The organism is Promicromonospora sp. Marseille-Q5078 (assembly GCF_050315395.1).
Lineage (GTDB): Bacteria > Actinomycetota > Actinomycetes > Actinomycetales > Cellulomonadaceae > Isoptericola.
Genome location: NZ_JBNPQG010000001.1, coordinates 900,463 through 1,015,805, shown reverse-complemented (window position 1 = coordinate 1,015,805; position 115,343 = coordinate 900,463). Strand labels below are relative to the sequence as shown.

Here is a 115,343-nt window from a genome sequence, read left to right as displayed (position 1 = left end):
TCGACCCCGCGGCACCGCGAGGCCGTCGAGCGGCTCACGTCCGTCGCGCGGCGCGGCGCCGGCGAGGACCCCGAGCTGGCCCTCTCCGCCCTGGCCCCCGCCGCCGTCGCCGCCTACAACTCCGGCGACGACGGCCTGATCGACGACGTCGTCCGCGCGCTGGGGGCCCTGCGCCCGCCCGACGACGAGCCCGTCACCGCCTGGGTGCGCGGCACGGCCCAGCCCTTCGCCCCCACCTCGCGCGCCACGCTCGACGCCGCGGTCCGCGCGCACGCGGACCTCGGCATCAGCGAGCTCAACGTGCTCGGCGGCGCCGCCTGGGTGCTCGACGAGACCGCGCTGGCCGCGCGGCTGCTCGGCGAGCTGCTCGACCTGTTCGCCCACGGCCCGACGGCGGGCACGAACGCGCTGGTCTCGAGCACGGTCGCGGCGGCCCTGCAGGAGCTCGGGCGGTGGGACGACGCGCAGGCCCATGCCGAGGACGCGGCGCGGATCGCCGACGCGACGGGGATGCCGGTCGTGCGGGCGGCCGCCACCGCCACGTCGGCGATGCTGGCCGCCTCCCGCGGGCGCGTGGAGGAGGCGCGCGGCCTCGCCCACGAGGCCCTCGCCGCGGTCGACCCGGAGACGACCCGCGCGGTCGGGGTGCGCGCCCGGCAGGCGCTCGGGCTGGCCGCGCTCGCCGCGGGCGACCCGGAGGGTGCCTACGGCGTGCTGCGCCGGACGTTCGACGCCACGGGCCGCCCCGTGCACCGGCACGCCTCCGTGCACTCGCTCGTGCTGCTCGCCTCCGCGGCGGCGCGGGGCGAGCGGCCGGAGCTCCTCGACGGCGCCCGGCGGGTCGTCGAGGCGACGACGGCGCACGTCGGGACGTCGCCCGGCCCCCGCGTGGTCGCGCTGCTGCACCACGCCCGCGCCCTCCTCGCCGCGCCGGAGGACGCGGAGCCCGCCTACCGCGCCGCGCTGGCCGACCCGGCGGCCGCCACCTGGCCGTTCGAGCGGGCGCTCGTCCGGCTCGACCTCGGGGAGCGGCTGCGCCGCCTGCAGCAGGTGAGCGCGGCCCGCACGGAGCTGAGCGCGGCGCGCGAGACGTTCCTGCGGATCGGCGCCGTGCCCTTCGCCGACCGGGCGACGGCGGAGCTGCGGGCCGCCGGCGTCCCCGTGCCGGAGCGCACCCCCGACACCCTCGCGCAGCTCACGCCGCAGCAGCGCCGCATCGTGCGGCTCGCCGCGCAGGGCCGCACCAACCGCGAGATCGCGGAGCGCCTCTTCCTGTCGCCGCGCACCGTCGGCTTCCATCTCTACCGGGTGTTCCCCGTGCTGGGCGTGACGTCGCGGGCACAGCTGCGCGACCTGGTCGACGCCGGCCCGGCCGAACCAGGACCAGTCATCTGACAGAAGCGCGCGCCGCCCCCGCCGGGTGATCGTGGTGCCTCCGATCCCCGCACGGGAGGCATCATGACCGAGTTCAGCACGCCCCGCAGGGCCGTGGTCTTCGTCCACGGCCTGTGGCTCCACGCCGATTCCTGGACGCCGTGGATGGACCGCTTCGCCGAGGCCGGCTACGCGCCGTACAACCCCGGCTGGCCGGGCGACTCGGCCACCGTCGCGGAGGCCAGGCAGGACCCGGACCGGGCCGGCGGCCACGGCATCGACGAGATCGTCGCGCACTACGTCGACGTCATCGACGGCCTGCACGTCGAGGGCCTGGACCCGCGCCCGGTCGTCGTCGGGCACTCGTTCGGCGGGCTCATCACCCAGCGGCTGCTCACCGAGGGCCACGCCGCCGCCGGCATCGCCATCGACCCGGCGCCCATGCGCGGCAACATCCTGCTGCCGCCCAGCTCGCTCAAGGTCGCGTCGGTCGCCCTGAAGAACCCCGCCCACTACCAGGGCGCGGTGTCGCTGACGCCGGAGGAGTTCCGCTACGGCTTCGCGAACGAGCTGTCCGACGAGGAGGCGGCCGCCCTCTACGACCAGTGGACGATCCCCTCGCCGGGCCGCCCGCTGTTCGAGGACGCGACGGCGAACCTGCTGCCCGGCTCTCCCGCCCGGGTCGACACCCACAACGCGGACCGCGGCCCGCTCCTGTTCATCGGTGGCGGCATGGACCACACGGCACCCGCGTCGCTGACGCGGACGTCCGCGAAGATCTACCGCAAGCACTCCGACGCCGTCACCGACCTCGTCGAGTTCCCCGACCGGGGACACTCGCTCACCATCGACCACGGCTGGACCGAGGTCGCGGACGCCGCGCTCGCGTGGCTCAAGGAAAAGGGGCTGTGATGCCTTTCATCACCACCACCGACGGTCTCGAGATCTTCTACAAGGACTGGGGCAGCGGCACGCCCGTCGTGTTCTCCCACGGCTGGCCGCTCAACGCCGACGCCTGGGACCGGCAGATGACGGAGGTCGTCGACGCCGGCTTCCGCGCCGTCGCGCACGACCGCCGCGGCCACGGCCGGTCCACCCAGACCTCCACGGGCAACGACATGGACCACTACGCCGACGACCTCGCGGCCCTGCTGGAGCAGCTCGACCTCACGGACGTCGTGCTCGTCGGGCACTCGACCGGCGGGGGCGAGGTGGCGCACTACCTGGCGCGGCACGGCTCGGCGCGGGTGCGCAAGGCCGTGCTGGTCGGCGCCGTGCCGCCGCTGATGGTGCAGACCCCGGAGAACCCGGACGGCACACCGATCGAGGTCTTCGACGGCATCCGCGAGGGCGTGCTCAAGGACCGCGCGCAGTACTACCACGAGCTCGCGGTGCCGTTCTTCGGCGCGAACCGCGAGGGGTCGACGGTCTCGCAGGGGGCGCTCGACCAGTTCTGGCGCCTGTCGATGCAGGCCGGGCTCAAGCCGGCCTACGACTGCATCGCGCAGTTCTCCGAGGTCGACTACACCGCCGACCTGGAGAAGATCGACGTCCCGGTCTTCGTGGCGCACGGCGACGACGACCAGATCGTGCCGATCAAGGCCGCGGGCCTGCGCTCGGCGGAGATCCTGAGCGACGCGACGCTCAAGGTCTACCCCGGCGCGTCGCACGGGATCGTGGGGGCGTACGAGGACGAGTTCACGAAGGACCTGGTGGCGTTCGTCCAGGCATGACGCCGCAGGGCGGTCCCCCCGGTCGCGAGGCCGGAGGGACCGCCCTCACGTGTGCGCCCCGGCCGGGGGCGTGAGCACGTGCTCCAGGTCGGAGGCGTCCACGAGCGGGTCGTCGAGATCCACGGTGAGCTGCGAGCGCGCCATCATCCGGCCCGCCCCGGTGATGGCGGAGCGCAGCGCGGGGTAGTCGCCCACCTGGGCCCGCTCCAGCACGGTGCCGACGAACCGGCTGCCGCGCGGCGAGATCGTCTCCAGCGACTGCCCCTCCCGGATCTCGCCCCGCCGGGCCATCAGCGCGAGCCGCGCGGACGTGCCGGTGCCGGTGGGGCTGCGGCAGAGCACACCGGGGTGCACGTAGGTCGCCGACGGGGACTCCCACCGCCCGTCGCCGACCTCTCGCAGCGGCCCCATGAAGTGCGCGAACGGCAGCGGCCCGACGTCGCCGAGGTCCGGGTGCTCCTGCCGCAGGCCCGGCCGGGCGGCGCGGACGAAGGCGTCCCCGAACGCGGTCAGCGCGATCTGCTCGGTCTCGCCGAGGCTGAACCCGTACCGGGACGCGTCGATGAGCGCGTAGTACGCGCCGCTCCACACCAGGTCGAACAGCACGTCGCCGTGGTTCGGCACCTCCACGCTCAGCGCCTCGTCGGCCACGTACGCGGGCTCGCCCTGCGTGGTGATCGACACGACCCGGCCGTCGGTGACCCGCGCGCTGATCCGGGCGAGGCCTGCGGGCGACTCCAGCACCACGTCCTGCAGCCCGTCGCCCTCGCGCAGCGGGATGGCGCCGCTCTGCAGCAGCGCCGTGGCGGTGCAGATCGTGTTGGAGCCCGAGTACAGCGGGTACCCCATCGCCTCCATGATGATGTAGCCGGCCTGCGCCTCCGGGTGGCTCGGCTCGACGATCAGGTCCACCGACATCGCCGGGTCGCCGTAGGGCTCCGACAGCAGCAGGCGGCGCAGCCCGTCGCCGGCGTGCTGCAGGTAGCGGGCCTTCTCCAGCACGGTCGCCCCGGGCAGGGGCTCGACGCCGGACATGACGACGCGGCTGACGTCGCCGCCGGACTGCGTGTCGATCAGCTCGAGGGTGCGTTCACGGCTGCGCATACGGTGCCCCCACGGTGTCCCAGTGCCGGTCGGGGACGACGACCAGCTTGCCGACGTACGTCTTGGCCATGAAGGCCCGCTGCGCCTCGTGCAGGTCGGAGAGGCGGTACGTGCGGTCCAGGAGCGGCCGGATCTCGCCGTCGGAGACGTAGCGCACCAGCCGCCGGAACGCGGTGCGCGTCCCCTGGGACGAGCCGTGCAGCTCGAGCTGCTTGAGGTACATCGTGCGCAGGTCGAGCTGCACGACGGGCCCCGCGATGGCGCCTGCCGTCGTGTACCGGCCCTCGGGCCGCAGGATGCGCAGCAGTTCGTTGAACATCGGCCCGGCGACCAGGTCGGCGACGACGTCGACCGGCCCGTCGACGACGCGCTCCACCTCCGCGACCAGGTCGGTGCTGTCGCGCAGGACGACGTCCTGCGCGCCGATCGACCGCAGCGCGTCCTCCTTGCCCGCGCTGGACACCGCGTACGGGACCGCGCCCCGCACCCGTGCCAGCTGAACGATGGCGGAGCCGACGCCGCCGGACGCCCCCGTCACCAGCACCCGCTCGCCCTCGGCAAGCCGCGCCCGGTCGAGCATCTGCTCCGCCGTCAGGTAGGCGCAGCAGAACGTGGCGAGCTCCGCGTCGGCGATCTCCGCGGTGATCTCGTAGGCGTTCTCCGCCGGCACCGCCACGTACTCGGCGTAGCCGCCGTCGCGCCCGTGGCCGATGTAGTCGATGTCGGCCAGGCTGTCGTCGCCCTCGGGCCGGTGGTAGATGGAGAAGTCCACGATCACGCGCTGCCCGACGCGCTCCTGCGGCACGCCCTCGCCGACGGCGGCGATCACCCCGACCGTGTCCGCGCCCTGGATGCGCGGGAACGTGAGGGTGGGGCTGCCGCGTCTCCAGGACGAGACCGACGCCGGGTCGGTCTCCGTGCCGTACGCACCCTCCCGGACCCACACGTCCGTGTTGTTCATGCCGCAGGCGTGCACGTCGATCAGCACCTCGCCGGCCTCCGGCACGGGGGTGGGCACGTCGTCGCGATACACCAGCCGGTCGAGGCCACCGTGGCCGACGAGCTGGAACGCCTTCATCACCGCCGGAATCTCCGCCATCAAGGGAGCCTAGGGGCGACACCCCCGCCCCGTCATGGGGTGCGGCGAGGTGTCACCCGCCCGTCACGCGACCGCAACACGGCCGCCCCGGGAGGGCGCACGGCGTCCGGTGGGAGAATCGGGCCCGTGCCCGACCAGCTCCCGCCCACCGCGCCGGACTCCCCCGAGCCCGTCGAAGGGTCGTCCCCGTTCGCCCACGTCGTCTACTACGAGCCCCGCATCCCCGGGAACACGGGTTCGGCGATCCGCCTCGCGGCGGTGACCGGCGCCCGCCTGCACCTCGTGGAGCCGCTGGGCTTCGACCTGTCGGAGGCGAAGCTCAAGCGGGCCGGCCTGGACTACCACGACCTCGCCGTCGTGGACGTGCACCCGTCGTTCGACGCCGTGCTCGACGCCCTGCCCGGCGCCCGGGTCTTCGCGTTCACCGCGCACGCCACGACCTCGTACACGGACGTCGACTACCGGCCCGGCGACGTGCTGCTGTTCGGGCCCGAGCCCACCGGCCTGCCCGACGAGGCGCTCGGCCACCCGCGCGTCACCGACCGGGTCAAGATCCCCATGCTCCCCGGGCGCCGGTCGCTCAACCTCACCAACGCCGCGTCGATCGTCGTCTACGAGGCGTGGCGGCAGGCGGGCTTCCCGGGAGCCTCCTGAGGCGGTCCGGCAAAGGCCTGTTCCCCCCCGCCGAGACAGGGGTACGGTCCAGCGCCATGAGCACACCGGCGACGGCCCGGCCCCCGAGGATCGAGGACGTGCCGGCCATGGCACGCGTGCACGTCGCGTCCTGGCAGGAGACCTACCGCGGCCTCATGCCGGACGAGGTCCTCGACGACCCCGGCTTCGTCGCCCGACGCGAGCAGCAATGGACCCGGGCCCTGTCCGACGACCGGCACGCGGCCTATCGCTGCGCCGTCGTCGACCACGACGGCGTGGTGGTCGGCGTCGCGATGTCCGGACCGCCCGAGAGTTCCGGTGCGCCGGCGGCCCGCCACGTGTACGCGCTCTACCTGCGCGCGGCGCACCACGGCTCCGGAGCAGGCACGGCCTTGTTGGAGGCCGTGCTCGGCCCCGACGAGGGTGCGACGCTCTGGGTCACCGACCCGAACCCGCGCGCGCAGGCGTTCTACCGCAAGCACGGCTTCCGGCCCGACGGTTCGACCCGGGCGGACGACGGCGTACGCACCGTCCGGATGACGCGCTCCGCCGGGCCTGCTCGCCGACGACTGGAATGAGGGCGTCATCCCTCCGGCTGATGCGCCCGGCGGCGCCCGCCGCGAAGATGGGCTCATGCGCAGCAGCCTCATGACCCACACCGAGCCGCAGGGCGAGCCCGGCAGCTTCCAGCTCGTCAACCCCCGGATGCTGAAGGTCGACCTCGCCGGCTCCGGCGGGTTCTTCTACGCCAAGCAGGGGTCGATGGTCGCGTACCAGGGCGGCGTCGACTTCGCCTACGAGGGCAGCGGCGGCGTCGCCAAGATGTTCAAGAAGGCGTTCACCGGCGAGGGCATGTCGCTGATGAAGGTCTCCGGCAGCGGCGACGTCTTCCTCGCCCAGGACGCCGACGAGGTGTTCGTGCTGTACCTGGAGAACGAGAGCGTCACCGTCTCGGGCAGCAACATCCTCGCGTTCGAGAGCACCCTCACCTGGGACATCAACCGCGTCCAGGGCGCGTCGGTGCTCAGCGGCGGGCTGTTCAACACGACGTTCACCGGCACCGGCGCGCTCGCCGTCACCGCCTACGGCACGCCCGTCGTGCTGCAGGTCGACGAGCCGACGTACGTCGACATGCAGAGCGTCGTGCTCTGGTCCACGACGCTCACCAGCACCGTGCGCAAGACCGCCAAGCTGGGCGCCGCCATCGGCCGTGGCTCCGGCGAGGCGTACCAGCTGGGGCTCACCGGGGACGGGATCGTCGTGGTGCAGGCCTCCGAGGGCCACCCGCTGCCGAACCAGCAGTAGCCCCCCCCGCGCGCGCACGGCGGGGCGGCACCCTTGCGCGCCGCCGTGCGCCTGGGAATGCTCGCCTCATGAGCTCCCATGACTGGCCCCGGCTGGGCGATATCGCCGTCGACCCCGCCGCACTCATCGAACCCGGCCGACCGCTGCGCGACGTGCTCGCCGAGCGGGGCGTGCCCGGGGACGTGGTGACGGGCGACCTGCCGCTGCACGGGTGGCGGGAGCTCGCCAGCGTCCCTCCCGGTGCCGCCCCGCCCACGACGGCGGTGCTCGGGTCGCCCGCGGACGGCGACCCGGCGCGCTGGTGGGTCGGCACGGTGTCGCGCGGGTCCCGCGACGGCTCCCACGCATGGGGTGCGCACCACGAGCCTCTCCCGCTGCGCCCGAGCGTCGCGGAGCGCACCCATGGGCTCGTCCTGCGCTGGGCGGGTCCGACGGCGTCGGCTCCGGACGTCGACCACCTGGCGGTCGACGTCGTCAACGAGGGCTCCGACCGCTGGTCGCCGCAGGAGGGCGAGTCGTTCGTCGCCCTCGGATTCCTGCGACCGATCGACGCCAATCCGACAGGGTTCGCCTTCGGCTACGCCTCCGGGGGGACGACCACCGTCCCGCTCGATCCCGGCGAGTACTCGCGCGTCCCCGTGGCGATCGGCGCGCAAGAATGGCGGGGCATGGCGCCCGGTCGGGTCCATGTCCATGCCCTGGTACCGCGGCTCGCCCTACGCACCGAAGCTCCGCTCGAGGTCGAGCTGAGCGAGGACGTGGTCTTCAGGCACCGTTCGGCGGACGGCTCTCAGCGGGGACGGGGCGACGCAATGTTGCGCCGCCGGCTCACCGGCACCAGCGCCCTCCTTGCCGCGCGGGCCGAGCTGCCGCGACTGGTCGACGAGGTTCTCTCGGCGGCCTCCGACGACGATGCCGTCGCCCGGGTGGCTGCCGTGCTCGGGTGCGACGACGAGTCCGCCCGTATGGTCGCCCACGCCGGCCTGGTGCAGTACCGGTCGGCGGAACGGATCGAGCGCGAGGTCGCGGACCTCAGGAGGCGCCTGGCCGACCCCGCGTGAGTCGGCGCCGCCCTCAGGCGGGGGTCAGCACCTCGACCCGGTTGCCCGCGCCGTCGCGCGTGTGGAACCGGAGGTAGCCCGTGAACGACTCGCGCTCGGAGCGGTCGACGGCGAACCCGGCGGCCTCGAGCCGGTCCGCGGTGCCGTCGAGCGTCGCGACGTCGTCGACCACCAGCGCCGGGTGCGCCTTGCGCGCCGGGGCGAACGGGTCCTCCACGCCGACGTGGACCTCCGCGACGACCGTGCCGGCCGCGTCGTGGCCCCGGAACCAGCAGCCACCGCGCCCCGCCAGCTCCGGCGGCTTGGACACATCGGTCAGCCCGAGGCCCGCGCCGTAGAACGCGCGCGCCGCGTCCTCGCCGCCCGTCGGGCACGCCACCTGCACGTGATGCAGCCGCATCGCTGTCTCCTCATCGTCGAAAGTATCTTGACGTCAAGATACCTCGCGCCGGCGACGATCCCGGCGGCGCCGCTCCGCGGCGGCACGAACGCAGAGGCCCCCGCCGACGTAGATCGGGAGCATCACGGCGAACCGGCCGAGCTGCGAGATCCCCGGGGCGAGCGCCTCGACGACGTAGGTGGCGGCGACCACCGAGGCCACGAAGGCCAGGCCCACCCCCAGCACGCGCACGCCGTCAGCCCTCCAGCAGCCAGACGGCCGCCCGGCGCAGCAGCTCGGCGTGCGACGGGGAGTCGTAGGCGCGCACGTCGTGACCCAGCCCGCTGTACACGGTGCGGCCGCCATGGGCGTCGGCGACCCAGATCGCGGGGTGGCGCTCGCCGTCGTCGTCGGTCACCCAGCCCAGCACCTGCGACGACGACGCCACGCGCAGGCGGCAGTACCGCTCGTCGGCGACGTCGACGGCGCCGAGCCCGTCGGTGATCGGGTGGGCGCCCACGGCGAGGGGCACGACCGTCTGGCCGAACGGCGGGTGCATCGAGGTGCCGGGCACCCAGCGGCCGCCGAGCACCTCCTCCCACGCGGGGTGGTCGCCGAACGCGTTGGCCGACTGGTGCACGGCGAGGATCCGGCCACCGGCGCGCGCCCAGGCGTCGAGGCGCTCGTGGAACGGCGCCCACGCCGCGTCGTCGGGGCCGATGCCGGCCTCGCGGAACCCTGGCCACGGGGTGCCCGCGTTGACCACGAGGAGGTCGACGCCGTCCAGGTCGTCGAGCGCGTCGGGAGTCGTGCTGCGCACCACGACGTCGGGCGCGCCCCCGCCGAGGTCGAGCCCCGAGAGCACGAGCGCGAGGCGGTGCGAGGTGGCGGCGTGGTCGTGCCACGGGTCCTCGTGCCGGCCACGGCCGGCGAGGACGAGGATGCGGGTCGGGCGCGGGGGGTCGGACGGGGTCACGGCGCCCGATCGTGCCGCACCCGGTCGCCCGCCGCCACCCCACGCGCGGGTTCGAACAATTATGTCCATCATATTGAGTAAATGCTCAGAGTGTGGTGTGGTGATCGGCGCAACGACAGCGAAGTCGTCCAGCGGCGGGCACGCCCCGCCCCGAGCCGTGAGGTCATCGATGCCTTCTCGCCTGATCGCCCCACCCCGCACCCTGCCCGAACGCGACCGCGTCCTGAGACGCGTCCTGTCCCCCACCCTCGCCCTCGTGCTCGGCGCCGGCGGTCTCGGCACCGTCGGGGCGGCGTCGGCGGCCGCCGACCCGCCGGCCTCCGGAGGGTCGTTCTGGACGTCCTTCGAGCCCGACGACCCGCAGCCCACCTGGGACAGCGAGGCCGAGCAGGGCCCCGACGGCCCGCGCTCGTCAGGCGTCGTCGGGACCACCGTGCTGGAGCGCAGCCCCAGCACCCCGGTCGGCGACAACGTGCTTCCCGGCGCGACCGACTCCCTCGCCTGGGAGGGCCCGTTCCAGAACGGCGTCGGGAACGTGCCCGGCACGCTCGAGCCGACCGCCGCGCAGGACGACTCCGCGATGCACTGGGCGATGCAGTCCGCCGGCGAGACCTGGGTCCAGGTGCCGATGCCGGACCTCGAGCGCGGCGCCCCGCTGCGCGCGTCGGTGACCCTCAGCGGCAGCGGCACCGTGTTCCTCAACGTGTACGACGGCAACCGCGACGTCGGCGGCGAGGAAGTCACGCTCACGGCCGAGCCGCAGACCGTGACCGTCGACATCGCCCGACCCGCGAGCGGCGGCGGGCGTCCGCAGTTCCAGGTCCGCACGCACCAGAGCGGCGCCCTCGACGTCGTCGTCGCCGACGCGTCGGTCCAGCGGCTGAAGCCCGGCACCATCGACTTCCCGGGCGACGTCACGGACACCGTCGCGACCGTGACCGCCAGCGGTGAGAACGCGCCGAACGAGGTGGCGGCCAACCTGGCCGACGGGGACGTCAGCACCAAGTGGCTGGTCGGCTCCCGGACCCCGTCCGTCACCTACGAGCTCGAGAAGGCCGCCCCCGTCGCGACCTACGCGCTCGCGTCCGCGGGCGACGCCCCCGACCGCGACCCGCGCTCGTGGAAGCTCGAGGGGTCGAACGACGGCGACGCCTGGACCACCCTCGACACCCGGACCAACCAGGGCTTCGCCGAGCGCCTCGAGACCCGCCGGTACACCGTCGCGGAGCCGAAGGCGTTCCGCTACTACCGCCTCAAGGTCACGGAGAACTCCGGCAGCGACGGCACCCAGCTCGCCGAGTGGCTCGTCTCCACGGAGGCCGCCCCGGCCACCCCGATGGCGACGACGCTCGGCACGGGCCCCGCCAGCGCCTACGCCGCGAAGACGCAGGCCGGCTGGACGGGCGCGCACGCCCTGCGCTACGCGGGCAGCCAGACGGCCGAGGGCCGCGGGTACGCGTACAACCGCGTGCTGGACGTCGACGTGCCCGTGGGCACCGGCACGCAGCTGTCGTACAAGCTGTTCCCCGAGGCGTCCGAGAAGGACCAGTCCTACGCGAGCACGCACGTCGCCGTGGACCTCGCCTTCACCGACGGCACGTACCTCAGCGACCTCGCCGCCGCCGACGGCCACGGCTTCGCCCTCGACCCGCAGGGGCAGGGCGACTCGAAGGCGCTGTACGTCAACCAGTGGAACGCCGTGCAGGGCGACCTCGGCGACGTCGCGGCCGGCAAGACGGTCGACCGCGTCCTCGTCGGCTACGACAACGCCGCCGGGCCGGCCGACTTCAGCGGCTGGGTCGACGACATCTCCATCGCCGACGCCCCGGCGCCGAGCACGTCCGACCACCCGTCGGACCACGTCCTGACGACGCGGGGCACCAACTCCACCGGCGACTTCTCGCGCGGGAACAACATCCCCGCCACGGCGGTGCCGCACGGCTTCAACTTCTGGACGCCGTCGACGGACTCCGGGTCCACGAACTGGCTGTACGCCTACCAGAAGGACAACGACGGCCAGAACCGGCCGCAGATCGAGTCGTTCAACCTGAGCCACGAGCCGAGCCCGTGGATCGCCGACCGGCAGATGTTCCAGGTGATGCCGTCCGCCGCGACCGGCACGCCCGACGCGACCCGCTCCGTGCGGGCCAAGACCTTCAGCCACGACAACGAGGCCGCGCGCCCGTACTACTACGGCGTCACGTTCGACGACGGCATGAAGACCGAGATCGCCCCCACCGACCACGCGGCGATGTTCCGGTTCACGTTCACCGGCGACGAGTCGAACGTCCTGTTCGACAACGTGCGCAACGACGGCGGGCTGACCCTCGACCCGGAGACCGGCACCCTGTCCGGCTACACGGACGTCGCGGGCGGCAGCCAGAGCAACGGCTACAAGCGGATGTACGTCTACGCGACGTTCGACCGGCCGGCCACCGCGGGCGACAAGCTCACCGTCGGGGACCGCGACAAGGTGGCGGGCTACCTGACGTTCGACACCTCGACCACCAAGACCGTCGAGATGCGGATCGCGACGTCCCTCATCGGCGTCGAGCAGGCCAAGCACAACCTGGGCCTCGAGATCGCCGGCGACGACACGTTCGAGCAGGTGCGCGACCGCGCACAGGACCTGTGGGACGCCAAGCTCGGCGTGATCGACGTCGAGGGCGCCTCGCAGGACCAGCTCACCACGCTCTACTCGAACCTCTACCGCCTCAACCTCTACCCGAACTCCGGGCACGAGAACGTCGGCACGGCGGCGGCGCCCGAGTGGAAGCACGTCGACCAGTCGGGCACCGGCCTCGACCCCGCACCCGAGGGCACCACGGCGACGAGGACCGGGGCGAGGATCGTCGACGGGAAGGTCTACGTCAACAACGGCTTCTGGGACACCTACCGCACCACCTGGCCCGCGTACTCCCTGCTGTACCCGGGGGACGCCGCCGAGATGGTCGACGGGATGACCCAGCAGTACGACGACGGCGGCTGGGTCTCGCGCTGGTCCGCCCCGGGCTACGCGAACTCCATGACCGGCACGAGCTCCGACGTCGCGTTCTCCGACGTGCTGGGCAAGGGCGTCGACGACATCGACGTGCAGCGGGCCTACGACGCGGCGCTGAAGAACGCGTCCGTGGCGCCGCCGAACGAGCACGTGGGTCGCAAGGGCCAGGAGCAGGCGACGTTCCTCGGCTACACGCCCGCCTCGACGCACGAGAGCGCGTCGTGGTCGCTGGAGGACTACCTCAACGACTACGGCATCGCGACGATGTCGAAGACGCTGGCCGACTCCACCGACGCCTCCGACCCGCGCCACCAGGAGTACGCGGACAACGCCGAGTACTTCCTGAACCGGGCGCAGAACTACGTGCACCTGTTCGACCCCGAGACCGGGTTCTTCCGGTCCAAGGAGGCCGACGGCTCCTGGGAGCAGGACGCCGCCGACTTCGACCCGCGCGCGTGGGGCAGCCCTTACACGGAGACCGACGGCTGGAACTTCGCGTTCCACGCCGTCCAGGACCCCCAGGGCCTGGCAAACCTGTACGGCGGCCGGGACGCGCTCGCCGACAAGCTCGACGAGTTCTTCACCACGCCGGAGACGGCGCAGTTCCCCGGCGCGTACGGCGGCGTCATCCACGAGATGCGCGAGGCCAAGGCGGTCCGGATGGGGCAGTGGGGCCTGAGCAACCAGGTCTCGCACCACATCCCGTACCTGTACGACGCCGTCGGCCAGCCCTCGAAGACGCAGGAGATCGTCCGCGAGGCACTCGCCCGCGGCTTCGTGGGCAGCGAGATCGGCCAGGGCTACCCCGGTGACGAGGACAACGGCGAGATGTCGGGCTGGCAGGTCTTCAACGCGCTCGGCTTCTACCCCCTGCAGGTGGGCAGCCCCACCTACGCCATCGGCTCACCGCTGTTCACGAAGGCGACGATCCACCTCGAGAACGGCAAGGACCTCGTGCTCAGCGCGCCGGAGAACAGCGCGACGAACATCTACATCCAGGGCGTCACCGTGAACGGCAAGCCCCAGACCTCGACGTCCTTCACGCACGAGCAGCTCACCGCCGGCGGGACGATCGAGTTCGACATGGGCCCGACGCCGTCCGCGTGGGGCACCGGCGACGACGACGCGCTCCCGTCGATCACGCAGGGCGACGACGTCCCCGACCCGCTCGCCGACGTCACCGGCCCGAAGAAGGGGACGGCGACGACGGACGACGCCGTCGCGAAGGCCGGCGCGCTGTTCGACGACACGTCGGCCACGTCGACGACGTTCACGTCGCCGAAGCCCACCGTGTCGTACGAGCTCAAGGACCGCACGGCCCGGGCGACGATGTACACACTGACGTCGGCGGCCGAGAAGGGCGGCGACCCGAAGGCCTGGAAGCTGCAGGGCTCGTCCGACGGCACGACGTGGGTCACCCTCGACACCCGGCGCGGGCAGACGTTCGCCGAGCGTCAGCAGACGCGGGCGTTCTCCGTGGCCGACCCGGGGATCTACGGGCACTACCGGCTCGTCGTGACCTCGTCCCAGGACAAGGCCACCTCGCTGTCCGAGCTGGAGCTCCTGGCCCACCAGCCCCGCGTCGCGGAGATCGCCGACGTGGTCGACGCCGCCCGGCACGACCGCGAGATCCCCGCGCGCACGGCGCGGGAGCTGGGCGACGTCCTCGACGCCGCCCAGGCTGCCGAGGACGCGGGCGACGCCGACGGCGTCCGCGCCCAGGTGCGCGCGCTCAAGGCCGTCATGGACACCACGCCGGAGAGCCGCCTCCCCGACCGTGTGCGCGAGGACCTCGAGCTGGTCGTGTCGCAGTGGATCGGGCACGGCGAGGGCCTCGGCCTCGTCCGGGCCCAGATCGGGGACCTCACCCGCAGCGGCGACCTCAACAAGGGTGTCTCACGCACCCTCCTCGGCCTGGTCGAGGACGCGCAGGACGCCGAGGACGGCAACCACGCCGCCCCCCTCGCGGACGCCCTGGCCGAGCTGCGCTCGACCGTCGCGGACGCGAAGGAGAACACGGTGAGCCGGCTCGCGAAGGCGGCGCTGCTGCCCCTGCTGGACGAGCTGATCGCGTCCCCGCCGTCGACGACGCGGGCCACGCGGGCGGCCGAGGTGCTCATGGGCGACTACGACGCCGACAAGGCGTGGTGGCCGTCGAGCTGGTGGAACTCCGCCGTCGCGACGGAGACCGTCATCGAGTACATGCAGCGCACCGGCGACACCAGCTATCTGCCGCAGGTGGACCGCACGTTCGAGCGCAACAAGGGCACGTTCCCCGCGGGTGAGCTCTCGGGCGACGAGCTGTGGGGCAACTTCACCAGCCGCGCCATCGACGACTCCGAGTGGTGGGGCCTCGCCTGGATCCAGGCGTACGACCTCACCGGCGACCAGAAGTACCTGGACATGGCCGAGACCATCGGCGAGTTCGTCCACGGCTACTGGGACACCAGCACCTGCGGGGGCGGCGTGTGGTGGGACGGCGAGCGCACCTACAAGAACGCCGTCACCAACGGCCTCTGGGTGCGGCTGACGGCCGAGCTGCACCAGCGGATCGAGGGCGACACCACGTGGCTCGAGCGGTCGCAGGCCGGCTGGGACTGGATCACCTCCAGCGGCATGATCAACGCCGACGGGCTGGTGAACGACGGCCTGAACGGTGACTGCGAGAACAACGGCGGCACCGTGTGGACGTACAACCAGGGCGTGTTCCTCGGCGGCGGGCTCGAGCTGTACCGGGCCACGGGCGACGCCGACGTGCTCGCCACGGTGCGCAAGCTCGCGGACGCCGGCACCGGCGACCCGGAGCTCGTCACCGACGGGATCCTCACCGAGGAGTGCGACCCGGCGGGAACCTGCGACGACAACGCCAAGCAGTTCAAGGGCATCTTCATGCGGTACCTCGGCGACCTCAACGACAGCCTGGACGGCCACCCGTACCAGGACTTCGTGGACCGTCAGGCGGCGTCCGTCTGGGCGCACGACCGGAACGGTGAGGACCGCCTCGGCCTGCGCTGGGCCGGCGGCAGCGGCTCGGAGAAGGCGAACGTGTTCGACTGGCGCACCCAGGCGAGCGCGCTGAGCGCCCTGCTGGCGAACATGCCGGCCGAGTAGCCAGGAGCAGCCGGCCACGCCTCCGTCGGTCGAGCTTGTCGAGACCCGGTGGTCTCGGCAAGCTCGACCGACGAGGTGAGGTCAGCCGGGTCAGCCGGCGACGGCCCGCACCAGCGCGTCGATGCGCAGGTCGTCGGCGTCGGCGGAGAGCCGGCCCGCGCGGTGCAGCGAGGCGAGGCCGTGCACGGCGCTCCAGAGCACCTCGGCCGCCGTCGCCGGCTCGGCGGGCGGGTGCTCCAGCCCGGCGAGGGTGTCCGCGATCGCCGCGAACCCCTCCTTCATCACCGCCGGGGTGTCGTCCGAGGCGAACGGGACGACGACGGGGAGCAGGAACATCGCGTCGTACGTGGCCGGGTGACGCGCGGCGAAGTCGAGATACGCCGTCACGAGCGCGCGCACCCGGTCGGCGTCCGTCCCCTCCGCGGCGGCGGACGACGGCGCGAGCACGACCGCGAGCTCCTCGAAGCCCGCCATCGCCACCGCCGTGACGATCTCCGTGCGCCCCTGGGGGAAGTGTCCGTAGAGCACCGGCTGGCTGTACTCGATCGCGTCCGCGAGCCGTCGGGTCGTCACGGCCTCCCACCCCTGCTCCTCGGCGAGGGACCTGGCCGCGGCGACGATCCGTTCCCGTCGCTCCTCGACCTGGCGGGCTCGGCGGGCTGCTGCGGGGGTGGCCATGAATCGACCCTAGCACTGCTAGCGGATCACTGATACGTTTCCTAGCACTGCTAGATCAACACTTGGGAAGAGGTCGTCATGGAGTGGTTGCCGATCGTCGCAGTGGTCGTCGTCGGCCTGATGGTGGGGGTGGAGCTGTCGGTCGCGTTCGTGATGAACCCGATCTTCGACCGCCTGCCCGAGGACGCCGGGGTGCTCGCCCGCAGCGACGGCGCCCGGATGCTCGGTGGCGCCATGCCGTACTGGTACATCGGCTCGACGCTCCTGGTCGCCGGAGCGGCGCTGGCGAAGCCGGACGCCGCCGTGGCGGCCTGGACCGCGGTGGCACTGCTGCTCGTCAGCGTGGTCATGTCCGTCGCACTACTGGTCCCGATCGCCAACCGGTCGAAGACCTGGACGCCGGAGACCGCACCTGCCGACCACCACGAGCAGAAGGACAGGTGGAACCGCCTGCACCTGGTGCGGCTCGCCCTGATCCTCGCCGCGTTCGTCCTCGCGACCGTCGTCGCGGCCCGCTGAGAGGCCGCGGCTCCCCTGGGGACGCCATCGAGCGTCAGGCCTCCAGCAGCACTGCCGAGCCCTGGCCGCCGCCGCCGCAGAGGGCGGCCGCGCCGACCGACCCCGGCCCGAGCAGCTGCAGCCGCCGGGCCAGGTGCCCCACGACGCGGGCCCCGGACGCCCCGATCGGGTGCCCGAGCGCGATGGCGCCGCCGTTGACGTTCACCAGCTCCGGGTCGAGGCCGAGCATGTCCACCGACGCGAGCACCACGGCCGCGAAGGCCTCGTTGATCTCGACGGCGGCGAGGTCGCGCGGAGCCACGCCGGCCCGGTCGCACGCCGCCGTGATCGCGTTGGCGGGCTGCGCGTGCAGCCCGACGTCGGGCCCCGCGACCAGCGCGTGCCCCCGGACCCGCACGCCGGTGAGGCCGCGGTCCGCCGCGACGTCGTCCGCGACGAGCACCAGCGCCGCCGCGCCGTCGGAGATCTGCGACGCGTTGCCGGCCGTGATCGTGCCCTCCGGGCGGAACGCCGGCCGCAGCCGCGCGAGGCCGTCGAGCGTGGAGTCGGGCCGTACGCCGTCGTCGCCGTCCACCACCACGGTGCCGCGGCGGCCGGGCACCTCGTACGGTGCGATCTCCTCGGCCAGCAGGTCGGCCGCCTTGGCCGCCCGCGTGTGCGAGGACACGGCCAGCGCGTCCTGCGCCTCGCGGGTGTTCCACGCGGCGGCCGCGAGCTCCTCGCCGTGCCGCTCGGTGCTGAGCCCCATCGAGTCGCGCTCGAAAGCGTCGGTGAGGCCGTCGTGCGCCATCGTGTCGATCAGCTCCACCGGGCCGAACCGCTGGCCGGCCCGCGAGCCCACCCACGCGTGCGGGGCGAGCGTCATCGACTCCATGCCCACCACGGCCACGACCCGCGCCTCGCCGCCCGAGATCAGGCGGTGCGCCTGCACCACCGCCTCCGCGCCGGAGAGGCAGACGGCGTTGAGCGTCACGGCGGGCACCGTCATCGGCACCCCGGCCCCGACGCCCGCCTGCCGGGCCGGGTTCTGCCCGGCGCCGCCCTGCAGCACCTGCCCGCCCAGGACGACGTCCACCTCGGTGGGCTCCACGCCCGCCGCCGCCAGCGCCGCCGCCAGCGCGTGCGCGCCGAGCACCGTCGCCGGCACCGACGCGAACGCCCCGTTGGCGCGCACGAACGGCGTCCGGCGGTACCCCACGATCACGCTCATGATGCGACCTCCTCGTCGAGCTCGACCACGACCTCGGCCTCCGTGGCCTCGCGCACGTCGTCGACGGTCACCCCGGGCGCGAGCCGGCGCAGCACGAACGCGGCCTCCAGCCCGTGGTCGGTCACGTCGAGCACGGCGCGGTCGGTGACGATCCGGTCGACCACGCCCTCGCCGGTGCGCGGCAGCGTGCACCGGCCGCGCAGCTTGGGCGTCCCGTCGCGGGCCACGTGGTCCATGAGCGCCACGATGCGCCGCGCGCCGACCACGAGGTCCATGGCCCCGCCCATGCCCTTCACCAGCTTGCCGGGCACGGTCCAGCTCGCCAGGTCGCCGGTGGCGGACACCTGCAGCGCGCCGAGGATCGCGATGTCCACGTGCCCGCCGCGGATCATCGCGAACGAGTCCGCCGCGTCGAAGTAGCTGGCGCCCGGCACCGCGGTGACGGTCTGCTTGCCGGCGTTGATGAGGTCGGCGTCCTCGGTGCCCTCGACGGGGTACGGGCCGATGCCGAGCAGGCCGTTCTCGCTCTGCAGGGTGATGCCGACGCCCTCCGGCAGGTGGTTCGCCACCAGCGTCGGGATGCCGATGCCGAGGTTGACGTAGTCGCCGTCGCGCAGCTCCGCCGCCGCCACGGCCGCCATCTCGTCGCGCGTCCAGGTCATGCGGCACCTCCCTCGTTCTGACCGCCGGTCGAGCTTGTCGAAACCGCGTCCTGGGCCTCGACAGGCTCGACCACCGGGGCCGGGCGCACCGTCCGCTGCTCGATGTCCTTGACCCGCTCGCGCGCGAGCACGAGGCGGTGCGTGTAGATGCCGGGCGTCACCACGACGTCCGGGTCGATCGGCTCGTCGGTGATCTCCTCCGCCTCGACCACCGTCACGCGCCCGGCCGTCGCGATCACGGGGTTGAAGTTGCGCGCCGTGTACCGGTAGACGAGGTTGCCGAACCGGTCCGCGCGCCGCGCGTGCACCAGGGACAGGTCGGCCACGATGGCGCGCTCCAGCACGTACCGGCGGCCGTCGATCTCGTCGACCTGCTTGCCCTCCGCCACGGGCGTCCCGACGCCGGTCGGGGTGTAGAACGCGGGGATGCCCGCGCCGCCCGCCCGGAGCCGCTCCGCGAGCGTGCCCTGCGGCACGAACTCGACCTCGAGCACCCCGTCGAGGTACTGCTGCGCGAACAGCTTGTTCTCCCCCACGTACGAGGCGAGCACGCGCCGCACCTGGTCGTTCTCCAGCAGGACGCCGAGGCCCTTGCCGTCCACGCCCATGTTGTTGGACACGACCGTCAGGTCCTTCACCCCGGAGTCGCGGACCGCCTCGATGAGGTCGGTCGGGTTGCCGCTCAGGCCGAAACCGCCGACGGCGATCGTCATGCCGTCGCGCAGCAGGCCCTCCAGCGCAGCCACGGCGCTGGGCTGCCGCCGGCTCGTGGTTCTTGTCATCCTCGTCCCCCGTTCGTCTCCTCGACCGTACGTCCGCCGGCGGGCCCGTCGGGAGACCCGCCCAGCTCCGCGCGGCGCAGCACCGCCTCGGCGTGCCGCAGCAGCGGCGCGTCGATCATCTGCCCGCCCACGGTGAGCACGCCGGCGTCGGCCGAGGCGCCCGCGGGCAGGTCGGCGAGCGCCTCGGCGCGCCCCGACGCCGCGGCGAGCACCTCGCGCGCCCGCTCCACCGCCGCCTCCGACGGCGCGAAGGCGGCGCGCACCACCGCCACGTGGCTCGGGTGCACGCACAGGGAGCCGACGAACCCGCTCGCCGCCGCGTCCAGCGCCTCGGCACGCAGCCCGGACAGGTCGTCGAGCTCCAGGTGGACGGCGTCGATCGCCGCCTTGCCGGCCGCGCCCGCGGCCAGCAGCACCGCCGACCGGGCGTGCCGGGCGACGTCGCGGTAACCGCCGCCGGCAACCCGGCTGGACGTGCCGTGCAGCGACGCCACCAGGTCCTCCGCGCCCCACGCGAGCGCGACGACGTCGGGCCGGGCGGCCAGCGCGGGCGCGGCGAGCACCCCCGCGGCTGTCTCGCACAGCGCGACGACGGCGTACGGACCGCCGTCCGGGGCGAGCAGCGGGCCCACGAACCGCCCGTCCGCCTTCGGCAGCATCACCGTGCGGTAGGGGGTGCGGGCGAGGGCCGCGAGGTCGGCCTCGTGGTCCGGCGTGCCGACCGCGTTGACGCGCACGACGACCCGCTCCGGGTCCAGCACGGTGTCGACGAGCGCGTCCCGCGCGGCGGCCTTGCGACCGGGTGCGACGGCGTCCTCGAGGTCGAGGATCGCGGCGTCCGCGCGGTCGAGGGCCTTGGCGTACCGGTCGGGCCGGTCGGCGGGGCAGAACAGCAGCGCCGGGCCGAGCGCGAACGGGGCGGGGTTCACAGCACTCCCCCGCCGTGCTCGTTCGCGCGCCGGTGCTCGTGCTCCTCGTACCCCTCGCGCGTCCACATCAGCGTCGTCCGCAGGGCCCGCGCGACGACCTCGCCGTCCTGGTTGCGTCCCACGTGCTCGAGCGTGACGACCCCCGTGCCGGGGCGGGAGCGGGACGGCCGCCTGTCGGCCACCGTCGTCTCGCCGTACAGGGTGTCGCCGTGGAACATCGGGTGCGGGAACGCGACCTCCGTGAACCCGAGGTTCGCCACGATCGTGCCGCGCGTCAGGTGCGCCACCGACAGCCCCACCAGCGTGGCCAGCGTGAGCATCGAGTTCACCAGCGGCTTCCCGAACGGCTGCGTCTCCGCCCACGCCGCGTCCAGGTGCAGCCCCTGGGGGTTCATCGTGACGGACGTGAACAGCACGTCGTCCGCCTCCGTCATCGTGCGGCCGGGCCGGTGCACGTACCGCACGTCGGGCTCCAGCTCGTCGTAGTAGAGCCCGCGCTGCACCTCGTCACGCATGGTTCCTCCCTCGGCCGACCATGCAGTTGTGCACGCTCTGAGCGGTGAGAACGTGCACAACTCCATGCTCGGCGGTCATGACGCCAGCCCCAGGTCGCGGGCGATGACCATGAGCTGCACCTCCGTGGTGCCCTCGCCCACCTCGAGGATCTTGGAGTCGCGGTAGTGCCGGGCGACCGGGTTCTCGTTGAGGAACCCGTACCCGCCGAAGATCTGGGACGCGTCGCGCGCGTTCGCCATGGCCGCCTCGCCGCCCACGAGCTTCGCCACCGACGCCTCGGCCTTGAACGGCTTTCCGTGCACCTGCTTGAGTGCGGCGTCGAGCCAGCACAGCCGCGCGGAGTGCACGCGCGCCTGCATGCGGGCGAGCGTGAACGCGATGTGCTGGTTCGAGCCGATCGCGTGCCCGAAGACGTTCCGCTCCCGCGAGTAGCGCAGCGCCTCCTCCAGGCAGCCCTGCGCGGCGCCGGTCGCCAGCGCGGCGAACGCGATGCGGCCCTCGTCGAGCGCACGCAGGAAGTTGGCGTACCCGCGCCCGCGGTCGCCCAGGAGGTGCGAGGCCGGCACGCGCACGCCCTCGAGCGTCAGCGGGTGGGTGTCCGACGTGTGCCAGCCGACCTTGTCGTAGCTCGGCCCCACCGTGAAGCCGGGCGTGCCCGAGGGCACCAGGAACGACGACAGCTCCTTCTGGACGGTCCCGTCGGGACCCGTGCGCTCGCCCGTCACCGCCGTGACCGTCACGACGCTGGTGATCGGCGTGCCGGAGTTGGTGATGAACTGCTTGGAGCCGTCGAGCACCCACTCGCCCGCGGCCTCGTCCAGGCGCGCGGTGGTGCGCGTGGCGCCCGCGTCGGACCCCGCGCCCGCCTCCGTGAGGCCGAAGGCCGCGAGCGCCCGCCCGGTCACGAGGTCGGGCAGCCAGCGCTGCTTCTGGGCGTCCGTGCCGTGCCGGAAGATCGGCATGATGCCGAGCCCGACGCCCGCCTCCAGCGTCACGGCGATCGACTGGTCCACCCGGGCGAGCGCCTCGACCGCGAGGCACAGCGAGACGTAGTCCTTGCCCTGTCCGCCGACGTCCACCGGGAACGGCAGGCCGAACAGCCCGAGCTCGCCCATCTGGGCGATGATCTCCACGGGCAGGCGGCGCTCCGTGTCGTACCTGTAGGCAGCAGGGGCCACCACCTGGTCCGCGAACTCGCGCACCACGGCGCTGAGCTTCCGCTGCTCGTCGCTGAGCACGGTGGACTGGGTCTCGCTGATCATGACGCTCCTCGGGTGTCGGAGTGTGCTGCCGCGACGGCGGGGTCTGCCGGGGCGGGAGCGGGGTCTGCGGGGGTGTCCGCAGTCGTCTCGGTGGGCGGGTCGACGACGGCGACGACCTGGTCGAGGCGCACCTGGTCGCCGGCGCGGACGTCGACGCGGACGACGCCGCCGACGGGCGCGAGCAGCGGGTGCTCCATCTTCATCGCCTCGACGACGACGACGGGCTGGCCCGCGGCCACGACGTCGCCGTCCGCGACGGGCACGGCGGACACGGTGCCGGGCATCGCGACCCGCACGGGCGCCCGGGCGACGCCGCCGTGCGCCGCACCGTCGTCCGCCGCCGCGCGGTCCGCGCGCCGTCGCGCGGCGAGCGCCGCCCGGCCGAGCACCGTGAACGACGACGTCCGCCCGTCCACGTGCACCCACACCACCGGAGACGCTGTGGGTACGAATTCGGCGGGAATATCCGCCGGAATTCCCGCCGAATTCGTACCCACAACACCTCGGGTGACGCCGTCGACGGTGAGGGCCCATCGGTCGGCCGGCCCCGCGGGGCGCAGGGAAGCGCGGACGGGCCGGCCGTCGTCGATCGTGACGACGCCGTCATCGGCGGTGCCGACCACGGTCACCGCGTGCTCGATCCCCGCCGCGTCGACGAGCGCGCACCGGCGCGGCGCGCGCGGCGCGTTGAGCCGCCACCCGTCGGCGCCGGTCCACGGCCCGGCGGGCAGCGCGTCGCGGGGCGTCAGGGCGAGCAGGGCCGCCGCCACCGACCCGACGGACGCGCTCGTCGAGACCAGGGTCCCGGTCCCGGCGAGCTCGACCAGCGAGCGGGCGACGTAGCGGTCGATGAGGCCCGTGTCGAGGCGGCCGGCGCGCACGTCCGCGTCGGCGAGCAGGTCGCGCAGGAACCCGCCGTTGGTCTCGACGCCCAGCACGACGACGTCGGCGAGCAGCCCGTCGAGGCGGTCGACCGCCTCCGCCCGGGTGGGCGCCCATGCGACGGCCTTGGCCAGCATCGGGTCGTAGTCGCCGGTCACCTCGGCACCCTCGAGCAGCCCGCTGTCCAGGCGGACCGGGGACGCCCCGGGGCCGGGGGCGACGCCCGCGTCGTCGTAGCGCAGCACCCGCCCGGCGGCGGGCAGGAAGCCGCGGGCCGGCGACTCGGCGTACAGCCGGGCCTCGACGGCGTGCCCGCGCAGCACCACGTCGTCCTGCGCGAGACCCAGGGGCTCGCCCGCCGCGACGCGCAGCTGCTGCTCCACGAGGTCGAGGCCGGTGACCATCTCGGTGACCGGGTGCTCCACCTGGAGGCGGGTGTTCATCTCGATGAACCAGAACGCGCCGGTGTCGTCGCCGGGCACGAGGAACTCCACCGTGCCCGCCCCGACGTACCCGACCGACCGCGCCACCGCGCAGGCGGCCTCGCCGAGCCGCGCCCGGGTCGCGTCGTCGACGACGGGCGACGGCGCCTCCTCCACCACCTTCTGGTGGCGACGCTGCAGCGTGCACTCGCGCTCGCCCAGGTGCACGACGGCGCCGTGGGTGTCGGCGAGCACCTGCACCTCGATGTGCCGGGGCCGCTCGACGAGGCGCTCGAGCAGCAGCCCGTCGTCCCCGAACGACGACGCGGCGACGCGCCGGGCCGACGCGAGCGCGCCGGGCAGTTCCTCGGCCGCGCCCACCACGACCATCCCCTTGCCGCCGCCGCCCGCGACGGGCTTGACCAGCAGCGGGAACCCGACGCCGGCGGCCGCCGCCAGCAGGGCGTCGTCGTCCAGCCCGTCCTCGAGCGTGCCGGGCAGCACGGGGACGCCGTGGCCGGCGACGAGCCGCTTGGCGGCCGCCTTGTCCGCCATCGTCTCCAGCGCGCCGACCGACGGCCCGACGAAGACGATCCCGGCCCGCTTGCACGCCCGCGCGAGCTCCGGGTTCTCCGACAGGAAGCCGTAGCCGGGGTGGATCGCGTCGGCGCCGGTGGCGACCGCAGCGGCGACCACGGCCTCGACGTCCAGGTAGCTGCGCGCAGCGGGGGCGGGGCCGAGGCGGACGGCGACGTCGGCCTCGCGCACGTGCCGGGCGTCGGCGTCCGCGTCGGAGTGCACGGCCACGGAGCGGACGCCGAGCCGGCGCAGCGTGCCGACCACGCGGCAGGCGATCTCGCCGCGGTTGGCGACGAGCACGGTGCGGAACGGCCGGGCGGGTGCCGAGGAGGTCATGCCGCTCACATCCGGAAGAGCCCGAAGCGGGGCTCGGTCGGGGGCGTGGTCGGGGACCCGCCGGGCAGCGGCGTGCGGGAGCAGACGCCCAGCGCGAGGCCGAGCACGCGGCGGGTGTCGGGCGGGTCGACGATGCCGTCGTCCCACAGCCGCGCCGTCGCGTGGTACGGGTCGCCGGCGGCCTCGTAGCCGTCGCGGATCCCCGCCCGGAACGACTCCTCGTCGCCCGCGTCCCACTCCTCGCCGCGGCGCGCGAGCTGGTCACGCTTCACCGTGGCGAGGACCGACGACGCCTGCGCCCCGCCCATCACGCTGATCCGCGACCCGGGCCACGACCACAGGAACCGCGGGGAGTACGCCCGCCCGCACATCGCGTAGTTGCCGGCGCCGAACGACCCGCCCACGATGACGGTCAGCTTCGGCACGCGCGTGGTCGCGACGGCGGTGACCATCTTGGCGCCGTCCTTGGCGATGCCGCCCGCCTCGGCGTCGCGGCCCACCATGAACCCGGAGATGTTCTGCAGGAACAGCAGCGGGATGCCGCGCTGGTCGCACAGCTCCACGAAGTGGGCGCCCTTGAGCGCGGACTCGCGGAACAGCACGCCCGCGTTGGCCAGCACCCCGACCGGGTGGCCGTGGACGCGCGCGAACCCGGTGACGAGCGTCGTGCCGTACTCGGGCTTGAACTCGTGGAGCTCACTGCCGTCGACGAGGCGGGCGATCACCTCGCGCGGGTCGTAGGGCTGCTGCACGTCCACGGGCACCGCGGCGTACAGGCCGTCGGGGTCCACCAGGGGCTCGCGGGACGGCGCGACGTCCCACGCCGGCTCGGGGTCCGGCGGCAGCGTGGCGACGATGTCGCGCACGATGTCGAGCGCGTGCTCGTCGTCCTCGGCGAGGTGGTCGACGACGCCGGACCGCCGCGCGTGCAGCTCGCCGCCGCCCAGCTCCTCGGCCGTGACGTCCTCGCCGATCGCGGCCTTCACCAGCGGCGGGCCGCCCAGGAAGATCGTGCCCTGGCCGCGCACGATGACGGTCTCGTCGCTCATCGCCGGCACGTACGCCCCGCCCGCGGTGCAGGAGCCGAGCACCGCCGAGATCTGCGGGACGCGCGCCGCCGACAGCCGCGCCTGCTGGTAGAAGATCCGCCCGAAGTGGTCGCGGTCGGGGAACACCTCGTCCTGCCGCGGCAGGAACGCGCCGCCGGAGTCCACCAGGTACACGCAGGGCAGCCGGTTCTCCAGCGCGATCTCCTGCGCCCGCAGGTGCTTCTTCACGGTGAGCGGGTGGTAGGTGCCGCCCTTGACGGTCGCGTCGTTGCAGACCACCATCACCTGCCGCCCGCTCACCAGCCCGATGCCGGCGATGACGCCCGCGCCCGGCCAGGCGCCGTCGTCCAGGTCGTAGGCGGCGAGCGGCGCGACCTCGAGGAACGGGCTGCTCTCGTCGAGCAGCCGGGCCACGCGGTCGCGCGGCAGCAGCTTCCCGCGCGACGTGTGCTGGTCGCGGGCCCGCTCCGTGCCGCCCAGGGCGGCGACGGCGGTGCGCTCGCGCAGGCGGTCCGCGAGCGCCCGCTGCGCCTCGTCGTTCGCGCGGGCCGCGTCGGCGCGGGGGTCGACGGCGGAGGCGAGGACGGTCACGACGCCTCCCCCTCGACGGTCGAGCCCGTCCCCCCGCTGGTCGAGCCTGTCCCCCCGCTGGTCGAGCCTGTCGAAACCCGGGTCTCGACCGACGACGCCGACGGGAGCAGCAGGGCGAGCGCCGGGTCCGCGAGCACCGCCCCGAGCTCGGCGAGGAAGCGCGCACCCTGCTCGCCGTCCACGACGCGGTGGTCGAACGTGAGGCTGAGCGTCGTCACCTGGCGCAGCGCCACCTCGCCGTCGTGCTCCCACGGGCGCCGCGCCACCTGCCCGAGCGCGAGGATCGCCGGCTCGCCCGGGTTGAGCAGCGGGGTGCCCGCGTCGACGCCGAAGACGCCGACGTTGGTGAGGGTGAGCGTGCCGCCCACGAGCCGCTCGGGCGTCGTGCGGCCGGCCCGCGCCGTCGTCGTGAGGTCCGTGAGGGCGGCCGCCATCCCGGTGAGGGACAGCGCGTCCGCGGCCGGGACGTGCGGCACCACCAGCCCCCGCTCGGTGGCCACCGCGATCCCGAGGTTCACGTGCGCCGGGCGCACGATCTCGGCGTCTCCGCCGGGGCCGCCGTCTACCCAGCGGCTCGTGAGCGCGGGGTGGGTCGGCAGCAGCGCGCACACCGCCCGCGCCACCAGCGCCAGCACCGTGATCCGCGTGCCGCCTGCCATCGGGTGGGACTTGAGCCGGGCCAGCAGCTCCATGCTCGCCGTGACGTCCACCGTGAGGAACACCGACGCCTGCGGGGCCGCGGCGCTCGCCACCATCGCCGCCGCCGTGCGCTTCCGCACGCCCCGCACGGGGGTGCGCGTCTCGCCTGCGGACGGCGCCGCCGTCGTCGTACCGGTGGGCGGGGCGACCGGCGCCGCCGACGCCGACTCGACGTCCTCCCGGGTGATGCGGCCGTGCGGGCCGCTGCCGGCGAGCGCCGTGAGGTCGACGCCGCGCTGCCGCGCCAGCGTCCGCACCACCGGCGTCGAGCGCGGGCGATCGCCCTTCCCCGCGCTGGTCGAGCCTGTCGACACCGCGTTCGTGGTCTCGACAGGCTCGACCGACGAGGTGGGCGCGTACCGCCGCGGCCGTCTCGCGGGGCGGCCCGTGCGCTCCGGCCGCGCGCCGTACCCGACGAGGTTCGGCTCGGGCACGTCCCCGTGGGCGGAGCCTGTCGAAACGTTGGTGGAGCCTGTCGAAACGTTGGTTGAGCTTGTCGAAACCCGGTCGGTGGTCTCGACAGGCTCGACCGACGAGGGCGTCTCGACAGGCTCGGCCGACGAGGAGGGCTCGACCGGCGAGGAAGGCTCGGCCGACGACACGTCGGACAGGTCGAAGGTGACCAGCGGCTCGCCCACCTCGACGGTCTGCCCCTCCTCGGCATGCAGCACCCGCACGACGCCGGCGCACGGCGACGGCAGCTCGACCAGCGCCTTGGCCGTCTCCACCTCGGCGATCACCTGGTTGAGCTCGACGGCGTCGCCCACCGCCACGCGCCACTCCACGACCTCGGACTCGGTCAGCCCCTCGCCCAGGTCCGGCAGCCGGAACTCGCGCGTCGCCATCACGCTCCCACTTCCACGCCGGTCGTCGCCGTCGCGCCGGACGCGGGGACGCGGCCCAGCACGCGGTCCACGCCGTCGAGCACGCGGTCGAGGTCGGGCACCTGGTTGCCCTCGAGCTTCGCCGGCGGGTACGGGATGTCGTAGCCGGTCACGCGCACCGGCGGCGCCTCCAGGTACTCGAAGCAGCGCTCGGTGATCGACGCCGCGATCTCGGCGCCGACGCCGGCCTGCCGCGGTCCCTCGTGCAGCACGACCAGCCGCCCCGTGCGCCGCACGGACGCGGCGATGGTGTCGTGGTCGACCGGCGACAGGGACCGCAGGTCGATCACCTCGACGGAGACGCCCTCGTCGGACGCCGCGACGGCCGCGTCGAGGGCGGTCGCGACGTGCGAGCCGAACGTCACCAGCGTGACGTCGTCGCCCGGCGCCACCACCCGCGCGGCGCCCATCGGCGGCGCGTCGTCGAGCGGCACGTCCGGGTCCACCTCGCCCTTGAGGTGGTAGCGCCGCTTCGGCTCGAAGAAGACCACCGGGTCGTCGCATGCGATCGCCTGGCGCAGCACGGTGGCGGCGTCCTGCGGGGTGGCCACCGAGACCACGCGCAGCCCGGCCGTGTGCACGAAGTACGCCTCGGGCGACTCCGAGTGGTGCTCTGCGGCGCCGATGCCGCCCGCCACGGGGATGCGGATGGTGACCGGGAGCTTCACGGCGCCCCGGGTGCGGGCGTGCATCTTCGCGAGCTGGCTGACGATCTGGTCGAACGCCACGTACACGAACCCGTCGAACTGGATCTCCACCACCGGCCGGTAGCCGCGGTACGCCAGGCCGATCGCCGTGCCGAGGATGCCGGACTCCGCGAGCGGCGTGTCCACCACGCGCCGCGGCCCGAACTCGTCCTGCAGCCCGTCGGTCACGCGGTACACGCCGCCGAGGCGGCCGATGTCCTCGCCGAGCACCATGACCGTCGGGTCGTCGGTCAGGGCCCGCCGCAGCCCGGCGCCGAGCGCCTTGGCGAGGGTGAGCGTCTGGGTCGTCATCGGTCGGCCCCCTGTCCGGCGCCGGCGGTCGCGGTGTCGGCGAAGCCCGCGAGGTACGCGGCGTGCTCAGCCCGCTCGGCCGCGACCGTGCGGTGCGGCTCGGCGTACACGTGGTCGAAGACGCTCAGCGGCGGCGGGTCCTCGATCATGACGACGCCGGACCGCAGCTCGGCGGCCACGGCGTCGGCGCGGGAGCGCACGCGCGCCTCGTCGTCGTCGGTGAGCCGACCGGCCGTCCGCAGGTACGCCGCGAGGCGCGCGATCGGGTCGCGCCCGGCCCACACCTCCAGCTCCGACGCGTCGCGGTAGCGGGTCGGGTCGTCCGCGGTGGTGTGCGGGCCCATGCGGTAGGTCACGGCCTCGACGAAGGTCGGCCCCCCGCCGGTGCGCGCGCGGTGCAGCGCCTCGCGGGTCACGGCGAGGACGGCCAGCACGTCGTTGCCGTCCACGCGCACGCCCGGCACGCCGAACCCCGACGCCCGCCGGACCAGCGGCACCGACGACTGCAGCGCCACCGGCTCGGAGATCGCCCACTGGTTGTTCTGGCAGAACAGCACGTACGGGACCTGCCACGTGGCCGCGAACACGAACGCCTCGTTGACGTCCCCCTGGCTCATCGCGCCGTCGCCGACGTACGCCACCACGGCGGGCGTCCCGTCCTCCCCCGGCACCACGACGCCGCGCTCGACGTCGGCCTGGATCCCCAGCGCGTAGCCCACGCCGTGCAGCGCCTGCGCGCCGATGATGACCTGCGGCGTCGCCATGTTCACGGCGTACGGGTCCCAGCCCGAGGCCGTGACGCCGCGCCACACGCGGAGCAGGTCCACGGGCGAGACGCCACGCTTCCGCGCGACCGCGTGCTCGCGGTAGCTGGAGAACACGAAGTCGTCGTCGCGCAGCGCCGTGGCCGAGCCCACCTGCGCCGCCTCCTGGCCCTGCAGCGGCGGCCACAGCGCGAGCTCGCCCTGGCGTTGCAGCGCCGTCGCCTCGGCGTCGATGCGCCGGGCCACGACCATGTCCTCGTACAGGCCGAGCAGCGTCGCGCGCGCCGCGTCCGTGCCGTCGTCGACGTCGCTCAGCCAGCGGTCGAGCGCCGGGTCCGGGTGCCGCACGCCCTTCTCGTCGAGCACCCGGACGGTGCCGTCGCCCGTCCCCGCCGCCGTGCCGTTCGTGCCGCCGTTCGTGCCGCCGTTCGTGCCGGTTGTCGTCGTGCCGTCCGTCGTACCGGACGCCGTCTCCGCCCGCGCTCCGCCCGCTCGTGACAGGTCGTCGCGGGACGTCGAACCCATGGTGCTGGGCATCGTCGCCTCACCTCGCGTGTCGCCGGACGCTCCTCGTCGAGCGCCGGATACCGCGAACGTAACGCCGCTCACACACTGCGACCAGCACCCCGCGACACGCTGCGCAGAGTGCTCAGCGCACCCCCGTTAGGCTGGTCGATGTGCGCAGCTACGACGCCGTGGACCTGAGCCTTCTGACGGCGCTCGCCGACGACCCGCGGGCGACGATCGCCGCCCTCGCGGAGCGCCTGCGCCTGTCCCGGAACACCGTGCACGCCCGGCTCGCCCGGCTGGAGGAGTCCGGCGCGTTCCTCGCCTTCGACCGGCGCGTCAACCCCGCCGCGCTGGGGCACCCGCTCACCGCGTTCCTGGAGGTCACGGTGCGCCAGCGGGAGCTGCCCGCGATCGTCGACCGGCTGGCGCAGATCCCCGAGGTCGTGCAGGCGTACGGGCACAGCGGCGCCGCCGACCTGCGCGTGCACGTCGTGTGCCGCGACACCGACCACCTGTTCCGCATCGACGCCGCCATCCTCGCCATCGACGGCGTGGAGCGCACCGAGACGTCGCTGTCCATGGGCGAGCTCATCCCGTACCGCATCCGGCCGCTCATCGAGGCCGCGCGCCGCGACCTCGACCGCTGACGCCGGGGCTCGTCGGTCGAGCCTGTCGAGACCACGTCCTGGGTTTCGACAGGCTCAACCAGCAAGTCGCGGCCCCGCCGGTCGAGCCCGTCGAGACCACGTCCTGGGTTTCGACAGGCTCAACGAGACCGCCGGTCGAGCCTGTCGAGACCAGGTCCAGGGTTTCGACAGTCTCAACGAGACCGTCGGTCGAGCCTGTCGAGACCAGGTCCAGGGTTTCGACAGGCTCAACCAGCGACTCCGGCGGTCAGGGCGTCCAGCGGAGGACGACGTCGGCGGCGTCGCGCGTCGCGCCGACCACCCCCGCGTTGACCTGGTCCGACCCGTGCGCCCAGCGCCGGGCGTTGTCGCGGCCCTTGCCGAACGCGTGGTGCCGCTCCTCCAGCCGGGCGAGGCGGACGTCGTCGGGCACGTCGAGGTACCAGACCTCGGCCATCCGGGCCCGCGCGGCGGGCCACGCGCCGGCCGGCGCGAGCAGGTAGTTGCCCTCCGTCACGACCAGCGGCACGTCGGCGGGCACCGCGACGCCCGCCGCGACGGGCTCCTCGAGCTCCCGGCGGAACACCGGCGCGTACACGGGCGGGTCGCCGGGGCGGGCGTCGGCGAGCCGGGCGATCAGCGCCGCGTACCCGGCGTCGTCGAACGTGTCGATCGCACCCTTGCGCTCCCGGCGCCCGAGGTCGGCCAGGACGGCGTCGGACAGGTGGTAGCCGTCCATCCCGACCTCGACGGCGAACCGCGGGCCGAGCGCCTCGACGAGCGCGCGGGCGAGCGTCGACTTCCCGCCGCCGGGAGGCCCGACGATGCCGAGGACGCGGCGCCGACCCGGCACGGCCAGGCGCCGCGCGCGCTCGACGAGGTCGGCCGTGCTCGCCTCGACGGCGCTCACTCGACCGGCTCCGGGAGATGCGCCAGCCACGACCGCGGCCCGACGTGCGCCACCCGCGTGCTCGCGACGCGCACCGCGTCCGCGCAGGCGTCGGGCAGCGCCGCCCCGCGCGCGAGCGACACCGCGAGCGCGCCGTGGAACGCGTCCCCGGCGCCGAGCGTGTCCTGCGCCACGACCCGCGGCACGGGCACGGTGCCGTGGTCCCGGCCGCCAGTCCACGCGACCGGGTCCGCGCCGCGCGTCACCACCACGGACCGGGCGCCGAGCAGCCGCGCGCCGTGCGCGCCGTCCGACGCCCCCGGCGCGATCTCCCGGGGCACGGCGAAGTCGGCGCTCAGCGCCGCGACGTCCGCCGCGGGCAGCAGCTCCGCGAACACCGGTCGCCACCGCCCGCCGTCGAGCACGACCTGCGGCCGCGGGCGCAGCCCGTCGACGTGGGCGAGCACGGCGCGCGCGATCGCGGGGTGGTGCCCGTCGAGCAGGACGACGTCGGGCCGCGGCAGCGCGGCGAGCGCGGCGGGCGTCGGCGCGGGCGCGGGCGCCAGGGCGGCGTCGGCGGACACCACCGACCGCTCACCGGTCGCGTCGTCGACGAGGACGGCGGAGACCGCGAGCGGGAACCCCTCGTCCGGGCCGGCGACGTCGTGCACCTGCACCCCGCGGTCGTCGAGGTCCGCCCGCGCCGCCTGCGCGACCGGCCCCGCTCCGAGCGCGCTGACCAGCACGGCCCGCGCCCCGAGCGCCGCCGCGGTCACGGCGGCGTTGGCCGCCGGCCCTCCCGCCGCGACGTCCTGCCGCGTGGCCGTGACCTTCTCGTTCGCGCCCGGGCGCCGCGACGCCCGGTGCACGACGTCGAGCGTGGTCAGCCCGACGAACCAGCAGACCGCCATCCGTCCTCCTCTCCTCCGTCGGTCGAGCCCGTCGAGACCCGCGCGGTGGCCTCGACAGGCTCGACCGACGGGCGCTGCTCAGCGGCCGGTGCCGTCCACGGCGTGCGGCTCGATGGCGGCGATCTCGTCGTCGGTGAGCGCCGGGGCGGCGAGGGCCGCCACGTTGTCCTCGAGCTGAGCCACCGACGACGCGCCGATGAGCGCCGACGTCACGCGGTCGTCGCGCAGCACCCACGACAGGGCGAGCTGCGCCAGCGTCTGCCCGCGGCCCTCGGCGATCCCGTTCAGCGCCCGGGCCCGGTCCAGGTACGTGTCCGTGAGGTTCGACGACGACAGGAACGGCGAGTCGCTGCGCGCGGCGCGCGAGCCCACGGGGGCGGAGCCCCCCAGGTACCGGCCGGTCAGGAGGCCCTGCGACAGCGGCGAGAAGACGATCGTCCCGACGCCCAGGTCCTCGACGACGTCGAGCAGGGACTCGCTCTGCCGGCCGTCGTACGCGTCGTCGCGGTCCGCGATCTCCACGTGCCGGTTGAACATCGAGTAGCTGGGCTGGTGGATGAGCAGCGGCACGCCCAGGTCGGCGAGCACCTGCGCGGCCTCGCGGGTGCGCGACGGCGAGTAGTTCGACACGCCCACGTACGTCGCCTTGCCCTGCTGGACGGCGGACGCGAGCGCGCCCATCGTCTCCGTGAGCGGCGTGGAGGGGTCCGGACGGTGGTGGTAGAAGACGTCCACGTGGTCCAGGCCCATGCGGGTCAGGGACTGCTCGAGGGAGGACAGCAGGTACTTGCGCGAGCCGTGGTCGCCGTACGGGCCGGGCCACATGTCGTAGCCGGCCTTCGTGGAGATGACGAGCTCGTCGCGGTACGGACGCAGGTCCTTCGCCAGGTGGCGGCCGAAGTTCTCCTCCGCCGAGCCGTAGGGCGGGCCGTAGTTGTTGGCGAGGTCGAAGTGCGTGATCCCGAGGTCGAACGCCCGGCGCAGGATGGCGCGCTGCGTGTCGAACGGGTTCACGTCGCCGAAGTTGTGCCACAGGCCCAGCGACAGGGCGGGCAGGTCGAGGCCGGAGCGGCCGGTGCGGCGGTAGGTCATCGACTCGTAGCGGGCGTCGTCGGCCAGGTACCGAGGTGCGAGAGGCATGGAGCCATCCTCGCGCACCGGCGGCCGAGCTCCCGCACCACCGCTGGTAGAGCCTGCCGAGACCCGGGTTTCGACAGGCTCAACCAGCGACGTCGACCGGCTCGACCAGCGACGTCGACAGGCTCAACCAGCGGCGGGCGGGACGGGGAAGTTGGCGCGGAACACGTTGTCCGGGTCCCAGTCGCGCTTCACCTCGCGCAGGCGGGTGAGCGTCGGCTCGGGGAAGGCGTCGGTGATCCGCTCGGGGCGGGTGTCCGTGTCGAACGACAGGTACAGCCCGTCCGTCGACGGCGCCATGATCGCGTCCCAGGCGGCGTCGAGCCGGTCCTGCGAGGACGACATCGCGGACAGCAGGAAGTTCTGGTGCCGGTGGGCGTACGCCGTCGCCCCCTCCTCGACGTCGTTCCCCGCGCCGCCGGTCGCGCGGACCTGCAGGAAGTACGCCTCCCCCGACAGCGCGAGCTTCTCGAACGCCCGGGCCGTCGCGGTGTCCAGGTGCGCGACCAGGCCGGAGCGCACGGCCGGGTCGCCGCCGCCCTGGTGGTGCTTCTCCCCCGCCTGCACCACCCCCGCGTACGGCAGCAGGTACGCCTGGTGGCCGAGCAGCGGCCCGGTGCCGGCGAGCCGTTCGAGCTGCTCGACGGCGGCGTCGGTGTCGTCGCCCGCCCAGACGGTCATGAGCTGGGCGACGGGGCCCTGGTCGTCGCTGCCGTCGGCGAGCCGTCCGCGGCGCCCGGGCGACAGGATGAGGAAGCTCGTCAGCTCGCGCGGCGCCGACTCGACGACGCCGCCCCAGCGCTCCAGCACGCCGGCGACGTCCGTCGCGTCCAGGGTCATCTGCGAGAACACGACGTTCCCCTGCGCGTTGCCGAGCTCCATCGCCTCGATCTCGACCCACGTCACGACGCCCAGGTTGCCGCCCGCGCCGCGCAGCCCCCAGAACAGGTCGGGGTGCTCGTCGGCCGACGCGCGCACCACGCGCCCGTCGGCGGTGACGACCTCCGCCGCGACGACGTGGTCGATCGTCAGGCCGTAGGTGCGGCCGAGGAAGCCGACGCCACCCGCCGTGGCGAGGCCGCCCACGCCGACCCCGCCCGAGTCGCCGGAGCTGATCGCCCAGCCGCGCGGCGCGAGCGCCTCGGCGACGCGGCCCCACGTGGCACCGACGCCGACCCGCACGCGCCGGGTCGCCTCGTCGACCACCTCGACGGCGTCGAGCGCGCCGAGGTCGACGACGATGCCGCCGTCGTTGGTCGACCGTCCGCTGATGCCGTGCCCGCCCGACCGCACGCCGAGCGGCACGTCCTGCGACCGGGCGAACCGCACGGCCTCCGCGACCTGCCCGGCGTCGCGCGGCCGCAGCACCAGGCCCGGCGCGCCGGAGCGCAGGTAGTTGTGGCGGACGGTGTCGTACGCGCGGTCGCCGGGCTCGACGGCCGTCGCCGCGAGCGCGCTCGGCACCGCACCGTAGTCGATGCCCGGGCGGCGCAGCGCGATCGCCCGCCCGCCGCGCTGCGTGGCGGCGGGGGCGGTGCCCGACGACGCGCGCTCGCGCGCCACCAGCTCGCGCACCGCGGGCGCGACCTCCTGGCCGTAGACCTGGATGAGGTTCGGGTCGTCGGCGGCCAGGATCACCGTGCCGATGCCGTCCTCCAGCGCCAGCGCGGCCAGCTCGTCCACCCACTGCTCGACGGGGCCCTGCAGGAAGCCGCCGGGCTGCGCGGTGAGCGCGCCCTGCACGTTGAGCAGGCGCCGGATCTCCGCCGGGTGCCGCCCCGCCTCCTGCGCCGCCTCGTCGATGATCGCGTGCCCGCGCTGCAGGTCGCCGTCCTTGAGGTAGGCCAGCGACGGGAGCCAGCCGTCCGCCTTGCGGGCGATGAGCCGCAGCATGCGGGGCTTGAGCGCGCCGAGCCAGATCGGGACGTCGTGCGCCGGCTCCGGCCCGCGCTTGGCGCCCGACACGCGGTGGTGCGTGCCATCGACGCGCAGCGCCCGGCGCTCCCGGCCGTCCCAGATGCCCCGGATGATGTCGAGCGCCTCGTCCAGCGCGTCCACGGACTCGCCCGGGGTCAGGCGCGTGCCGCCCATCGCGACGATCGGGTCCCAGAACCCGCCCGCGCCCAGGCCCAGGGCGGCCCGCCCGCCCGAGAGCAGGTCGAGCGACGCGACGGCGCGCGCCAGCACGGCCGGCGGCCGCAGCGGCAGGTTGAGCACGTTGCCCGCGACGGTGACGCGCTCGGTCTGCGCGGCCACCCACGACAGCAGCGTCCAGGTGTCCAGGAACCCCGGCTGGTACGGGTGGTCCTGGAACGTCACCAGGTCCAGCCCGGCCGCCTCCGTGACCTGCGCGAGCTGCACCGGCGCCTGCGGGTCGCGGTTCGTGGGGGTGAGGAACGTGCCGAAGACCAGGTCGTGGCCGTAGTCCGTCATGCGGGGCCTTTCGCGGGGAGGTCCGCTCCCGGCGAGCGGGAGATCGTCTGTCGTGCAGACGATATCAGCGGCAACTCTTCTGACCGAACGCACATTCCCCTACGATGGCGGGATGAGCACCACGACGGACCCGACGAGCCCCTCGCGCACGGACGCCCCGTCGCCGCTGGGCTGGTCGCTCGCCGCGCTCCTGCGCGAGTGGAGCGCGCACGTGGCCGCCGCCTGCGCCGACGTGCCGCACGGTGGGCGCGGCTACGAGGTGCTCGCCGCCGTCACCCACGACGCCCCGCCCACCCAGGCGGCGCTCGCCGCACGGCTCGGCATCGACCGCACGGTGATGACCTACCTGCTCGACGAGCTCGCCGGCTGCGGCCTCGTCGAGCGCCAGCCGGACCCGGCCGACCGGCGCGCGCGCCGCATCGTGGTGACCGACCACGGCCGCGTCGTCCTCGCCGACCTCGATGCGCGCGTGCGCACCGCCGAGGACGAGCTGCTCGCCGGGCTGCACGACGCCGAGCGCGACGCGCTCCGCCACCTCCTCGTGCGGGCCGCGACCGGTGCCGCGCCGGGCGACGACCGCTGCGCCGTCGTCGCGCGCGTCGTCGACCCCGCGGACTGAGGCCGCCGCCGCCCGAACCCTTCGAGAACGGGATCTGTCGCGCCACCGTGGCCGGTGACGCGACAGATCCCGTGCTGGAAGGCTGGCCGGGTCAGCTGCCGATCGCGGCGCCGACGTCCTGGAGGAACGCGTCGGCGGCCTCGTCCGGCGTCATGCGCTCGAACAGCACCTCGGTGTTGATGCGGATCATGATGTCCTGGATCTCGTTCGCGCCGTTCGGCGGCACCGCCGGGTTGTCGACGATGTCGTCCTCCAGGTCGGCCATGAAGTCCGCGACCTTCTGGTCCGCGTCCGTGAGGTCGGGGAGGATCGCCTCGCGCACCGACGTGTTGGCCGGCAGGCCGCGGTCGGTGAGCTGGAGCTTCGCGACCTCCGGGTCGTTGAGCAGGAAGTCGACGAGCTTGGCCGACTCCTCCGGGTGCTCGCTCTTGGCCGAGACGGAGTAGTACATGGCGGGCTTGAAGTACATGCCGGTGCGGTCGAACTCCGACTCGCCGGGCAGCCGCAGCAGCTCCAGGTCGTGGCCGGAGGCGTCGGAGAGCGCCCCGAGCTGGTTGGACCACCACACGCCCATCGCGCCGGCGTTGGTGCCCAGCAGCGAGCCCTCGGGCCCGGCGTTCTGGTACTCCACCGAGCGGGACGCGTCGGGCTGACCGCCGTTGGCCATGAGGTCCAGCGACGTCTGGAAGAACTCGGCGACCGTCTCCTTCGACACGCCGAGCGTGCCGTCCGCGTTGTAGAGCGTCTCGCCCTTCTGCCGCGCGAGGACGTTGAGCCCGGCCTCGTTGAAGCCGTAGTCCTGGGCCCCCCACACGCCGTCGCCGGCGCCCTTCGCGATCTTCCCGGCGATGTCGACGTAGTCGTCCCACGTCCAGGTCGTGTCGTCCGGCACCTCCACGCCCGCGTCGGCGAAGATCTGCGGGTCGGCGACCATCGCATAGGCGTTCACGCCCGTCGGGATGCCGACGAGGCTGCCGTCCACCTCCCCCGTGCTGAGGACGTCGTCCGCGATCTCGGAGGTGTCGATGTCCAGGTCGCCGAGGTCGGCGATGACGCCGCGCGACGCGTAGTCGGACAGGTACCGCTCCTCCTGTGTGATGACGTCCGGGGTGTCGCCGCCCGCCGTGGCGGTGGCGAGCTTGTCCCAGTAGCCGTCCCAGTCCGTGTAGTCCGGCACCACCGTGATGCCGGGGTTCTTCTCCTCGAACAGGTCGATGATCTGCTGGGTGGTCTTGTGCCGGTCGTCCGACCCCCACCAGGAGAAGCGGATCTCGACGTTCCCGCCGTCGCCGCCCCCCTCGTCGGCCGGCACGATGCCGGAGTCGCCGCCGGAGCAGGCGGTGAGGGCGAGGGCCCCCGCGGCGGTGAGGGCGACGAGCGCGGCGCCGCGGCGCCGCGTCTCCCGGATGGCTGGGACTCGCATGAGGTTCTCCTTCGAACGACGGTTGCGACTACTTGATGCCGGTGGTGGCGATGCCCTTGACGAGGTACTTCTGGCCGAACAGGAAGACGAGGAAGACGGGGATCAGCGAGACGATCGACATCGCGAACAGCGGACCCCACGAGCTGTTGCTCGTCGCGTCCACGAAGGTGCGCAGGGCGATGGGGACGGTGTACATGTCCGGCTTCGTCAGGAAGATGAGCTGGCTGAAGAAGTCGTTCCACGTCCAGATGAACGTGAAGATCGCGGTGGTGGCGAGGGCCGGCAGCGACAGCGGCAGCATGATCCGCAGGAAGATGCGCCCGTGCCCGCACCCGTCGAGCCGGGCGGCCTCGTCCAGGTCCTTCGGGATGCCCCGGAAGAACTGCACCATGAGGAAGACGAAGAACGCGTCGGTGGCCAGCAGCTTCGGCACGATCAGCGGCAGGAACGTGTTGATCCACGACAGCGACGAGAACAGGATGTACTGCGGCACGATGATCACGTGGATCGGCAGCATGATCGACATGAGCATGACGGCGAACCACACGTTGCGGCCCCGGAACTTCAGCCGGGCGAACGCGTAGGCCGCCATCGAGCAGGAGATCAGGTTCCCCAGCACCGAGCCGAGCACGACGATCGCCGAGTTCATCAGGTAGTGGCCGAACGGGTTCAGCAGCGCGTTCCACCCGTCCGTGTAGTTGCCGAAGTCCCACTCGGTGGGGATCAGGCCCGGCTCGCGGAAGATCAGCTCGGTCGGCTTGAACGAGCTCGCCAGCATCCACAGCAGCGGGTAGAGCATGACCAGGCCGAACGCGATCAGCGCGACGTGGCGGAGCACGCGGCGCACCACGGCGCCGGTCCGGCGGCGGGGCGGCCGGTCGGGGTAGGACGCCGCCACCTCGGACAGCGTGGGGCGCGGGGCAGCGGGACGCGCGTCGGTGCGCGCGGGAGCGTCAGTCATCGTAGAAGACCCAGAACTTGGAGGCGAGGAAGTTCACGGCGGTCATGCCCGCCACGACGAGCAGCAGGAACCACGCCATCGCCGACGCATACCCCATCTGGTAGGAGCCGAAGCCCTTCTCGTAGAGGTAGAGCGTGTAGAAGAGCGTGGAGTCCACCGGGCCGCCCGTGCCGCCGCTGACGATGAACGCCTGCGTGAACGACTGGAACGCGCCGATGAGCTGGAGCACCAGGTTGAAGAAGATGATCGGCGTGAGCAGCGGCAGCGTGATGCTCCGGAACCGGCGCCACTTCCCCGCCCCGTCGATCGACGCGGCCTCGTAGTACATGGCCGGGACCTGCCGCAGGCCGGCCAGGAAGATCACCATCGGCGCGCCGAAGGTCCAGACGTTGAGCACCATGAGCGTGCCGAGCGCGTAGTCGGGGTGCGACACCCAGCCCACGCCCTCGATGCCGACGTAGCCGAGCACCTGGTTGACGAGGCCGTCGGCGCCGAACACCTTGCGCCACAGGATGGCGATCGCGACGCTGCCGCCCAGCAGCGACGGCAGGTAGTAGACCGACCGGTAGAACGCCAGGCCGCGCAGCCCCTTGTCGAGCACGACGGCGAGCGCGAGGGCGGCGGCGAGCTGGAGCGGCACCGAGACCAGCACGTAGGTGAAGGTCACCTTGAGGGCCTGGAAGAACCGCGGGTCGTCGAACATCCGCGTGTAGTTCTCGAGCCCGATCCAGCCCGGCGCCTCGAGCAGGCTGTAGTCCGTGAAGGACAGGTAGAGGGACGCGACGAGCGGGAACGCGGTGACGAGGATCAGCCCGACGAACCACGGGGCGAGGAAGACCGCCGCCGCCCTGCCGTCGCCCTTGCGCCGTTCCTTGGCCGCGCCGCGCGTGCGGGCGACCTCCTGGATCACCGCCATCGCGGCACCTCGCCGATCGGCGTGCTGCTGAGCCTCATCGCCGGCCTCCCGATCCTCGTCGACCTGCGGCCCCGGGCGACGTCGCCCGGAAACCGGTTGCTTCTCGGGAACGTACCACGGCAGGAACCGGTTTCCAATGGTGTACCGTCGGCTCGTGAGCCCGAGGAGGCATCGATGCCTGACGTGAACCTCCGGCGACCGTCCGTGACCATCGCGGACGTCGCCGCCGCCGCTGGCGTCTCGCGCGCCACGGTCTCCCGCGTGATGAACGGTCGCAGCACCGTCGACCCGGGCATCGCCGCCCGCGTGCAGGAGGCGGCGATCGACCTGAACTACCGCCCCAGCAACGTGGCGCGCAGCCTGTCGCTGGGCCGCACGGAGACCGTCGCGCTCGTCGTGCCCGACCTCGGCAACCCGGTCTTCCAGCAGATCCTGCGCGGCGTCACCTCCGCCGCCGCCGAGGACGGCTACCGGGTGCTCGTGGCCGACGCCGCCGAGGACCCGTCCGAGGAGGCGGCCATCGCGCGCGAGGCCCGGATGCGCTGCGACGCGCTGATCCTGGTCGCGCCGCGCATGCCGGGCACCGCGCTCGACGCCCTGCTGCCGCTGGTGTCCCCGGCCGCCGTGATCAACCGCGAGGTCGACCACGCGGCCACGCCGAGCCTGGTCATCGACTACGCGGACGCCACCGTGCAGGTCGTCGAGCACCTGGTGGGGCTGGGGCACCACCGGCTCGCGTACCTCGCCGGCCCGCGCGCCGCCGCGACCGACGCGGCCCGGCGCACCGGGCTCGCGGCAGCCCGCGAGCGCCACCCGGACCTGGAGGTCGTCGAGCTCCCCGTGGGCGCCGACCTCGCCTCCGGGCACGCCGCCGCCGGCCAGGTGCTCGCGAGCCGCGCCACCGCCGTCGTCGCCTACAACGACCTCGTCGCGTTCGGCCTCCTGGCCGCGCTCAACGAGGCCGGCGTGGCCGTGCCCGGCGACATCTCGGTGGCCGGGTTCGACGACATCGACCTCGCCCGGTACGCGACGCCCGGGCTGACCACCGTGTCCGTGCCGCAGGCCGAGCTCGGCCGCCAGGCCTGGCGCGAGCTGCACGCCGTCATCGACGACGACGCGCACGCCGCCGCGACCACCCGGTTCACGGCGCGGCTCGAGGCGCGGTCCAGCACGGGCCCGGTGCCGCGCACGATCACGCGCGCCGTGGTCATCGAGCCCGCGCCCGTGCCGGCCCCGGAGGTCGACGACGTCGACCCGGGTCCCACGTGGTCGGTCGAGCCGCGCGAGGTGGTGCTGCGCCACACGCGCGACCGCGTGCCGCTGGCGCGGTACGTCGACGGCGAGCGGCTGCCCGCCATCCACTCGCCGCGGCCCTACCTGCACCCGGTGCACTCGCTCGCGGGCGTGCCGCTCACCGAGTCCGAGCCGGTGGACCACCGGCACCACTACGGCGTCAGCGTGGCGGTACCGGACGTCAACGGCACGAGCTTCTGGGGCGGCCGCACGTTCGTGGCCGACGTCGGGCCGACGCTGCTGCCCAACCACGGCCGGCAGGTGAGCACCCGGGCGGAGGTCGACCCGCTCGCCCCGCACGTGCTGCTCGACACCGTGCGCTGGGACGACGAGCACGGCAACCCGTTGCTCGACGAGCAGCGGCGGCTCGGCGCCCGCCTCCTGGGCGACGACGGCTGGGCGCTCGAGTGGCGCACCACGCTGCACGCGTCGCACGGCCCCCTGGAGATCCGCTCCCCCGCCACCAACGGCCGGCCGGGCGCCGGGTACGGCGGCGTGTTCTGGCGCGCGCCGATCTCGCAGAGCACGGTCGTGCTGTCCGAGGCGGGCGAGGGCGAGGAGCTGGCGCACGGCAGCACGTCGCCGTGGGTCGCGTACGTGCAGCAGCACCACGACCCGTACGCGCAGGACCGCCCGACGACGCTGCTGCTCGCGCAGACCTCGCCGGCACGGCACTGGTTCCTGCGCGCCGGCGAGTACCCCGGCGCCGGCCCCGCGCTGGCCTGGGACACGCCGCTCACCGTGCCCGCGGGCGGCACCGTCGAGACCGGGATCGTGGCCGCCCTCGTGGACCGCGCGCTCGACCTCGACGAGGCGGCCGCTCTGGCCACCGCCCTGCGCTGACCGGGTGGGACGCTCCCGTACGCCGCACACCACCGACGACCCGAACAGGACGACGATGACCGACCCGACCTCCGACGGCCTCGCCCCCCAGATCGCGGTGGTGGGCCTGCACGGCCACGGCGCCTCGCACGTGCGCCGCGTGCTCGAGATGCAGCGCACCGGCCGTGCGCGGCTGGCGGCCGTCGTCGACCCGCGGGAGCCGGGGCCGGGGCACGAGGCCCACGACGCCGGCGCCCCCTGGTACCCGACCCTCGGCGACCTGCTGTCCACCCCGTCGGCCCGAGTGGACGTCGTCGTGCTGAGCACCCCGATCCCGACCCACCTGCCGCTGGCCCGCGCCGCGATGGAGGCCGGCATCGACGTGCTGCTGGAGAAGCCCACGACGGCGTCCCTCGCGGAGCACACCGAGCTCGTGGCCGTGGCCGAGCGCACCGGCCGCCGCTGCCAGGTGGGGTTCCAGACGTTCGGCTCGCACGCCCTGCCTGCCGCGGCCGACCTGATCGCGCGCGGCGAGATCGGCGACGTGCTGGGCCTGGGCGCCGTCGGCACCTGGGTGCGCACGGCGGCCTACTGGAAGCGTGCCGCGTGGGCCGGGCGGCGACGCCTCGACGGGCGGGACGTGGTCGACGGCGTCGTCACCAACCCGCTGGCGCACGCCGTCGCGACCACCCTGCGCCTCGGCGGGGCCACCACCGCGCAGGACGTCACCTGGGTCGACGCCGACCTGTACCGCGCCAACCCGATCGAGGCCGACGACACGTCGTCGGTGCGGGTGCAGGACGCGGACGGGCGCCGCTACGGCTTCGGGCTCACGCTGTGCGCGCCCGAGCGCTCCCCCGCGCGCGTCGTCGTGCACGGCACCCGGGGCGAGCTCGTGCTGGAGTACGAGCACGACCGGCTGCTGCTGCGCACGGACGCCGCGCAGACGGCCAAGACCTACGGGCGCACGTCGCTGCTGGACGACCTGCTCGCCGCCCGCGTCGACGCCCGCCGCTCCCTGCTGTGCGACGTCCGCGACACCGGCGCGTTCATGCGGGTGCTCGAGGCCGTGCGCACCAGCGCCGACCCGGCGCCGATCGCGCCGGAGCTCGTCGACTGGCAGGGCGAGGGCGACGAGCGCCACCCCGTGGTCCGGGACGTCGAGCACTGGTGCGCCGAGGTCGCGCGCACGCAGCGCACGTTCGCCGAGCTCGGGGCGCCCTGGGTCTCCTGAACCGTCGCACCCTCCCCGGCCGACACCGACGTCGGCCGGGCATCGCACCGCCGGAACGAAGGAGTTTCGCACCATGCGTCACGACCCGCGTCAGCACGCGCGCCCTCGATCCCGGGCGGTGGCCGGCCTGGCCGCCGCCGCCCTCCTGGTCGCTGCCGGGGCCACGGCCGCCTCGGCCCACGGTGGGCACGGAGGGCACGGGCACCCCCCGCGTGCCGACCTCGGCCGCCAGGTCATCGCGCCGGGCGCCGACGGCTGGGCGTCGGTCGCCACCACCACCGCCCCCGAGGGCGTCGTGCGGGAGGCCGGACCGGTCACCGGCGGGGCGGCCGCCGCTCCGTCCGAGGTGTACGTCGTCGACACCTGGGCCGAGCTGCGCGACGCGCTCGGGGGCCGTCGTGGCGCCGACCTCGACGACGGCCGCGGGCTCGATGTGCCGCGCGTCGTCTACGTGCGCGGCACGATCGACGCCTTCACCGGCACCGGCGGCCGGGAGGTGACCTGTCAGGACCTCGCCGGCCGGGTGTCGGTCGCGGGGACGGGCGAGCCGTTCGCGATGGACGACTACGTCGCCGCCTACGACCCCGCGGTCTGGGGCACCGACGAGCCCGCCGGGCCGCTGGAGGACGCGCGCGCCGCGGCCGCCAGCGTCCAGGCGGCGCAGACGCAGGTGCACGTCGGGTCGAACGTGACGATCGTCGGGGTGGGCGACGACGCCCGGGTCGTGGGCGCCAACCTGCGGGTCCGGGACTCGCACAACGTCATCGTGCGCAACCTGACCCTCTCGGACGGCCGCGACTGCTTCCCGCAGTGGGACCCGACCGACGGCGAGGCCGGGAGCTGGAACTCCGCCTACGACAACCTGTCGGTCTGGACGTCCACCGGGGTGTGGGTGGACCACAACACGTTCGACGACGGCGAGCACCCGGCGTCGTCCCTGCCCGAGGTGTTCGGCCGGCCGTTCGAGATCCACGACGGCCTGCTCGACGTCACCCACGGCGGCGACCTGGTGACGGTGTCGTGGAACCGCTTCGAGTCGCACGACAAGACGATGATCATCGGCTCGTCCGACTCGCGGCTGCAGGATCGCGGGCAGCACCGCGTCACGATCCACCACAACCACTGGCAGGACATCGGACAGCGCGCGCCCCGGGTCCGGTTCGGCGACGTGCACGTGTACGACAACGCGTACGAGCAGTCGACGGCGTCGACGTTCCAGTACTTCTGGGGCGCGGGCAAGGAGTCGAGCCTGGTCGTGGAGAACAACGCCCTGCGCCTCGCGCGCGGCGTCGACCCCGCGCGGGCGGTGGGCGCCTACGGAGGCACGATGCTCCGCGAGACGGGCACGCTGGTCAACGGCCGTCCCGTGGACGTCGTCGGCGCCTTCGGCGCGACCGCCACGACGCCCCTCGCGGACGAGGCCCGCTGGACGCCGTCCGACCACTACCGGTACCGGCTGCTGCCCACCCGGGCCGTGCCCGCCGTCGTCGACGCCGGCGCCGGTGCGGGCGTGCTGCGCTCCAGCCTGCCCCGCTGACCGGGGACGCCGGTCGAGCCTCGCGCCCCGCCGGTCGAGCCCGTCGAGACCACCATCCGCTGGTTGAGCCTGTCGAAACCTGGTTTCGACAGGCTCAACCAGCGAGACGAAGGGCTCAACCGACGAGAGCAGATCTCACAGGTCGATGCCGAGGCCCAGGTCGTCGAGGCGCACGGGGTCGCCGGTGGCGAGCGACCGGTTGCCGGCGTAGCCGATGCCGGACGCGCGGAGCCCGTCGCGGAAGCCGGCGGCGCGGCCCAGCGGGTCGGCCTCGGTGCGGCCGCGGAAGACGTCGGACAGCAGCAGCGTGTCGCCGCCGCCGTGGCCGCCCGGGCCGACGGCGACGATGGGCCGCTCCTCGGCGCGCTCCCAGTGCTTCTGCACGACCAGCCGCTCGCCCTCCGGGCGGACCGTGTCCTCGCCGAACGTCGCGGTGAAGCTCGGGTCCACGGTCGCCTTGCCGTCGGCGCCGAAGACGACCGACCCGCGCTCGATCACCTCGAGCTCGGCGCGCCCGCGCGAGCCGTTGACGACCACCCGGTAGCCCTCCCAGGGCGCGCTGGCGGTCAGCGAGTAGGTCAGCACCGGGCCGCCCGCGTACTCGACGACGAGCCCGAGGGTGTCCTCGGTGGTGATGCCCGCGTCGAAGACGCTGCGGTCGCGGCGGTAGCCGTCCACGGCCTGCGCCTCGGGCCCGTACAGCTCGGCGAGGTACGGGTCGGCGGCGACGTCGATGCGCCACGGGTCCACGCCCTGCTCGTTCAGGGCCCGCTCCCCCGCCGTCGGCTCGTAGCCTCGGGAGTGCGCGGCGTCGTCACCGTAGAACCGGCGGCCCCCGGTGGCGAAGACCCGCTGCGGCACGGCGTCGATCCACCAGTTGACGAGGTCGAAGTGGTGGCTGGACTTGTGCACCAGCAGGCCGCCGTTGTTGACCTTCTCGCGGTGCCAGCGGCGGAAGTAGTCGGCGCCGTGCACGGTGTCGAGGGCCCAGTCGAAGTGGACGCTGAGCACCTGCCCGATCTCGCCGGACGCGATGACCTCGCGCAGCGCCGAGTTCCGGGGCGAGTACCGGTAGTTGAACGTCATCGTGAGGTCTCGCCCGGTCTCCGTGACGGCGTCCGCGATCTGCCGCGCCTCCGCCTCGGTGGCGGCGACGGGCTTCTCGACGACGACGTCGACCCCGGCGCGCAGCGCGCGGGAGACGAGGTCGGCGTGCGTGTTGTCCACGGAGGTCACCACGAGCCGGTCGACCCGCTGCTCGTCGAGCGCCTTCTCGAGGTGGTCCGGGTGGTAGACGGGCCGCTCCCCGCCGACCGCGGCAGCGACCTTCGCCTCGTGCACCGCGGCGCGCACCGGGTTCGGCTCCACCCACGCGACGATCTCGCCGTCGGCGGCGTGGTCCCCGATCAGGGCGTTGACGTACATCCCGGCGCGGTGACCGGTCCCGGCCACGGCGTAGCGCCGACGGTCCTGCCCGGTGGGGGCGGCGTGGACGGAGGGCATCATCGATCTCCTTGCGTGTCGCACGACGGCGACGTCGGGTAAGCGGTTTCCGACAGCCTACCCGCACCCCGCCGTCGCGCACCATCCCCGGACACCCCGGGCCGAGGTGGTCCGGTTCTCGCCGAGGTAGTGGTCTGGACCACTACCTCGGCGAGAACCGGACCACCTCGGCGGGGCGAGAACTACCTCGACGGGGTGAGGACGACCTGGCCCGCCCAGGTGAACCCGCCGCCGAACCCGAAGAGCAGGGCCGGCGTGTCCGCCGGGATCTTGCCCGCGTGCCACCACTTGGACAGCCCCATCGGGATGGAAGCGGCCGACGTGTTGCCGGACTCCGTGATGTCGGCGAGGACGACGCGGTCCTCGAGGCCCAGCGACTTGGCGAGCGGCTCGATGATCCGCAGGTTCGCCTGGTGCGCGGCGAGGACGCCGATGTCGTCGAGCGTGAGCCCCGAGGCCTCCACGATCCGGCGGGCGCGGTCGGCGGCGCGGGTGATGGCCCACTTGAAGACGGCGCGGCCGTCCTGGACGAACGTGCCCGACGGCTCCTCGATCACGACGGCCGGCGTGAGCTCCGGCTCGGAGCCCCAGACCACGGGGCCGACGGCGGGCGCGTCGGCGCCCTGCAGCACGGCGGCCCCGGCTCCGTCGGCGGTGAGGATGCAGGTGCTGCGGTCGGTCCAGTCGGTGACGGAGGTGAGCTTCTCCGCCCCGACGACGACGGCGGTGCGGGCGGACCCGGTGCGGATGGCCTGGTCGGCCACCCCCATCGCGTACGCGAACCCGGAGCACGCGGTGTTGAGGTCGATGACGGCGGGGCCCACGACGTTGCGCAGGTCGAGCTCGTCCTCGCCCTCGGGGGTGCTGGCACCCGGCTGCACGCCCGTGCGCAGGGCGTACGCGACGCGGCCCGCGGTGTTCGGCGAGCGGTCGACGGCAGTGGTCGTCGCGACGATCACGAGGTCGACGTCGGTGCCCGTGACGCCGGCGTCGTCGAGCGCGTGCCGGGCGGCCGCCGTCGCCATGTCCGCGACGGTGACGTCGTCGGCCGCGACGTGGCGCGTGACGATGCCGGTGCGCGAGCGGATCCACTCGTCGTTGGTCTCGACGAGCTGCGCGATGTCGTCGTTGGTCATGACCCGCTCGGGCTGGTGGTGCCCGAGGCCGACGATCCGGGAGCCGGCGACGCCGGCGGGCAGCTGGAGGGCGGGGGTGGTGGGCACGCTCATGCTGGGATCATCCCACCGACCCGACGGACCGCGGGCACCACGCCGCGATCCGGTCCCGCGGCCCGGCGACCGCCGTCGGTGACGACGGCCGCCGGGCGGGGGGCTACCGCCGCCAGTCGACGGCGAGCAGCGTGACCGGCCGGCTCGTGGCGGACCCGTGCCGGTTGGTCAGCACCGCCGTGTAGCGGTGCAGGCCGGGACGGATGCCCTCGAGGTCGATCGCGGCGGACTGCGCCTTCGGCGTCGCGTCGACGAGGTCCTGGGTCGCCACGACCTTGCCGTCCTGCAGCAGGGCCACGGCGTCGCCGTTCTGCCCCTTCCGGAGGGTGACCCGGAACGTGGCCTCCCCGCTGCCGAGGATCAGCCCGAGCTGGTCGGCCACGCCCACGGTGAGGGTCGGCCGCCCGGGTGCGGCCGTCGCCGGGCCGGGCACGCGGTCCGCGTCCGGCGCCTCGGCCGTGAATGCCAGGCGCGGCAGCGCCGGCGTCTCCATGCCCTCGCCCAGGTAGTACGACGTCTGGGGCGGCTGGTTGTACCCGGTGTTCTGCCACGCCACCGCGAGGCGGTACTGCGGGTCGGACATGAGGGTCCGCAGCCGCTCGTCCGTCGGGTCCACGGTGGTCGCGATCCGCAGGGCCGTCGAGTCGTCCGTGCGGGTCACGATCTCCTCGCGCCAGTCGCCGAACAGGTCCGCCTGCAGGCCCGGGTTGCCCTTGGTGTCGTTGTTCGACAGCGTGCCGTCGGCGCGGTAGAGCACCTCCGACTCCTCCGTCTCCCAGTTCCACTTCGAGACGGTCGGCACGCCCGTCCGGGTCGCCTCCGTCCAGTCGTGGTCGGTGATCTCGCGCAGGAGGTCGCCGTCCCACCAGGTGAGGAAGTTCGCCGCGGGGATCTTCTCGGCGATCAGCTCCCCCTGAGCGGACCTGAGCTGGCCGACCGGGGAGTTCCACGCGGCGTCGCCGCCGACGGCCCAGCCCTCGGCGCCGTCGTACCGCGGGTCGATGTCGGCCGACGCGGCCCGGCCCGTGTCCTTCGTGGCCGGGATCGACCACAGGACGTCGCCCGTGGCGGCGTCCCGGAACGTGGCCCCCAGGTTGCCCGACCTGCCCATGTCCTCGTGCGCGGAGAACACCTCGAGGCCGGGGCGGCTCGGGTCGAGGTCCGAGACGTGCTGCGCGTCGCCGTGGCCGAGCCCGGTGTTGTAGAGCGCCTCGCCGTCGTCGTCGATGGTCATCGAGCCGTAGACGAGCTCGTCCTTCTGGTCGCCGTCGACGTCCGCGACCTCCATGGCGTGGTTGCCCTGGCCGCGGTACTGGTCGCCCTTCTCGTCGGAGTCGAACACCCACCGCCGGGTGAGCTTCGTGCCGTCGAAGTCGTACGCCGCGATGACGGCGCGGGTGTAGTACCCGCGGCTGAAGATCGCGCTCGGGTGCTCGCCGTCGAGGTACGCGGTGGCGGCGAGGAACCGGTCGACGCGGTTGCCGTAGGTGTCGCCCCAGCTGCCGACGTCGCCGCGGGCCGGCGTGTAGTCGACCGTGTCGACCGCCGCGCCCGTCGCGCCGTCGAAGACCGTGAGGAACTCCGGCCCGGTGAGCACGTAGCCCGACGAGTTGCGGTAGTCGGCACGCGCGTCGCCGATGACGGTGCCCGCGCCGTCCACGGTGCCGTCGGCGGTCTTGGCCATCACCTCGGCCTTGCCGTCGCCGTCGTAGTCGAACACCTGGAACTGCGTGTAGTGCGCGCCGGCCCGGATGTTCTTGCCCAGGTCGATCCGCCACAGCCGCGTGCCGTCGAGCTCGTAGGCGTCGAGGTACACGCTGCCGGTGTACCCGCCCTGCGAGTTGTCCTTGGAGTTCGTCGGGTCCCACTTGACGATCAGCTCGTACTGCCCGTCGCCGTCGACGTCGCCCACGGACGTGTCGTTGGCCCGGTACGAGTACGGCTGGCCGTCCTTCGTGGAGGCGTCGGCGGGCTTGTCCAGCGGGACGTCGAGCGTCTGGTCGTCCCAGACGCCGAACTCGGCGGTGGCCCAACGCTCGATCCCGTCCCGCACCGTGGCGACCCGATAGGTCGAGCCGGCGGTGCCGTCCGGGTCGGCGAGGTTGGACGCGCCCGTCACGGGCTCGTCCGTGATCCGCTCGCCGTCCCGGTAGACGTGGAAGGCCACGTCGTCCGGGTCGTCGCCGAGCACGCGCCAGCCGACGTACACGCCGGCGGACCCGTCCGTGCCGGTCGCGACCGCCACCGGGGACCGGTCGAGGCGCTCGGCCTGGCGGGCCAGCTTCGTCGGCGCCGGGGACGTCACGGTCGCGGAGCGCTCCGAGACGCCGCCCGCGTTGACCGCGGCGACGGCGTACGTGTAGCCCACCGTCGTCAGGACGTCCTCGTCGACGTACGACGCGTCGGAGGCCCGGCCCAGCAGGGTCAGGTCGTCACCCGGCGCGGCGCGGTAGACGTGGTAGAACAGCGCGCCGTCCACCGGCTCCCAGCTCAGCGCGACCGAGTGCTTCGCGACGTCGCCCACGGCGAGGCCGGCGGGCGTGGCCGCGGTCTCGACGTCGGGGTCAACGGTCACCAGCTCGAGCTCGTTCGACGCGACCGACTCGCCGCCGGCAGCGTCGAGGGCCACCACCGTGTAGGTGTAGGTCAGGCCGACGTCCGCCGTCGTGTCGACGAACGACGTCTTGGTCACGTCCCCCACCGCCTCGGGCTCGTCGGCGCCCTCGGCCTGCCGGTACACGCGGTACCCGGCGACGTCCTGGGCGGCCCCCCAGCTCAGCGAGACCGCGACGTCGGAGCCGTCCACCTGGACGTCGTCCGCCACGAGGTCGCTCGGCGCGTACAGCAGCGGCGTGATCTCCAGGCCGTTGAGCCACCCGTCGGCCACGACGTCGAGCTTCCCGTCCGCGACGACGACGGGCTGGACCACCTTGGTCGCCAGGCTGCCCTTGCCGCCGTTCGACGAGCCGTAGTCGGTGCCCTCGAGGGTGGTGCCGAGCTTCGCGGTGCCGATCATGTCGCCCCAGTGCACCGTGACGGCGTAGGTGCCGTTCGGCACGTCGACGACGAACGGCGTGCTCTTGCCGGGCAGCAGGAAGTCGCGCAGCAGCGCGCTCGGCTTCGGGTCGAAGCCCTCGCCCCGGTCCCGCCCGCCCGGGACGGCGCCGGTGAACCCGTAGCCGCGCTCGGCGGTGTAGGTGGTGGTCGGGTCGACCGGGAGGTAGCCCTCCTGCGTGACACCCCCCGCGAGCTGCATGTCGAACCGGTACAGCGGCGCCTTCGTCGTCAGGCGCACCGCCGCGGACGGCGCGGAGTCGCCGCGGCCGTTGACCGCGACCACCCGCACGTCGTACGACGCGCCCTGCTCCAGGCCGGTGACGTCCGCCTGGGCGAGGGTGGACGTGGTCGCGAGCTCGTAGGCATCGTCGTCCGCGCCGGCAGGCTTGACCTGCACCTTGTAGATGTCGGCGCCGTCGACCGCCGTCCACGTCAGGCGGGCGCTCGAGCTGGACACGCTCCCCGCCACGACGCCCGCGGGCTGGTCCGGCACCTGCGCCGGGGGCGCGACGTCGACGACCTCGTCGGCCAGCGGCACGTCGAGGTCCTGCACGCCCTGGGCGACGAGGCGCGCCATCTGGATGGCCCCGTAGGTCTGGAAGTGGGTGTCGTCCTGGGTGCCGTTCGGCCGCCCGGCGTAGACGCCCGCGGGCACCCACAGGAAGACGGACTTCGCGGCCTCGGGGCCGACCTCGGTGAGGTACTCGCGGCTCGACGCGGACAGGTCGACGAGCGGCGTGCCCGTCTCGGCGGCGAGCTCGCTCGCCTGCTGCACGTACTCGGGGAACGAGACGTTCGCCCGGCCCGCGTCGTCGAAGCTCCGGCGGGACACCGGCGTCACGAGGATCGGCGTGGCGCCGCGCTGCTTCGCGCCCTCGACGAAGGTGCGCAGGTAGTTGCGGTAGTCGGCGGGGGCGGCGTACCGGTCGTCGACGCCGTAGGAGTTGTCGTTGTGGCCGAACTGGACGAACAGATAGTCGCCCGGGCGGATCTCGCGCAGCACCTCGTCGAGGCGGCCCTGGCTGATGAAGTTCTTCGACGAACGCCCGCCGATCGCGTGGTTGTCCACGGTTACGTCGTCCGAGACGAAGCGCTCGAGCATCTGCCCCCAGCCTGCCTGCGGGGCGTAGTCGTCGGTGTAGGACTGCACCGTCGAGTCGCCCGTGACGTAGGCGGTCGGCCGGTCCGCCGCCTCGCGCGGCGACTTCTGCGTGATCGTGAGGCCCGCGAGGTTGGCGGCGCTTCCGGCGAGGTCGAGGTTGAGCTGGCCGTCGACGAGCGCGATGTCGAAGCTCATCTCGAGGTACTGGCCCGCGGGCTTCTGCGTGGCCTGCACCTTCGCCATCTGCTCGGCCGTGACCGCGATGTCGGTGGCGCCCTCGGGGTCGCCCGCGACGAGGTCCACGGTGTAGTCGCCGTTCGGCAGGTCGATCACCAGCTCGGTGTCGCCCACCGTGACGAAGTCGGAGCGCAGCGCGTCGTCGCCGCCGCGGTCGGTCGCCGTGACGGCAGCGGGGTCCACGAACCCGAGGCGGCTCTGGGCCGTGTAGGCCGTCGTGGCGTCGACCGCGGTCGCGCCGCCGGCCGGCGCGCCGGAGCCGAGGTCGAGGCTCAGCACCCCGTCGTCCGGCAGCGTCGGGTCGGCGACCCCGTCGCCGACCAGCGTGCCGACGGCGGCGGCGGACGGCGTCGACAGCGTCCCGTCCTCGGCGATCGCCTGCGCGCGGTAGTAATGCACGGTCGTGGTGTCGACGTCGTCGGTGGTGTAGACGGTGCGCTCGTCGGTGCGCGCCACCTCGGCGTACTCGCCGTCCACGGCGTCGCTGCGGGTCAGCACGTAGCCGGCCGCGCCCTCCACCTCGTCCCACCGCATCGACAGCGCGCCGTCGACGGCGCGCGCCACGCGGACCGACGTCGGCGCGGCGACGTCGGCGGACGCCGTCGTGGCGGCGGGCAGGCCGGCGAGGACGAGCCCCGCGGTCGCGACGCCGGCCGCGAGCACGCGGCGCGACGGGAGAGCGGCACGTCGCCCGACAGGCTGGTTAGCGCTTTCCACCGATGGGCGCGCGGGTCTCTTCTCTGGCACGGATGCTCACCTCTGGGGTCTCTTCGTCGAGCCGCCCTCGGCCGCCGTCGTCGGCGCCGGGGTTGAATGGATTCAAGCAGGTGGTGCGCGACCATGATGCCCGCGACCCCCGACCCGCACAACCCCAGGTCGTGGCCCGAACCGCCCCGAGGTAGTCGAAATCTCGCCGAGGTAGTTCCACTCTCGACGCAGCACGAACTACCTCGGCGCGAACCGAACTACCTCGGCGTCACGTCAGACCCCGGCCTCGCGGGAGAAACCCTCGATGTGCGCCTTCACCGCGGCGGAGGCGGCCTCGGCGTCGCCGGCCGCGACGGCGTCGAGCACGGATCGGTGCTCCGCCCGCAGCCGGGCGGCGGTGCGCGGCCACGACGGCAGCCGCTCGATGCCGACGGCGACGTACCCGCCGATCGCCCCGCGCAGCCCGGTCATGACGGCCTCGACCAGCACGTTGCCGGCCAGCCGCACGAACTCCAGGTGGAAGGCCTGGTCGAGCTCGAGGAACTCGGCCGCGGGGACGTCGTCGTCCTCCATCCGGGCCAGGAGCCGACGCGCCTCCTCCAGGTGGGCGGCCGTGCCGGGCGCATGGTCGACCACCCTCCCGGCCGCCTGGGCCACGGCCCAGGACTCGAGGAGCACCCGGGTCGCGACGACGTCGCGCACGGGCAGCGTCCCGGTGGCCACGTGGAGGCGCACGGCGGCCCCCAGGCCCGCGGCCGGCCGGTCGATGACGACGGCGCCCGCGCTCGGGCCCGAGCCGACGCCGGGGCGCACGATGCCGAGCGCGTCGAGCACGCGGATCGCCTCGCGCACCGAGGGTCGCGAGACGCCCAGGTCCTCCGCGAGCGCCCGCTCGCCGGGCAGCCGCTCGCCGAGGCCCCAGCGGCCGGCGGCGATGCCCTCCTCGAGGTAGGCGAGGACTCGTTCGTGGGTGCGCACGGGCTCAGCGTAACGACCGTGGGGCGCAGTGGTCAGACCACATCCGCTACAGTGGCCGCTCGGCGCCCACCGCCGTGGCGTCGCCGACCCGTCCGGGTCATGCTGGACCGAGCCGACCTCGACCGCGCCGCAGCGGCAGCGCCGGCACCGAACGAGTACCGAGGAGTCGTATGCGCATCGCCCTCGCCGCCACCTGTCTCGCCGACACCCTGTTCCCCGGCGCCCCCCGCGCGACGGTGCGGCTGCTGGAGCGGCTCGGCCACGAGGTGGTCTTCCCCACCGACCAGGCGTGCTGCGGGCAGATGCACGTCAACACGGGCTACTTCCGCGAGGCCGTGCCGGTGATCCGCAACCACGTCGAGACCTTCGCGCCCGTGGCCGACGGCGAGTGGGACGCCGTCGTCATGCCGTCCGGGTCGTGCACCGGGTCGGTGCGCCACCAGCAGGCGATGGTCTGCCGCCGCGCCGGGCTCGACGACCTCGCGGCCACCGCGGAGGCCGTCTCCGACAAGACGTACGAGCTGTCCGAGCTGCTGGTCGACGTCCTCGGCGTCACCGACGTCGGCGCCTGGTTCCCGCACCGCGTCACCTACCACCCCACCTGCCACTCCCTGCGGATGCTGCACGTGGGCGACAAGCCGCTGCGGCTGCTGCGGGCCGTCGAGTCGATCGACCTCGTGGAGCTGCCGGCGGCCGACACCTGCTGCGGGTTCGGCGGCACGTTCGCGCTCAAGAACGCGGACACGTCGGCGGCGATGCTCGAGGACAAGACGGCGAACGTGCGCGGCACCGGCGCCGAGGTGCTGACCGCGGGCGACATGTCGTGCCTCATGCACATCGGGGGCGGGCTGTCCCGGCAGGGCACGGGGGTCCGCGCGCTCCACCTGGCCGAGGTGCTCGCCTCGACCCGGGAGGAGCCGACGCCCCTGCCCGAGACGACGTTCTCACGACCCGAGCGCGCCCCGCGCACCGACCGGACGGAGGCCGCGCGATGAGCCAGACCTTCCTCGGCCTGCCGCGCATGCTGCGCCGCGGCCACGACGCCGCCCCCGACGAGCCGTTCGGCCCGGTCCCCCACCCGCAGGAGCCGCTGCGCTGGGGCGACGCCTTCCCCGCCGCCGCGAAGCAGGCGCTCACCAACGACCAGCTGCGCCGCAACCTCGGCCACGCGACGCAGGTGATCCGCACCAAGCGTGCCGCCGTCGTCGGCGAGGTGCCCGACTGGGAGGCGCTGCGCGACGCCGGGTCGGCCGTGAAGCAGCAGGTCATGGCGCACCTGCCCGACCTGCTGGCCCAGCTCGAGGAGAACGTCACCGCGCGCGGCGGCGTCGTGCACTGGGCCCGCGACGCGGCGGAGGCCAACCGCATCGTCGCCGACATCGCGAAGGCCAAGGGCGCCGACGAGGTGGTCAAGGTCAAGTCGATGGCCACCCAGGAGATCGGCCTCAACGAGGCGCTGGCGGACGAGGGCATCGCGGCGATCGAGACCGACCTCGCCGAGCTCATCGTGCAGCTCGCCGACGACATGCCGTCGCACATCCTGGTCCCGGCGATCCACCGCAACCGGTCGGAGATCCGCGACATCTTCCTCGCCCGCATGGGCGACGCGCCGCCCGACCTGTCCGACGTGCCCCGCGAGCTCGCCATGGCCGCCCGCGCGCACCTGCGGCGCAAGTTCCTGTCGGCCAAGGTCGCGGTGAGCGGCGCGAACTTCGCCGTCGCGGACACCGGCACGCTCGCCGTCGTCGAGTCCGAGGGCAACGGCCGCATGTGCCTCACGCTGCCCGACACGCTCGTGACCGTGATGGGCATCGAAAAGCTCGTGCCCACCTTCGACGACCTCGAGGTGTTCCTGCAGCTGCTCCCCCGCTCCTCCACCGGCGAGCGGATGAACCCGTACACGTCCCTGTGGACGGGCGTGACGCCGGGCGACGGTCCGCAGGAGTTCCACCTGGTGCTGCTCGACAACGGCCGCACCGACGTGCTCGCCGACGAGGTCGGCCGGTCGGCGCTGCACTGCATCCGCTGCTCCGCGTGCCTCAACGTGTGCCCCGTCTACGAGCGGGTCGGCGGCCACGCCTACGGCTCGGTGTACCCGGGGCCCATCGGCGCCATCCTCACGCCGCAGCTCACGGCGTCGACGGGCGGCGTGTCCGGCCACCACGACCCCAACGCCTCCCTGCCGTACGCGTCCTCGCTCTGCGGGGCCTGCTACGAGGTGTGCCCGGTGAAGATCGACATCCCGTCGATCCTCGTGGACCTGCGCGCCCGCGAGGTCGACGCCGACCGCTCGTCGCGCAGCGTCGACCCGTGGCGGACGGCGATGAAGGCCGCCTCGTGGGTCATGGCGGACGGCGACCGGTTCGCCCTCGCCGGGCGCGCCGCCACCCTGGGCAGCGGCCTCGGCGGTCGCGACCACGCCGTCTCCCTGGCGCCGCCGCCCGCCAGCGCCTGGACCCGCTCACGCGACCTGCCCGCACCGCCGCGGCAGACGTTCCGGCAGTGGTGGGCGGCCGAGCACGACGCCCCGCCGGTCGAGCCTGTCGAGACCCAGGGAGGAGAGCGATGACCGCACGCACCGAGGTCCTGGCGCGGGTGCGCGCCGCGCTGGGGCAGGCAGGCTCGGGCACGACGGCATCGGGCAAGGTCGGCACGGCGCCCCGCCCGGAGCCCGTGCCGCGCGAGTACCGCGCCGCCGGGGAGCACACCGTCGGGTCGCCCGAGGTGCTCGAGCAGCTCGTCGACCGGCTCGTGGACTACAAGGCGCACGTGCACCGGGTGACCGACGCCGACCTGCCCGCCGCGATCGCCGACCTCGTCGCCGACCTGGGGGCCCGCGTGGTGGCGCCCGCCGGGCTCGACGACGCGTGGCTGGCCGCGCTGCCCGCGGGCGTCGAGGTCGTGCGCGACTCCCGCGAGCAGCCGCTCGCCGCGACGGAGCTCGACGCCATGGCCGCCGTCGTCACCGCCGCGCGCGTCGCGATCTCGGAGACGGGCACGATCGTGCTCGACGGCGAGCCCGACCAGGGGCGTCGCGCGATCTCGCTCGTGCCCGACGTGCACCTGTGCGTCGTGCGGGCCGACCAGGCCGTGCAGACCGTGCCGGAGGCCGTCCGCCTGCTCGGCGCGCACCCCGAGCGGCCGCTCACCTGGATCTCCGGGCCCAGCGCGACGTCGGACATCGAGCTCGACCGCGTCGAGGGCGTGCACGGCCCCCGCACCCTGCACGTGCTGCTGGTCGCCGCCGCCTGACACCCGCCGGCGGGGGTCGGACGGCGGCGACCCGCCGGCGTCAGGGCGTGTCGCCCACGGCGTCGACCAGTCCCGACTCGAGCAGCGCCCACAGCATGTCCACGTCGCCTTCCGGCGAGAGCCTGCGCACGCCGAGGAACTCGTCGGTGTCCCGGTCGAAGATCAGGTCCGTCCGGTAGCCCAGCGAGTCCGTGAGCCCCACCCCGACCCCGGAACGGCCGGCGACGTCCGTGATCTCACCGGCACCGGTCACCCCGGGGATCTGCGCGATCGCGGCGAGCAGCGCGGACTCGGCCTGCGGCGGCAGCGCGCCGTTCTCGAGCAGCTGGACCGCCAGGACGAATGCCGCCCGCTCCCGGCGGAGCGGCGTCGGTTCGACGGAGGGCTCCTGCCAGTACTCGTTCACCGGAGAGTCGTACAGGAAGTCGCGCATGGTGTCCGGGTCACCGTCGGTCGGCATGCTCGCTGGGAACGCCGCGAGATTGCCGCAGTCCTCAGTGCACGGATCGATCCACATCTCGGTGACCGGGTGGTCGGGGTCGGTGTCGTCGGTTGCCGGGTCGTTCGCCCCCGTGACGACGCCCGGGTGCTGGCCGTCGATGGAGATCCAGCTCTGCCGGATCGAGGGTTCGGGCAACTCGCCGATCTTGCCGTTCACCACCGTGCCGTCCTGGACCGCCTCGACGGCCCGCGTGTAGACGAACTGGTCCGCGCGCGGGTCCCACGCCGGCTCCTGCGCGGCCTGCGAGGCCGCAGCCTGGAGGATCTCCACCGCCTCGGCGCTGGCCGCCGGCCGGTCGCCGACGGTCGGCACGATGGCGAGCGCGCCCGCCGTGACGGCGGCGATCCCGGCCGCGATCGCTACCCGGCGGCCGACCCCGCGCCGGCCCGACCGGTCGCGGTCGGGTCGGTGGTCCGGGCCCGGCCCGTGGTCGTCGCCGCCGCCCGAGCCGACAGCCTGCAGGGTCGGCACCGGGGCGGACAGCTCTGCCTCGAGCTCGTCCAGCACCCGGCGGCGCAGCGCGGCCGAGGGCTCGGCGGTCGGGGGGTCGAGCAGCTCGCCCGCCTGCCGGAGCACCGTCATCTCGTCCATCAGTCCTCCTCGTTCCAGCCGCGGGCGCGCAGTCGCGCGCGCACCGTGCGGCGCGCACGGTGCAGCCGCGAGCGCACCGTGCCGATCTTGATCTCGAGCGTCCCGGCGATCTGCTCGTAGGTGAGGTCGCCCCAGGCGGCGAGCAGGAGCACGTCCCGGTCGCCGGGGGCGAGGGCGGCGAGGGCTTCCGCGAGCGCCGGCGCCGCCGCCCGCGCGCTGACCGCGTCCGCCACGGCGTCCGCCATGCCGTCGTCGGCGGGGGCCGCCCCGGACCGCGCGAGCGCCCGGAAGCGGGCCGCCTCGGCCCGGTGCCAGCGCGCGATCTCCTTGGTCGCGATCCCGAACAGCCAGGGGCGTGCGTCGGGCCGGGTCGGGTCGTAGGACCCGCGACGGCGGAAGGCCGCCACGAAGGTGTCGGCCACGACGTCCTCGGCGTGCTCGGCCCCCACCCGGCGGTACGCGTACCGGTAGAGCTGGCGCGAGTACCGGCCGTAGAGCGCCGCGAAGTGCTCCGGCTCGTCGATCGACGCGACGACGATCGCCGCGTCCCCGGCGACCGGCGGGGGGATCTGGGTCACCGCCACGGCGCCCCTCCTCGTGCTGGGCACGGTCTCGTCATCACAGCCTCCATCGGTGCCGACGTTCCTGTCCCCCTGTATCTCCCCCTGCCCCGGATCGAGTTCACGAGCGGGGCGACGCCGACGTCGGCGAGAATGGGTGCCCGTGACCGACAGCGACCTCCCGGCCGACGCCGGGGCCTCCGCGTCCGACGCCCTCTTCGACGTGCCGGCCGGCGCGCGCCGCCCGGGACGGCGGATCGTGCTGCTGACCGGGCCGTCGGGCTCGGGCAAGACGGCGCTCACGCGGCGGCTCGGGCTCCCGGTGATGAACCTCGACGACTTCTACCACGACGCCGACGTCCCGGGGATGCCGATGCGCTACGGGATCGTCGACTGGGACGACCCGCGCAGCTGGGACTCCGCTGCCGCGCTGGACGCGCTGCGCACGGTGGTGCGCACGGGCCGCGCGGAGGTGCCGGTCTACGACATCCCCACGTCGCGCCGCACCGGCGGCACGGTGCTCGAGACGGGCGACGCCCCCGTCGTGGTCGCGGAGGGAATCTTCGCCGCGGAGCTGGTGCGCGCGTGCCGCGCCGAGGGCTTCCTGGCCGACGCGATCTGCCTCACCCAGCCGCGGATCATGACCTTCTGGTTCCGCTTCCTGCGCGACGTCGCCGAGTCGCGCAAGCCGCTCCCCACCCTGGTGCGCCGGGGCTGGGGTCTGCTCCGCGCCGAGCCCGCGCTCGTGCGCCGCTGGGTGGGGCTCGGCTGCCGCCCGGTGAGCCCGGCGCAGGCCGAGCGGGACATCCGCGCGCTCCTCGTGCCCTGACCCCGGCGACGTGCCGCGCGCTACGCGGCTTCCCCCTCGGTCGCCCCTGCGCGGGCCAAGACCCGGCATCGGTCCGGTTCCGTCGCGTCATGAGAATGTCACACGACGGTCATCCGCCCCACACCATCGGCGCTCACGCTGGGGGCAGGAGGTGGTCCAGATGGCCGAGCAGATGGTCGAGCGCGGAGCTCTTCGAGTCCTCTCCCTCTACGAGGGATTCTTCAGCGGCGGCGCCCGCGTGCTGCACTCGTCGGTGGTGGCGGGGCTGCACGGCCAGGGCCGCCAGCAGCACGCGGTGCTGAGCATCCACGACGAGGTGCGGCGCGAGGCCGCCCTGCAACGCATGGTCGACGACCGCCGCTACCGGCAGCTCACCGCCGCCGGGGTACGCGTGGCGTCGCTCGGCCGGTCCACCGAGGTGCCGCACGACCCCGAGGTCCTCACGGACGCGGAGGCCGAGGTCGTGGCCCGCGAGCTGCGCGGGGCCGACGTCGTGCTCTCCCTCAAGGAGCAGCCGCTGCGGCTGCTGTCCCGCCCGGACGTGCTGCCCGACCGGCCCGTGGTCGCGTGCCTGCACCGGTCGGACCCGGAGCACCAGGGGTCGGGGCTCGGGCACCTGCTGCGGGCCGCGGACGACGGGCGCCTCGCCGCGGTCGTGTGCTGCGCGGAGTCGACCCGCGCCGCGTACGAGGCCGCCGGGGTGCCGGAGCACCTGCTGCGGGTGATCCCCAACGGCGTCGACCTGACCCGCTTCCGGCCCGCGCGCACCGGGCGCCGGCTCGCGCTGCGCGGGTCGTACCGGCTGCCGGCCGACGGCCTCGTGGTGACCTACGCGGCCCGGTACGACGCGATGAAGAACCCCCGGCTGTTCGTGGCGGCGGCACGCGAGCTGCTGGGGCGCGACGCCGACGCCCACGTCGTGATGTGCGGGGCCGGCATGAGCCCCACCAACCCGGACCTGGCCGACGACCTGCGCGAGGCGTTCGCCGACCGGCCCGACCTGCTCGACCGGGTGCACCTGATGGGCGTGCGGCACGACATGGAGCAGGTGCTGGCGGCGTCGGACGTCGTCGCGCTCACGTCCACCTTCGGGGAGGCCGCGCCGCTGTGCCTCATCGAGGGCGCGATGTGCGGGGCGGTGCCGGTCACGACGCCCGTGGGCGACAGCGCGCGGATCGTGGACGGGATCGGCCTCGTCACGGGGTTCGAGCCGGCCGAGATCGCGGCGGCGTGGCTCGAGGCGGCCGCCCGACGCGACGCCCTCACGGGCGCGCTGGTCGCGGCGCGCCCGCGGTTCAGCCACGTGCGGATGCTGTCGGCGTACTCGGCCACGGTCGAGCGCGCGCACCGCGGCCTGGGCCTCACGCTCGCGCGGGCCTGACGCCGCGCTCCTCTGCGCTGCCCTGCCCTGCGCGACCCGGCCCGCGTCAGCGGGTCGAGTCGCGCAGCTGCACCTCGAAGTCGACCTCGGTGACCGCGCCGGGTGCGGCGTCGCCGACGGCGGCCTGCACGGCGAGGCTGCCCATCTCCTCGAGCGGGATGCGCACGGTGGACAGGGCGGGCACGTGGTCGCGCAGCGTGGGGATGTCGTCGAACCCGGCGACGCGCACGTCGCGCGGCACCTCGACGCCCCGCTCGCGGAGGCGGGCGATGAGGCCGATCGCCATGACGTCGGTGACGGCGAAGACGCTCAGCGGACCGCCGACGCCGGCCCCTGCGCGCACGAGCGTCGCGACGTCGTCCCCGGCCGCGTAGCCGCCGTCGCGCGAGAACTCGGTGACCAGCACCTCCGAGACCTCGCCGCCCCCGGCCCGCGCGGCGGCGGTGAACGCCTCGGTGCGCTCGCGCGACGTCACGACGCGAGCCGGCCCGCCGAGCACGACGAAGCGTCGCTGGCCCTGGGCGAGCAGGGCCTCGGCGAGCGCGCGGGCGCCGGTGGCGTTGGGCGGGCGCACCACGGACCCGTCGCCCACGGGCTGGCCGACGACGACGGACCGGCCGCCCGCGGCGACGAACGCGTCGAGCTCCGCCGCGAGCGCGGCGTCCTCGTCGGGGGTCCAGCGCGTGCCGGCGACGACGACGGCGTCCACGCGGTGGGCGGCGAACGCGGCCACCGCCTCCCGCTCGGCCTCGGGGTCGCGGCCGGTCGACGCGAGCAGCACGAGGCGCCCGCTCGCGCGCGCCGCGGCCTGCGCCCCGGCGGCGATGGAGGAGAAGTACGGGTCGGAGATGTCCTGCACGACGAGCCCCAGCAGGCCCGACCGGGCACGCGCGAGGGCCTGGGCCTGCGCGTTCACCACGTATCCCAGGTCGGACGCCGCGGCCTTGACCCGGGCGACCAGGTCGGCCCCGGGCTGCCGCGCGGACCCGTTGAGCACCCGCGACGCCGTGGCGAGGGAGACCCCCGCGCGGTCGGCGACGTCCTGCAGCCTCGCTCGTGCCACCTGTTCCTCCTGCTCCGTCCCGGCGGGCCGGGCCCGCTGTCCCCGGCGACGTCGTCGTCCCTCCGGCGGCGGCACGTCTTGACGCGCTCGCCGGGGACACCTTACCGTGGTCGGGAAAGCGCATTCCCCTGACGCTCCCGCTGCGGGTCGTGCGCCCCGCATCCGGCGACGCCTCCCGGCGTCGACGACGACGAAGGAGTCCCGAGTGAGCACACCCACGCGCACCCTGCGCATCGCGATGAACGGCGTCACCGGACGCATGGGCTACCGCCAGCACCTCGTGCGCTCGATCCTGCCGATCCGCGACCAGGGCGGCGTCGAGCTGGCCGACGGCACGCGCGTCCAGGTGGAGCCCGTGCTCGTGGGCCGCAACGAGTCCAAGCTCGCCGAGCTGGCCGCCCAGCACGACGTCGCCGAGTACACGACCGACCTCGACGGGATCATCACCGACCCGGCCACGGACATCGTGTTCGACGCGTCCATGACCTCGCTGCGGGCCAAGACCCTCACCAAGGCGATGCAGGCCGGCAAGCACGTCTACACCGAGAAGCCGACCGCCGAGACGCTGGCCGAGGCCGTCGAGCTCGCCCGCCTGCGCGAGGAGACCGGCGTCACCGCCGGCGTCGTGCACGACAAGCTGTACCTGCCGGGCCTGGTCAAGCTGCGCCGCCTCGTGGACGAGGGCTTCTTCGGCCGCATCCTGTCGCTGCGCGGCGAGTTCGGCTACTGGGTGTTCGAGGGCGAGCACCAGGCCGCGCAGCGCCCGTCGTGGAACTACCGCAAGGAGGACGGCGGCGGCATGACCACGGACATGTTCTGCCACTGGAACTACGTCCTCGAGGGCATCCTCGGCGCCGTGAAGACCGTCAGCGCGCAGACCACCACCCACATCCCCACGCGCTGGGACGAGCAGGGCAAGGAGTACGCCGCCACCGCCGACGACGCGGCGTACGGCATCTTCGAGATCGAGACGCCGGGCGGCGACCCCGTGGTCGCGCAGATCAACTCCTCCTGGGCGGTGCGCGTGTACCGCGACGAGCTCGTCGAGTTCCAGGTGGACGGCACGCACGGCTCCGCCGTCGCCGGGCTGCGCAAATGCGTCGCCCAGCAGCGCGCCCACACCCCCAAGCCGGTGTGGAACCCCGACCTGCCCGTCACGGAGCCTTTCCGCGACCAGTGGCTCGAGGTCCCCGCCAACGCCGACCTCGACAACGGCTTCAAGCTGCAGTGGGAGGAGTTCCTGCGCGACGTCGTGGCCGGGCGCCCGCACCGCTTCGACCTGCTCTCCGCCGCGCGCGGCGTGCAGCTCGCCGAGCTGGGCCTGCAGTCGTCGGCCGAGGGCCGCCGCCTCGACGTCCCGGAGATCTCCCTGTGAGCGGGCAGTCGTTGGTCGAGCCCGTCGAGACCCGCCCCCTGAACCCGTCCCTCGCGCCCGAGCTCACCCCCAGCGGCGTCACCGTGCGCCTCCCCCGGTTCGACGCCGCGGGGCGCGCCACCGGCACGGAGGTGCGCGAGCTGCACGCGCCGGGCCCGTGGACCAGGCCGTCCGGCCCGATCTCCTCCCGCCTGGCGTTCGCCGCCGCGCACGTGGTGCCGCAGGTCGGTGCCGAGAACGTGCCGGGCGCGCCCGCCGTCGTCGACTGGGACGCGACGCTCGCCTACCGCCACCGGATCTGGGAGCACGGCCTCGGCGTCGCCGACGCCATGGACACCGCCCAGCGCGGCATGGGCCTGGACTGGGCCGCGACGCAGGAGCTCGTGCGCCGGTCGTCGGCCGAGGCCGCGTCCGTCGGCGCCCGCATCGCCTGCGGCGCGGGCACCGACCAGCTGGACCCGGCGGCGGTCGAGCCGGGCGAGGCCGGGCTGGCCGCCGTCACCGACGCGTACCGCGAGCAGGTGCACGTGGTGCAGGACGCCGGCGCGCAGGTCATCGTCATGGCCTCGCGCGCCCTGGCAAAGGTCGCCCGCTCTCCCGAGGACTACGCCCGCGTCTACGACGCCGTCCTCGCGGAGGCGGACCGGCCCGTGGTGCTGCACTGGCTCGGCACGATGTTCGACCCTCAGCTCGCGGGCTACTGGGGGGCTGCGGACCCGGGGGACGTGGAGTCGGCGACCGCCATCTTCCTCGACCTCATCACCGCCCACCAGGACAAGGTCGACGGCGTCAAGGTGTCGCTGCTCGACGCGCAGCACGAGGTCGGGCTGCGCCGCGCGCTGGCCGCCCTCGACGGCTCGTCCGTCCGCCTGTACACCGGCGACGACTTCAACTATCCGGAGCTCATCGCGGGCGACGAGCAGGGCCACTCCGACGCGCTGCTCGGCATCTTCGCGGCGATCTACCCGGCGGCGTCCACCGCGCTGCAGGCGTTCGACGCCGGCGCCGCGGGCGACCCCGACGGCGCGGCCCGCGGGCACGCGATCCTCGCCTCCACCGAGAAGCTGGGCCGGCACATCTTCGCGGCGCCGACGTACTACTACAAGACCGGCGTGGCGTTCCTGTCCTGGCTGAACGGCTTCCAGCCCGGCTTCCAGCTGGTCGGCGGCCTGCAGTCGGGCCGGTCGCTGGCGCACCTCGTGGAGCTGGCCCGCCTCGCCGACGGCTGCGGCCTGCTGCTCGACCCGGCGCTGGCCGCGCGCCGCCTGGACGCCCTCCTGGTGACGAACGGGGTGGCCGCGTGAGCGCGGTCGCGTCGGCCGCGGACCTGAGCCGCTGCTCGCTCAACACCGCCACCGTCAAGCACGCGACCCTCGCCGAGGCGGTCGACGCCGCGGCCGCGGCGGGGCTCGGCGCGGTCGGCCTCTGGCGCCACCAGGTGCAGGAGCACGGCGCCGAGAAGGCGGCACGCATCGTGTCGGACGCCGGCCTGCGCGTGTCGTCGTTGTGCCGCGGCGGGTTCCTCACCGCCGCGGACGACGCCGGCATCGCCGCCGCGCTGGACGACAACAAGCGCGCCATCGAGGAGACGGCGGGCGTCGGCACCCGCGAGCTCGTGTTCGTCGTCGGCGGCCTGCCCGCCCTCAGCGAGCCCGGCCGGGGGCCCCGTCCCGACGCCGGACCGGGCGACCGCGACGTCGTCGCCGCCCGCGCCCGCGTGGCCGACCGGATCGCCGAGCTCGCGCCGTTCGCCGCCGAGCACGACGTGCGGATCGTGCTCGAGGCGCTGCACCCGATGTTCGCCGCCGACCGCGCGGTGATCTCCACCCTCGGGCAGGCGCTCGACCTCGCGGCGCCGTTCGCCCCCGGGACGGTGGGCGTCGTCGTCGACACGTACCACGTGTGGTGGGACCCGGACCTGCGCTCCTCGATCGCCCGCGCCGGCGGCGAGGGCCGCATCGCCGGCTACCAGGTCTGCGACTGGAACCTGCCGCTGGCCGCCGACCCGCTCAACTCCCGCGGGCACGTGGGCGACGGCTACATCGACTTCCCGACCATCTCCCGCTGGGTGGCCGAGACGGGCTATGCCGGGGACGTCGAGACGGAGATCTTCAACGAGGCCATCTGGGCCGACGACCCGCGGGCCACCGCCCGCACCGTCGGCGAGCGGTACGCGCGGCACGTGCTGCCGCACCTGTGACCCGCTCCGTGTGACCCGCTCCGTGTGACCCGCTCCGCCAGGACACCGGGCACCTGACACCCCGGTGCGGGCCGGTCGCCGACGCCGGCCCGCCGCACGACGCCCCGTCGCCTCACCGAGGCGGCGGGGCGTCGTCGTCGGGCGCAGGTGGTCAGGAACGAAGAAGCGCGTCCGCCGGCCGCTCCCTAGCCTGGTCGGAGCGACGCGGGAACCCCGCATCACCGAACCCCGGGAGAGACCCATGACCACGTCCCAAGGACTGTCCGCCGACGAGCGCGCCGCCGTCAAGCAGCGGGCGAAAGAGCTGCGCGAGCAGGAGAAGGCCGGCAAGAACCGCGCCGCGGGCGAGCAGGCCGTGCGCGCGGCGATCGAGCCGCTCGAAGGGACCGACCGCGACATCGCGGAGGGCCTGTACCGGGTCGCCACCGAGGTCGCCCCCGACCTCGTGCCCAAGACGTACTACGGCATGCCGGGCTTCGCGAACGCCGCCGGCAAGATGGTGGTGTTCGTGCAGCCCGCGGCAAAGTTCGGCACCCGGTACGCCACGGTCGGCTTCGACCCCGCGGCGAACCTCGACGACGGCGACTTCTGGCCCACGGCGTTCGCCGTGCTGGCCTGGACGCCCGCGTTCGAGGAGCGGTTCGCCGCGCTCGTGCGCGCCGCGGCGAGCTGACCCCGGACGCACGACGCCCCGCCGCCTCCTCGAGGCGGCGGGGCGTCGTCGTCGGGGCCGACGGGTCAGTGCACCTCGGCGCGCACGACCTCCGTCACGCCGCGGGCCGCGAGGGCGGCCGGGTCGGCGGCGGTCGTGCTCGTCACGACGGTCACGGCGTCGCCGCGCTCGCGCAGGTCGTGCCACAGCTCGAAGACCGCGCCGCCCGGGCCGAGGGAGGGCCGGGAGAGCGGCAGGTCCGCGCCGTCGACGTCCACGACGACGCCGACCGTGCGCGGCTGGGCGAGCGGCAGCGCGCCCTTCCTCGCCTCCGCGACCAGCTCCGCGAACCGGCGGCCGAGCGGCTTGACGCGGTTCTCGGTGTCGAGCAGCCCGAGCGAGTACTCGAGGTCCTTGTAGTCCGCGAGGTCGCGGGTGACGTCGTGCGAGCACCACCACGTGACGGCGTACAGGTCGCTCGACGTCAGCGCGGCCTCGACGGTGCGCGAGCAGAACTCGGGCATCTCGGCCTCGGCGAGGTTCATCGAGGGGGCGCCGACCTCCTGCAGCCACACCTGCCGGCCCGGGTCGGTCGCGAACGCCTTGGACAGCTCGATCATCCACTCCGCGTGCCGCACCGACTGCGGCGACAGGGCGCCGTACCGCGCCGCCGTGCCGTTGAAGATCCAGGAGTGCACGGTCGTCATGTCGCCGAGGCGGGCCGCGTGCTCGGGCAGGAACGAGTGGTCGTCCCAGTACCAGAGGTGGTCGTTCTCGCTGTGCACGACGACGTGGCGCGGGTCGCGGTCGCGCGGCGCCTCGAGCAGCGAGCGCATCCAGTGGGTCACCTGGTCCACGGTGGCCGGCATCGCGGCGGGGTTCGGCTCGAGGAACTGGTTGAGCTCGTTGCCGAGGGTGAGGCCCATGAAGTTCGGGCGGTCGCGGACGGCGTCGTAGACGGCGGACACGAGCGCGGCCTGCGCCTCGACGGCGCCCTGGTCGGCGAACATGTTCCCGTCGTGCCAGTTGACCAGCCAGGCCGGGACGAAGTCGAAGCCCGACATGTGGCCCTGGATCACGTCGACGGCGACGTCCAGCCCGAACTCCGCGGCGACGTCGGTCACGAGGACGATGTCGTCGAGCGCGCGCCGGCGCACCAGGGTGCGATTCGGCTGCAGCACGGGCCACAGCGGGAACACCCGGACGTGGTCGACGCCGAGCCCGGCGATCGCCTCGAAGTCCGCGCGGACGACGTCGGGGTCGACGGCCATCCACTGGAACATCCAGTCCTTCGACGGGGTGTAGTTGACGCCGAAGCGGGGCACGTTCGTGGTCACGATCCTGGTTCCTCGCGTGTCTGGGTGGTCGGGGCCGGGGCCGTCGAGTCGCGGACGACGAGACGGCGCCCGCTGACGGAGCTGGAGGCGACGGCCTCGCCGCGCACCAGCCGTTCGAGCAGCGCGACCGCGGTGCGCGCGCTCTCCTCGACAGGGGCGTCGAGGGCGGTGAGGCGGGGCCGCACCAGGGTGGAGACCCAGGAGTCCTCCCAGGCGACGACCGAGAGCTGGTCGGGCACGGTGACCCCGACCTCGGGCGCGTGCGCGACGATCTCCGCGGCGATCGACTCGCTGTCCACCACGATCGCGGTGGCGCCGTCGAGGCGGCCGAGGAGGTCGGCGACCGGGTCGGGGGCGGCCGGGTCCCAGGGGGAGAACGACGCCCGGACGCCCTGCTCGGCCGCGGCGCCGGAGAACCGCCGGTCGCGGGCCCGCGTGTGGGCGAGGCCGGGGGCGTCGGTGACGCGGGCGACGTGGCGGTGGCCGAGCCCGGCGAGGTGGTCGAGCACGGTGGCGAACGCCGTGTCGTCCTGCACGGTGACGGCGGGGACGGCGTCGCCGACGGGCGCGCCGAGCAGCACCGCCGGCGCGCCGAGGTGCTCGACGAGCCCGAGCCGCGGGTCGTCGTTGCGGACGTCGACCAGGAGGAACGCGTCGACGCGCTGCTCGCCCCACCACTGCCGGTAGACCTGCTCCTCCTCGTCCGCGTGCACGAGGGTCAGGGAGAGGGACCAACCGAGGTCGGCGAGCGGCTCGGTGAGCCCGGCCAGCAGCCGCATGAAGAACGGGTCGCGCCCGAAGGTGTCGCGCGACCGCGCGATGACCAGCCCGAGGCTCCGGCCGCCGAGGCCCGAGACCTTGCGGCTCGCGTAGTTCGGGCGCCAGTTGAGCTCGTCGGCAGCGGCCCGGATCCGGGCGGCGGTCGCCTCGGACACGTTGGGGCGCCCGTTGAAGGCGTGCGACACCGCGGAGGGCGAGACGCCGGCGCGGCGGGCGACGTCCGCGATCGTCACGCGTTTCGGGCTCGTTGCAGTCATGGTGCGTCCGAGAGTAGGGGGTTGACCCTCCTCTGTAAAGCGGTATACGTTGCACGCCACTTGATGTGTAGCGCTTTACAAGAAGCGGCGGCGGAGGCAATGTGATCCGCCCACCCCGAACGACGCACCGTAGCTCTCAGGGAGGCTCAGTGACCCACGACGTCAGCAGGCGTGCCGTGCTCAAGGCGGCGATGAGCGGCGCCATCGTCACGCCGCTGCTCGCGGGCTGCGGCGCGCTCGTCCCCGCGTCGAACGGACCGCGGTCGATCTCCGTGCACACCCAGCTCAGCGGCGCCGTCGCCGGCGCCCAGGTGTTCTCGGACGTCGTCGCGGCCTACCAGCGCAGCACCGGCCGCACCGTCGCCCAGCTCAAGAACGGCTCCGACCTGCCCATCGTCTTCGAGACCAGCACGCTGGCGGGCAAGGAGGCCGACGTCGCGGTCGTCAACATGATGGGCCGCACCCTGGGCTGGACCGGCGCCGGCGCGACGATCCCCGTGACCGACCTGCTCGACGAGTGGGGTCTGCGCGACAAGATCCTCCCCGAGGCCGTCGCGGAGTGGACCGACGACCAGGGGCGCCTCCGGGCGTTCCCCTTCACGCGCACCAACTGGCCCGTGTCGTTCAACACCGGCCTGCTCGAGGAAGCCGGTGTCGACATCCCCACCACCTCCGACGAGCTGATCGCCGTCGCGGACGCGCTCCGGTCCAAGGGGATCGGCCCCGTCACCGTCGGGGGCTCCGACTGGAGCGGCCAGAAGATGTTCCTGCAGGTCCTGCAGGGCTTCCTCACGCAGGAGGAGGCGCGCACGGTCTTCTCGACCGGCAAGCTCTCCGAGAGCGCCGGCGCCGTCGCCGGCGTCGAGCACTTCGTCATGCTGCGGGACGCCGGCGTCTTCGTCGACGACGTGCAGGGCTACACCTCCGACTCCGAGCTGACCCAGTTCAACACCCGCAAGGCCGCCATCGTCCCGGCCATGTCCTCGGCCCTGGCGCTCGTGCCGGCCGAGCGGGCGAAGGAGGTCACCGTCGGCGGCTGGCCCGTCCCCTCCGACGGCGGGGTGCTGGCGCGCCCCAGCGTCATCAAGAGCTACAACGGCCACGGCATCTGGATCAGCGAGAACGGCGCCGACAAGCTCGACCTCATCAAGCCGTTCGTGCAGAACCTGTACACGGACAAGGTGACGGACGCGTTCATCCTGGGCTCCGGCCGCGACATGAACCGCGTCACGGACACCGTCAGCACGGACTTCCCGCTGGTCGCGCAGGCCTCCCGGCTCACGGACGACGACGTCACGCCGGTCATGCTGCCCGACCTGCTCATCCCCGACTCCGTCTTCGAACCGATGATCAAGGTGACCGCGGCGGCCTACGGCTCCGCGTCGGCCGAGAAGATCGTCGACTCGTTCGAGAAGGCCTACGACGCGGCCTGACCGCCGGCGCCAGGAAAGGATCACCATGACCGCGCTCGTCGCCGGCACGGACACCGCTGCCCGCCCCTCGCCGCCCGGCGCCCCCGCGCCGGCACCCCGCCGCAGGTCGCTCCGCGAACGGTTCCCCGGCCTCGCCCTGCCCGCGCTCGTCTGGTACGCGGTGTTCATGATCGGCCCGGTGGTGGCGATGTTCGTCATCGCCTTCCTGTCCTGGCCGGGCATGCTCGCGACGCCGACCTTCGCCGGGCTCGACAACTTCGCCACCGTGTTCGCCGACGAGACGTTCTGGGCCGCGACCCGGAACTCGGCGGTGCAGATCGTCGTCGGCCTGCCGATCATGATCGTGCTCGCGTTCCTGCTCGCGTTCTACGTGGTGCAGAAGCCGCGCGGGCACCGGGTGCTGCGGTACCTGCTGTTCATCCCCGCGCTCATCTCGGCCCCGGCCACCGCGATGGTGTTCTACGCCATGCTCAACCCGGACGGCCTGGTCAACGGCGTCCTTCGCCCCCTCGGGTTCGAGGGCACCGCCTGGCTCGCCGACCCGAGCACCGCGCTCGGCGCGATCATCGCCGTCGAGCTGTGGAGCGGCATCGGCTACTCGGCCGTGCTCATCGCGTCGCGCCTCGACGGGGTCGACGCCGAGATCGTCTCGGCGGCCCGCATCGACGGCGCCGGCGACTGGCGCATCGCGTGGCGCATGTACTGGCCCATCGCCCGGGACTTCATCGGCGTCGTGACGATGCTGCAGTTCCTGTCGATGCTCTTCAACTCGGCGCAGAACGTGCTGCTCCTGACGCAGGGCGGGCCGGGCACCTCGACGACGACGCTCGCCTACCTGATCTACCAGAAGGCGTTCGTCGAGGCCGACCTCGGGTACAGCCAGGCGGTCGGCGTCATCCTCTTCGTGATCGGGCTGCTGGGCATGGGCGTCATCCGCCGCGTGCTCCGCGCGACCCACTGATCCCCGACCCGCCCAAGGAGACCGCCATGGCCCGGCGCCCCGCAGCCCTTCCCCTGCGCGACCGCATCGGCTCGATCACGAGCGGCACGCTCGCGTGGATCTACGCCGCCCTGCTGATCGTGCCCTTCTACTACTTCATCGTCTCGTCGTTCAAGGACAACGAGGAGATCTTCGAGTCGCCGCTGGCGCTGCCGACCACGTGGGACCTGTCGAACTTCACGACGGCGATCCACCAGGCCGACCTCGGGCTCGCGATCGCCAACTCGGTGATCACGACCGTCGGCGCCCTCGTGCTCACGCTCGTGCTGGCGCTGCCCGCGTCGTTCGCGCTGGCGCGCGCGCAGGGCCGGGCCGGCAAGGTCGTCGAGGGCGTCTTCGCGCTCGGCTTCCTCATCCCCTCGTTCGCCGCGCTGTTCCCGACGTTCCTGCTCGCCGCCGCCATGGGGCTCTTCCACACCCGCACGTTCATCGTGCTGCTGCTGCCCGCGACAGCCCTGCCCCTGTCGGTCGTCATCCTCACGTCGTTCATGCGGACCATCCCGCGCGAGCTCGAGGAGGCCGCCTCCATGGACGGGGCCACCTCGCTGCAGGTGCTGCGCCAGGTCTACCTGCCGATCTGCATCCCCGGGATCGCCACCGTCCTGCTGCTCAACTTCCTGGCGTTCTGGAACGCGTATCTCTACCCGCTGATCCTCATCGGCCCGGACACGGCGCAGCGCACCATCCAGGTCGCGCTGCCCACCCTCAAGGTCGACGCGGGCACCGACTACGGCGTGCTCATGGCCGGCACGCTGTTCACGCTGCTGCCCGTCTACCTCGTCTACACCCTGCTCCAGCGCCAGATGCAGCGCGCGCTGCTGTCGGGGGCGGTCAAGGGATGACGACGCCGCCCGTCACCGCGTCCGCGCTGCCGCTGCGCACCCGCGTCGGCCAGGTCAACCAGCGGCTCAAGGGCTGGGAGGCGGTGCGCTGGAGCGACGGCGCGCCGCGCGTCACCGACGTGCTGCGCCGGGAGGTCGACCGCTGGGGCGGGCTCGGCGCGCTCTACGGCGTGCTGCGCGCGGACCCGTGGTCGGCGGTGCGCTGGGGGAACGGCGTCCCGCCCGAGCGCAGCGCCGAGGCCTACGCCGCGGTGCAGGAGCACGTGACCCGCTACGGCGACGGCCTGCCCGTGCTGTTCGTCGAGGAGGCGCCGCACGGGCTCATGGCGCTGGGCGGCACGACGCTGCCGGTCAACCTCGCGCTCGGCGCGGGGATGGACGCGGAGCTCACCGAGGAGCTCGGCGCCCTCGTGGCCGCGGAGGCGCACGCCCGCGGCACGCACGTCGCGCTCGTGTCGGGCCTCGACGTGCTGCGCGACCCGCGCTGGGGCCGGGCCGAGGAGTGCTTCTCGGAGGACCCCGCGCTCGCCGCGACGCTCGTCGAGGCGACGGTCCGCGGCATGCAGGGCACGACGTCGTGCGACGACCCGATCGCCCCGGGGCGCGTCGCTGTCGTCGCCAAGCACCTCGCCGGCCAGGGCGCCGGCATCGGCGGGCGCAACGGCTCCGGCGCGCCGATCGGGCGCCGCGAGCTCGGCGAGCTCCACCTGCGCCCCGCCTTCGCGGCGGCCCGGGCGGGCGTCGCCGGCTACATGGCCGCCTACAACGACGTCGACGGCGTGCCGTGCAGCGCCAACGAGGAGCTCCTCACCGGCACCATCCGCGAGCGGTGGGGCTGGCGCGGGCTCGTCATGGCCGACGGCACGGCGATCGACCGGCTGCGCGACAGCGCGCCCGACCCGGCGTCCGCCGCGGCGCTCGCCCTGCAGGCCGGCGTCGACCTGAGCCTCTGGGACGAGGCGTTCACGCACGTGGAGGAAGCCCTGGACCGCGGCCTCGTCGGCGAGGACGTGCTCGACCGCGCCGTCGACCGTGTGCTCGCGCTCAAGCACCGCCTCGGCCTGCTCGGGGAGCCCGCGCCCACCGCGCCCGCCGCGCCCACCGCCCCCGCGCGGGACGTCGTCGCGCTCGTCGGGCGGGCGGCCCGGCAGTCCGTGGTCCTCGTGCGCGACGACGGCGTACTGCCGCTGCGCGACGGCGCGACGGTCGCCGTCGTCGGCCCGAACGCCGACGACCTCGACGCGCAGCTCGGCGACTACACGCCGCCGCGCCCGCCCGCGGACCCCGCCGCGTCCACCGTGCTCTCGGCCCTCACGGACCGGCTCGGCGCCGCGCGCGTGCGGCACGCGGCGGGCAGCCGGCTGCGCGGCCCGCTCGACGAGCAGCGCGAGGGGCCCGGCGCGCTCGACGCCGTGCGGGAGGCGTGCGCGGCGGCCGACGTGGCGGTGGTCGTGCTGGGCGGCACCAGCCGGCGCAGCTACGACGACGAGTTCGCCGACAACGGCGCCGTCGAGGGTCCCGCCCCCGACACGACGAACGGCGAGGGCGTGGACCTCTCCTCCGTCGCGCTGCCGCAGGCCCAGCTCGACGTGGCGCGCGCGGCGCGGGCGGCGGGCCGGCCCGTGGTCGGGGTCGTGATCGACGGCCGCCCCCGCGTGCTCACCGAGCTCGGCACCCTGGTCGACGCGCTCCTCGTGGTCCCCTTCCCGGGCCCCGGCGGCGGCGCGGCGGTCGCGGACGTCCTCCTGACCGGCGCGGCGTCCGGGCGCCTCCCGGCCACGTTCCCCGCCGCCGACGGCGTCGTGCCGGTCGCGCACGACGAGCGCCTGGAGACCGCCCGCGCGTATGCCGACAACACGGTGCTGCGCGGCCTGCCGTTCGGGACGGCGCACGCGCCGGGCATCACGGCCGTCCTGCGCGAGGTCACGACCACCGTCACCGCGGCCGCGCTGGCCGACGGCGGGACGGCGGAGCTCACCGTCGACGTCACGAACGACGGCCCGGCGGCGACGACCGTGTCCGTGCCACTCTACGGCCGGCGCCACGAGCGCGGCGTCCGGCCGCGCCGCCGCACGCTGCTGGGCGTGCGGCGCGCCACGGTCGAGGCCGGCACGACGGCGGCGCTGACGTACCGTCTCGGCCTCGACGAGCTCGGCTCCTGGGCGGGCGGCGCGCCCGCCGCCGAGCCCGTGACCGTGGGAGTGTGGTGCACCCCCGACGCCGACGAGCCGGCCGGCGCCGCCACCGTGCGCGTCACCGACCAGGAGGACGCCACCCCGTGGGAACGCTGACCACGACCACCGCCCGTCTCGACCCGGCGGTCGACGCGACCCTGCGGGCCGCGGCCGACCGCGTGCGCGCCGCGGCGGGCGAGCGCGTCGGCGGCATGGTCGAGGCGGCCCTGCGCCGCACCCTCGCCGACACGGTGACGATCGGGGCCGACGGCAGCGCGTTCGTCATCACGGGCGACATCCCGGCCATGTGGATGCGGGACTCGACCACGCAGCTCACGCCCTACCTGCGGTTCCTCGGCTCCTGCCCGCCGCTGGCGGACCTCGTGGCCGCCGTCGTGCGCCGCCAGCTCGCGTGCCTGGACCACGACCCGTACGCCAACGCCTTCAACGACGGGCCCACGGGCGCGCACTACGACCCCGACGACGTCTGCGACGACCCGCACGTGTGGGAGCAGAAGTACGAGGTCGACAGCCTCGCGTACCCGGTCACGCTGGCGCACCGGCTGTGGCGGGAGACCGGCCGCACCGACGTCTTCGACGAGCGCGCGCACCGCGTGCTGCGGACCGTCGTCGACCAGCTGCGCGTCGAGCAGCGGCACGACGCGTCGCCGTACCGCTTCTCCCGCGACACGACGATCCCCACGGAGACGCTCGCGCGCGACGGCCGCGGCACGCCCGTCGGCGTCACCGGCATGACGTGGAGCGCCTTCCGGCCGTCGGACGACGCCTGCACCTACGGCTACAACGTCCCGGCCAACCTGTTCGCCGCCCAGGCGCTGCGGGCCGTCGCGGAGATCGCCGACGAGGTCTGGGCCGACGCCCGGCTGGCGGAGGACGCCCGCACGCTCTCGGGCGAGCTCGTCGCCGGCGTCGCGGCGCACGGCGTCGTCCCCTCCCCCGCGGGCGACGGGCAGATCTACGCGTACGAGGTCGACGGGCTGGGCGGCGAGCTGCGCATGGACGACGCCAACACGCCGTCGCTGCTGTCCCTGCCGCTGGTCGCCCCCGACGTGCTCGACGACGAGGTCTGGCGGGCCACCCGGGAGTTCGTGCTGAGCCCGGCGAACCCGTACTTCTTCACCGGCACCGTGGCCAGCGGCGTCGGCAGCCCGCACACGAAGCCGGGCCGGGTGTGGCCCATCGCGCTCGCCGTGGAGGGCCTGACCGGCACCCCCGAGGACCGGGTGCGCCTGCTCCGGCTGATCGCGGACACCGACGGCGGCACGGGCCGGGTCCACGAGAGCTTCGACCCCTCGGACCCGACGGCGTACTCGCGACCGTGGTTCTCGTGGGCCGACTCGATGTTCTGCGAGCTCGCCCTCGCGGTGGCCGACGACGCCGGGCACTGACGCCCCGCGCCCCTTCGCGCACCTCCGCACCGACGGCTAGCATGCGGTGCAAGGTACTGCTACCTTGTGACGCATGGTACCGACGCCGGACATGGTCCTCACCCAGCTCCGCAAGGGAGTCGTGGAGTACTGCGTCCTGGCCTGCCTGCGCTCGGCGCCGGCGTACGGGCTCGAGCTCGCCGAACGCCTCGGCACCGACAGCACCCTGCTGACCAGCGAGGGGACGCTGTACCCCCTGCTGTCCCGCCTGCGCCAGCAGGGCTGGGTCACCACGACGCAGGTCGCGTCCGCCACGGGGCCGCCGCGCCGGTACTACGAGCTCACGACCGAGGGCCGGGCGGCGCTCGAGACGTTCACCGCCACCTGGGCCCGGTTCACGGCAGACGTCCGCACGACCCTGGAGCCCTGATGACCACCACCCCCTTCCCGCCGCTGGTCGAGGCCTACCTCGCCGACCTCGACCGTGCCCTGTCGGACGCCGACCCGCGCGAGCGCGCCGAGACCCTCGCCGCGGTGCGCGAGCACGCCGCCGAGTCCCTCGCCCGGCACGGCGCGGAGGACGACCCGGCCCGCCGCGTGCTCGACGAGCTGGGGCCCGTGGACGCCATCGCCGCCGAGGCGACGCCCGCGCCCGCGCCGGCAGCCCCGGCCGCCGCTCCCCGCACGCCCGCCGCGGACGTCTGGCTGGTGGTGCTCGCCATCGCCTCGCTGGCGCTGTTCGTGGTGCCCGTCGTGGCCGCGGCCGCAGTCGTCTGGGCGGCCGTCCGGCTCCGCTCGGGCGCGGGCAACCGCACCCTGCAGCGCGTCGCCCTCGTGGTCGGCGGCGTCTCCTTCGTCGGCGCCGTCGCGCTCTTCGTCTCGCACGTGCTCGCCGGCTGAACGGGCCGCCCGCGGGCCGTCGCGCCCCCCGGGGTTCCGGTGCGTGGAAACCGGTTGCTAGTCTGGGCACAGCACGGCAGGAACCGGTTTCCCACGGTTTCTCGCCGCCTGTCCCAGCGACGTGACGGAAGGCGACCATGACCCACTACAGCAACCCGGTCCTCGACGCGGACTGGCCGGACCCGGACGCCGTCCGGGTCGGCGACGACTACTGGCTGATCGCGTCCAGCTTCAACCGCGCCCCCGGGCTGCCCGTGCTGCACTCGCGCGACCTCGTCTCCTGGGAGCACGTGGCGCACGCCCTGCCCGCCCTGCCGCAGGCCGGGCACTACGCGCTCCCCCGGCACGGGTCCGGGGTGTGGGCGCCCAGCCTGCGCCACCATGACGGCCTCTTCTGGATCGTCTACCCCGACCCGGACCACGGCCTCTTCGTCCTTACCGCGACCGACCCCCGCGGCCCGTGGTCCGAGCCGTGGTGCCTGGTCCCGGGCCAGGGCCTCATCGACCCGTGCCCGCTGTGGGCCCCCGACGGCCGCGCCTACCTCGTGCACGGCTGGGCGAAGAGCCGCGCCGGCGTCAAGAACCGGCTCACCGTGGTCGAGGTGGACCCCGGGCTGCGCCGCGTCGTGGGCCCGGCCCGCACCGTGATCGACGGCGACGAGCTGCCCGGCTTCCGCACCCTGGAGGGGCCGAAGCTGTACCACCGCGACGGCTGGTACTGGATCTTCGCGCCCGCGGGCGGGGTCGCCACCGGCTGGCAGACGGCGTTCCGGTCGCGCTCCGTGTGGGGCCCGTACGAGCACCGCGTGGTGCTCGCCCAGGGCGACACCCCGGTCAACGGGCCGCACCAGGGCGCCTGGGTGGACACCCCCGACGGCGACGACTGGTTCCTGCACTTCCAGGACCGCGGCGTCTTCGGGCGGGTCGTGCACCTGCAGCCGATGCGCTGGGACGACGGCGGCTGGCCGGTCCTGGGCGACGCCGGGGCGCCGGTGCTCACCCACCCGACGCCGCTCGCGGGCGCGGAGCCCGGCGAGCCGGCGCGCAGCGACGACTTCGCCGCCCCGGGGCTCGCGACCCGCTGGCACTGGCAGGCGAACCCGGCCGAGGGCTGGGCCGTGGCCGACGGCGGCGGCACGCTCCGGCTGCCCGCGCAGCCCTCCCCGCGCGGCAACCTGCGCGACCAGGGGGCCGTGCTCTGCCAGCAGCTGCCCGGGCAGCCGAGCACCTGGGAGACCCGCGTGGACCTCGCCGGCGACGCGCCCGGCACCCGGGCGGGGCTGGTCGTGCTGGGCCGCGAGTACGCGTGGGCGGGCCTGGAGCGCACGCCGGTCGGCGTCGAGGTGACGGTCCGGCGCGGCGGGACCTACGGCGACGAGCAGGTCGTCGCGCAGGAGCCGGTACCGGGCGGCGCGACGAGCGTCGTGCTGCGTGCCGACGTCGACGCGCAGGGCGCGGTCACCTGGGGCTGGCGGCCCGACGCCCCGACGGGCGAGGACCCGGGGCCGTGGCACGAGCCCGCGCCCCCGTGGCAGGCGGTCGTCGGCCACTGGATCGGCGCCGAGGTCGGCCTCTTCGCGAGCGCCCCGCTCGGGGCGGACCTCGCGCCGGGCGACGGCGGCACCTTCGGCCCGGTGCGCGTCACCGTGGCCGGGAAGGAGGCGTGATGCCGCGCACCTCCGGGGGGCCCACCATCGACGAGGTGGCCTCCGCCGCCGGGGTGTCCCGGGCCACCGTCTCGCGCGTGATGAACGGCCGCTCCACGGTCGCCGCGGACATCGCCGAGCGGGTGCGCGCCGCCGCCCGGGACCTGCGCTACCAGCCGAGCCGCGTGGCGCGGAGCCTGTCGCTGGGCCGCACGAACTCCGTCGCGCTCGTCGTGCCGGACCTCGCGAACCCGATGTTCCAGCAGATCCTGCGGGGCACGATGGCGGCCGCCGCGCCGCACGACTACCGCGTGCTCGTCGCGGAGACCGCGGAGAACACGCGCGACGAGGCGGAGGTGGCCCTCGAGGCGCGGCTGCGCTGCGACGCGCTCGTCCTCGCGGCCCCGCGCACGCCCGAGGGGGCGCTGCTCGAGCTCCTCCCGCGGCTGGAGCCCGTCGTGGTGATCAACCGGCACGTGCCCGGCCTCACCGTGCCGAGCGTCCGCGTCGACTACGCGGCCGGTGTGCGCAGCATGGTCGACCACCTGGTGGCGCTGGGGCACCGGGAGCTGGCCTACGTCGCCGGCCCGCGCTCGAGCGCGTCGAACGCGCTGCGCGCCCGTGCCCTCGACGACGCGCGCGAGCGGCACCCGGGCCTGCGCGTCACGACCGTGCCCTGCGGCCCCACCGTGGACGCCGGCTACCGCGCGGCGGACCAGGTGCTCGCGACGGGCGCCACGGGCGTGGTCGCGTTCAACGACCTCGTCGCGTTCGGCCTGCTCGCCCGCCTCAACGAGGCCGGGGTGGCGGTGCCCGGCGACCTCTCGATCGGCGGCTTCGACGACATCGAGCTCGCCCGCTACGCGACGCCGTCCCTCACGACGGCGGCCGTGCCGCAGGCCGACCTGGGGCGGCGCGCCTGGGAGCTGCTGCACGCCCGCGTGCTCGGCACCGAGCAGTCCCGGCCCGGCGCCGGCGAGGGCGTCGCGCTGCACGTGACGCCCGGGCTCGTGGTGCGCGGCAGCACCGGCCCCGTGCCGCCCGCGCGCCGTCTCGGCGTGACGTCCGCGGACCTCGCGGGGCGGGCGCACGCCCGCGACGGCGCGCTGCGGGCCCGGTGGCGCGCGGCCGACGACGACTGGGTGCTCGACGTCGGCGACGACCGCCCCCTGGGCCGGTACACGCGCGGCGCCGGGATGCCGGGCGTGCACAGCCCGCGGCCGTTCCTGCACCCGGTGCACTCGCTGCAGGGCGTGGCGATGACGGCGAAGAGCCCCGTGGACCACCGCCACCACTACGGCGTCTCCATGGCGGTGGCCGACGTCGACGGCACCAGCCACTGGGGCGGGCGCACGTACGTGCGCGACCAGGGCCCGACGCTGCTCGCGAACCACGGTCGGCAGGAGGTCGGGCGCACGGAGGTGACGGACGACGGCGCCACCCTGGCGCAGCAGCTGCGCTGGCTGGACGAGCGCGGCGGCGTGCAGCTCACGGAGGACCGCCGGCTGACGGCCGTGGTGCTGCCCGAGGTGGACGCGTGGGCGCTCGGCTGGCACGGCACGCTGCGCGCCGGCGACGCCGACGTGGAGATCGGCAGCCCCGCCACGAACGGCCGCCCGGGCGCCGGGTACGGCGGCTGGTTCTGGCGGCTCCCGTCGGGCGACGAGGCCCGCGCCGTCTCCCCCGCCGGCCCCGACGTGCACGGGTCGCGGCACCCGTGGGTGGCGGTCGCGCGGCGCTCGGGCCCCGCCTGGACCACGCTCGTGCTCGTGCAGGAGCCCGGGGCGGGCGCGGAGGACCCGTCGCCCTGGTTCGCGCGGGTCGCGGACTACGTGGGCCTCGGCCCGGCGCTGGCGTGGGACGCGGTGCGCCGCGTCCCGGCCGGGTCGGCGCTCGACGTGCGCGTCGTGGCGGCCGTCGTGGACCGGCGCCTCGACGCCGCCGACGCGCAGGCCGTCGCCGAGCTCGCCGTCGCACGGGTGGGTGCCGTCGCTGCTGCCTAGGCTGGCCCCCGTGACGCCGGCACCACTGACCACACGCACCAGGGCGGCATGGAGCCCCGAGCCCGGGAGGCCGACCTGGGGGATCGTGCTGGGCGACGCCGTCCGCGCCGGGGCGCTGGCGAGCGTCCTGGTCGCCGCGGCGACGTCGGGCGGCGTCGCCGTCGCCCTGTTCGCCCTCGTCCTGGGCGGCTCGATGGTGCCCCGGGCGTCCGGGGCCCCCGCCTGGCTCGACGTCACGTGCGGCGCGGTCATGCTCGCCGCCGCGTGGTGCGCCGTGGCCGGGCTCTACGAGCGGGTCGAGGGTCTGGACCTGCTCGTGCACGCGGTCGCGACCGGGGCGCTCGCGGCCCTGGCCCACCAGGTGCTGGCCCGGGCCGGCGTCGCCGTGTCCCACGTCCGCCCGCGCGCGACGGCCGCGCTGACGACGGTCGGCCTCGGCGCGCTGCTCGCCGTCGTCTGGGAGCTGCTCGAGGCCGTGGGGCACACGTTCTTCGACGACAGCATCCACGTGACGTACCCGGACACCGTCGGCGACCTCGCGGCGGCGCTGCTGGGCAGCCTCGCCGCGGCGTGGCTCGCCGCCCGTGCCGCCACCCGGACGCCGGCACGGGTGCTCTCGTGACGGCGCGGCCGGGGAACCCTTCCGCGGGACGGACGCTCCCCACCGTCTCCGTGGTCGTCCCCGCCCGCGACGACGCCGCCGCGCTCGCGCGGTGCCTCGCGCTGCTCGCGGAGCAGACCCATGCACCGCTCGAGGTCGTGGTGGTGGACAACGCGTCCTCCGACGGGACGGCCGAGGTCGCACGGCGCGCAGGAGCCGTCGTGGTGCACGAGCCACGGGTCGGCATCCCCGCGGCCGCGGCCGCGGGGTACGACGCCGCCCGGGGCGACGTCGTCGCGCGCCTCGACGCCGACTCGCAGCCCGGTCCCGGCTGGGTGCGCGCCGTCGCCGACCGCATGGCCGGCGACCCGACGGTCGACGCCGTGACAGGGGTGGGAACCTTCACCGACCTGCGGGGCGGCCGCTGGGCGTGCGCGCTGTACCTCTCCGCCTACTACGCCAGCACCCGGATGGCGCTCGGCCACACGGCGCTGTGGGGTTCCTGCATGGCGGTGCGCCGCAGCACGTGGTGGGCCGTGCGCGACCAGGTCGAACGGGTCGACCCCGAGGTGCACGACGACCTGGACCTCGCCTTCGCGCTCGGGCCACGCCGACGGATCGTGCGGGACCGGCACCTCCGGGTCGGCGTGTCCGCCCGGTCGCTGCGGTACGCACGCCGCCGGCGCCTGGTCCGGGCCGTGCGCACGCTGCGGCTGAACTGGGCGGTCGCGCCCCCGTGGGAGCGGTGGCGCGACCGGCTCGGCGCGGCCGCGCGCTAGTTGTCGTCCCGGGCCACCGCCATTGATACCGGCGGCTGAACTATTGACGCGGGCACGATCCGTCGGCTACGTTCTGAGAAACCGGTTTCTGAGGCGTTTCCGGTCGCAGGACGCGACGGGGAGGGAAGACCGACACCGACGTCGGCCGCACCACGAGCAGCAGCACCTGGCACCAGCGCACGACCGCTCGTCCCGACCCGAGGGCCGCAGGCCCGAGTCTCACGAGAGGTGCGACGATGCCCTTCACCCCGGACGACCGACGCTCCCCGCGCCCCGGTCGACCACCCCGACGAGCGCGTGCCCGCGCCGTCGCCGCCCTGTCCGCGCCGGTGCTGGCGCTGACGCTGCTCGCCCCCGCGGCGCACGCGGCGCCCGACCCGTCGCCCGGCGCCGAGGCGGCCGGCCGCGCCCTGCTGCACCGCATCGGCGCCACGCCCGCGACGACGGCGGACGGGCCGGTCTGGTCCCCCACCGCGACCGGCTTCGCGTCCGTGCCGACGGACGCGCTGCCCGAGGGCACCACGGGCGGCGCGGGCGGCCGCACTGTCACCGTGCGCGACGCGGCGGCGCTCGCCGAGTACGCGGCGTCGGACGAGCCGCTGACGATCCTCGTGCAGGGCAGCCTCGACGTGGAGCCGTTCGGCGCGATGATCGACGTCGCGAGCGACAAGACCGTCGTCGGCGCGGCGTCGGGAGGCGAGCTGGTCGGCGGCGGGCTGCGGCTGCTCGAGGTCGAGAACGTCATCATCCGGAACCTGACCTTCCGCGACTCGTTCGTCGCGGCCGACTGGGACGGCAAGAGCGCGGACAACGACAACGACGGCATCCGCGTCGACACGTCCGACCACGTGTGGGTGGACCACAACGAGTTCGCCCGCCTCGGCGACGGCCAGCTCGACATCCGCAAGGACTCCACCGCCGTCACGGCGTCGTGGAACTCCTTCCACGACCACAACAAGACCCTCGGCGTCGGGTGGACGGACAACGTCGTGACCACGCTGACGCTGCACCACAACCGCTTCTCGAACGTGCACCAGCGCAACGGCAGCATCGACAACGTCGCCCTCGGCCACCTCTACAACAACTGGCTGTCGGGCGTGAGCTCGTATGGCACCACCTCGCGCGGGGGCTCGTCGCTCCTCGTGGAGTCGAGCGTCTACGAGAACGCGCGCAACCCGCTCATCCTCAGTGGCGACGCCGCCCGCCTGCACCAGCGCGACAACCTGTTCCGCGGCACCTGGGGCGAGGAGCCGGCCGAGACCGGCCCCACGTTCGAGGCGTCCGACCTCTACGACTACCGGGCCGACGACGTCGAGGACGTCGTGCCGCTGCTCACCCGGTACGCCGGGACCCGCTCCACGCACGACGAGCGCGTGGGCCGGCAGGTCACGGTGGCCCAGGACGGCTCCGGCGACTTCCTGTCGATCCAGGCGGCCGTCGGCGCGGCGTGGCGGTCCGGCCGGCCCGTCGAGGTCGTCGTCGAGCCGGGCACGTACCGGGAGGTCGTCACCGTCTGGCCCGGCGCCGACCGCCTGACGGTGCGCGGCGCCACGGGCGACCCCGCCGACGTCGTCGTCACCTACGACAAGCCCGCGAGCGACTGGGCCACCGCGACCGTGCTCGCCGACCGCGTCACCCTGCGCGACCTGACTCTCGAGAACGCGTACGACGCCGACGCGAACGGCCCCGCGGAGACGCTCGCCCTCCGCGACGCCGGCCACCGCACCGCGCTCGACGACGTCGTCCTCGTGGGCGGCGGCCGCAGCACTGACGACCCGCGCCGTTCCTGATCCCTTCGCTGACCAAGGAGCACCATGACCACAGGTTTCGACACGCTCAGCCACCGACGGGCCGCCCGCGTGGTGGCCGCCCTCGGCGCGCCCGCGCTGGCGCTCACCCTGCTCGCCCCCGCCGCCCACGCGGCGCCCGATGCCGGCTCAGCCGTCGACCCGGGCGCGGCCGGCGCCGCCGTCCTCGAGCGCATCGGCGCACCGACCACCACCACGGCGGACGGGCCGGTCTGGTCGCCCGTCGCGACCGGGTTCGCCTCGACCCCTACCGACGACCTCCCGCACGGCACGACCGGAGGCGCGGGCGGCGACGCCGTCACCGTCCGCGACGCGGCCGCGCTCGCCGAGGCCGCGGCGTCCGACGAACCGCTGACGATCTACGTCAAGGGCACCATCGAGCCGGCCGAGCTCGGCTCGATGATCGACGTGGCGAGCGACAAGACGATCGTCGGGTTCGCGTCCGGCGCCGAGCTGGTGGGCGTGGGGCTGCGGCTCGACCACGTGGAGAACGTCGTCGTGCGCAACCTGCGCTTCCGCGACTCGTACGTGCCGGGCGACTGGGACGGCAAGAGCGCGGACAACGACAACGACGGCATCCGCGTCGACACGTCCAGCCACGTGTGGATCGACCACAACGAGCTCACGCGCCTGGGGGACGGGCTGATCGACGTCCGCAAGGACTCCACGGCGGTCACGCTGTCGTGGAACTACCTGCACGACCACAACAAGACGGTGGGCGTGGGCTGGACCGACAACGTGGTCACCGAGATCACGATGCACCACAACCGGTTCTCGAACACCTACCAGCGCAACGCGAGCATCGACAACGTCGCCGCCGGCCACCTCTACAACAACTGGTTCGACGGGCAGGCGCAGTACGGCACGATGTCGCGCGGCGCGTCGCAGCTCGTCGTCGAGTCGAGCGTGTACTCGAACGGCGAGGACGCGATCGTCGCCAAGGACCCGGCGTCGAAGGTCGACTCGCGCGACAACCGGTTCACGACGATCCGCGGGCGCAAGGACGACACCGGCCCGACGTTCGACCCGGCCGCGCGGTACACGTACACGCCGGACGCCGTGGACGACGTCACCCGCATCGTCACGGAGGGCGCGGGCACGCTCGGCGCGCCGGAGAAGGTCCGCCGCACGGTCACGGTGGCGCTCGACGGCACCGGCGACTACGCGTCGATCGGGGCCGCGGTGGGCGCGGCCTCGCGGTCGCCGCACCCGGTGGACGTCGTCGTCGAGCCGGGCGTCTACCGCGAGGTGGTGCGGGTCTGGCCCGGCGCCGACGGGATCACGATCCGCGGCGCCACGGGCGACCCGGAGGACGTGGTGCTCACCTACGACCTCGCCGCCGGCCAGGCCAAGTTCTACGGCGGCACGTTCGGGCACACCGGCTCGCCGGTGCTGTCGGTGCTGGCCGACGACGTCACGCTGCGCGACCTCACCGTCGAGAACGCCTACGACGAGGCCGCGAACGGTGGCAGCCAGGCGCTCGCGCTGCGCACCGCCGGCGACCGCACGGTGCTCGACGGCGTGCGGCTGCTGGGCAACCAGGACACGTACCTGGCCGACCCGGGCTCCGGGGACGCGCCGTCGCGCACCTGGGTCACCGGCTCGTACATCGAGGGCGACGTCGACTTCGTCTACGGCGGCGGCACCCTCGTCGTCGAGGACTCCGAGATCCGCTCGCTCGACCGCGGCTCCGCGACGAACAACGGGTACGTGGCCGCCCCGGCGACCGTGCCGGGCGGCAAGGGCTTCCTGTTCACGCACACGCGGTTCACCTCCGACGCGGCGGCGGGGTCCGTCTTCCTCGGCCGCCCGTGGCACCCGAGCAGCAACCCGCTCGTCGACCCGTCCGTCGTCGTGCGCGACTCCTGGCTGGGCGCGCACGTCGGCACGCCGGCCTGGTCGGACATGAGCGGCTGGTCGTGGCGCGACGACTTCATGCGGGAGTACCGCAACGCCGGTCCGGGCGCCGCGCCCGCCGGCGAGGACGTCGACGGCCGCCCGCAGCTGACCGACGACGAGGCCGCCGCGCACACCCGCGAGGCGTACCTGTCCGGCGACGACGGCTGGCGCCCCTGGCGGCGCTGACCACGTCCGGTGCGCCGCTCCGGATCCCGTCCGTGGTCGTGACCGCGTGAGGCGTGCGGGCCGCCGCTGTTCGCTTTGTGTGCGAGCGGCCCGCATCCCTTGCCCTCCCGATTCCCCGGGCGGGAGCGTGTTTCTCTCGCCATCGACTCATAGGAGAGATCACGGATGGGAACGAATCAGGAGCTCGGGCGGCGCACCGTCCTGGGCATGGGGGCCACGGGAGCGCTCGCGATGACGGCAGGGATCCTGCTGCCGTCGGCCGCGACGGCGGCGGCCACGTCGACGTCGGGCGGCGCCCGCACCACGACGTTCACGCACGACCCCGACCGCTTTTTGCGCAACCCGCTGAACGGGTGGGTGCTCTACAGCACGGCGACGGTCGCCGACGACTACTGGGAGCACTACGACGCCATGCAGGTGCCGGGCATGGACGGCACCGTGAAGGTGTCGGACTACGCACCGACGCTCTACATGCGCGTCGCGTGGTCCGTGCTCGAGCCCGAGGAGGGCGTGTACGGCTGGGACACCGACGAGAAGCTCCGGTGGATGCTCGCCGAGGCGAAGAAGCGCCGCATGCGCCTCGCGTTCCGCGTGGTCGTCGACAGCCGGGACAAGCCCCACGGCTTCACGCCCGACTACGTGCGCGCGGCCGGCGCGCAGGGCTACGAGTCGCAGACCGGCGAGGTGACGCTGTGGTCGCCGTACCCCGACGACCCGGTCTTCCAGCAGAAGTACGAGGTGTTCCTCGAGGCGCTGGCCGCCCGGTTCGGCGACCCCGACGAGATGGACTTCATCGACGGGTACGGCCTGGGCAAATGGGGCGAGGGGCACTCGATGAAGTACCTCGACAGCGCCCACCGCGAGGCGGTGTTCCACTGGAACATCGACCTGTACACGCGCCTGTTCCCGGACGTGCCGCTGGCCGTGAACTACCACCGCATGATCGGCGCCGAGAAGGACTGGGGCTCGGCGGACCCGAAGAGCCGCGAGCTGCTCGACTACGCGTACGACAAGGGCTGGATCCTGCGGCACGACGCGTTCGGCATGACGACCTACTACGGGCAGTGGGAGCGGGAGGTCGCCGGCGCGTGGCTGTACAAGCGGCCGATCGTGATGGAGGGCGGCTGGGTCACCGGCAGCCACACGATCTCGGACGACCCCCGCGGCTACGAGACGGCCGCCGACGTGCGCCAGGGCGAGTTCGACGACTCGCAGCAGGCGCACGTCAGCTCGATGGACTTCCGCGTGGGCGAGACCGACTCGTGGTTCGAGGACTGCTTCGACCTCGTGAAGGAGTTCAATGCCGAGGGCGGCTACCGCCTCTACCCGCAGCACGTCGCCGCGCCGTCGACGGTGGCGCCGGGCGGACCGGCGACGATCGCGCACACGTGGGCGAACGCCGGGTGGGCGTTCTTCCCCAGCGACCTGCCGCAGTGGCACGGCAAGTACCAGGTGGCGTTCGCGCTGCTCGACCGGTCGGGCGAGGCCGTCGAGGTGTACGTCGACGACGCGATCCCGACGCACACGTGGCGCGAGCGGCACACCTACGACTACACGTCGACCCCCACGGTCGGCCGGGTCGCGAAGGGCCGCTACCGCTGGGGCGTCGCGATCGTGGACACGACGCGCGACGACGCCCCGGCGATCGAGCTCGCGACGGCGGGCGAGACGACCGACAGCGGCTGGCTCGTGATCGGTGGCGTGACGGTCGAATAGGGCCCTCGTCAGGCGGGGAGCACCGGCCAGAGCCAGGTCGCGAGGTCGATCTCATGCTCTGCGCCGGTGCCCCAGCGGGCAGTGACGGTGGTGCCGGAGACGGCGACCGTCACCGCCCCGTCGAGCGGCCGCGGCCGGGCCGACAGCGCGTGCAGGCTCACGAGCACGGTGTCGCCAGGGCCGACGGCTCCGTGCAGCACGGGCACCGCCGAGGCGGGGCCGAACGCGTCGGACCCGGTCGACGCGACGACCGACGACGACGCCCACCCGGCGAGGCCGACGATCGCGCCGGTCAGCCCGTCGGCGTTCGTGACCGCCGCGGCGAGGCCGCCCGACGAGGCCAGCGGGGCGGCGTCGCCCGCGACCTGCCAACCGCCCTCGCGCACGGGCCATCCGCGGTCGCTGCGCACGAGGTGGGCGCGCACCTCGTGGTCGCGCTCGACGATCGTCGCGCTCACCACGGTGACGCCCGGGAAGGGACGACCGTCGCGCTGCGGGACGTGCGTCGACGCGGCGATCGGCCCCTCGGTGCGCGTCGCGCGGAGGACGCCGCGCCTGCTGGCCCGCCCGTCGTCGTCGACGAGCGCGAGGTGCCCGTCGACCCCCTCCTCCCACGCCGGGCCCGTGCCCGGCGCGGAGTGCGTGGAGTACCCGAGCTTCGCGTAGTGCGGGTCGTCGGGGTCGGGCCGGGTGGGCTCGACGGGGATCTCGCAGTGGTCGCTGCCGTGGTTGACGAGCCGCACGATGCCGTCGCTCTGTGGCCGCAGGATCCATCCGGCGCCGGCGATCGTGCGGGGCCGCGGCGCGTGCGGCTGCTCGCGCTCGGTCCACACCGCGGCGTCGTCGGGCAGGGCGAGCCCCAGGAACCCGATGCCGGCGAGGTACGACGACCCGAACCCGCTGTACGTCTGCGCGACGGGCTCGTGCGGGCGGCGCCAGCCGAGGTCGAGAGGCTCGTCGACGCCGACGCCCGCGTCCACGAACCGCTTCAGCACGCCCGACGCGAGGGCGCGGGTCTGCCCGGGCGACAGCGCGTTCACGCCGGCGAGCTCCGCGCACCACACCGCGGCGAGCGCCGCCGTGCGGTAGGTGAGCGAGCGGCCCACGTGCAGCAGGGACCCGTCGGGTGCGACGAGGTCGGCGAAGGACGCGCTGAACGCGTGCAGGCGCTCGCGGTGCCGGCGGCCCTCGGGGGTGTCGGCGCGGCCCGTCATCTCGTACCACGCCCACAGGTAGGGGTGGATGGCCCACGCGTTGTAGTAGTCGATCGCATGCTCGGGGCCGTCGGTGTACCAGCCCTGCTCGAGGTACCAGGACTCGACGCGGGCGACGTTGCGCTCACCGATGCAGCCCGACGTGTCCTCGTCGACGGACCGCAGGAAGCCCTCGGCCATGGCGGGGAACAGCTGCCAGTTGTTGTGCCACACCTCGAGGCGCGCGTGATGGCGCAGCCACGCGGCGATCTGCCGCTGCTCGGGCCGGGAGAGCCCCGCCCACAGGCGGTCCCGGCTGACGTGCAGGCCGAAGGCGATGTTCGCGGCCTCGACGATGTTGTTCGTGACGCCCGTGATCGGCACGCGGCAGGTGACGCCGAGCGGCCACGCCTCGGGACCGTCGGGATCGGTCCCCGCCAGCAGGGCGCGCGCGTACCACTCGAGCGCGTCGTCGGACCCGGGACCCGAGGTGCCCGCGACGAGGGGCGCGGCCAGCAGGAAAGAGCGGCCGACGGCCTCCATGCTCTCCCGCCGCTCGCCGTCGCCCGTCACGCGGCCGGGCAGCCGGGTGGCGGCACCGAGCGGGCTCGAGAAGCGCCGCACCTGGTCGAGCCAGCGGTGCCCCGTGGCGACCCAGTGGTCGCGGGTCCAGCCCGTGACGGGCGAGAGCGCACGGTCGTCGGGCGGCAGGACGAAGGGGTCCATCACGCCGTCCATCACGCCCTCCGCACGACGACGCGGGCCGAGCCCTCGACACCCGCGGGCGCGGTGAGGATCGTGCGGTGCACCGCCGCGCCCCAGGCGCGGACGAGGCGCGTGTCGGCGGGGTCGATGTCGACGCGCTCGGTGACGACGCCGAGGCCGTCGTCGAACGCGACGAGCGCAGGGCCTACGGCGAGGCCGCCCGCGACGGGGCGCGGCTCGTCGGCCGTCATGAGCACGAGCCGCATCTCGCCGTCGCCCGCGAACCGCCAGGCGTCGTCGATGCGCACCTCGCCCGCACGGCGGTCGAGCGCGACCGTGCGCGTGATCGACGCGAGACCTGCCTCCGCGGGGTACGCGGCGGTGAGGTCCATGCTCAGCGAGGCGACGGACCCGTCGTCGGCGAACGTCGTGCCCCTCGCCCGGAACTCGGCGCCGTGCCGCTGCTCGACCCCGTCCGGCAGCGGCACGCTGTGCCAAGCGCTGCGCATGGTCCAGATCGTGTAGCGGGTGTCGGGCATGAACGTGTCGCGGACGTAGTCGCCCACGCCCACGTCGATGAGCACCGGGTGACCGTCGAGCGACACGATGGGGCCGCCCACGTCGTTGTGGTTGTGGCTGACGTCGTTGTGGCCGCCCTTCACGGCGAGCGCGAGGCCCGCGGCGTCGTGCGTGCGCTCTCGGGCGACGGCGACCTCGGTGCCGGGGGCGTACCAGGACGCGGGCATGCCGGGCTCGGACGGCCCCGCCTCCGCCCAGCCCGGGTCCCGCAGCGCCGCGAGGGTCCGCAGGAACATCGGCGCGAGCTGTCCGTCGAACCCCAGCGGGTGGGCGCGGCCCATCCACCGCGCGTGGCGCACGACCTCGTCGTCGCCGACGCGCTCGCCGAAGCGGGCGAGCAGGTGCCACACCGCGTTCGGCGGGTGGGCCGGTGACCCGTCCGAGAAGTTCACCTGGCTGTCGGCGTCGATCTGCATCGCGAGTGGGAAGCGGCTCATCGCCGCGACGGGCGGCACGGCGAACCCGTCGTAGGCCCCGCCGGTGGCCCGTTCGACGACCTCGAGCGCCTCGAACAGCGTGGCGCCGGCCCACCACCAGTAGGTGGCGCCCTCCTCGCAGCTGCCGTCGTCGGCGTACCCCGCGCGGAAGCGGTCGAGGATCACGATGGCGCGCTCGACGGTGCTCTCGATCGCTGCGCGGTCGCCCTCGACCGCCATGGTGCAGGCGAGCACGTTCGACACGACCCACGGCGCCCAGTTGTTCGGCGGGCGACCGTCCTCGCCCTCGGCCCAGGCGTAGGTGTCGCGGTCCCAGGGGTCGAGCACGCGACGGCGGATCTCGTGGCGAACCCGCGCGTGGATCCCCGGGAACGCGGCGTCGAGGGCGTCGCCCGCCACGCGGTCGACCGCGGCGAGCAGGCCGCCGACATACCCGCACGAGAGGTCGAGCACGTCGCGACCGGGCACGGGGAGTGGCGGCCGCTCGCCCGTCTCCGGGATCGCGTAGTGCGAGGGGAGGCACCATGCGGTGAGCTCGCACAGCCGCCACACGGCGTCGGCGAGCCGCGGCGCCCACGCAGCGCCGTCGCCCGTCACGCCCCACGCGAACGTCGCCGAGGCGACCTCGTTCAGCAGCGCGAGCTGCGCGTTCTCGTAGGGCATGCGCTCGCCGGTCCCGGCATAGTGCGCCCACAGGGTGAGGCACGGGGCCTGGGCGGCCGCGGAACGGCGCCACGCGCCGGCGGCCGCGAGCAGCGCCTCCCGGTCGGCGTCGCCGACGCCCGACCAGGCGCCGCGGTCGGTCACGGGCGGGGCCGGGGCCCACCGGTCCGGGTCGAGCGCGGCGCGGGCGTCGCGCGTGAACCGGCCGAGGAACGACGTCGTGTCGGCCATGGCTACGCGATGACGGCCAGGTGGCGGCCGGTGATCGGCTCGGCGAACGCGCCCGTCTCGCCGAAGCGGACCACCTCGTCGACGATGTGCGCGGCGAGGCGGGAGTTCTCGTTGCCGACCGAGCCCGCGAGGTGCGGGGTCAGGAAGGTGTTGGGCGTCGACCACAGCCGGTCGCCCTCCGGCAGCGGCTCGCGGCCCGTGACGTCGAGCAGCGCCACAAGGTCGCCCCGGTCGAGGCGGTCGGCGAGCGCCTGCTCGTCGACGAGCTCGCCGCGAGCCGTGTTGATGAGGGTCGCGCCGGGTCGCATGCGCTCGATGAGCTCCCGGCTGATCATGCCGCGCGTCGACGGCAGCGACGGCGCGTGCAGCGTGACGACGTCGCTCGTCGCGACGAGCTCGTCGAGCGGCACGACCTCGACGCCCAGCGCGCGGCGCTGCTCGTCGTCGAGGGTCGGGTCCGACACGACCACCTCGACGTCGAGCGTCGCGAGGCGGTCGATCAGCAGGCGCCCCACGTGCGAGGCGCCGACGACGCCCACGCGGATGCCGTGGGCCCCGATGGCGGGCCACGTCCTCCCCGAGTCGGGCTGGCGGCCGAGCGCGCGGTACTGCTCGCTCGCCCACAGCACGCGTTTCGCCGCGAGGATCACCATCGCGAGCGCGAACTCGGCAACGGGGACGGCGTTGGCCCCCGCGCTCGACGCCACGGCCACGCCGCTGTCGAGCAGGGCGTCGGTCACGACGGGCCGGACGGTCCCCGCCGAGTGCGCGACCGCGACGAGCGACGGCAGCGCGTCGCGCACGTCGCCCTCGACGGTGGGCGTGCCCCACCCGGTGATCACCACCTCGGCCTCGGCGAGCAGCGCGCGGTCGGCGGGATCCGTGGGATCGAGCGGCTCGGGGGCCAGCAGGCGCAGCCGAGGGTCGGCGATGAGCCGCGCGACCTCGGGAGCGTCGAAGACGCTCGAGAACGTGCTGTCGGGCATGAGGAACGCGACGGTCCGTCGCACATCGTCCTCGGGGTGCGGCATGTCGGCTTCTCCTTCGTCTCCGACGGCAGGACCAACGCAACGCGACGGCGACGAACGGCGTCAAGCGATCCAGTTCAAACGCACATCACTCGAACATCGAGGCGGGCGTGCCCGTGGAGCGCCGCGGCACGAGGTTCGGCCGCAGCGTCACGTGGCGCGAGGTGAGCACCCGCTCGGCCGTGGTGGACACGCGGTCGAACAGCATGCCGACCGCGACCCAGCCGACGTCCCGCTTGGGCGGCCCCACGGCGGTCAGGGGGACGGCGGCCAGCGAGGCGACCTCGTCGTCGTAGGCGATGACCGACAGGTCGCCCGGGATCGACAGCCCGATCGCGAGGACCGCCTCGACGAACTCCACGGCATAGCGGTCGGAGTGCACGAACACCGCCGTCACCCCGGCCGCGAGCGCCCGCTCGAGATACGCGACGCTCTGCTCGCGGATCCCCTGCCGATGGTCGACGACCTCGACCGCGTCGACGTCGTCGAGCCCGAAGGCCCGGACCGCGCGGTCGAACCCGACGCGCAGGTGCGGCATCGTCGGCGTCTCGAACGTGACCATGCCCACGCGCCGGTGGCCCAGCTCGGCGAACAGGCGGATCGCGACGACCGCGCCCGCCGCGTGGTCGGTGCGCACGAGGTCGAGGGCACCCGCGTTCACCGCGTCGTCGAGCGACCTCTCGACCACGACGACGGGGACCGGTGAGTCGACGAGCTGCCCGAACGTCTCGAACTCGTCGTTCGTGCTCGTCGTGACGAGCAGCCCGTCGACGCCGCGCTCGATCATCCGCTGGACCTGGGCGCGCTCGCGCTCGGGGTCGTAGTCGGAGATCCCCAGGACGAGCCGGCCGCCCATCGTCTGCACGCGCTCGACGGCCCCGTCCACGATCGCCGGGAAGTAGTAGCCCGGGTCGGGGACCACGAAGCCGAACGTGAACAGCGGCTCCTTCGCGGCGGGGGCCGGCACCGTCGACGACCGCGGCGGCGGACGGTGCCCCGCCGCCGTCACGTCGGCCCGCTCGGGCCGCACCGCCTCGTCGACGGGGACCGCTCCCCCGTGCACGCGGCGCAGCATGCCCCGGTCGGCGAGCTCGCCCAGGTCGCGCCGCACCGTCATGGCCGAGATCCCCATGCGCCCGGCGAAGTCGGTGGCCGACAGGCTGCCGTGCAGCTTCAGCTCCGCCAGGATCCGCCCCTGCCGCTGTGTCAGGTCCATCGAACCTCCATGTTCGATTTCTGAGCGAATGAATATCGAGGCTTGACCATACCTCCGCGGCGCTCCCAGGATGAGGGCCGTTCGGACCGCCGGGGACGGCGGCGGACGCACGTAGCGATGGAGGTACGTTCATGCGCACACCCGCGCCTTTCACCCGCCGGGCCTTCCTCGGCGGGATGCTCACGACGGCAGGCATGTCCGCCCTCGCCCTCGCGGGCTGCTCGACCAACTCGTTCAGCGGCAAGGCCCGGACGATCACCGTCATGACCGTGTCGAGCGAGGTCACCGACGAGCTGCTCGCCGCCTGGGAGCAGACGCACCCCGACATCGGGCTCTCGTTCATCAACTTCGACCAGGTCCGCCTCAACTCGATGATCGCGGCGGGCAACCCGCCCGACGTCGTGCGCGCGACCGGCGCCTCGCAGTCGGCCTACTACGCGGCCCGCGGCCTGTCCCATCCGCTCGACGACTACATGAAGGCGTCGAGCGTCGTGAGCTACGACGACCTCGCCGTGGTGAACGACGTGTGGCGGTGGGACGGCCAGGTGCAGGGCCAGGGCCGGTACTACGGCATGACCAAGGACTGGTCGCAGGACTTCATGTACTGGATCAACACCCGCATGTTCGAGGAGGCGGGCCTCGCGATCCCCACGGCCGACATGCCGCTCACGTACGACGAGCTGCTCGAGCACGGCCGGGCCATGACGTCCCGCAAGGGCGGGCGCGTGGCGCAGTACGGGCTGTTCAACACGACCCCGTCCGTCGCGTCGATCTCGCAGATGGTCGCGACGACTGGCGGCACGATCTACAACGACGACCTGTCGGTGATCGACTTCACCTCGCCCGAGGCGCAGCGCGCGATGCAGTGGTTCGTCGACGTCGCGAGCGAGCGCGTCGGCTACACGCTGGTGGACGTCAGCCCCGAAGGCTGGGACTGGCCCGCGTTCCAGGCGCAGCGCCTCGCGATGGACGGCGCCGGCTACTGGATGACGGGCACGATCACCCCCGACGACGAGGTCGAGCAACACGCCCGGCTCGTGCCGGCGCCGGTCATGGGCGACACCCGCATCAGCCCCGCGCGCGCCGCGACCGGGTTCTGGATCGCCAAGGACTCGACGATGAAGGACGAGGCCTGGCAGTTCATCGAGTGGTTCTGCGGCGGGCAGCCCGCGGCCGACCGCGCGAAGCTCGGCGGCGGGATCCCGCCGATCGACAGCCTGTACGACTCGCTGCCCCAGCAGACCGCCCTGCAGAAGCAGGCGTACGACACGCAGATGAACGAGCTGCAGTACCTGCAGGCGATCCCCGCCTCGCCGTTCATCGACCCCACCGCCATCGACGCGTCGCTCTCCGACAAGTTCGCCCGCGTCGTGCGCGGCGACATGACCGTCGGGCAGTGGGCCGACGCGACCACGACGTCCGTCAACGCGCTGCTCGCCAACGGCGCCTCGCTCGTAGGGATGTGACCTCATGACCGTCCTCACCCAGGAGCAGACGACCACGCAGGCCGCCGCTCCCCCGCAGGGCACGAAGGCCCCGAAGGCGCGGCAGTCGCTCGCCCGCCGCAAGGAGGGCCGTGCGTTCTACGGCTTCATCTCGCCGTGGCTCCTCGGCACCGTGCTGCTGACGCTGTTCCCGCTGATCTATGCGTTCGCGATCAGCATGACCAACTGGGACGGCATCTCCCCGTCGTTCTCGTGGGTGGGCCTGCAGAACTACAGCGACGTGCTGAGCGATCCCGACACCTGGGCGAGCCTCGGCCGCACGGGCCTGCTGGCGCTCGCCGTCGTGCCGATCACGATCGTCGGCAGCCTCCTGCTGGCGATCCTGCTGAACCAGAAGGTGCGCGGGCGTACGTGGTTCCGCGTGTTCATCTACCTGCCGGCCATCGTGCCGCCCGTCGCGGCGACCCTCACGTGGAAGCTGATCTTCGACCGCGACACGGGCGCCCTCAACGCGTTCCTCGCGACCCTCGGCGTCGACGCGGTCGACTGGTTCAACGGCGACGCCGTGTTCGGCGTGCTGATCTGCGTGATGCTGTGGGGCATCGGCGCCGGCGTGATCATCAACCTCGCCGCGCTCCAGGACGTCTCGCAGGAGCTGCTCGAGGCCGCGACGCTCGACGGCGCGAACCCGCCGCAGCGGTTCTGGCACATCACCCTGCCGGCGATCTCGCCCGTCATGCTGTTCCAGACGATCACGGTGACGATCGGCGCGCTGCAGACCTTCGTGCCCGCACTGCTGCTGTCGCCCGCCGCCGGCGCGGCCGCGATCACCGCGGTCCCCGAGGCCAACCAGATCTACATGATCGACGTCTACGCGAAGTACTTCGCGTTCTCGCAGTACGGCCCGGCGTCCGCCATGCTCTGGCTGTTCTTCCTGGCCATCCTCGTCGTCACCGTGCTGACGTTCCGCATCGGCGGGCGCACGGTGTTCTACGCGGTCGATCCGTCCGAGGAGGGGCGCTGACCATGTCCGAGACCCTGACGAGCACGACCGCGGGCGCTCCCCGCGGGGTGCGCGAGAGGCTGCGCGCGCGGCCCGGCGTGTTCCTCACGCTCACGATCATCTCGATCGTCCTGCTGCTGCCCTTCCTGCTGCTGATCATCACCTCGCTCAAGTCGGCCGACCAGCTCTCGAGCGGCGACTTCGTGTGGATCCCGGTGCCCGCCGCGATCCAGAACTTCGTGAGCGCCTTCACGGAGGAGCCGTTCGCGATCTACGCGCTGAACTCGTTCTTCCTCGCGACGATCTCGGGCGTGCTCTCGACCTTCTCCTCGGCACTCGTCGGGTACGGGTTCGCCCGCCTGCGCGGCCCCGGCAAGAAGTTCATGTTCGGCGTGCTCATCTCGATGATGCTCGTCCCCGGCATCGTCACGCTGATCCCCACCTACCTGCTGTTCTCGCAGATCGGCCTCGTCGGCACCTACTGGCCGTGGGTGCTGTGGGGCCTCTCGGGGTCGCCGTTCATGATTTTCCTCTACCGCCAGTTCTTCGCAGGCCTGCCCCGCGCGCTCGAAGAGGCGGCCACGCTCGACGGGTGCTCGCGGTTCGGCACGTTCATGCGGATCTTCCTGCCGGTGTCGAAGCCCATCATCGTGACGGTGTTCGTGCTGTCGTTCACGGGCGTGTGGGGCGACTTCATCACCCCGAACCTGATGCTCAACTATGACAACACGACCCTGGCCGTCGCCCTCGCGTCGGGCTACGTCAACGACCAGGGCTTCCCGCTCAACAACCTCATCGCGGCCGCGTCGATCCTCTACGTCGTGCCGATGATCATCGTGTTCCTCTTCGCGCAGCGCAGCTACGTGGCGGGCTTCTCGACCGCGGGCATCAAGTAGCCGCGACGGCGAGAGACGGGCCCGTGGCCCACCCCCGCGCACCGGGCCCGGACCGGCGCGCGGGGGTGGGCCACGGGCAGTAGGGTCGACGACGGACCCGGCCGCCGGAGCGGCCCTCGCGGAGTGATCCACCCCCGTGGCACAGGAGACGGCATGGTTCAGGACGGACGTCGGTGACCCCGGTGGAGGCGTCGCCTCCCGGTCGGCTCGACGTCGTCGGGACCTGGACCCTGCGCAGCGTCGACCAGCTCGCGGACGTCCGCGCCGAGCTCGAGTCGCGGCTCCCCTGCGCGTGCCCCGCGGCACGCGGCGGCCCGACGGACGCCGCCGGCGGGCTGTCCGGCCGGCAGCGGATGGTGCTCGTCGCGAGCGAGCTGGTGGCGAACGCCCTGGAGCACGCCCGGCCCCCGGTCACCGCCCGGCTGCTGTGCGACGGCGACGTGGCCGTGCTCGACGTCGTGGACCACAGCCCCGAGGCGCCGCCGGTCGTCCCGCTCGGCCGCGAGCCCGGCGAGGGCGGGCACGGCCTCCGCCTCGCCCAGGCCGTCGCCGACAGCGTCGGCTGGTACCGCACGGGCCACGGCGAGAAGCACGTGTGGGCCCGGTTCGGCACCCCCGCGCCGGCAGGCGGCGCGACGGCGGGCGAGGCCTACCGGGGCGCGTAGCGCTCGGGCGTGAACGCGGCGGCGACGAGGGCGCGCAGCTCCTCCAGGCCGCCGTCCACGAGCCCGCAGGCGCGGGCCTGCACCAGCAGGTTCCCGATCGCGGTCGCCTCGACCGGGCCGGCCACGACCGGCAGCCCGGAGCGGTCCGCCGTCGCCTGGCACAGCAGCGTGTTCTGCGCGCCGCCGCCCACCACGTGGATGGTCGAGACGGTGCGGCCGGCGAGGCGCGCCGCCGTGGTGACGGCGTCCGCGAACGCCTGCGCGAGGCTCTCCACGATGCTGCGCACGTACTCGCCCCGGGTGGCCGGGACGGGCTGGCCGTGCTCGCGGCACCAGTCGGCGATCCGGCCCGGGATGTCGCCCGGCGGCAGGAACCGCGGGTCGTCGACGTCGAACACGGCGACCGGCGCGGTGACGCGCGCCGCCTCGGCGAGCAGCTCCTGCAGGGTGCTCGACCGCTGCGCCGCCGTCGACTCGCGCTCCCACGTGCGGATCGACTCGGACAGCAGCCACAGCCCCATCACGTTGTGCAGGAACCGGGTGCGGCCGTCGACGCCGCCCTCGTTGGTGAAGCCCGCCACGCGGGCGTCCTCGGTGAGCACCGGGTGGTCGAGCTCGAGCCCCACCAGCCCCCAGGTGCCGCACGAGACGTAGGCGACGTCGCGGTCGGTGGCGGGGACGGCGACGACGGCGGAGGCCGTGTCGTGCGAGCCGACGGCCGTCACCTCGAGCGCCCGGCCGACCAGCCGCGCGACGTCCGGCGAGAGCGTCCCGAGCGACGTGCCCGGGTCGACGATGCGCGGCAGGGCGCCCGCCGGGACACCGACCAGGCCGGCGAGCTCCGTGTCCCACTCCCCCGTGCGCGCGTCGAGCAGCCCGGTCGTGGAGGCGTTGGTGCGCTCCGCGACCTCGGCCCCGGTGAGCCAGTGCGCCAGCAGGTCGGGCACCAGCAGCACCCGGTCGGCGAGGCCGAGCAGCGGGCCCTCCGTGGCGAGCTGGAACACGGTGTTGAACGGCAGGTGCTGCAGGCCGTTGCGCCGGTAGAGCTCGGCGGCGTCGACCTGCGCGTGCACCCGCTCCACCCCGGCGGCGGTGCGGTCGTCGCGGTAGTGGTACGGCACGCCGAGCAGCCGGCCGTCGCGCAGAAGGCCGTAGTCCACCGCCCACGAGTCGATCCCGACGCCCAGGATCTCCCCGGGGGCCTCGCGCTCGGCCGCGGCGAGGCCGTCGAGCACCTGCCGGTACAGCTCCAGGAGGTTCCAGTGCAGCCCGTCCGGCGTGCGCACCGGGTCGTTCGGGAACCTCGCGACGTGCTGCAGCCGCAGTCCCTCGGGAGAGAAGTGCCCGAGGATCACCCGGCCGCTGGTGGCGCCCAGGTCGACGGCGGCGAGCGTCCCCGCCCGGCTCATCGCAGGAACGCCTGCGCCACGCCGGCGTCGACGGGCACGTGCAGGCCGGTGGTGTGCGAGAAGTCGGACGTGCACAGCGCGTAGACCGCGTTGGCGACGTGCTCGGGCAGCACCTCGCGCTTGAGCAGCGTGCGCTGGGCATAGAACTTGCCCAGGTCCTGCTCCTCGATGCCGTACGTCTTGGCGCGGTTGGCGCCCCACCCGGAGGCGAAGATGCCGGACCCGCGCACGACGCCGTCGGGGTTGATGCCGTTGACCTTGATGCCGTGCTCGCCGAGCTCGGCGGCCAGCAGCCGCACCTGGTGCGCCTGGTCGGCCTTGGTGGCCGAGTACGCGATGTTGTTGGGGCCGGCGAACACGGAGTTCTTCGACGAGATGTAGACGATGTCGCCGCCGAGCTTCTGGTCCACGAGGATGCGCGCGGCGTTCTTGGCCACGAGGAACGAACCCTTGGCCATGACGTCGTGCTGCAGGTCCCAGTCCGCCTCGGTGGTGTCGAAGAGCGACTTGGACAGCGACAGGCCGGCGTTGTTCACGACGATGTCCACGCCGCCGAAGGCGAGGACGGCCTCCGCCAGGGCGGCCTGCACCGCGGCCTCGTCCGCCACGTTCGCGGCGAGCCCGACGGCGACGTCGGTCGAGCCGAGCTCGGCCGCGGCGGCCCGGGCCTTCTCCAGGTCCAGGTCCGCGACGACGACGCACGCGCCCTCGGCCGCGAGCCGGGTGGCGATGGCCTTGCCGATGCCCGACGCGGCGCCCGTGACGAAGGCGACCCGGGTGGCGAGCGGCTTCGGCCTCGGCTTGCGCTGGAGCTTGGCCTCCTCGAGCGCCCAGTACTCGATCCGGAACTTCTCGGACTCGTCGATCGGGGCGTAGGTGGACAGGGCCTCGGCGCCGCGCATCACGTTGACGGCGTTGACGTAGAACTCCCCTGCCACGCGCGCGGTCTGCTTGTCCGCGCCGTAGGAGAACATGCCGACGCCGGGCACGAGGACGATCGCCGGGTCCGCACCGCGCATGGCGGGCGGCTCCTCGCCGCGGGCTCGGGCCTCGGCGGCGCCGCGCTCGTAGTACGCGGTGTAGTCGGCGCGGTACGCCTCGTGCAGCGCGGGCAGCCGATCGACGATCTCCTCCACCGTCGCGGTGGCCGGCAGGTCCACGACCAGCGGCTTCACCTTGGTGCGCAGGAAGTGGTCGGGGCAGCTGGTGCCGAGCCCGGCGAGGCGCGGGTGCTCGGCGCTCGCCAGGAAGTCGAGCACGACGTCGGCGTCGGCGAAGTGACCCACCTGCGGCCGGTCGTGCGACGCGACGGCGCGCAGGTGCGGGGCGAGCGCGGCGGCCTTGGCGCGGCGCTCCGCCTCGGGCAGGGCGCCGTAGCCCTCGAGCGCGGGGCCGAAGGGCTCCGGCGCGCCGTGCTCCTCGATGTGCGCGGCGGCCGTGGCGATGATCCACAGGGAGTTCGCCTCGGCCTCCTCGGCGGTGTCGCCCCACGCGGTGATGCCGTGCCCGCCGAGCACCGTGCCGATCGCGTCAGGGTGCGCGGCCTTGATCTCCGCGATGTCGAGGCCGAGCTGGAAGCCGGGGCGGCGCCACGGCACCCACACGACCTTGCCGCCGAAGATCTCGGCGGTGAGGGCCGGGCCGTCGGCGGCGGTCGCGATCGCGATGCCGGCGTCCGGGTGCAGGTGGTCCACGTGCGCGGCGTCGACCAGGCCGTGCATGGCCGTGTCGATGCTCGGCGCGGCGCCGCCCTTGCCGTGCAGGCAGTAGTCGAACGCGGCGACCATCTCGTCCTCGCGCTCCACGCCCGGGTACACGTCGACGAGCGCGCGCAGCCGGTCGAGGCGCAGGACGGCGAGGCCCTTCTCGGTGAGGGTGCCGAGGTCGCCGCCGGAGCCCTTGACCCACAGGAGCTCGACGTCCTGCCCGGTGACCGGGTCACGCTCGGTCCCCTTGGCGGACGTGTTGCCGCCGGCGTAGTTGGTGTTCTTCGGGTCGGCGCCCAAGCGGTTCGAACGCGCGACGAGGGAAGCGACGGTCTGGTTCGTCATCGGTGCTCCGGAGATCGGTCCGTCGGCCGACGGACGTGAGGGATGTGCGTGCGAGAGGGTGGTCAGCGCGTCGGCTCGTGCGTGGTGCCGACGAGGGCGTCGGTGGTGAGCCAGGCGGCCATGCGCGCGATGCTGCGCGCGCAGCCGGGGTCGTCGGGCTGGTTGAGATGACCGTGCCGGGTGCCGTCCTCGCGCACCAGCAGCACGTCGACGCCCGCCGAGGCCAGCTCGGCGGCATAGGCCTCGCCGGAGGAGCGCAGGCCGTCGTGGTCGGAGGTGAGCACGAACGTGGGCGCCAGGCCGCGCAGCTCGTCGGGGTCGCCGCCGGGGAACGCGTAGGGCGACGCCGTGCCGTCGGTGTGGCCCAGGTAGTTGTCGTTCATCGCCGTGACGAGCGCGGGCGGGAAGCTGCCGCCCGGGATCGCGGCGACCTTGGCGGCGAGCTCGGCCGAGTGCGGCGGCAGCGCGTAGTGCGCCACCGGGTAGGCCAGCACGACGCTGCGCACCGGCGTCCCCGCGTCACGCAGTCGCAGCGACGCTCCCGCGGCCAGGTTGCCCCCGGCGCTGGCGCCGCCGATCGACCACCGGCCGGGCTCCACGCCCAGGCCCGCCCCGCGGGCCCAGTCGAACGCGAACGCGACCTCCTGCGACGGCACGGGGAAGCGGACGCCGTCGGGGTGCTCCGCCGCGCCCGGGTCGGCCGCCACGGCGGCCCGGTCGATCTCCGGGACCAGCCGGTAGTCGACGCTGACGACGGCCACGCCGGACGCGGCGACGTGCCGCGCGACGCCGTCGCCCTCGTGCATGTCGAGGTCGCCGTGCATGAAGCCGCCGCCGTGCGCCCACACGAGGCCCGCCGTCGGCGTCGTGGCGGGCAGGTAGACGCGCACCCGCAGGTCGCCGTGCGGGCCGTCGAGAACCCGGTCCGCGACCGTCACGGTGTCGGTGGTCGTCGTCATGGTCAGGCGCCCCAGCCGGCCTGCTGGCCGCCCACCCGCTCGGCCGCGATCCGGGCCAGGTAGCCCGAGGCCGCGAACGCCGCCATCGGGTCGGCGTCCAGGCCCTGCTCGGTGCGCAGGTCGGCGAGGAGGCCGCGCACGTCGGTGTTGTAGGCGTCCATGAGCACGCCGTTCGCGGTGAGCACGTCGCCCGACCGCTGCGCCGCGTCGAGCGCCTCGGCGTCGACGAGCAGCGCCTTGGCCGTGGCCTCCTGGACGTTCATCACGGAGCGGATCTGGCCGGGGATCTTCTCCTCGATGTTGTGGCACTGGTCGAGCATGAAGTTCACCCCCGACTCCGGGCGCAGCGCGTCCGCCTGCACGATCTCGTGCATGATCCGGAACAGCTGGAACGGGTCCGCGGCGCCGGCCATGAGGTCGTCGTCGGCGTAGAACCGCGAGTTGAAGTCGAACGCGCCGAGCCGGCCCTGGCGCAGCAGCTGCGCCACGATGAACTCGATGTTGGTGCCGGGCGCGTGGTGGCCGGTGTCGAGGACGACGTTCGCCTTCTCCCCCAGCGCGAGGCAGTGCAGCAGCGACGTGCCCCAGTCCGGGACGTCGGTGTGGTAGAACGCCGGCTCGAAGAACTTGTACTCGAGCACCATCCGGTGGTCGTCGTCGAGCTCCGCGTAGATCTCGGCCAGCGACTCGGCGAGCCGGTCCTGGCGGGCGCGGATCGAGTCCTGGCCGGGGTAGTTGGTGCCGTCCGGCAGCCAGACCTTCAGCTCCTTGGACCCCGTGGCGCGCATGACGTCGATGCACTGCACGTGGTGGGCGACCGCCTTGCGGCGCACGGCCGGGTCGGAGTGCGTGAGCGACCCGAGCTTGTAGTCGTCGTCCTGGAACAGGTTCGAGTTGATCATCCCGATGGTCACGCCGTGCTCCTTGGCGTGCCGGGCCAGGTCGGCGAAGTCGTCGACCAGGTCCCACGGGACGTGCAGGGACACCCGCGGCGCGATGCCGGTGTAGGCGTGCACCTGCGCGGCGTCCGCGATCTTCTCGTAGGGGTCGCGCGGGGTCCCGGGGGTACCGAAGACCTTGAAACGCGTGCCCGAGTTGCCGAACGCCCACGAGGGCAGCTCGATGGTCTGCTCGCCGAGGGCCTTGCGCAGCCGTGCGTCGAGCACGGGCGTCGTCGCCGTCATGTCTCCTCCTCGTCCGCGCTCCCTCGCGCGATGCTGGTGCGGCCGCCGCGCGACCGCTTTGAATCGTTTCATAGCGTAGGGGCGCGGGAGGGTGGCGTCAACCGTCCACCCATGCCTGGACACCGCGGTCGAGCTGTCAGGTCCAGGAGCATGAAGATGCGCGCGTGGCCCTGACAACTCGCGGGGACCCGGAGCTGTCAGGACCAGGAGCATGAATACGCGCGCGTGGCCCTGACAGGTCGCGGGAGGTCAGTCGGCGCGGCGGGCGGCGTCGAGCTGCGACTCGAGATGGAAGACCTCCTCGAGCTGGACGAACTCCTCGTCGGGCCGCCCCTCGGCGGGCTCGAAGAAGTCCTTCATCTCCGCCTGCCAGCGCTCGTTCACCTCGCGGGCGGCCATGTCGCGCTGCGCGCGCTCGTAGTCGTCGGTGCGCAGGATCCCGACCAGCAGGCCGTCGGGGGCGAGGAAGAGTCGGTAGTCGTGCCAGCCGGTGTCGGCGAGCGCCTCGAGCATCTCGGGCCAGACGGCGGCGTGCGCCGCCTTGTACTCCTCGAGCCGGTCGCGCCGTACGCGGGACACGAAGCAGACGTGCGTCGTTGCGCCGTCGTCGATGAAACGGTTCATACGATGAACCTAGCAACACGGAACGACGCCCAGGTACCTCTACGCTGGAGCCCAGGCGTGACGACGCGCCCGAACCCGAGGAGCAGCACATGACGACGACCGCCCCCCGCCGCCGCGCGTCGATCAGCGACGTCGCGCGCCTGGCCCAGGTGTCGGTCGGCACCGTGTCGAACGTCCTCAACCGGCCCGACCGGGTCTCCCCCACCACGCGCGAGCGCGTCCTCGCGGCGATCGACGACCTCGCGTTCGTGCCCAACGGCTCCGCCCGCCAGCTGCGCGCGGGCACGATCACCACGGCGGGCGCCATCGTGCTCGACGTCTCCAACCCCTTCTTCACCGACGTGGCCCGCGGCATCGAGGACCGCCTGGAGGAGGCGGACTACACGCTGATGCTCGCCAGCTCCGACGAGAACCCCGAGCGGGAGGCGCGCTACCTGCGCCTGTTCGAGGAGCACGGCGTGCAGGGCGTCATGGTGGTCCCGTCGACCCCCGACCTCGAGCACCTGGAGGCGCTCCGCGCCCGCGGGCTGCGCGTGGTGCTGCTCGACCGCCCCTCGCCCGTGGACACGCTCTCGTCCGTGGCCGTCGACGACCGCGCGGGCGCCGCGGCGGCCGCGCGCCACCTCGTCGAGCTGGGGCACGAGCGCATCGCCTTCCTCAATGGCCCGCACACCATCCGGCAGTGCGCCGACCGCAGCGCCGGCCTGCACGAGGCGCTCGTCGAGCTCGGGCTCGACCCGGGCGAGGCGCTCGTCGAGATCACGATCGCCACCCTGAACGCCGACGGCGGCCAGGCGGGCACGGAGCAGGTGCTCGACCTCGCCGAGCGGCCGACGGCCACGATGTGCGTCAACGACCTCACCGCCCTCGGGGCGCTGCGCACGCTGCGCGCGGCGGGGGTGCCCGTGCCGTCGGGCATGGCGGTCGTCGGGTACGACGACGTGGCCTTCGCCGGCGAGCTGGCCACCCCGCTCACCTCGGTGCGCCAGCCCACCCACCAGCTCGGCCACCGCGCGGCCGACCTGCTCCTCGACCCGGACGACGCCGTCGAGCAGGTGACGTTCCAGCCGGAGCTGGTGGTCCGCGAGTCCACGACCGGCGTCGGCTGACCCGGTCCCCCTTCGAGAACGGGGTCTGTCGCGGCAACCGGTCGGTTGCCGCGACAGACCCCGTTCTCGAAGGGGGACCGGGCGTCTCGTCGGGGCCGCGTGGCAAGCGCTTCCCCGTTACATCGATTCAATGGCACACTCGTGCCATGCGACGACGCACGACACCGGAGTCCGGACCGACCCCCCGCCCCTGGAACGCCGACCTCGTCGGCCTCGGCTTCGGGGGCGACTACAACCCCGAGCAGTGGCCGCAGGACGTGCGCCTCGAGGACCTCGAGCTCATGCGCGAGGCCGGCGTCAACGTGCTGAGCGTGGCGATCTTCTCGTGGGCCACGATCGAGCCCCGCGAAGGCGAGCTCGACTGGGGCTGGCTCGACGAGACCCTGGACCGCCTGCACTCCGCCGGCATCCGGGTCGCGCTGGCCACCGCCACCGCGTCGCCGCCGCCGTGGCTGACCCGCGCGCACCCCGAGATCCTGCCGCGCCTGGCCGACGGCACCGTGCTGCACCAGGGCGGCCGCCAGTCGTACGCCGTCACGCACCCCGTGCACCGCGACTACGCGCTGCGCATGACCACCCGCATCGCCGAGCGCTACCGCGACCACCCGGCGCTCGCCGTCTGGCACGTGGACAACGAGATCGGCTGCCACGTGCCGCGCGACCACTCGGACGCGGCGGCTGCCGCCTTCCGGGAGTGGTTGCGCGCGCGGTACGGCAGCGTCGACGCGCTCAACGAGGCGTGGGGCACGGCGTTCTGGTCGCAGCGCTACGGGTCGTTCGACGACGTGCTGCCCCCGCTGACGGCGCCCACGTTCGCCAACCCCACGCAGCAGCTCGACTTCCACCGGTACTCCTCGGACGCGCTGCTCGACTACTACCGCGACCTGCGCGACACCCTCCGCGAGATCACGCCGCACGTGCCCGTCACGACCAACCTCATGGCGACCGCGCACTGCACGGGCATGGACTACTTCTCGTGGGGCCCCGAGCTGGACGTCGTCGCGAACGACCACTACACGATGTCCGCCGACCCCGAGCGGCACGTCGACCTCGCGTTCTCGGCGGACCTCACGCGAGGGGTCGCGGGCGGCGCCCCGTGGGTCCTCATGGAGCACTCGACGTCGGCCGTGAACTGGCAGCCCCGCAACACCCCCAAGGCGCCCGGCGAGATGCTGCGCAACTCGCTGCAGCACGTGGCCCGCGGCGCCGACGCGGTGATGTTCTTCCAGTGGCGCCAGTCCCGGGCCGGCGCCGAGAAGTACCACTCGGCGATGGTGCCGCACGCCGGCCGGGACTCCGACCTGTGGCGCGACGTCGTGACCCTCGGCCGCGCCCTGCGCGCGCTCGGCGAGGTGCGCGGTTCGCGGGTGCGCTCGCGCGCGGCCGTGGTGATGGACTGGCCGTCGTGGTGGGGCTCCGAGCTCGACTCCCACCCCTCGCAGGACCTGCGCTACATGGACCAGGTGCAGGCCTGGTACCGGGCCCTGTGGCGGCTCGGCGTCACGACCGACCTCGTGCCGCCCGGCGCCGACCTCGACGGCTACGACCTCGTCGTCCTGCCCACCACGTACGTCGTCACCGACGCCGACGCCGCGAACGTCGCGGCCGCCGCCGAGCGGGGCGCGACCGTCGTGGTCACCTACTTCTCCGGCATCGTCGACGAGCACGACCACGTGCGCCTCGGCGGCTACCCCGGCGCGTTCCGGGACCTGCTGGGCGTGCGCACCGAGGAGTTCCACCCGCTGCAGGAGGGCGGGTCGGTGCGCGTGGCCGGCAAGGCGGTGGGCGGCGAGGCCGTGGCCGACCTGTGGACCGAGAAGACGCGCGCGGCGGACGCCACCGAGGTGGTCGCGTCGTACGACGACGGCGACCTCGCGGGGTGGCCCGCGATCACCCGGCGCGAGGTCGGGTGCGGGCGCGCGTGGTACGTCGCGACGCGGCTCGACGACGCGGGCCTCGGTGCGCTGGCCGAGCTCCTGGTGGCCGAGGCGGGCGTGGCGCCGGAGGTCGCCGCGCCGGCCGGGGTGGAGGTCGTGCGGCGGTGGTCGGAGGACGGCGCGACGTCGTGGCTGTTCGCGATCAACCACACCGCCGCCGACGCGACGCTCGGCGGCGCGAGCGCTCCGGTCACGGGCACCGAGCTGCTCACCGGGGACGCCGTCGACGGCACCCTCGCCGTGCCCGCGGGCTCCGTCCGCGTGGTGCGGGTCGGCTGATGCCGGACCGCCCGCTCCCCACCGGTCCGGTGGGGCCGTACGCGTTCGTGTTCTGGAACGACGACCTGGACGACGCCACGGTGCTCGCGCAGCTCGGCGAGATCGCCGGGGCCGGGTTCGTCGGGGTGACGCTCAGCGCGCGGGTCGGGCTGGGCCGCCGCGTCGGGTACCTGACGCCGGAGTACCTGCGGCTGGTGCGCGTCGCGGTGGACGAGTGCGCCCGGCGGGGGCTGGCGGTCATGCTCTACGACGAGGCGTCGTACCCGTCCGGGTCCGCGAACGGCGCCGTCGCGGCGCGCGACCCGGCGTTCGCCGCGCGCTGCCTGGTGCCCGTGACGCGGTCCGTCGACGTCGGGAGCGCGGACGGGCCCGACGACGCCGGGTACTGGCGCCCCGCGCTGGGCCGGGACCTGGACGCGCGCCTGCTCGCCGTCGTCGCGCGCCGCCAGGACGACGGGGACGACGACGAGGACGGGACGAGCGTGCTGCTCCCGGTCCGCGCGCCCGGCCTGGTGCGGCTCGACCTGCCGCCGGGCTCGTGGCACGTGACCGCGGTGTTCGACGCGGCGAGCGGCGGCACGATCCGCGGCGCGCACGCGGAGCAGGACGACGGCTCCGCGCTGGCGCCCGCCGCGGCGGACCTGCTCAACCCGGACGCCGTCGCCACGTTCCTCGCGCTGACCCACGACGCGTACGCCGGGGCGCTCGGCGCGCACCTGGGCAGCACGGTCGTCGCGATGTTCACCGACGAGCCGTTCCTGCTGGGCCGCGGGCACCGCCCGCTCGCCCGCCCGTACACGCCGGGGCTGGAGGCGGAGGTCGCGGCCGGGCTCGGCGTCGAGGTCGCCGAGGTGCTGCGCCGGCTGCCCGAGCTCTGGGACGGCGAGGGCGGCACGCGCGCGGGCGGCACCGACCCGGACGCCACCGGGTTCGTCCGCGCCTACGACGACGCCGTCCGGGCGCGGCTGCACCGCGTCTACTACGACGCGCAGGCGGCCTGGTGCGCCGCGCACGGCATCGCGCTCACGGGCCACCCGGCCGAGCCCGACGACCTGGCCACGGCGGCGCGTCTGCACTGGCCCGGCCAGGACACGGTGTGGCGGTGGGTGCTCCCGGCGAACGCCGACGACGCGGGCGGCGGAAGCGGCCTCGACGGGCCGGAGTCGACCGCGCCCAAGGTGGCCGCGAGCGCCGCCCGGCTGCGCGGGGCGCCCGCGGTCACCGAGGTGCTGGGCGCGTACGGGTGGCGGCTCGGCCTGGACGAGGCGCGGTGGCTGCTCGACTGGTACCTGAGCCGCGGCGTGACGACGCCGGTGCTGCACGCCTTCTTCGCCTCCGTGCGCGGGGGCCGGGCGTTCGAGAGCGAGCCCGACCTGGGCCGCTGGAACTCGTGGTGGCCGCACCTGCCGCCGTTCGTCGCGTACGTCCGGCGGGTCGCCGAGCTGCTCGCCGCGACGCCGCCGGTCTGGCCGGTCGGCGTCCTCAGCAGGCCCGACGCCGCGCCGTCGGGCCCGGTGGTCCGCGCGCTGCTGGAGGCGCAGGTCGACTTCGGCTACGTGGACCGCGCCGACGCCGGCCGGGCCGCGGACGCCGGGTTCCCCGCGCTCCTGGACCCGGACGACGGCGTCCCGGACGTGGCGCTGCTCAAGGAGGACCTGCGGGCGCGGGGCCTGCCCGTGGTGGACGCCGCTCCCCCGGCCCCTGACCTGCGCGCGGTGGGGCTCGCCGACCGGGCCGGCTACGTCTTCTTCCACGAGGGCGAGGAGGCGATCCGCACCGCGCTGCGGCTGCCGCCGCTGCCCGACGACGCCTGCTGGTGGGACCCGTTCACCGACGCCCGCCACCCGGTGCGGCGCGACCACGACGGCCGCGTGCTGCTCGAGCTGGACCGGCGCCGGACGCTCGCCCTCGTCCCGGCCGCCGGGGCGGACGTGCGGCCCGCGGCGCCGACGTCGGGCCGGCGCGTCGAGGTCACGGGCTGGCGCGGCACGGTCGAGCGGGTCGTCGGAGACCTGGCGTCGATCCAGGACGCCGGCCCGGTCGCCGGCCACGACGGGCCGCGGCCGGTGGTCCCGCCCGTGCTCGGCCTGGGCGACTGGACCCGCGAGCCCGTGCTGCGGCGGTTCTCCGGCTCGGTGCGCTACGCGGCCGAGGTGGACGTGCCGGACGGCGCGGGCGCCGCGCGCCTGGACCTCGGCGTCGTCGGCGACGCGGCGACGGTGAGCGTGGACGGCGCCGTCGTCGGGCACTCCCTGGCGGCCCCGCACGTGGTGGAGGTCCCCGCGGGGGTGCTCCGGCCAGGACGGCACGCCCTCGAGGTGCTGGTGAGCAACAGCGCCGCGAACTACTACGAGGGCGACCGCCGCCCGTCGGGGCTGATCGGGCCGGTGACCCTGGTGATCAGTACCGCTGGTTGAGCCTGTCGACACCGGCGAACGGTGGAAAACGCCGTGCACCCCGCGCCCCGCGTGCGTAGGGTGCACGGCGATGGGAACCCTGTGAGCACCCCCGCGCCGACGCGTCGAGCAGCTCCGACAGCACCGCTCCGCGTCGGCGTCCGCGCGCCCGCCGCCCTCCACGGTCGTCGACGACGACAGAAGGAGTCCCGCCCATGGACCCGTCACAGCTCACCCTCACCGACATCACCCTGCGCTACGCCGACCGCGTGGTGCTCGACCGCCTCTCCCTGACCGTCTCCCCCGGCGAGCGCGTCGGCGTCGTCGGCGACAACGGCTCCGGCAAGAGCACCCTGCTCGCCGTCGTCGCCGGCGCGCTGGAGCCGCAGAACGGCACCCGGTCCGTGCGCGCGCCGGGCGGCACCGGCTACCTCCCGCAGACGCTCGAGCTGCCGGGCGCGAGCACGGTCGCCGACGCGATCGACCGCGTGCTGGCGGACGTGCGCGCCCTCGAGGCGCAGATCTCCGCGCTCGAGAGCACGCTCGGCACCCTGCGCGGGGACGCCCTGGACGACGCGATGCGGCGGTACGACGCCCTCACAACGCGCTTCGAGGCCCGCGACGGGCGCGGCGCGGACCACCGGGTCGACGTGGCGCTGCACCGGCTCGGGCTGCCCGGCCTGGACCGCGGGCGCCCGCTCGGCACGCTCTCCGGCGGGGAGCGGTCGCGGCTCGCCCTGGCGGCGACGCTCGCCGCCGACCCGGAGCTGCTGCTGCTCGACGAACCCACCAACGACCTCGACGACGACGCCCTCGACTGGCTCACCGAGCGGCTGCGGGCGCACGACGGCACCGTCGTCGCCGTCACGCACGACCGGGCCTTCCTGGCGGACCTCACGACCACGCTCGTAGAGGTCGAGGACGGGCGGGCGCGGCGGTACGGCACCGGGTGGGCGGGCTACCTCGCCGCCAAGGAGGCCGAGCGCGAGCAGATCCGGCTCGCGTGGGAGCGGTGGCGCGCGGACCTCGGCCGCCAGCAGCGCATCGCGGAGCGGAACGTCGAGGCGATGGAGCAGATCCCGCGCAAGGTCCCCATCGCGTCGTTCGGCTCGGGGGCGTTCCGGCTGCGGTCCCGCGCCCACGGCGCCACGGGCCGCATCCGCAACGCGAAGGAGCGGGTGCGGCGCCTGACGGAAGATCCAGCGGCGCGGCCCGCCGACCGGGCGGAGTTCCGGACCGACGTCGGCACCGCGCGGGACGACGGCGGCGCGAGCGGCGGCCCCGTCATCGACCTCGCCGACGTCGTGGTGCACGGACGCCTCGCCGTCCCGCGGCTGCGGGTGAAGGCGGGCGAGCACGTGCTGGTCACGGGCGCGAACGGCGCGGGCAAGAGCACGCTGCTGGGGGTGATCGCGGGCGAGGTGGCGACCGACGCCGGCACGGCGCGCAGTACGGGCGTCGTCGCACACCTGCGGCAGACGGTCGCGTTCGCCTCGGACGACGGCCGCACGGTGCTGCACGCGTTCGCGGCCGGGCGGCCCGGCGACCTGGACGAGAGCGCAGAGGCGCTGCTCGCGACCGGCCTCTTCCGTCCCGAGGACCTGCCCCGCCCGATCCGGGAGCTCTCCCAGGGGCAGCGCTCGCGCCTCGAGCTCGCGCGGGTGGTCACCTCCGCCACGGACCTGCTGCTGGTCGACGAGCCGACCAACCACCTCGCGCCCGCGCTGGTCGAGGAGCTGGAGCGCGCCTTCGCGGCGTTCGAGGGCACGCTCGTGCTCGTCTCGCACGACCGGACGATGCGCGAGCGGTTCCGCGGCCGGCGGCTCGTGCTCGACGGCGGCGCGATCGTCGCGGACACCGCGACCCGCTCGCCGGGATAGAGAGGCGTCTCGCCGAGATAGAGAGGGGGCGGACCGCACGTGGTGCGGTCCGCCCCCTCTCTATCTCGGCGAGACGCCTCTCTATCCCGGCGCCGAACGCCTCAGAGCGCCCGCCAGCGCAGCTCCAGGGTGCGGGCCTGCGGCCGGAGCATCGCCGTGGGCCACACGTCCGGCCCGCAGGCACGGGAGCCCAGGCCGTGCTGGGCGGCGTCGACGTACAGGTGGTGCTGGGTCGGCGCCGGCAGCTCGTACGGGTGCGCGGCCCGCGCGACCTCGTGCGCGGAGTGCCGGGCGAGCGTGAACCCGGGCCGCCGGCCCTGCGCGTCGGCGGCCGCCGTCACCTGCAGCCACGGCCGCCCGCCACGCTCGAGCACGAGCTCGCGCACCTCGGAGCGGTGCCCCGACTCCTGCGGCCGCGCGTACGGCACGGACAGGTCGTCGATCCCCGCGCGGTGGCGCCCCACGAACGCCGCCGAGCGCACGTCCGGGTACGAGTCGTGCGGCCCGAGGCCGAGCCAGCCGGCGCCGTCCACGTCCGTCGGCAGCGCGACGTGCAGCCCGAGGCGCGGCCACACGTCGTCCCACGCGTCGTTCGGCGCGACGACGACGCGCAGCACCGCCTCGACCACGCCGTCGTCGGCGCGCTCGGCCGTCCAGGTCTCCTCGACGTCGAGCGTCCTGCGGCTCTGGGCCGCCGAGACCGTCCGCCGCACCCGCAGCCGCTCGGGCGACTCCTCGACCTCGACGGTGCGGTGCACCAGGCGGTCCAGGCCCTGCCGGCGCCAGCGCTCCGCGACCGGCGGCGCGGGCGTGCCGCGCCACGGCAGGGTGGCCGGGTCCGTGGCGTCGTAGCTGCTCATCGCGGCGCCCTCGTCGTTGTCCGTGGGCGCGCGCCACAGCTCGACGCGCGGACCGGACACCTCCGCCCCCGCGAGCCCGACGAGCTCCGGCCCCCGGAACACGACCGGGGCGTCCGCGAGCGCCACGGCGCGCGGGCGCCGGGCCCGCGCGGCGGCGGGCGCCGCGAGCGGCCACTGGTCGCGCGCGACGACGTGCCCGGCGTCGGCCCACGCCGCGGCCTCGCGCAGCGACAGCTCGACGGTGAGGAAGACCTCGGCGCCCGGAGCTGCCGCCGGGAGCGACGCCTCGTCGAGCAGCGTGACGACGACCCGCTCCCCCGCGGCGACCGGCTGCCCGTCCCCTCGTCCTGAGCCCGTCGAAGGGTCCCCCTCGACGGCGGCCTTGCCCTCGGCCACGACCTCGCCGTCGTGCTCCACGCGCCAGCGCAGCTCGAGGTCGGCCGTGTCCGCGGTGTGCCGGCGGTTCCAGATCTCGACCGCACCGGGGGCACCGCCCCGGGCGGTCGGAACGGGTCGCACGACGACCGGCCGCTCGACGTGCGCGAACTCCGTCAGGCCCGGGCTGGGGGTGTCGTCGGACAGCACCATGCCGTCCATGACGAAGTTGCCGTCGTGCACGACCTCGCCGAAGTCGCCGCCGTAGGCGAAGAACTCGACGCCGTCGGACGTGGTGGTGCGCAGGCCGTGGTCGCGCCACTCCCAGACGAACCCGCCGTGCAGCCGCGGGCGGGTGTCGACGAGCTCGCGGTACTGGTCGAGCGCGCCCGGGCCGTTGCCCATCGCGTGCGCGTACTCGCACAGCAGGAACGGCTTGGACCGCTGCCGGGCCGAGTCCGCCACGGAGCAGCCAAGCACGGGCGAGAGGTCGTCGTCGCTGCCGATGGACGCCGTCTCGGGCACCGTGGAGTACATCCGCGAGTAGACGTCGGTGTACTCGCCCTCGTAGTCGCCCTCGTAGTGCACGGGCCGGGACGGGTCGCGGTGGTGCACCCACTCGGCCATCGCGGCGAGGTTGCTGCCCGTGCCGGACTCGTTGCCGAGCGACCAGAGCACGACGCTGGGGTGGTTCTTGTCGCGCTCCACCGTGCGCCGCACGCGGTCGAGGTAGGCGTCGCGCCAGCGCGGGTCGTCGCTGGGGTTGTCGACCCAGCCGCCGGCCTCGAAGCCGTGCGTCTCGAGGTCGGTCTCGAGGATGACCCACAGGCCGAGCTCGTCGGCGAGGTCGAGCACGCGCGGGTGCGGCGGGTAGTGGCTGGTGCGGATCGCGTTGACGTTGTGCTGCTTCATCTGCGCGAGGTCGCGGCGGGCGTGCTCCTCGTCGAAGACGCGCCCGCGGTCGGGGTGGGTCTCGTGGCGGTTCATGCCCGAGAAGGTGATCCGCCGCCCGTTGACGAGCAGCCGGTCGCCGACGATCTCCACCCGCCGGAAGCCGACGCGCAGCGTGACCGTCTCCCCCGTCGAGGCGACGGTCGCCTCGTAGCGGCGCGGCACCTCGGCCGACCACGGCTCGACCGCGCCCACCGCGACGGGCGCGACGTCCTCGGGCGTGGCCCACGCGACGTCGACCCCGAGCTCGGGCACGCGCAGCCGCACCGGGAACGCCGCGGCGTCCGCCCGCACCTCCGGCACGAGGGTGCCCTCGCCCGTCGCGGGGTCCGGTCCCGGTTCGAGGTCGGCGTCGAGCCACACGTCGTCGAGCGCGCCCACGGGCCGGTGCAGCAGGGTGACGTCGCGGAAGATGCCGGGCAGCCACCACTGGTCCTGGTCCTCGAGGTAGCTCGCGGCCGACCACTGCACCACGCGCACCGCGACCGTGTTGGCGCCAGGGCGCACCGCGTCGGTGACGTCGTACTCGTGCGCGAGCCGGCTGCCCGACGCCGAGCCGATCTCCTCGCCGTTCACCCACACGGTGAAGAAGGACTCCACGCCGTCGAACCGCAGCAGCACACGGCCGCCCTCGGTCCAGGCGGCGGGGACGTCCACGTCGCGGCGGTAGTCGCCGGTCGGGTTCTCGTCCGGCACGTGCGGCGGGTCCACGGGGAACGGGAACTGGACGTTCGTGTAGATCGGCCGCCCGTGCGCGCCGTCGCCCTCGAGCACCCAGTGCGCCGGCACGGGGATCTCGCCCCAGCCCGCGCCGGGCGACGCGGCGTAGCCGGGCCGGGCGAAGTCGGCGACGCCCTCGCCGTCGGGCAGCGCGCCGTGCGCCCCGGGGGCGCCGGGCACGCCCGGCAGGAGGCGGAAGCCCCACGTGCCGTCGAGCGGGAGGCGGGGGGCGTCGCTGTCCAGGGCGGACCGGGCCGGGTCGACCCGGCCGGTCGCGGGGGCGGTGGACTCGTGCGGCAGGGGGGAGAGCAGGGTCATGCCTTGACAGCACCTTCCGTCAGTCCGCCGCGCCAGAACCGTTGCAGCACGATCATGGCGACGGCGAGCGGGATGACCGAGAGCAGCACGCCCCCGGTGGTGAGCTCGTAGAACTCGGGGAGCCGGTCGGTCTGGGCGCGCCAGTTGTTGAGCCCCAGGGTGATCGGGTACAGCTCCTGGTCGCTCAGCATCACGAGCGGCAGGAAGTAGTTGTTCCAGATGCCCACGATCTGGAAGAGCAGCACGGTGACGAGCGCGGGCGTCATGATCCGCAGGCCGATGGTGTGGAAGATGCGCAGCTCCCCCGCCCCGTCGATGCGGGCCGCCTCCACCAGCGAGTTGTCCACGGTGGAGTCGGCGTAGATGCGGCACAGGAAGAAGCCGAACGGCGACACCAGCGACGGGATGAGCACGCTCCAGTAGGTGTTCGCGAGGCCCATCTGGCTGAACAGCAGGAACAGCGGCAGCGCCGTCGCGGTGCCGGGCACCAGCACGCCGCCGAGCACGAGCCCGAAGATGAGGTTGCGCCCGCGGAACGCGTACTTGGCGAGCGCGTACCCGCCGGCCGCCGCCAGGTAGGTGGCGATGACGGCGCCCAGCCCCGCGTACAGCACCGAGTTGCCGAGCCACCGCCAGAAGATGCCGCCGCCGTAGGAGAACACCGCGGCGATGTTGTCGAAGAGCGCGAACGAGTTGCCGAACCAGAAACCGTTGGTGCCGAAGAGGTCGTCCGTCGTCTTCGTGGCCGCGATGACCACCCAGTACACGGGGACGAGGAAGTAGACGGCGACGACGACGAGGATGGCGGTGACGAGGATTCGCGTGGCGGGCCTGCCCCCGCTCCCCTTGGCCGGCGCGACGTCCGTCGTGGCCCGCTGCGTGTCGGCACCTGCCGGCAGGGCCGTGCCTGTTCCTGTCGAGACGGCGGCGGTCATCGCGAGCTCCTGTTCGTCAGCCGGAGGAAGAGGAACGACAGCGCGAACGCGACGAGTGCGATCAGCACGGACTGGGCTGCCGCGAGGTTGTAGTCGTTGTAGGCGAAGGCCGTCGTGTAGGCGGACAGGTTGGGCGTGTACTGCGAGTCGATCGCCGGCGAGACGGTCTGCAGCAGCTGCGGCTCGGCGAAGAGCTGCAGCGTGCCGATGATCGAGAACACCGTGGTCAGCACCAGCGCGGGCCGGATGAGCGGCAGCTGGATCGACATCGCGGTGCGCCAGGGGCCGGCGCCGTCGACGCGCGCCGCCTCGTACAGCTCGGTCGGGATCGCCTTGAGCTGGGCCACGATGATGAGCATGTTGTAGCCCGCGTACGTCCAGGTGACGATGTTCGCGATCGACCAGAGCACCGTGCCCGCCCCGAGGAAGTCGGGCGTGTACCCGAACAGCTTCTCCG

General features: G+C 74.2%; 90 protein-coding genes (2 of these 90 only partly in view). 45 read left to right on the top strand and 45 right to left on the bottom strand.

Annotated features, from left to right (window positions below; translation table 11 throughout):
• The 3 genes from ACQFYA_RS04630 to ACQFYA_RS04620 all read left to right on the top strand — a co-directional run.
• Positions 1 to 1,395, top strand: partial view of a helix-turn-helix transcriptional regulator gene (locus tag ACQFYA_RS04630; protein WP_499121872.1) — the 3' portion only. The gene continues 1,389 nt to the left of window position 1, outside the view; 1,395 of the gene's 2,784 nt are visible here — the last part of the coding sequence; its start codon lies off the left edge, out of view; its stop codon occupies positions 1,393 to 1,395.
• Between the two features lie 63 nt (positions 1,396 to 1,458).
• A complete protein-coding gene (locus ACQFYA_RS04625) occupies positions 1,459 to 2,286 on the top strand; it encodes an alpha/beta hydrolase (RefSeq protein ID WP_499121870.1) in 828 nt (275 codons plus the stop codon).
• Positions 2,286 to 3,107: an alpha/beta fold hydrolase gene (locus tag ACQFYA_RS04620; protein ID WP_499121869.1), complete on the top strand. Its 822-nt coding sequence runs from the start codon at positions 2,286 to 2,288 to the stop codon at positions 3,105 to 3,107. The genes ACQFYA_RS04625 and ACQFYA_RS04620 overlap by 1 nt, the downstream gene beginning before the upstream one ends.
• A 45-nt stretch (positions 3,108 to 3,152) precedes the next feature.
• On the opposite strand, the gene ACQFYA_RS04615 is transcribed toward ACQFYA_RS04620, so the two are convergent.
• Complete coding sequence (locus ACQFYA_RS04615) at positions 3,153 to 4,211, bottom strand: proline racemase family protein (protein ID WP_499121868.1); 1,059 nt, start codon at positions 4,209 to 4,211, stop codon at positions 3,153 to 3,155.
• The gene (locus tag ACQFYA_RS04610; protein ID WP_499121867.1) at positions 4,198 to 5,310 is read right to left on the bottom strand and encodes an alcohol dehydrogenase family protein; all 1,113 of its coding nucleotides are present in this window, start codon (positions 5,308 to 5,310) and stop codon (positions 4,198 to 4,200) included. The genes ACQFYA_RS04615 and ACQFYA_RS04610 overlap by 14 nt, the downstream gene beginning before the upstream one ends.
• A gap of 126 nt (positions 5,311 to 5,436) precedes the next feature.
• On the opposite strand from ACQFYA_RS04610, the gene ACQFYA_RS04605 reads away from it, so the two are divergent.
• The 4 genes from ACQFYA_RS04605 to ACQFYA_RS04590 all read left to right on the top strand — a co-directional run bounded on the left by ACQFYA_RS04605 (position 5,437) and on the right by ACQFYA_RS04590 (position 8,330).
• Complete coding sequence (locus ACQFYA_RS04605) at positions 5,437 to 5,964, top strand: tRNA (cytidine(34)-2'-O)-methyltransferase (protein ID WP_499121866.1); 528 nt, start codon at positions 5,437 to 5,439, stop codon at positions 5,962 to 5,964.
• A gap of 56 nt (positions 5,965 to 6,020) precedes the next feature.
• Complete coding sequence (locus tag ACQFYA_RS04600; RefSeq protein WP_499121864.1) at positions 6,021 to 6,542, top strand: GNAT family N-acetyltransferase; 522 nt, start codon at positions 6,021 to 6,023, stop codon at positions 6,540 to 6,542.
• Between the two features lie 55 nt (positions 6,543 to 6,597).
• Positions 6,598 to 7,269, top strand: coding sequence for an AIM24 family protein (locus tag ACQFYA_RS04595; RefSeq protein ID WP_499121863.1), 672 nt, complete (start codon positions 6,598 to 6,600; stop codon positions 7,267 to 7,269).
• 68 nt (positions 7,270 to 7,337) lie between these two features.
• Entirely contained in the window at positions 7,338 to 8,330 is a 993-nt protein-coding gene (locus ACQFYA_RS04590) for a hypothetical protein (protein ID WP_499121862.1), read from the top strand.
• A gap of 13 nt (positions 8,331 to 8,343) precedes the next feature.
• Here the strand turns inward: ACQFYA_RS04590 and ACQFYA_RS04585 are convergent, their stop codons facing one another.
• The 3 genes from ACQFYA_RS04585 to ACQFYA_RS04575 are packed head-to-tail and all read right to left on the bottom strand — an operon-like array spanning position 8,344 to position 9,685.
• Positions 8,344 to 8,730: a VOC family protein gene (locus ACQFYA_RS04585; RefSeq protein WP_499121860.1), complete on the bottom strand. Its 387-nt coding sequence runs from the start codon at positions 8,728 to 8,730 to the stop codon at positions 8,344 to 8,346.
• Between the two features lie 33 nt (positions 8,731 to 8,763).
• Positions 8,764 to 8,961: a hypothetical protein gene (locus ACQFYA_RS04580; RefSeq protein ID WP_499121859.1), complete on the bottom strand. Its 198-nt coding sequence runs from the start codon at positions 8,959 to 8,961 to the stop codon at positions 8,764 to 8,766.
• A gap of 4 nt (positions 8,962 to 8,965) precedes the next feature.
• Positions 8,966 to 9,685, bottom strand: a complete 720-nt coding sequence (locus ACQFYA_RS04575) for a ThuA domain-containing protein (RefSeq protein WP_499121858.1) — start codon at positions 9,683 to 9,685, stop codon at positions 8,966 to 8,968.
• A 169-nt stretch (positions 9,686 to 9,854) separates the two neighbouring features.
• On the opposite strand from ACQFYA_RS04575, the gene ACQFYA_RS04570 reads away from it, so the two are divergent.
• Entirely contained in the window at positions 9,855 to 15,797 is a 5,943-nt protein-coding gene (locus ACQFYA_RS04570; RefSeq protein ID WP_499121857.1) for a GH92 family glycosyl hydrolase, read from the top strand.
• Positions 15,798 to 15,887: 90 nt separating this feature from the next.
• Here the strand turns inward: ACQFYA_RS04570 and ACQFYA_RS04565 are convergent, their stop codons facing one another.
• The gene (locus ACQFYA_RS04565; RefSeq protein ID WP_499121856.1) at positions 15,888 to 16,475 is read right to left on the bottom strand and encodes a TetR/AcrR family transcriptional regulator; all 588 of its coding nucleotides are present in this window, start codon (positions 16,473 to 16,475) and stop codon (positions 15,888 to 15,890) included.
• A gap of 78 nt (positions 16,476 to 16,553) precedes the next feature.
• On the opposite strand from ACQFYA_RS04565, the gene ACQFYA_RS04560 reads away from it, so the two are divergent.
• On the top strand, positions 16,554 to 16,994 hold the full coding sequence (locus ACQFYA_RS04560) for an anthrone oxygenase family protein (protein WP_499121855.1): 441 nt from the start codon (positions 16,554 to 16,556) through the stop codon (positions 16,992 to 16,994).
• Positions 16,995 to 17,028: 34 nt separating this feature from the next.
• On the opposite strand, the gene ACQFYA_RS04555 is transcribed toward ACQFYA_RS04560, so the two are convergent.
• The 11 genes from ACQFYA_RS04555 to ACQFYA_RS04505 form a co-directional block, all read right to left on the bottom strand.
• Entirely contained in the window at positions 17,029 to 18,204 is a 1,176-nt protein-coding gene (locus ACQFYA_RS04555; RefSeq protein ID WP_499121853.1) for an acetyl-CoA C-acyltransferase, read from the bottom strand.
• Positions 18,201 to 18,866, bottom strand: a complete 666-nt coding sequence (locus tag ACQFYA_RS04550) for a 3-oxoacid CoA-transferase subunit B (RefSeq protein ID WP_499121852.1) — start codon at positions 18,864 to 18,866, stop codon at positions 18,201 to 18,203. The genes ACQFYA_RS04555 and ACQFYA_RS04550 overlap by 4 nt, the downstream gene beginning before the upstream one ends.
• Positions 18,863 to 19,648, bottom strand: a complete 786-nt coding sequence (locus tag ACQFYA_RS04545; RefSeq protein WP_499121851.1) for a CoA transferase subunit A — start codon at positions 19,646 to 19,648, stop codon at positions 18,863 to 18,865. Before ACQFYA_RS04545 ends, ACQFYA_RS04550 begins: the two co-directional genes overlap by 4 nt.
• Positions 19,645 to 20,577: an HpcH/HpaI aldolase/citrate lyase family protein gene (locus ACQFYA_RS04540; RefSeq protein ID WP_499121849.1), complete on the bottom strand. Its 933-nt coding sequence runs from the start codon at positions 20,575 to 20,577 to the stop codon at positions 19,645 to 19,647. The genes ACQFYA_RS04545 and ACQFYA_RS04540 overlap by 4 nt, the downstream gene beginning before the upstream one ends.
• Complete coding sequence (locus tag ACQFYA_RS04535; RefSeq protein WP_499121848.1) at positions 20,574 to 21,092, bottom strand: MaoC family dehydratase; 519 nt, start codon at positions 21,090 to 21,092, stop codon at positions 20,574 to 20,576. Before ACQFYA_RS04535 ends, ACQFYA_RS04540 begins: the two co-directional genes overlap by 4 nt.
• A 75-nt stretch (positions 21,093 to 21,167) precedes the next feature.
• Positions 21,168 to 22,355 (bottom strand): acyl-CoA dehydrogenase family protein, encoded by a 1,188-nt coding sequence (locus tag ACQFYA_RS04530; protein WP_499121847.1) that lies wholly within the window; start codon positions 22,353 to 22,355, stop codon positions 21,168 to 21,170.
• The gene (locus tag ACQFYA_RS04525; protein ID WP_499121846.1) at positions 22,352 to 24,574 is read right to left on the bottom strand and encodes an acetyl/propionyl/methylcrotonyl-CoA carboxylase subunit alpha; all 2,223 of its coding nucleotides are present in this window, start codon (positions 24,572 to 24,574) and stop codon (positions 22,352 to 22,354) included. The genes ACQFYA_RS04530 and ACQFYA_RS04525 overlap by 4 nt, the downstream gene beginning before the upstream one ends.
• Positions 24,575 to 24,579: 5 nt before the next feature.
• Entirely contained in the window at positions 24,580 to 26,214 is a 1,635-nt protein-coding gene (locus tag ACQFYA_RS04520; protein ID WP_499121845.1) for a carboxyl transferase domain-containing protein, read from the bottom strand.
• A complete protein-coding gene (locus tag ACQFYA_RS04515; protein WP_499121843.1) occupies positions 26,211 to 27,758 on the bottom strand; it encodes a dihydrolipoamide acetyltransferase family protein in 1,548 nt (515 codons plus the stop codon). Before ACQFYA_RS04515 ends, ACQFYA_RS04520 begins: the two co-directional genes overlap by 4 nt.
• Positions 27,758 to 28,795 carry an alpha-ketoacid dehydrogenase subunit beta gene (locus tag ACQFYA_RS04510; protein WP_499121841.1) on the bottom strand — a complete coding sequence of 346 codons (1,038 nt, stop codon included), beginning with the start codon at positions 28,793 to 28,795 and terminating at the stop codon, positions 27,758 to 27,760. The genes ACQFYA_RS04515 and ACQFYA_RS04510 overlap by 1 nt, the downstream gene beginning before the upstream one ends.
• Complete coding sequence (locus ACQFYA_RS04505; RefSeq protein ID WP_499121839.1) at positions 28,792 to 30,096, bottom strand: thiamine pyrophosphate-dependent dehydrogenase E1 component subunit alpha; 1,305 nt, start codon at positions 30,094 to 30,096, stop codon at positions 28,792 to 28,794. The genes ACQFYA_RS04510 and ACQFYA_RS04505 overlap by 4 nt, the downstream gene beginning before the upstream one ends.
• Positions 30,097 to 30,236: 140 nt before the next feature.
• Here ACQFYA_RS04505 and ACQFYA_RS04500 point away from each other — a divergent pair, with 140 nt between their 5' ends.
• On the top strand, positions 30,237 to 30,716 hold the full coding sequence (locus tag ACQFYA_RS04500) for an Lrp/AsnC family transcriptional regulator (protein ID WP_499121837.1): 480 nt from the start codon (positions 30,237 to 30,239) through the stop codon (positions 30,714 to 30,716).
• 247 nt (positions 30,717 to 30,963) lie between these two features.
• Here ACQFYA_RS04500 and ACQFYA_RS04495 read toward each other — a convergent pair whose 3' ends face one another.
• The 4 genes from ACQFYA_RS04495 to ACQFYA_RS04480 all read right to left on the bottom strand — a co-directional run bounded on the left by ACQFYA_RS04495 (position 30,964) and on the right by ACQFYA_RS04480 (position 36,065).
• Complete coding sequence (locus tag ACQFYA_RS04495; protein ID WP_499121835.1) at positions 30,964 to 31,605, bottom strand: nucleoside/nucleotide kinase family protein; 642 nt, start codon at positions 31,603 to 31,605, stop codon at positions 30,964 to 30,966.
• Positions 31,602 to 32,495, bottom strand: coding sequence for a carbohydrate kinase family protein (locus ACQFYA_RS04490; protein ID WP_499121833.1), 894 nt, complete (start codon positions 32,493 to 32,495; stop codon positions 31,602 to 31,604). The genes ACQFYA_RS04495 and ACQFYA_RS04490 overlap by 4 nt, the downstream gene beginning before the upstream one ends.
• A gap of 78 nt (positions 32,496 to 32,573) precedes the next feature.
• The gene (mgrA, locus tag ACQFYA_RS04485; RefSeq protein ID WP_499121831.1) at positions 32,574 to 33,635 is read right to left on the bottom strand and encodes an L-glyceraldehyde 3-phosphate reductase; all 1,062 of its coding nucleotides are present in this window, start codon (positions 33,633 to 33,635) and stop codon (positions 32,574 to 32,576) included.
• A 123-nt stretch (positions 33,636 to 33,758) separates the two neighbouring features.
• Positions 33,759 to 36,065: an LLM class flavin-dependent oxidoreductase gene (locus ACQFYA_RS04480; protein WP_499121829.1), complete on the bottom strand. Its 2,307-nt coding sequence runs from the start codon at positions 36,063 to 36,065 to the stop codon at positions 33,759 to 33,761.
• A gap of 112 nt (positions 36,066 to 36,177) precedes the next feature.
• Here ACQFYA_RS04480 and ACQFYA_RS04475 point away from each other — a divergent pair, with 112 nt between their 5' ends.
• A complete protein-coding gene (locus ACQFYA_RS04475; protein ID WP_499121827.1) occupies positions 36,178 to 36,684 on the top strand; it encodes a MarR family winged helix-turn-helix transcriptional regulator in 507 nt (168 codons plus the stop codon).
• Positions 36,685 to 36,775: 91 nt separating this feature from the next.
• Here ACQFYA_RS04475 and ACQFYA_RS04470 read toward each other — a convergent pair whose 3' ends face one another.
• From ACQFYA_RS04470 to ACQFYA_RS04460, 3 genes are read right to left on the bottom strand one after another with little or no spacing between them, the layout of a single operon-like run.
• Positions 36,776 to 38,107 carry an ABC transporter substrate-binding protein gene (locus tag ACQFYA_RS04470; RefSeq protein ID WP_499121826.1) on the bottom strand — a complete coding sequence of 444 codons (1,332 nt, stop codon included), beginning with the start codon at positions 38,105 to 38,107 and terminating at the stop codon, positions 36,776 to 36,778.
• Between the two features lie 28 nt (positions 38,108 to 38,135).
• Entirely contained in the window at positions 38,136 to 39,068 is a 933-nt protein-coding gene (locus ACQFYA_RS04465; RefSeq protein WP_499121825.1) for a carbohydrate ABC transporter permease, read from the bottom strand.
• Positions 39,061 to 39,984, bottom strand: coding sequence for a carbohydrate ABC transporter permease (locus ACQFYA_RS04460; RefSeq protein ID WP_499121824.1), 924 nt, complete (start codon positions 39,982 to 39,984; stop codon positions 39,061 to 39,063). The genes ACQFYA_RS04465 and ACQFYA_RS04460 overlap by 8 nt, the downstream gene beginning before the upstream one ends.
• 174 nt (positions 39,985 to 40,158) lie before the next feature.
• On the opposite strand from ACQFYA_RS04460, the gene ACQFYA_RS04455 reads away from it, so the two are divergent.
• The 3 genes from ACQFYA_RS04455 (at position 40,159) to ACQFYA_RS04445 (ending at position 44,870) form a co-directional block, all read left to right on the top strand.
• Positions 40,159 to 42,120 carry a DUF6807 family protein gene (locus ACQFYA_RS04455; protein WP_499121823.1) on the top strand — a complete coding sequence of 654 codons (1,962 nt, stop codon included), beginning with the start codon at positions 40,159 to 40,161 and terminating at the stop codon, positions 42,118 to 42,120.
• Positions 42,121 to 42,175: 55 nt separating this feature from the next.
• Positions 42,176 to 43,333: a Gfo/Idh/MocA family protein gene (locus ACQFYA_RS04450; RefSeq protein ID WP_499121822.1), complete on the top strand. Its 1,158-nt coding sequence runs from the start codon at positions 42,176 to 42,178 to the stop codon at positions 43,331 to 43,333.
• A gap of 73 nt (positions 43,334 to 43,406) precedes the next feature.
• Positions 43,407 to 44,870, top strand: a complete 1,464-nt coding sequence (locus ACQFYA_RS04445; RefSeq protein ID WP_499121821.1) for a pectate lyase family protein — start codon at positions 43,407 to 43,409, stop codon at positions 44,868 to 44,870.
• A 135-nt stretch (positions 44,871 to 45,005) separates the two neighbouring features.
• Here ACQFYA_RS04445 and ACQFYA_RS04440 read toward each other — a convergent pair whose 3' ends face one another.
• The 4 genes from ACQFYA_RS04440 to ACQFYA_RS04425 form a co-directional block, all read right to left on the bottom strand.
• Positions 45,006 to 46,373 carry a Gfo/Idh/MocA family protein gene (locus ACQFYA_RS04440; protein ID WP_499121820.1) on the bottom strand — a complete coding sequence of 456 codons (1,368 nt, stop codon included), beginning with the start codon at positions 46,371 to 46,373 and terminating at the stop codon, positions 45,006 to 45,008.
• A 182-nt stretch (positions 46,374 to 46,555) separates the two neighbouring features.
• Entirely contained in the window at positions 46,556 to 47,602 is a 1,047-nt protein-coding gene (locus ACQFYA_RS04435) for a beta-ketoacyl-ACP synthase III (RefSeq protein WP_499121819.1), read from the bottom strand.
• Positions 47,603 to 47,705: 103 nt separating this feature from the next.
• Entirely contained in the window at positions 47,706 to 52,661 is a 4,956-nt protein-coding gene (locus tag ACQFYA_RS04430; protein ID WP_499121818.1) for a rhamnogalacturonan lyase family protein, read from the bottom strand.
• 318 nt (positions 52,662 to 52,979) lie between these two features.
• Positions 52,980 to 53,684 carry a FadR/GntR family transcriptional regulator gene (locus ACQFYA_RS04425; protein WP_499121817.1) on the bottom strand — a complete coding sequence of 235 codons (705 nt, stop codon included), beginning with the start codon at positions 53,682 to 53,684 and terminating at the stop codon, positions 52,980 to 52,982.
• Between the two features lie 170 nt (positions 53,685 to 53,854).
• Between ACQFYA_RS04425 and ACQFYA_RS04420 the strand changes: the two genes are divergently transcribed.
• The 3 genes from ACQFYA_RS04420 to ACQFYA_RS04410 are packed head-to-tail and all read left to right on the top strand — an operon-like array spanning position 53,855 to position 56,936.
• On the top strand, positions 53,855 to 54,679 hold the full coding sequence (locus tag ACQFYA_RS04420; protein WP_499121815.1) for a (Fe-S)-binding protein: 825 nt from the start codon (positions 53,855 to 53,857) through the stop codon (positions 54,677 to 54,679).
• Positions 54,676 to 56,253: a LutB/LldF family L-lactate oxidation iron-sulfur protein gene (locus ACQFYA_RS04415; protein WP_499121814.1), complete on the top strand. Its 1,578-nt coding sequence runs from the start codon at positions 54,676 to 54,678 to the stop codon at positions 56,251 to 56,253. Before ACQFYA_RS04420 ends, ACQFYA_RS04415 begins: the two co-directional genes overlap by 4 nt.
• A complete protein-coding gene (locus ACQFYA_RS04410) occupies positions 56,250 to 56,936 on the top strand; it encodes a LutC/YkgG family protein (RefSeq protein ID WP_499121812.1) in 687 nt (228 codons plus the stop codon). Before ACQFYA_RS04415 ends, ACQFYA_RS04410 begins: the two co-directional genes overlap by 4 nt.
• A 40-nt stretch (positions 56,937 to 56,976) precedes the next feature.
• Here ACQFYA_RS04410 and ACQFYA_RS04405 read toward each other — a convergent pair whose 3' ends face one another.
• Both ACQFYA_RS04405 and ACQFYA_RS04400 read right to left on the bottom strand, forming a co-directional pair.
• Complete coding sequence (locus tag ACQFYA_RS04405; protein WP_499121811.1) at positions 56,977 to 58,029, bottom strand: CU044_5270 family protein; 1,053 nt, start codon at positions 58,027 to 58,029, stop codon at positions 56,977 to 56,979.
• Positions 58,029 to 58,613: an RNA polymerase sigma factor gene (locus ACQFYA_RS04400; protein ID WP_499121809.1), complete on the bottom strand. Its 585-nt coding sequence runs from the start codon at positions 58,611 to 58,613 to the stop codon at positions 58,029 to 58,031. The genes ACQFYA_RS04405 and ACQFYA_RS04400 overlap by 1 nt, the downstream gene beginning before the upstream one ends.
• 139 nt (positions 58,614 to 58,752) lie before the next feature.
• On the opposite strand from ACQFYA_RS04400, the gene ACQFYA_RS04395 reads away from it, so the two are divergent.
• The gene (locus ACQFYA_RS04395) at positions 58,753 to 59,418 is read left to right on the top strand and encodes a uridine kinase family protein (protein WP_499121808.1); all 666 of its coding nucleotides are present in this window, start codon (positions 58,753 to 58,755) and stop codon (positions 59,416 to 59,418) included.
• Positions 59,419 to 59,578: 160 nt separating this feature from the next.
• Entirely contained in the window at positions 59,579 to 60,799 is a 1,221-nt protein-coding gene (locus ACQFYA_RS04390; RefSeq protein ID WP_499121807.1) for a glycosyltransferase, read from the top strand.
• A 46-nt stretch (positions 60,800 to 60,845) separates the two neighbouring features.
• On the opposite strand, the gene ACQFYA_RS04385 is transcribed toward ACQFYA_RS04390, so the two are convergent.
• On the bottom strand, positions 60,846 to 61,862 hold the full coding sequence (locus ACQFYA_RS04385) for a LacI family DNA-binding transcriptional regulator (protein ID WP_499121806.1): 1,017 nt from the start codon (positions 61,860 to 61,862) through the stop codon (positions 60,846 to 60,848).
• Between the two features lie 238 nt (positions 61,863 to 62,100).
• Between ACQFYA_RS04385 and ACQFYA_RS04380 the strand changes: the two genes are divergently transcribed.
• The 4 genes from ACQFYA_RS04380 (at position 62,101) to ACQFYA_RS04365 (ending at position 66,110) form a co-directional block, all read left to right on the top strand.
• Positions 62,101 to 63,237 (top strand): Gfo/Idh/MocA family protein, encoded by a 1,137-nt coding sequence (locus tag ACQFYA_RS04380; protein ID WP_499127436.1) that lies wholly within the window; start codon positions 62,101 to 62,103, stop codon positions 63,235 to 63,237.
• A gap of 83 nt (positions 63,238 to 63,320) precedes the next feature.
• On the top strand, positions 63,321 to 64,541 hold the full coding sequence (locus ACQFYA_RS04375; RefSeq protein WP_499127435.1) for a dihydrodipicolinate synthase family protein: 1,221 nt from the start codon (positions 63,321 to 63,323) through the stop codon (positions 64,539 to 64,541).
• Positions 64,538 to 65,437 carry a sugar phosphate isomerase/epimerase family protein gene (locus tag ACQFYA_RS04370; protein WP_499121805.1) on the top strand — a complete coding sequence of 300 codons (900 nt, stop codon included), beginning with the start codon at positions 64,538 to 64,540 and terminating at the stop codon, positions 65,435 to 65,437. Before ACQFYA_RS04375 ends, ACQFYA_RS04370 begins: the two co-directional genes overlap by 4 nt.
• 241 nt (positions 65,438 to 65,678) lie before the next feature.
• A complete protein-coding gene (locus tag ACQFYA_RS04365) occupies positions 65,679 to 66,110 on the top strand; it encodes a hypothetical protein (RefSeq protein ID WP_499121804.1) in 432 nt (143 codons plus the stop codon).
• A 65-nt stretch (positions 66,111 to 66,175) separates the two neighbouring features.
• On the opposite strand, the gene ACQFYA_RS04360 is transcribed toward ACQFYA_RS04365, so the two are convergent.
• On the bottom strand, positions 66,176 to 67,426 hold the full coding sequence (locus ACQFYA_RS04360; protein WP_499121803.1) for a glycoside hydrolase 5 family protein: 1,251 nt from the start codon (positions 67,424 to 67,426) through the stop codon (positions 66,176 to 66,178).
• On the bottom strand, positions 67,423 to 68,463 hold the full coding sequence (locus ACQFYA_RS04355) for a LacI family DNA-binding transcriptional regulator (protein ID WP_499121802.1): 1,041 nt from the start codon (positions 68,461 to 68,463) through the stop codon (positions 67,423 to 67,425). The genes ACQFYA_RS04360 and ACQFYA_RS04355 overlap by 4 nt, the downstream gene beginning before the upstream one ends.
• A 149-nt stretch (positions 68,464 to 68,612) precedes the next feature.
• Between ACQFYA_RS04355 and ACQFYA_RS04350 the strand changes: the two genes are divergently transcribed.
• From ACQFYA_RS04350 to ACQFYA_RS04285, 14 genes are all read left to right on the top strand, one after another.
• A complete protein-coding gene (locus tag ACQFYA_RS04350) occupies positions 68,613 to 69,896 on the top strand; it encodes an ABC transporter substrate-binding protein (protein ID WP_499121801.1) in 1,284 nt (427 codons plus the stop codon).
• A gap of 25 nt (positions 69,897 to 69,921) precedes the next feature.
• A complete protein-coding gene (locus ACQFYA_RS04345) occupies positions 69,922 to 70,857 on the top strand; it encodes a carbohydrate ABC transporter permease (protein WP_499121800.1) in 936 nt (311 codons plus the stop codon).
• A gap of 26 nt (positions 70,858 to 70,883) precedes the next feature.
• The gene (locus ACQFYA_RS04340) at positions 70,884 to 71,738 is read left to right on the top strand and encodes a carbohydrate ABC transporter permease (RefSeq protein ID WP_499121799.1); all 855 of its coding nucleotides are present in this window, start codon (positions 70,884 to 70,886) and stop codon (positions 71,736 to 71,738) included.
• Positions 71,735 to 74,029 carry a glycoside hydrolase family 3 protein gene (locus ACQFYA_RS04335; RefSeq protein ID WP_499121798.1) on the top strand — a complete coding sequence of 765 codons (2,295 nt, stop codon included), beginning with the start codon at positions 71,735 to 71,737 and terminating at the stop codon, positions 74,027 to 74,029. Before ACQFYA_RS04340 ends, ACQFYA_RS04335 begins: the two co-directional genes overlap by 4 nt.
• Positions 74,017 to 75,321 (top strand): glycoside hydrolase family 125 protein, encoded by a 1,305-nt coding sequence (locus ACQFYA_RS04330; protein ID WP_499121797.1) that lies wholly within the window; start codon positions 74,017 to 74,019, stop codon positions 75,319 to 75,321. The genes ACQFYA_RS04335 and ACQFYA_RS04330 overlap by 13 nt, the downstream gene beginning before the upstream one ends.
• 73 nt (positions 75,322 to 75,394) lie before the next feature.
• Positions 75,395 to 75,730: a PadR family transcriptional regulator gene (locus ACQFYA_RS04325; protein WP_499121796.1), complete on the top strand. Its 336-nt coding sequence runs from the start codon at positions 75,395 to 75,397 to the stop codon at positions 75,728 to 75,730.
• Positions 75,730 to 76,200, top strand: coding sequence for an HAAS signaling domain-containing protein (locus tag ACQFYA_RS04320; protein ID WP_499121795.1), 471 nt, complete (start codon positions 75,730 to 75,732; stop codon positions 76,198 to 76,200). The genes ACQFYA_RS04325 and ACQFYA_RS04320 overlap by 1 nt, the downstream gene beginning before the upstream one ends.
• Before the next feature lie 137 nt (positions 76,201 to 76,337).
• Entirely contained in the window at positions 76,338 to 77,867 is a 1,530-nt protein-coding gene (locus ACQFYA_RS04315; protein WP_499121794.1) for a glycoside hydrolase family 43 protein, read from the top strand.
• On the top strand, positions 77,867 to 79,849 hold the full coding sequence (locus ACQFYA_RS04310) for a DUF6807 family protein (RefSeq protein ID WP_499121793.1): 1,983 nt from the start codon (positions 77,867 to 77,869) through the stop codon (positions 79,847 to 79,849). Before ACQFYA_RS04315 ends, ACQFYA_RS04310 begins: the two co-directional genes overlap by 1 nt.
• Before the next feature lie 10 nt (positions 79,850 to 79,859).
• Positions 79,860 to 80,471 carry a DUF2238 domain-containing protein gene (locus ACQFYA_RS04305; protein WP_499121792.1) on the top strand — a complete coding sequence of 204 codons (612 nt, stop codon included), beginning with the start codon at positions 79,860 to 79,862 and terminating at the stop codon, positions 80,469 to 80,471.
• 50 nt (positions 80,472 to 80,521) lie between these two features.
• Positions 80,522 to 81,229 carry a glycosyltransferase family 2 protein gene (locus tag ACQFYA_RS04300; RefSeq protein ID WP_499121791.1) on the top strand — a complete coding sequence of 236 codons (708 nt, stop codon included), beginning with the start codon at positions 80,522 to 80,524 and terminating at the stop codon, positions 81,227 to 81,229.
• 236 nt (positions 81,230 to 81,465) lie between these two features.
• Positions 81,466 to 83,019, top strand: coding sequence for a pectate lyase family protein (locus ACQFYA_RS04295; RefSeq protein ID WP_499121790.1), 1,554 nt, complete (start codon positions 81,466 to 81,468; stop codon positions 83,017 to 83,019).
• Between the two features lie 24 nt (positions 83,020 to 83,043).
• Positions 83,044 to 85,122 carry a pectinesterase family protein gene (locus ACQFYA_RS04290; RefSeq protein ID WP_499121789.1) on the top strand — a complete coding sequence of 693 codons (2,079 nt, stop codon included), beginning with the start codon at positions 83,044 to 83,046 and terminating at the stop codon, positions 85,120 to 85,122.
• A 165-nt stretch (positions 85,123 to 85,287) separates the two neighbouring features.
• Positions 85,288 to 86,838 carry a hypothetical protein gene (locus ACQFYA_RS04285; RefSeq protein WP_499121787.1) on the top strand — a complete coding sequence of 517 codons (1,551 nt, stop codon included), beginning with the start codon at positions 85,288 to 85,290 and terminating at the stop codon, positions 86,836 to 86,838.
• Between the two features lie 8 nt (positions 86,839 to 86,846).
• Here the strand turns inward: ACQFYA_RS04285 and ACQFYA_RS04280 are convergent, their stop codons facing one another.
• From ACQFYA_RS04280 to ACQFYA_RS04265, 4 genes are all read right to left on the bottom strand, one after another.
• Positions 86,847 to 88,757 (bottom strand): DUF2264 domain-containing protein, encoded by a 1,911-nt coding sequence (locus ACQFYA_RS04280; protein ID WP_499121786.1) that lies wholly within the window; start codon positions 88,755 to 88,757, stop codon positions 86,847 to 86,849.
• A gap of 11 nt (positions 88,758 to 88,768) precedes the next feature.
• The gene (locus ACQFYA_RS04275) at positions 88,769 to 90,646 is read right to left on the bottom strand and encodes a heparinase II/III family protein (protein WP_499121785.1); all 1,878 of its coding nucleotides are present in this window, start codon (positions 90,644 to 90,646) and stop codon (positions 88,769 to 88,771) included.
• Between the two features lie 2 nt (positions 90,647 to 90,648).
• Positions 90,649 to 91,677 (bottom strand): hydroxyacid dehydrogenase, encoded by a 1,029-nt coding sequence (locus ACQFYA_RS04270; protein WP_499121784.1) that lies wholly within the window; start codon positions 91,675 to 91,677, stop codon positions 90,649 to 90,651.
• 85 nt (positions 91,678 to 91,762) lie between these two features.
• Positions 91,763 to 92,890, bottom strand: coding sequence for a LacI family DNA-binding transcriptional regulator (locus ACQFYA_RS04265; RefSeq protein WP_499121783.1), 1,128 nt, complete (start codon positions 92,888 to 92,890; stop codon positions 91,763 to 91,765).
• A gap of 131 nt (positions 92,891 to 93,021) precedes the next feature.
• Between ACQFYA_RS04265 and ACQFYA_RS04260 the strand changes: the two genes are divergently transcribed.
• The 4 genes from ACQFYA_RS04260 to ACQFYA_RS04245 all read left to right on the top strand — a co-directional run bounded on the left by ACQFYA_RS04260 (position 93,022) and on the right by ACQFYA_RS04245 (position 96,899).
• Positions 93,022 to 94,356, top strand: coding sequence for an extracellular solute-binding protein (locus ACQFYA_RS04260; RefSeq protein WP_499121782.1), 1,335 nt, complete (start codon positions 93,022 to 93,024; stop codon positions 94,354 to 94,356).
• Positions 94,357 to 94,360: 4 nt separating this feature from the next.
• Positions 94,361 to 95,359 (top strand): carbohydrate ABC transporter permease, encoded by a 999-nt coding sequence (locus ACQFYA_RS04255; RefSeq protein ID WP_499121781.1) that lies wholly within the window; start codon positions 94,361 to 94,363, stop codon positions 95,357 to 95,359.
• Positions 95,360 to 95,361: 2 nt separating this feature from the next.
• Entirely contained in the window at positions 95,362 to 96,234 is an 873-nt protein-coding gene (locus ACQFYA_RS04250; protein ID WP_499121780.1) for a carbohydrate ABC transporter permease, read from the top strand.
• 173 nt (positions 96,235 to 96,407) lie between these two features.
• Positions 96,408 to 96,899 carry an ATP-binding protein gene (locus tag ACQFYA_RS04245; protein ID WP_499121779.1) on the top strand — a complete coding sequence of 164 codons (492 nt, stop codon included), beginning with the start codon at positions 96,408 to 96,410 and terminating at the stop codon, positions 96,897 to 96,899.
• Here ACQFYA_RS04245 and ACQFYA_RS04240 read toward each other — a convergent pair.
• From ACQFYA_RS04240 to ACQFYA_RS04220, 5 genes are all read right to left on the bottom strand, one after another.
• On the bottom strand, positions 96,884 to 98,308 hold the full coding sequence (locus ACQFYA_RS04240; protein WP_499121778.1) for a rhamnulokinase: 1,425 nt from the start codon (positions 98,306 to 98,308) through the stop codon (positions 96,884 to 96,886). The two genes, ACQFYA_RS04245 and ACQFYA_RS04240, sit on opposite strands and share 16 nt — an antisense overlap.
• A complete protein-coding gene (locus ACQFYA_RS04235) occupies positions 98,305 to 100,359 on the bottom strand; it encodes a bifunctional aldolase/short-chain dehydrogenase (protein ID WP_499121777.1) in 2,055 nt (684 codons plus the stop codon). The genes ACQFYA_RS04240 and ACQFYA_RS04235 overlap by 4 nt, the downstream gene beginning before the upstream one ends.
• 62 nt (positions 100,360 to 100,421) lie before the next feature.
• Complete coding sequence (locus ACQFYA_RS04230) at positions 100,422 to 101,318, bottom strand: alpha/beta hydrolase (protein ID WP_499121776.1); 897 nt, start codon at positions 101,316 to 101,318, stop codon at positions 100,422 to 100,424.
• A 2-nt stretch (positions 101,319 to 101,320) separates the two neighbouring features.
• Positions 101,321 to 102,502 (bottom strand): L-rhamnose isomerase, encoded by a 1,182-nt coding sequence (gene rhaI / locus ACQFYA_RS04225; RefSeq protein WP_499121775.1) that lies wholly within the window; start codon positions 102,500 to 102,502, stop codon positions 101,321 to 101,323.
• 249 nt (positions 102,503 to 102,751) lie between these two features.
• On the bottom strand, positions 102,752 to 103,126 hold the full coding sequence (locus ACQFYA_RS04220; protein WP_499121774.1) for an L-rhamnose mutarotase: 375 nt from the start codon (positions 103,124 to 103,126) through the stop codon (positions 102,752 to 102,754).
• Between the two features lie 89 nt (positions 103,127 to 103,215).
• On the opposite strand from ACQFYA_RS04220, the gene ACQFYA_RS04215 reads away from it, so the two are divergent.
• The 4 genes from ACQFYA_RS04215 (at position 103,216) to abc-f (ending at position 110,727) form a co-directional block, all read left to right on the top strand.
• A complete protein-coding gene (locus ACQFYA_RS04215; protein WP_499121773.1) occupies positions 103,216 to 104,235 on the top strand; it encodes a LacI family DNA-binding transcriptional regulator in 1,020 nt (339 codons plus the stop codon).
• Positions 104,236 to 104,381: 146 nt separating this feature from the next.
• Positions 104,382 to 106,451, top strand: coding sequence for a beta-galactosidase (locus ACQFYA_RS04210; protein WP_499121772.1), 2,070 nt, complete (start codon positions 104,382 to 104,384; stop codon positions 106,449 to 106,451).
• On the top strand, positions 106,451 to 108,868 hold the full coding sequence (locus ACQFYA_RS04205) for a hypothetical protein (RefSeq protein WP_499121771.1): 2,418 nt from the start codon (positions 106,451 to 106,453) through the stop codon (positions 108,866 to 108,868). Before ACQFYA_RS04210 ends, ACQFYA_RS04205 begins: the two co-directional genes overlap by 1 nt.
• 194 nt (positions 108,869 to 109,062) lie before the next feature.
• Complete coding sequence (abc-f, locus tag ACQFYA_RS04200) at positions 109,063 to 110,727, top strand: ribosomal protection-like ABC-F family protein (protein ID WP_499121770.1); 1,665 nt, start codon at positions 109,063 to 109,065, stop codon at positions 110,725 to 110,727.
• 101 nt (positions 110,728 to 110,828) lie between these two features.
• Here the strand turns inward: abc-f and ACQFYA_RS04195 are convergent, their stop codons facing one another.
• The 3 genes in view from ACQFYA_RS04195 to ACQFYA_RS04185 are tightly spaced (each overlapping or abutting the next) and all read right to left on the bottom strand, a layout consistent with a single transcriptional unit that may run on beyond the window.
• A complete protein-coding gene (locus ACQFYA_RS04195) occupies positions 110,829 to 113,951 on the bottom strand; it encodes a glycoside hydrolase family 2 TIM barrel-domain containing protein (protein ID WP_499121769.1) in 3,123 nt (1,040 codons plus the stop codon).
• Positions 113,948 to 114,886: a carbohydrate ABC transporter permease gene (locus ACQFYA_RS04190; protein ID WP_499121768.1), complete on the bottom strand. Its 939-nt coding sequence runs from the start codon at positions 114,884 to 114,886 to the stop codon at positions 113,948 to 113,950. Before ACQFYA_RS04190 ends, ACQFYA_RS04195 begins: the two co-directional genes overlap by 4 nt.
• Positions 114,883 to 115,343 carry the final stretch of a carbohydrate ABC transporter permease gene (locus ACQFYA_RS04185; RefSeq protein ID WP_499121767.1) on the bottom strand. It continues 502 nt past the right edge of the window, so the window shows 461 of its 963 coding nt (coding positions 503-963); its start codon lies beyond the right edge, outside the window; its stop codon occupies positions 114,883 to 114,885. Before ACQFYA_RS04185 ends, ACQFYA_RS04190 begins: the two co-directional genes overlap by 4 nt.

Coding starts and splice junctions, on each gene's coding strand:
- ACQFYA_RS04615 (WP_499121868.1), bottom strand. CDS start 4,211: ATGCGCAGCCGTGAACGCACCCTCGAGCTGATCGACACGCAGTCCGGC.
- ACQFYA_RS04240 (WP_499121778.1), bottom strand. CDS start 98,308: ATGAGCCGGGCGGGGACGCTCGCCGCCGTCGACCTGGGCGCCACCAGC.
- ACQFYA_RS04325 (WP_499121796.1), top strand. CDS start 75,395: ATGGTACCGACGCCGGACATGGTCCTCACCCAGCTCCGCAAGGGAGTC.
- ACQFYA_RS04405 (WP_499121811.1), bottom strand. CDS start 58,029: ATGGACGAGATGACGGTGCTCCGGCAGGCGGGCGAGCTGCTCGACCCC.
- ACQFYA_RS04545 (WP_499121851.1), bottom strand. CDS start 19,648: ATGACAAGAACCACGAGCCGGCGGCAGCCCAGCGCCGTGGCTGCGCTG.
- ACQFYA_RS04625 (WP_499121870.1), top strand. CDS start 1,459: ATGACCGAGTTCAGCACGCCCCGCAGGGCCGTGGTCTTCGTCCACGGC.
- ACQFYA_RS04440 (WP_499121820.1), bottom strand. CDS start 46,373: ATGCCCTCCGTCCACGCCGCCCCCACCGGGCAGGACCGTCGGCGCTAC.
- ACQFYA_RS04570 (WP_499121857.1), top strand. CDS start 9,855: ATGCCTTCTCGCCTGATCGCCCCACCCCGCACCCTGCCCGAACGCGAC.
- ACQFYA_RS04565 (WP_499121856.1), bottom strand. CDS start 16,475: ATGGCCACCCCCGCAGCAGCCCGCCGAGCCCGCCAGGTCGAGGAGCGA.
- ACQFYA_RS04270 (WP_499121784.1), bottom strand. CDS start 91,677: ATGCCGCACCCCGAGGACGATGTGCGACGGACCGTCGCGTTCCTCATG.
- ACQFYA_RS04450 (WP_499121822.1), top strand. CDS start 42,176: ATGACCGACCCGACCTCCGACGGCCTCGCCCCCCAGATCGCGGTGGTG.
- rhaI (WP_499121775.1), bottom strand. CDS start 102,502: ATGACGGCGACGACGCCCGTGCTCGACGCACGGCTGCGCAAGGCCCTC.
- ACQFYA_RS04215 (WP_499121773.1), top strand. CDS start 103,216: ATGACGACGACCGCCCCCCGCCGCCGCGCGTCGATCAGCGACGTCGCG.
- ACQFYA_RS04515 (WP_499121843.1), bottom strand. CDS start 27,758: ATGGCGACGCGCGAGTTCCGGCTGCCGGACCTGGGCGAGGGGCTGACC.
- ACQFYA_RS04320 (WP_499121795.1), top strand. CDS start 75,730: ATGACCACCACCCCCTTCCCGCCGCTGGTCGAGGCCTACCTCGCCGAC.
- ACQFYA_RS04600 (WP_499121864.1), top strand. CDS start 6,021: ATGAGCACACCGGCGACGGCCCGGCCCCCGAGGATCGAGGACGTGCCG.
- ACQFYA_RS04535 (WP_499121848.1), bottom strand. CDS start 21,092: ATGCGTGACGAGGTGCAGCGCGGGCTCTACTACGACGAGCTGGAGCCC.
- ACQFYA_RS04280 (WP_499121786.1), bottom strand. CDS start 88,757: ATGGACCCCTTCGTCCTGCCGCCCGACGACCGTGCGCTCTCGCCCGTC.
- abc-f (WP_499121770.1), top strand. CDS start 109,063: ATGGACCCGTCACAGCTCACCCTCACCGACATCACCCTGCGCTACGCC.
- ACQFYA_RS04445 (WP_499121821.1), top strand. CDS start 43,407: ATGCGTCACGACCCGCGTCAGCACGCGCGCCCTCGATCCCGGGCGGTG.
- ACQFYA_RS04525 (WP_499121846.1), bottom strand. CDS start 24,574: ATGACCTCCTCGGCACCCGCCCGGCCGTTCCGCACCGTGCTCGTCGCC.
- ACQFYA_RS04470 (WP_499121826.1), bottom strand. CDS start 38,107: ATGCGAGTCCCAGCCATCCGGGAGACGCGGCGCCGCGGCGCCGCGCTC.
- ACQFYA_RS04460 (WP_499121824.1), bottom strand. CDS start 39,984: ATGGCGGTGATCCAGGAGGTCGCCCGCACGCGCGGCGCGGCCAAGGAA.
- ACQFYA_RS04285 (WP_499121787.1), top strand. CDS start 85,288: ATGGGAACGAATCAGGAGCTCGGGCGGCGCACCGTCCTGGGCATGGGG.
- ACQFYA_RS04210 (WP_499121772.1), top strand. CDS start 104,382: ATGCGACGACGCACGACACCGGAGTCCGGACCGACCCCCCGCCCCTGG.
- ACQFYA_RS04610 (WP_499121867.1), bottom strand. CDS start 5,310: ATGGCGGAGATTCCGGCGGTGATGAAGGCGTTCCAGCTCGTCGGCCAC.
- ACQFYA_RS04555 (WP_499121853.1), bottom strand. CDS start 18,204: ATGAGCGTGATCGTGGGGTACCGCCGGACGCCGTTCGTGCGCGCCAAC.
- ACQFYA_RS04355 (WP_499121802.1), bottom strand. CDS start 68,463: ATGACTGCAACGAGCCCGAAACGCGTGACGATCGCGGACGTCGCCCGC.
- ACQFYA_RS04260 (WP_499121782.1), top strand. CDS start 93,022: ATGCGCACACCCGCGCCTTTCACCCGCCGGGCCTTCCTCGGCGGGATG.
- ACQFYA_RS04380 (WP_499127436.1), top strand. CDS start 62,101: ATGAACGGCGTCACCGGACGCATGGGCTACCGCCAGCACCTCGTGCGC.
- ACQFYA_RS04560 (WP_499121855.1), top strand. CDS start 16,554: ATGGAGTGGTTGCCGATCGTCGCAGTGGTCGTCGTCGGCCTGATGGTG.
- ACQFYA_RS04490 (WP_499121833.1), bottom strand. CDS start 32,495: ATGGCGGTCTGCTGGTTCGTCGGGCTGACCACGCTCGACGTCGTGCAC.
- ACQFYA_RS04475 (WP_499121827.1), top strand. CDS start 36,178: ATGAGCACCACGACGGACCCGACGAGCCCCTCGCGCACGGACGCCCCG.
- ACQFYA_RS04620 (WP_499121869.1), top strand. CDS start 2,286: ATGCCTTTCATCACCACCACCGACGGTCTCGAGATCTTCTACAAGGAC.
- ACQFYA_RS04415 (WP_499121814.1), top strand. CDS start 54,676: ATGAGCCAGACCTTCCTCGGCCTGCCGCGCATGCTGCGCCGCGGCCAC.
- ACQFYA_RS04255 (WP_499121781.1), top strand. CDS start 94,361: ATGACCGTCCTCACCCAGGAGCAGACGACCACGCAGGCCGCCGCTCCC.
- ACQFYA_RS04590 (WP_499121862.1), top strand. CDS start 7,338: ATGAGCTCCCATGACTGGCCCCGGCTGGGCGATATCGCCGTCGACCCC.
- ACQFYA_RS04190 (WP_499121768.1), bottom strand. CDS start 114,886: ATGACCGCCGCCGTCTCGACAGGAACAGGCACGGCCCTGCCGGCAGGT.
- ACQFYA_RS04220 (WP_499121774.1), bottom strand. CDS start 103,126: ATGAACCGTTTCATCGACGACGGCGCAACGACGCACGTCTGCTTCGTG.
- ACQFYA_RS04505 (WP_499121839.1), bottom strand. CDS start 30,096: ATGCCCAGCACCATGGGTTCGACGTCCCGCGACGACCTGTCACGAGCG.
- ACQFYA_RS04420 (WP_499121815.1), top strand. CDS start 53,855: ATGCGCATCGCCCTCGCCGCCACCTGTCTCGCCGACACCCTGTTCCCC.
- ACQFYA_RS04585 (WP_499121860.1), bottom strand. CDS start 8,730: ATGCGGCTGCATCACGTGCAGGTGGCGTGCCCGACGGGCGGCGAGGAC.
- ACQFYA_RS04435 (WP_499121819.1), bottom strand. CDS start 47,602: ATGAGCGTGCCCACCACCCCCGCCCTCCAGCTGCCCGCCGGCGTCGCC.
- ACQFYA_RS04345 (WP_499121800.1), top strand. CDS start 69,922: ATGACCGCGCTCGTCGCCGGCACGGACACCGCTGCCCGCCCCTCGCCG.
- ACQFYA_RS04365 (WP_499121804.1), top strand. CDS start 65,679: ATGACCACGTCCCAAGGACTGTCCGCCGACGAGCGCGCCGCCGTCAAG.
- ACQFYA_RS04235 (WP_499121777.1), bottom strand. CDS start 100,359: ATGACGAACCAGACCGTCGCTTCCCTCGTCGCGCGTTCGAACCGCTTG.
- ACQFYA_RS04595 (WP_499121863.1), top strand. CDS start 6,598: ATGCGCAGCAGCCTCATGACCCACACCGAGCCGCAGGGCGAGCCCGGC.
- ACQFYA_RS04250 (WP_499121780.1), top strand. CDS start 95,362: ATGTCCGAGACCCTGACGAGCACGACCGCGGGCGCTCCCCGCGGGGTG.
- ACQFYA_RS04295 (WP_499121790.1), top strand. CDS start 81,466: ATGCCCTTCACCCCGGACGACCGACGCTCCCCGCGCCCCGGTCGACCA.
- ACQFYA_RS04290 (WP_499121789.1), top strand. CDS start 83,044: ATGACCACAGGTTTCGACACGCTCAGCCACCGACGGGCCGCCCGCGTG.
- ACQFYA_RS04315 (WP_499121794.1), top strand. CDS start 76,338: ATGACCCACTACAGCAACCCGGTCCTCGACGCGGACTGGCCGGACCCG.
- ACQFYA_RS04390 (WP_499121807.1), top strand. CDS start 59,579: ATGGCCGAGCAGATGGTCGAGCGCGGAGCTCTTCGAGTCCTCTCCCTC.
- ACQFYA_RS04205 (WP_499121771.1), top strand. CDS start 106,451: ATGCCGGACCGCCCGCTCCCCACCGGTCCGGTGGGGCCGTACGCGTTC.
- ACQFYA_RS04455 (WP_499121823.1), top strand. CDS start 40,159: ATGCCTGACGTGAACCTCCGGCGACCGTCCGTGACCATCGCGGACGTC.
- ACQFYA_RS04230 (WP_499121776.1), bottom strand. CDS start 101,318: ATGACGACGACCACCGACACCGTGACGGTCGCGGACCGGGTTCTCGAC.
- mgrA (WP_499121831.1), bottom strand. CDS start 33,635: ATGCCTCTCGCACCTCGGTACCTGGCCGACGACGCCCGCTACGAGTCG.
- ACQFYA_RS04310 (WP_499121793.1), top strand. CDS start 77,867: ATGCCGCGCACCTCCGGGGGGCCCACCATCGACGAGGTGGCCTCCGCC.
- ACQFYA_RS04275 (WP_499121785.1), bottom strand. CDS start 90,646: ATGGCCGACACGACGTCGTTCCTCGGCCGGTTCACGCGCGACGCCCGC.
- ACQFYA_RS04265 (WP_499121783.1), bottom strand. CDS start 92,890: ATGGACCTGACACAGCGGCAGGGGCGGATCCTGGCGGAGCTGAAGCTG.
- ACQFYA_RS04335 (WP_499121798.1), top strand. CDS start 71,735: ATGACGACGCCGCCCGTCACCGCGTCCGCGCTGCCGCTGCGCACCCGC.
- ACQFYA_RS04465 (WP_499121825.1), bottom strand. CDS start 39,068: ATGACTGACGCTCCCGCGCGCACCGACGCGCGTCCCGCTGCCCCGCGC.
- ACQFYA_RS04510 (WP_499121841.1), bottom strand. CDS start 28,795: ATGACGACCCAGACGCTCACCCTCGCCAAGGCGCTCGGCGCCGGGCTG.
- ACQFYA_RS04340 (WP_499121799.1), top strand. CDS start 70,884: ATGGCCCGGCGCCCCGCAGCCCTTCCCCTGCGCGACCGCATCGGCTCG.
- ACQFYA_RS04195 (WP_499121769.1), bottom strand. CDS start 113,951: ATGACCCTGCTCTCCCCCCTGCCGCACGAGTCCACCGCCCCCGCGACC.
- ACQFYA_RS04530 (WP_499121847.1), bottom strand. CDS start 22,355: ATGATCAGCGAGACCCAGTCCACCGTGCTCAGCGACGAGCAGCGGAAG.
- ACQFYA_RS04410 (WP_499121812.1), top strand. CDS start 56,250: ATGACCGCACGCACCGAGGTCCTGGCGCGGGTGCGCGCCGCGCTGGGG.
- ACQFYA_RS04480 (WP_499121829.1), bottom strand. CDS start 36,065: ATGACGGACTACGGCCACGACCTGGTCTTCGGCACGTTCCTCACCCCC.
- ACQFYA_RS04550 (WP_499121852.1), bottom strand. CDS start 18,866: ATGACCTGGACGCGCGACGAGATGGCGGCCGTGGCGGCGGCGGAGCTG.